Source organism: Stenotrophomonas sp. Ste86 (assembly GCF_024519465.1).
Lineage (GTDB): Bacteria > Pseudomonadota > Gammaproteobacteria > Xanthomonadales > Xanthomonadaceae > Stenotrophomonas.
This window is the reverse complement of sequence record NZ_JALJRW010000014.1, coordinates 1-105,854: the sequence shown is the minus strand read 5'-3', so window position 1 is coordinate 105,854 and position 105,854 is coordinate 1. Positions and strand designations below refer to the sequence as shown.

General features: G+C 66.1%; 87 protein-coding genes and 3 tRNA genes. 37 read left to right on the top strand and 53 right to left on the bottom strand.

Features of this window, described 5'->3' with window-relative positions; genetic code table 11:
• Positions 1 to 203 precede the first annotated feature (203 nt).
• Complete coding sequence (locus NR101_RS13625; protein WP_256776167.1) at positions 204 to 1,316, bottom strand: NAD(P)/FAD-dependent oxidoreductase; 1,113 nt, start codon at positions 1,314 to 1,316, stop codon at positions 204 to 206.
• Positions 1,317 to 1,396: 80 nt separating this feature from the next.
• On the opposite strand from NR101_RS13625, the gene NR101_RS13620 reads away from it, so the two are divergent.
• Complete coding sequence (locus NR101_RS13620; protein ID WP_256776168.1) at positions 1,397 to 1,792, top strand: hypothetical protein; 396 nt, start codon at positions 1,397 to 1,399, stop codon at positions 1,790 to 1,792.
• A 370-nt stretch (positions 1,793 to 2,162) separates the two neighbouring features.
• Here the strand turns inward: NR101_RS13620 and NR101_RS13615 are convergent.
• The 10 genes from NR101_RS13615 to NR101_RS13570 form a co-directional block, all read right to left on the bottom strand.
• Positions 2,163 to 2,238: transfer RNA gene (locus NR101_RS13615), tRNA-Gly, on the bottom strand.
• 46 nt (positions 2,239 to 2,284) lie between these two features.
• Positions 2,285 to 2,908: a CDP-diacylglycerol--glycerol-3-phosphate 3-phosphatidyltransferase gene (pgsA, locus tag NR101_RS13610; RefSeq protein WP_256776169.1), complete on the bottom strand. Its 624-nt coding sequence runs from the start codon at positions 2,906 to 2,908 to the stop codon at positions 2,285 to 2,287.
• A gap of 9 nt (positions 2,909 to 2,917) precedes the next feature.
• Positions 2,918 to 4,765: an excinuclease ABC subunit UvrC gene (gene uvrC / locus NR101_RS13605; RefSeq protein ID WP_256776170.1), complete on the bottom strand. Its 1,848-nt coding sequence runs from the start codon at positions 4,763 to 4,765 to the stop codon at positions 2,918 to 2,920.
• A complete protein-coding gene (locus tag NR101_RS13600) occupies positions 4,762 to 6,177 on the bottom strand; it encodes a hypothetical protein (protein WP_256776171.1) in 1,416 nt (471 codons plus the stop codon). The genes uvrC and NR101_RS13600 overlap by 4 nt, the downstream gene beginning before the upstream one ends.
• Before the next feature lie 85 nt (positions 6,178 to 6,262).
• Positions 6,263 to 7,036, bottom strand: a complete 774-nt coding sequence (kdsB, locus tag NR101_RS13595; RefSeq protein ID WP_256776172.1) for a 3-deoxy-manno-octulosonate cytidylyltransferase — start codon at positions 7,034 to 7,036, stop codon at positions 6,263 to 6,265.
• Positions 7,037 to 7,085: 49 nt separating this feature from the next.
• Entirely contained in the window at positions 7,086 to 8,108 is a 1,023-nt protein-coding gene (gene lpxK, locus NR101_RS13590) for a tetraacyldisaccharide 4'-kinase (protein WP_256776173.1), read from the bottom strand.
• Positions 8,108 to 9,856 (bottom strand): lipid A export permease/ATP-binding protein MsbA, encoded by a 1,749-nt coding sequence (gene msbA, locus NR101_RS13585; protein ID WP_256776174.1) that lies wholly within the window; start codon positions 9,854 to 9,856, stop codon positions 8,108 to 8,110. The genes lpxK and msbA overlap by 1 nt, the downstream gene beginning before the upstream one ends.
• Positions 9,853 to 10,275, bottom strand: coding sequence for a biopolymer transporter ExbD (locus NR101_RS13580; RefSeq protein WP_256776175.1), 423 nt, complete (start codon positions 10,273 to 10,275; stop codon positions 9,853 to 9,855). Before NR101_RS13580 ends, msbA begins: the two co-directional genes overlap by 4 nt.
• A gap of 3 nt (positions 10,276 to 10,278) precedes the next feature.
• Positions 10,279 to 10,950 (bottom strand): MotA/TolQ/ExbB proton channel family protein, encoded by a 672-nt coding sequence (locus tag NR101_RS13575; protein WP_256776176.1) that lies wholly within the window; start codon positions 10,948 to 10,950, stop codon positions 10,279 to 10,281.
• Between the two features lie 3 nt (positions 10,951 to 10,953).
• Positions 10,954 to 13,278, bottom strand: a complete 2,325-nt coding sequence (locus tag NR101_RS13570; protein WP_256776212.1) for a DNA internalization-related competence protein ComEC/Rec2 — start codon at positions 13,276 to 13,278, stop codon at positions 10,954 to 10,956.
• 351 nt (positions 13,279 to 13,629) lie between these two features.
• Between NR101_RS13570 and NR101_RS13565 the strand changes: the two genes are divergently transcribed.
• Positions 13,630 to 15,225: an MASE1 domain-containing protein gene (locus NR101_RS13565; protein WP_256776177.1), complete on the top strand. Its 1,596-nt coding sequence runs from the start codon at positions 13,630 to 13,632 to the stop codon at positions 15,223 to 15,225.
• On the opposite strand, the gene NR101_RS13560 is transcribed toward NR101_RS13565, so the two are convergent.
• From NR101_RS13560 to uvrB, 3 genes are all read right to left on the bottom strand, one after another.
• Positions 15,168 to 15,635, bottom strand: coding sequence for a hypothetical protein (locus NR101_RS13560; RefSeq protein WP_256776178.1), 468 nt, complete (start codon positions 15,633 to 15,635; stop codon positions 15,168 to 15,170). The genes NR101_RS13565 and NR101_RS13560 overlap by 58 nt on opposite strands.
• 380 nt (positions 15,636 to 16,015) lie before the next feature.
• Positions 16,016 to 16,090 (bottom strand) — tRNA-Val (locus tag NR101_RS13555).
• A 107-nt stretch (positions 16,091 to 16,197) separates the two neighbouring features.
• Positions 16,198 to 18,225, bottom strand: a complete 2,028-nt coding sequence (gene uvrB, locus NR101_RS13550; RefSeq protein ID WP_256776179.1) for an excinuclease ABC subunit UvrB — start codon at positions 18,223 to 18,225, stop codon at positions 16,198 to 16,200.
• 204 nt (positions 18,226 to 18,429) lie between these two features.
• Here uvrB and NR101_RS13545 point away from each other — a divergent pair, with 204 nt between their 5' ends.
• Positions 18,430 to 18,909: a GspH/FimT family pseudopilin gene (locus NR101_RS13545; protein WP_256776180.1), complete on the top strand. Its 480-nt coding sequence runs from the start codon at positions 18,430 to 18,432 to the stop codon at positions 18,907 to 18,909.
• 41 nt (positions 18,910 to 18,950) lie between these two features.
• Here the strand turns inward: NR101_RS13545 and NR101_RS13540 are convergent.
• The 14 genes from NR101_RS13540 to grxD form a co-directional block, all read right to left on the bottom strand.
• Positions 18,951 to 19,027 (bottom strand) — tRNA-Asn (locus tag NR101_RS13540).
• A 62-nt stretch (positions 19,028 to 19,089) separates the two neighbouring features.
• Positions 19,090 to 19,509 carry a type IV pilin protein gene (locus tag NR101_RS13535; protein ID WP_256776181.1) on the bottom strand — a complete coding sequence of 140 codons (420 nt, stop codon included), beginning with the start codon at positions 19,507 to 19,509 and terminating at the stop codon, positions 19,090 to 19,092.
• Positions 19,510 to 19,532: 23 nt separating this feature from the next.
• On the bottom strand, positions 19,533 to 24,164 hold the full coding sequence (locus tag NR101_RS13530) for a PilC/PilY family type IV pilus protein (protein WP_256776182.1): 4,632 nt from the start codon (positions 24,162 to 24,164) through the stop codon (positions 19,533 to 19,535).
• Complete coding sequence (locus NR101_RS13525) at positions 24,161 to 24,643, bottom strand: PilX N-terminal domain-containing pilus assembly protein (protein ID WP_256776183.1); 483 nt, start codon at positions 24,641 to 24,643, stop codon at positions 24,161 to 24,163. Before NR101_RS13525 ends, NR101_RS13530 begins: the two co-directional genes overlap by 4 nt.
• An 8-nt stretch (positions 24,644 to 24,651) precedes the next feature.
• Complete coding sequence (locus NR101_RS13520) at positions 24,652 to 25,803, bottom strand: PilW family protein (RefSeq protein ID WP_256776184.1); 1,152 nt, start codon at positions 25,801 to 25,803, stop codon at positions 24,652 to 24,654.
• A 35-nt stretch (positions 25,804 to 25,838) separates the two neighbouring features.
• Positions 25,839 to 26,303 (bottom strand): type IV pilus modification protein PilV, encoded by a 465-nt coding sequence (gene pilV / locus NR101_RS13515; protein WP_256776213.1) that lies wholly within the window; start codon positions 26,301 to 26,303, stop codon positions 25,839 to 25,841.
• Positions 26,303 to 26,821 (bottom strand): Tfp pilus assembly protein FimT/FimU, encoded by a 519-nt coding sequence (locus NR101_RS13510; protein ID WP_256776185.1) that lies wholly within the window; start codon positions 26,819 to 26,821, stop codon positions 26,303 to 26,305. Before NR101_RS13510 ends, pilV begins: the two co-directional genes overlap by 1 nt.
• Before the next feature lie 216 nt (positions 26,822 to 27,037).
• Positions 27,038 to 28,426, bottom strand: coding sequence for a nucleotide 5'-monophosphate nucleosidase PpnN (gene ppnN / locus NR101_RS13505; RefSeq protein WP_256776186.1), 1,389 nt, complete (start codon positions 28,424 to 28,426; stop codon positions 27,038 to 27,040).
• Between the two features lie 254 nt (positions 28,427 to 28,680).
• Positions 28,681 to 36,129, bottom strand: a complete 7,449-nt coding sequence (locus NR101_RS19020; RefSeq protein WP_306175532.1) for a calcium-binding protein — start codon at positions 36,127 to 36,129, stop codon at positions 28,681 to 28,683.
• A 120-nt stretch (positions 36,130 to 36,249) separates the two neighbouring features.
• Positions 36,250 to 37,671, bottom strand: coding sequence for an HlyD family type I secretion periplasmic adaptor subunit (locus NR101_RS13485; RefSeq protein WP_256776187.1), 1,422 nt, complete (start codon positions 37,669 to 37,671; stop codon positions 36,250 to 36,252).
• Entirely contained in the window at positions 37,668 to 39,830 is a 2,163-nt protein-coding gene (locus NR101_RS13480) for a type I secretion system permease/ATPase (RefSeq protein ID WP_256776188.1), read from the bottom strand. Before NR101_RS13480 ends, NR101_RS13485 begins: the two co-directional genes overlap by 4 nt.
• Positions 39,831 to 40,250: 420 nt before the next feature.
• Positions 40,251 to 43,445, bottom strand: coding sequence for a TonB-dependent receptor (locus NR101_RS13475; RefSeq protein ID WP_256776189.1), 3,195 nt, complete (start codon positions 43,443 to 43,445; stop codon positions 40,251 to 40,253).
• Between the two features lie 400 nt (positions 43,446 to 43,845).
• Positions 43,846 to 44,586: an SDR family NAD(P)-dependent oxidoreductase gene (locus tag NR101_RS13470; protein WP_256776190.1), complete on the bottom strand. Its 741-nt coding sequence runs from the start codon at positions 44,584 to 44,586 to the stop codon at positions 43,846 to 43,848.
• Positions 44,583 to 44,903, bottom strand: coding sequence for a Grx4 family monothiol glutaredoxin (gene grxD / locus NR101_RS13465; RefSeq protein ID WP_256776191.1), 321 nt, complete (start codon positions 44,901 to 44,903; stop codon positions 44,583 to 44,585). Before grxD ends, NR101_RS13470 begins: the two co-directional genes overlap by 4 nt.
• A 106-nt stretch (positions 44,904 to 45,009) precedes the next feature.
• Here grxD and NR101_RS13460 point away from each other — a divergent pair, with 106 nt between their 5' ends.
• On the top strand, positions 45,010 to 45,591 hold the full coding sequence (locus NR101_RS13460; protein WP_256776192.1) for a Fe-Mn family superoxide dismutase: 582 nt from the start codon (positions 45,010 to 45,012) through the stop codon (positions 45,589 to 45,591).
• A 237-nt stretch (positions 45,592 to 45,828) separates the two neighbouring features.
• Here NR101_RS13460 and NR101_RS13455 read toward each other — a convergent pair whose 3' ends face one another.
• Together NR101_RS13455 and purE are read right to left on the bottom strand one after the other, a co-directional pair.
• On the bottom strand, positions 45,829 to 46,977 hold the full coding sequence (locus tag NR101_RS13455) for a 5-(carboxyamino)imidazole ribonucleotide synthase (RefSeq protein ID WP_256776193.1): 1,149 nt from the start codon (positions 46,975 to 46,977) through the stop codon (positions 45,829 to 45,831).
• A complete protein-coding gene (purE, locus tag NR101_RS13450) occupies positions 46,974 to 47,477 on the bottom strand; it encodes a 5-(carboxyamino)imidazole ribonucleotide mutase (protein ID WP_256776194.1) in 504 nt (167 codons plus the stop codon). The genes NR101_RS13455 and purE overlap by 4 nt, the downstream gene beginning before the upstream one ends.
• A 59-nt stretch (positions 47,478 to 47,536) precedes the next feature.
• On the opposite strand from purE, the gene NR101_RS13445 reads away from it, so the two are divergent.
• The 4 genes from NR101_RS13445 to NR101_RS13430 all read left to right on the top strand — a co-directional run bounded on the left by NR101_RS13445 (position 47,537) and on the right by NR101_RS13430 (position 50,393).
• The gene (locus NR101_RS13445; RefSeq protein ID WP_256776195.1) at positions 47,537 to 47,806 is read left to right on the top strand and encodes a Trm112 family protein; all 270 of its coding nucleotides are present in this window, start codon (positions 47,537 to 47,539) and stop codon (positions 47,804 to 47,806) included.
• On the top strand, positions 47,803 to 48,660 hold the full coding sequence (nadC, locus tag NR101_RS13440; protein WP_256776196.1) for a carboxylating nicotinate-nucleotide diphosphorylase: 858 nt from the start codon (positions 47,803 to 47,805) through the stop codon (positions 48,658 to 48,660). Before NR101_RS13445 ends, nadC begins: the two co-directional genes overlap by 4 nt.
• 222 nt (positions 48,661 to 48,882) lie before the next feature.
• The gene (locus tag NR101_RS13435) at positions 48,883 to 49,953 is read left to right on the top strand and encodes a DUF2272 domain-containing protein (RefSeq protein ID WP_256776197.1); all 1,071 of its coding nucleotides are present in this window, start codon (positions 48,883 to 48,885) and stop codon (positions 49,951 to 49,953) included.
• An 83-nt stretch (positions 49,954 to 50,036) separates the two neighbouring features.
• The gene (locus NR101_RS13430; protein WP_256776198.1) at positions 50,037 to 50,393 is read left to right on the top strand and encodes a DUF3301 domain-containing protein; all 357 of its coding nucleotides are present in this window, start codon (positions 50,037 to 50,039) and stop codon (positions 50,391 to 50,393) included.
• Between the two features lie 62 nt (positions 50,394 to 50,455).
• Here NR101_RS13430 and NR101_RS13425 read toward each other — a convergent pair whose 3' ends face one another.
• From NR101_RS13425 to NR101_RS13400, 6 genes are all read right to left on the bottom strand, one after another.
• Positions 50,456 to 50,899: a ClpXP protease specificity-enhancing factor gene (locus tag NR101_RS13425; RefSeq protein ID WP_256776199.1), complete on the bottom strand. Its 444-nt coding sequence runs from the start codon at positions 50,897 to 50,899 to the stop codon at positions 50,456 to 50,458.
• 138 nt (positions 50,900 to 51,037) lie between these two features.
• Positions 51,038 to 51,673 (bottom strand): glutathione S-transferase N-terminal domain-containing protein, encoded by a 636-nt coding sequence (locus NR101_RS13420; protein ID WP_256776200.1) that lies wholly within the window; start codon positions 51,671 to 51,673, stop codon positions 51,038 to 51,040.
• A gap of 160 nt (positions 51,674 to 51,833) precedes the next feature.
• Entirely contained in the window at positions 51,834 to 52,535 is a 702-nt protein-coding gene (locus NR101_RS13415) for a cytochrome c1 (RefSeq protein ID WP_256776216.1), read from the bottom strand.
• Between the two features lie 37 nt (positions 52,536 to 52,572).
• The gene (locus NR101_RS13410) at positions 52,573 to 53,832 is read right to left on the bottom strand and encodes a cytochrome bc complex cytochrome b subunit (protein ID WP_256776201.1); all 1,260 of its coding nucleotides are present in this window, start codon (positions 53,830 to 53,832) and stop codon (positions 52,573 to 52,575) included.
• A 2-nt stretch (positions 53,833 to 53,834) separates the two neighbouring features.
• On the bottom strand, positions 53,835 to 54,455 hold the full coding sequence (gene petA / locus NR101_RS13405; protein WP_256776202.1) for a ubiquinol-cytochrome c reductase iron-sulfur subunit: 621 nt from the start codon (positions 54,453 to 54,455) through the stop codon (positions 53,835 to 53,837).
• A 182-nt stretch (positions 54,456 to 54,637) separates the two neighbouring features.
• A complete protein-coding gene (locus tag NR101_RS13400; RefSeq protein WP_256776203.1) occupies positions 54,638 to 55,603 on the bottom strand; it encodes a lytic transglycosylase domain-containing protein in 966 nt (321 codons plus the stop codon).
• Positions 55,604 to 55,765: 162 nt separating this feature from the next.
• Here NR101_RS13400 and miaB point away from each other — a divergent pair, with 162 nt between their 5' ends.
• The 7 genes from miaB (at position 55,766) to NR101_RS13365 (ending at position 63,225) form a co-directional block, all read left to right on the top strand.
• Positions 55,766 to 57,226: a tRNA (N6-isopentenyl adenosine(37)-C2)-methylthiotransferase MiaB gene (gene miaB, locus NR101_RS13395; RefSeq protein ID WP_256776204.1), complete on the top strand. Its 1,461-nt coding sequence runs from the start codon at positions 55,766 to 55,768 to the stop codon at positions 57,224 to 57,226.
• 582 nt (positions 57,227 to 57,808) lie between these two features.
• Complete coding sequence (locus NR101_RS13390) at positions 57,809 to 58,792, top strand: PhoH family protein (protein ID WP_256776205.1); 984 nt, start codon at positions 57,809 to 57,811, stop codon at positions 58,790 to 58,792.
• Positions 58,793 to 58,837: 45 nt separating this feature from the next.
• A complete protein-coding gene (ybeY, locus tag NR101_RS13385) occupies positions 58,838 to 59,323 on the top strand; it encodes an rRNA maturation RNase YbeY (RefSeq protein ID WP_256776206.1) in 486 nt (161 codons plus the stop codon).
• Between the two features lie 29 nt (positions 59,324 to 59,352).
• The gene (locus NR101_RS13380; RefSeq protein ID WP_256776207.1) at positions 59,353 to 59,937 is read left to right on the top strand and encodes a hypothetical protein; all 585 of its coding nucleotides are present in this window, start codon (positions 59,353 to 59,355) and stop codon (positions 59,935 to 59,937) included.
• Positions 59,938 to 60,028: 91 nt separating this feature from the next.
• Positions 60,029 to 60,910 (top strand): transporter associated domain-containing protein, encoded by an 882-nt coding sequence (locus NR101_RS13375; RefSeq protein WP_256776208.1) that lies wholly within the window; start codon positions 60,029 to 60,031, stop codon positions 60,908 to 60,910.
• A gap of 8 nt (positions 60,911 to 60,918) precedes the next feature.
• Complete coding sequence (locus tag NR101_RS13370) at positions 60,919 to 62,211, top strand: DUF4105 domain-containing protein (RefSeq protein WP_256776209.1); 1,293 nt, start codon at positions 60,919 to 60,921, stop codon at positions 62,209 to 62,211.
• A 15-nt stretch (positions 62,212 to 62,226) separates the two neighbouring features.
• Positions 62,227 to 63,225, top strand: coding sequence for a magnesium and cobalt transport protein CorA (locus tag NR101_RS13365; RefSeq protein WP_256776210.1), 999 nt, complete (start codon positions 62,227 to 62,229; stop codon positions 63,223 to 63,225).
• A 159-nt stretch (positions 63,226 to 63,384) separates the two neighbouring features.
• Here the strand turns inward: NR101_RS13365 and NR101_RS13360 are convergent, their stop codons facing one another.
• The 7 genes from NR101_RS13360 to NR101_RS13330 all read right to left on the bottom strand — a co-directional run bounded on the left by NR101_RS13360 (position 63,385) and on the right by NR101_RS13330 (position 72,430).
• On the bottom strand, positions 63,385 to 64,749 hold the full coding sequence (locus NR101_RS13360; protein ID WP_256776211.1) for an NAD-dependent succinate-semialdehyde dehydrogenase: 1,365 nt from the start codon (positions 64,747 to 64,749) through the stop codon (positions 63,385 to 63,387).
• Between the two features lie 1,204 nt (positions 64,750 to 65,953).
• Positions 65,954 to 66,799, bottom strand: a complete 846-nt coding sequence (locus tag NR101_RS13355; RefSeq protein ID WP_256777248.1) for an ABC transporter permease subunit — start codon at positions 66,797 to 66,799, stop codon at positions 65,954 to 65,956.
• Positions 66,796 to 67,707: an ABC transporter permease subunit gene (locus NR101_RS13350; protein WP_256777249.1), complete on the bottom strand. Its 912-nt coding sequence runs from the start codon at positions 67,705 to 67,707 to the stop codon at positions 66,796 to 66,798. The genes NR101_RS13355 and NR101_RS13350 overlap by 4 nt, the downstream gene beginning before the upstream one ends.
• Positions 67,704 to 68,837, bottom strand: coding sequence for a polyamine ABC transporter ATP-binding protein (potA, locus tag NR101_RS13345; RefSeq protein ID WP_038689323.1), 1,134 nt, complete (start codon positions 68,835 to 68,837; stop codon positions 67,704 to 67,706). Before potA ends, NR101_RS13350 begins: the two co-directional genes overlap by 4 nt.
• 161 nt (positions 68,838 to 68,998) lie before the next feature.
• On the bottom strand, positions 68,999 to 70,105 hold the full coding sequence (locus NR101_RS13340; protein WP_256777250.1) for a polyamine ABC transporter substrate-binding protein: 1,107 nt from the start codon (positions 70,103 to 70,105) through the stop codon (positions 68,999 to 69,001).
• A gap of 136 nt (positions 70,106 to 70,241) precedes the next feature.
• On the bottom strand, positions 70,242 to 71,675 hold the full coding sequence (locus NR101_RS13335; protein WP_256777251.1) for a glutamine synthetase family protein: 1,434 nt from the start codon (positions 71,673 to 71,675) through the stop codon (positions 70,242 to 70,244).
• The gene (locus tag NR101_RS13330; protein WP_256777252.1) at positions 71,672 to 72,430 is read right to left on the bottom strand and encodes a gamma-glutamyl-gamma-aminobutyrate hydrolase family protein; all 759 of its coding nucleotides are present in this window, start codon (positions 72,428 to 72,430) and stop codon (positions 71,672 to 71,674) included. Before NR101_RS13330 ends, NR101_RS13335 begins: the two co-directional genes overlap by 4 nt.
• Positions 72,431 to 72,572: 142 nt before the next feature.
• Between NR101_RS13330 and NR101_RS13325 the strand changes: the two genes are divergently transcribed.
• Positions 72,573 to 73,874, top strand: coding sequence for an FAD-binding oxidoreductase (locus tag NR101_RS13325; protein ID WP_256777253.1), 1,302 nt, complete (start codon positions 72,573 to 72,575; stop codon positions 73,872 to 73,874).
• A gap of 258 nt (positions 73,875 to 74,132) precedes the next feature.
• Positions 74,133 to 75,740, top strand: coding sequence for an MASE1 domain-containing protein (locus tag NR101_RS13320; protein WP_256777254.1), 1,608 nt, complete (start codon positions 74,133 to 74,135; stop codon positions 75,738 to 75,740).
• A gap of 132 nt (positions 75,741 to 75,872) precedes the next feature.
• On the opposite strand, the gene NR101_RS13315 is transcribed toward NR101_RS13320, so the two are convergent.
• A complete protein-coding gene (locus NR101_RS13315; RefSeq protein WP_256777744.1) occupies positions 75,873 to 76,310 on the bottom strand; it encodes a hypothetical protein in 438 nt (145 codons plus the stop codon).
• Positions 76,311 to 76,534: 224 nt separating this feature from the next.
• Between NR101_RS13315 and NR101_RS13310 the strand changes: the two genes are divergently transcribed.
• On the top strand, positions 76,535 to 77,875 hold the full coding sequence (locus NR101_RS13310) for a diguanylate cyclase (RefSeq protein WP_256777256.1): 1,341 nt from the start codon (positions 76,535 to 76,537) through the stop codon (positions 77,873 to 77,875).
• A 70-nt stretch (positions 77,876 to 77,945) separates the two neighbouring features.
• A complete protein-coding gene (locus NR101_RS13305) occupies positions 77,946 to 78,407 on the top strand; it encodes a bacteriohemerythrin (RefSeq protein ID WP_256777257.1) in 462 nt (153 codons plus the stop codon).
• On the opposite strand, the gene NR101_RS13300 is transcribed toward NR101_RS13305, so the two are convergent.
• Entirely contained in the window at positions 78,388 to 79,680 is a 1,293-nt protein-coding gene (locus NR101_RS13300; RefSeq protein WP_256777258.1) for an MFS transporter, read from the bottom strand. The two genes, NR101_RS13305 and NR101_RS13300, sit on opposite strands and share 20 nt — an antisense overlap.
• A 221-nt stretch (positions 79,681 to 79,901) precedes the next feature.
• Between NR101_RS13300 and NR101_RS13295 the strand changes: the two genes are divergently transcribed.
• A complete protein-coding gene (locus tag NR101_RS13295; protein WP_256777259.1) occupies positions 79,902 to 80,123 on the top strand; it encodes a hypothetical protein in 222 nt (73 codons plus the stop codon).
• A 6-nt stretch (positions 80,124 to 80,129) separates the two neighbouring features.
• On the opposite strand, the gene NR101_RS13290 is transcribed toward NR101_RS13295, so the two are convergent.
• Positions 80,130 to 81,632 carry an aldehyde dehydrogenase gene (locus NR101_RS13290; protein ID WP_256777260.1) on the bottom strand — a complete coding sequence of 501 codons (1,503 nt, stop codon included), beginning with the start codon at positions 81,630 to 81,632 and terminating at the stop codon, positions 80,130 to 80,132.
• Positions 81,633 to 81,742: 110 nt separating this feature from the next.
• Between NR101_RS13290 and NR101_RS13285 the strand changes: the two genes are divergently transcribed.
• The 6 genes from NR101_RS13285 to NR101_RS13260 all read left to right on the top strand — a co-directional run bounded on the left by NR101_RS13285 (position 81,743) and on the right by NR101_RS13260 (position 86,748).
• Positions 81,743 to 83,095, top strand: a complete 1,353-nt coding sequence (locus NR101_RS13285; RefSeq protein WP_256777261.1) for an aspartate aminotransferase family protein — start codon at positions 81,743 to 81,745, stop codon at positions 83,093 to 83,095.
• A 79-nt stretch (positions 83,096 to 83,174) separates the two neighbouring features.
• On the top strand, positions 83,175 to 84,050 hold the full coding sequence (locus NR101_RS13280) for a plasmid replication/partition related protein (RefSeq protein WP_256777262.1): 876 nt from the start codon (positions 83,175 to 83,177) through the stop codon (positions 84,048 to 84,050).
• A 208-nt stretch (positions 84,051 to 84,258) separates the two neighbouring features.
• Entirely contained in the window at positions 84,259 to 85,551 is a 1,293-nt protein-coding gene (locus NR101_RS13275; RefSeq protein WP_256777263.1) for a DUF445 family protein, read from the top strand.
• Positions 85,552 to 85,649: 98 nt separating this feature from the next.
• Positions 85,650 to 86,048 carry a DUF4124 domain-containing protein gene (locus NR101_RS13270; protein ID WP_256777264.1) on the top strand — a complete coding sequence of 133 codons (399 nt, stop codon included), beginning with the start codon at positions 85,650 to 85,652 and terminating at the stop codon, positions 86,046 to 86,048.
• Between the two features lie 66 nt (positions 86,049 to 86,114).
• Entirely contained in the window at positions 86,115 to 86,405 is a 291-nt protein-coding gene (locus NR101_RS13265; RefSeq protein ID WP_256777265.1) for a type II toxin-antitoxin system RelE/ParE family toxin, read from the top strand.
• Positions 86,406 to 86,442: 37 nt separating this feature from the next.
• Positions 86,443 to 86,748, top strand: a complete 306-nt coding sequence (locus NR101_RS13260) for an addiction module antidote protein (RefSeq protein WP_256777266.1) — start codon at positions 86,443 to 86,445, stop codon at positions 86,746 to 86,748.
• 6 nt (positions 86,749 to 86,754) lie between these two features.
• On the opposite strand, the gene NR101_RS13255 is transcribed toward NR101_RS13260, so the two are convergent.
• On the bottom strand, positions 86,755 to 87,969 hold the full coding sequence (locus NR101_RS13255; protein ID WP_256777267.1) for an aminotransferase class V-fold PLP-dependent enzyme: 1,215 nt from the start codon (positions 87,967 to 87,969) through the stop codon (positions 86,755 to 86,757).
• A gap of 285 nt (positions 87,970 to 88,254) precedes the next feature.
• Between NR101_RS13255 and NR101_RS13250 the strand changes: the two genes are divergently transcribed.
• The 4 genes from NR101_RS13250 to NR101_RS13235 all read left to right on the top strand — a co-directional run bounded on the left by NR101_RS13250 (position 88,255) and on the right by NR101_RS13235 (position 92,905).
• Entirely contained in the window at positions 88,255 to 90,486 is a 2,232-nt protein-coding gene (locus NR101_RS13250; protein ID WP_256777268.1) for a TonB-dependent siderophore receptor, read from the top strand.
• Positions 90,487 to 90,603: 117 nt separating this feature from the next.
• Positions 90,604 to 90,927: a DUF3649 domain-containing protein gene (locus NR101_RS13245; RefSeq protein WP_256777269.1), complete on the top strand. Its 324-nt coding sequence runs from the start codon at positions 90,604 to 90,606 to the stop codon at positions 90,925 to 90,927.
• A complete protein-coding gene (locus NR101_RS13240) occupies positions 90,924 to 92,573 on the top strand; it encodes a PepSY-associated TM helix domain-containing protein (RefSeq protein ID WP_256777270.1) in 1,650 nt (549 codons plus the stop codon). Before NR101_RS13245 ends, NR101_RS13240 begins: the two co-directional genes overlap by 4 nt.
• On the top strand, positions 92,570 to 92,905 hold the full coding sequence (locus tag NR101_RS13235) for a DUF3325 domain-containing protein (protein WP_256777271.1): 336 nt from the start codon (positions 92,570 to 92,572) through the stop codon (positions 92,903 to 92,905). Before NR101_RS13240 ends, NR101_RS13235 begins: the two co-directional genes overlap by 4 nt.
• A 267-nt stretch (positions 92,906 to 93,172) precedes the next feature.
• On the opposite strand, the gene NR101_RS13230 is transcribed toward NR101_RS13235, so the two are convergent.
• The 3 genes from NR101_RS13230 to NR101_RS13220 form a co-directional block, all read right to left on the bottom strand.
• On the bottom strand, positions 93,173 to 93,709 hold the full coding sequence (locus NR101_RS13230) for a GNAT family protein (RefSeq protein WP_256777272.1): 537 nt from the start codon (positions 93,707 to 93,709) through the stop codon (positions 93,173 to 93,175).
• A 14-nt stretch (positions 93,710 to 93,723) separates the two neighbouring features.
• Positions 93,724 to 95,868 (bottom strand): bifunctional 23S rRNA (guanine(2069)-N(7))-methyltransferase RlmK/23S rRNA (guanine(2445)-N(2))-methyltransferase RlmL, encoded by a 2,145-nt coding sequence (gene rlmKL, locus NR101_RS13225; protein ID WP_256777273.1) that lies wholly within the window; start codon positions 95,866 to 95,868, stop codon positions 93,724 to 93,726.
• A 171-nt stretch (positions 95,869 to 96,039) separates the two neighbouring features.
• Positions 96,040 to 96,567: a hypothetical protein gene (locus NR101_RS13220; protein ID WP_256777274.1), complete on the bottom strand. Its 528-nt coding sequence runs from the start codon at positions 96,565 to 96,567 to the stop codon at positions 96,040 to 96,042.
• A gap of 58 nt (positions 96,568 to 96,625) precedes the next feature.
• Between NR101_RS13220 and NR101_RS13215 the strand changes: the two genes are divergently transcribed.
• A complete protein-coding gene (locus NR101_RS13215; RefSeq protein ID WP_256777275.1) occupies positions 96,626 to 97,195 on the top strand; it encodes an N-acetylmuramoyl-L-alanine amidase in 570 nt (189 codons plus the stop codon).
• Positions 97,196 to 97,233: 38 nt separating this feature from the next.
• Here the strand turns inward: NR101_RS13215 and NR101_RS13210 are convergent, their stop codons facing one another.
• The 3 genes from NR101_RS13210 to NR101_RS13200 all read right to left on the bottom strand — a co-directional run bounded on the left by NR101_RS13210 (position 97,234) and on the right by NR101_RS13200 (position 99,756).
• Positions 97,234 to 98,139 (bottom strand): sulfurtransferase, encoded by a 906-nt coding sequence (locus tag NR101_RS13210; RefSeq protein ID WP_256777276.1) that lies wholly within the window; start codon positions 98,137 to 98,139, stop codon positions 97,234 to 97,236.
• Positions 98,136 to 98,948, bottom strand: coding sequence for a CoA pyrophosphatase (locus NR101_RS13205; RefSeq protein WP_256777277.1), 813 nt, complete (start codon positions 98,946 to 98,948; stop codon positions 98,136 to 98,138). The genes NR101_RS13210 and NR101_RS13205 overlap by 4 nt, the downstream gene beginning before the upstream one ends.
• A 106-nt stretch (positions 98,949 to 99,054) precedes the next feature.
• The gene (locus NR101_RS13200) at positions 99,055 to 99,756 is read right to left on the bottom strand and encodes an FKBP-type peptidyl-prolyl cis-trans isomerase N-terminal domain-containing protein (protein ID WP_256777278.1); all 702 of its coding nucleotides are present in this window, start codon (positions 99,754 to 99,756) and stop codon (positions 99,055 to 99,057) included.
• Between the two features lie 183 nt (positions 99,757 to 99,939).
• Here NR101_RS13200 and NR101_RS13195 point away from each other — a divergent pair, with 183 nt between their 5' ends.
• From NR101_RS13195 to pstS, 6 genes are all read left to right on the top strand, one after another.
• Positions 99,940 to 100,722, top strand: a complete 783-nt coding sequence (locus tag NR101_RS13195) for an enoyl-CoA hydratase-related protein (RefSeq protein WP_256777284.1) — start codon at positions 99,940 to 99,942, stop codon at positions 100,720 to 100,722.
• Between the two features lie 3 nt (positions 100,723 to 100,725).
• Positions 100,726 to 101,088: a hypothetical protein gene (locus NR101_RS13190; protein WP_256777279.1), complete on the top strand. Its 363-nt coding sequence runs from the start codon at positions 100,726 to 100,728 to the stop codon at positions 101,086 to 101,088.
• Positions 101,088 to 101,777: an endonuclease III gene (gene nth / locus NR101_RS13185; RefSeq protein WP_256777280.1), complete on the top strand. Its 690-nt coding sequence runs from the start codon at positions 101,088 to 101,090 to the stop codon at positions 101,775 to 101,777. Before NR101_RS13190 ends, nth begins: the two co-directional genes overlap by 1 nt.
• Positions 101,778 to 101,955: 178 nt before the next feature.
• Positions 101,956 to 103,167 carry an OprO/OprP family phosphate-selective porin gene (locus NR101_RS13180; RefSeq protein ID WP_256777281.1) on the top strand — a complete coding sequence of 404 codons (1,212 nt, stop codon included), beginning with the start codon at positions 101,956 to 101,958 and terminating at the stop codon, positions 103,165 to 103,167.
• Between the two features lie 193 nt (positions 103,168 to 103,360).
• A complete protein-coding gene (locus tag NR101_RS13175; protein WP_256777282.1) occupies positions 103,361 to 104,137 on the top strand; it encodes a hypothetical protein in 777 nt (258 codons plus the stop codon).
• A 123-nt stretch (positions 104,138 to 104,260) separates the two neighbouring features.
• Positions 104,261 to 105,280 carry a phosphate ABC transporter substrate-binding protein PstS gene (pstS, locus tag NR101_RS13170; protein ID WP_256777283.1) on the top strand — a complete coding sequence of 340 codons (1,020 nt, stop codon included), beginning with the start codon at positions 104,261 to 104,263 and terminating at the stop codon, positions 105,278 to 105,280.
• The last annotated feature ends 574 nt before the right edge of the window (positions 105,281 to 105,854 follow it).

Sequence of the window (105,854 nt, the reverse complement as noted above, 5' to 3'; positions counted from 1 at the left end):
ACTCGCGACCTCAACCTTGGCAAGGTTGCGCTCTACCAACTGAGCTATTCCCGCAGACTTTCGCTTGCCCCGACTGCACCGCACCGTTAGGCGCTGGAGGCTGTCGGCCCACCGACCTGCGTCGAAGGAGCGCTATTGTGTCGGGATTCCTTCACGCCGTCAACAGCCTCGTTCAGCAGAAGGGGGGTCGGATGCTTCATCCGCTACGCGCCCACCCGCATGCCACGCCGATGGAAGTAAACCTCCTCCGCCGTCCGTCGCATGGCGCCGGACTGCAGCAGCAGGTTGAGCGGCCAGTCCATCTGCAGGTGATCCATCGCCCAGCGCATCAGGCGCTTGCGACGGAACGTGGGGGCGGCCTGCTGGGCGACGGCTTCGGCCGCCGGCCCCTTGCCTCGCAGGTGCAACCCCGCTGCATCGCCGACGGCCCAGCCATGGCGCCACGAGGAATGAATGCCGCCGGCCGACAGCGGCGAAACAATTCCCGCCGCATCGCCAGTGAGGATCACCCCGGGCGCGGTGATCGGCCCATCCGGCAGCCCGCACGGCACCAAGCCGGCACGCGTGGCGCTGGGCCGGGCGGAGGTCGGCAGGCCAACCACGCTGCGCACGTGCTGCAGGAAACCGTCCAGATCCGGCTGCCGTGCGTTGGCCGGATCGTGGCGCAGTGCCAGGCCCACCTGCACGCCGGTGGGATTCTGCGCGACCCAGCCGATGTAGCCCGGCGCGAAGCGCTTGCTGGCAAAACAGTGCAGCGCGCCGGCCTCGGCGAGCTGCACGCCGGCAAATTCCTGTTCGACACCGTAGAGATTGTCCTGCACCCGCCCAAGGCCCGTGCGCTGGGCCACGCGCGAGGCCGCGCCGTCGGCGCCGATCAGGTAGCGCGTCCGCCCTGCCCCGTTTACCCGCCAGCCGTCACCGTCGCGCTGCGCCTGCGTGAACGCCTGCCCCAGACGCAGTTCCACGCCGTTGCCGCGCAATTCGGCAGACAACCAGCGCAACAGGTTGGCGGTGTCGGTGGTCATGAAGTAGTACCCGGGCGCGGCCAGCAGCACGCTGCGCAGGTTTGGCGCGTACAGACGCACGCGTTCCACACGCTGCAGCAGTTCTGCGGGTGCCCGGCCGAGCCAGGTCTGTTCGATCGCCTCCTTCACGATGATGCCGGTGGTATGCAGCCGCGCGCCGGGGTCGGTCTTGCGCTCCAGCACGCACACGCGCAGCCCGTATTGCGCGGCGGCCAGCGCACAGGCGGCGCCGGCGAAGCTGGCGCCAATCACGACAAGGTCCCAGTCGTAGGCCGAAGAAGAAATGTCCATGCGTATGACGTCCTGCGGAAGCGAGGGGCACAGGATCCGTGGGGCCGGCGGGGAGGCCATGAAGTGCTGGTGAAGTGGGTATGAAGCGTGCCGCCGACACGATGCGCGGCCATGTGAGAATCCGGGGCATGACGCCTCGCCTGTCCACAATCGCCCCTTACCTCCTTGCTGCGCTGTTCGCCGGCGTGGTCATCGGTTGTGTGGCGACGAACCTGGCGTCCAACGCGATGATGCTGCTGCTTGACCGGAGCAACGTCATTCCCCAGGAATCGTCGATCTTCACCTTCGAGCCCTATGTCATCAACCAGGGTTCCTCGAACTATTGGCTGTATGGCAAGGACCGCCACTACTACTACCACTTCACCTACCGTGACGCGGCGCCGTACGTGTATATCCGCGTGGGCAATCCCTGCCGCGGATTCGATCGCGAGGACGTGCGCACCTGGTGCAACGCGCGCGCAGCAGGAGGTCGATGAAGACCACCGTGCGGGCTGCCCTCATGGCCACCGGGCTGTTCCTGGGCGCGGCCGCATCGGCAGCGCCCGCGATGACCACGCGGTGCTGCTGGATCCGTTGCTGCTACAGAGTCGACTGGACGCACTTGAATCCAGCGGTGAACTGGACGCCATAGGGTGGCGCTGGGCGACAGGCGTGGGTTCGCAGCGGAGACGATACAACCGCGCTGCGTGCGCGTTGATCAGGACAGGTTTGGCGTGGACGACGACTGCAACCGCATGGACGCCAGCCAGAGACCGTAAGCGCGAACAGCAGAAACGAAAAAAGCGACCCGAAGGTCGCTTTTTTCGTTGCACCACACGGCGATCGATTGCCGGTGGAGACCGTATCTGGAGCGGGAAACGAGACTCGAACTCGCGACCTCAACCTTGGCAAGGTTGCGCTCTACCAACTGAGCTATTCCCGCTTGGGAGGCGAAATTCTACAACCAAATGCGCAGGTGTCAACAGTCCTCAGCCATTCTTTTTCGCACGCGCGTTTTCGCGCGCCGCGCGCTCGTCCTCACGCAGGCTCGGCCATGCAGCATGCAGGTACTGCAGGCCGGAGAACAGGGTGAGGATCGAGGCGATCGCCAGGGTCCAGTCGCCGATGTGGAACACCGGAATGCCCATCCAGATTTCGTTCATTGGCGTGTGCGGGGCCACCGAATACAGCAGGCACAGCAGCGCCACCATCTGCGCGGTGGTCTTGACCTTGCCGATCAGCGCCACGCGCACTTTGGCGCGCTGGCCGATCTCGGCCATCCATTCGCGCAGTGCCGAGACCGCGATTTCACGGCCGACGATCACCGCCGCCCACACCGCCATCCACGCAGTGGGATGCCCCTGCACGATCAGGAACAGCGCCACGGCCACCATCAGCTTGTCGGCGACCGGGTCCAGGAACGCGCCGAAAGCCGAGGCCAGGTCGTAGCGCCGTGCGATCCAGCCGTCCAGCCAGTCGGTGATCGCGGCCAGGCCGAAGATCGCCGCGGAGGCGAAATTGGTCCATTTGTAGGGGAGGTAGAACACCAGTACCAGCACCGGGATCATCAGGATCCGCAGCAGGGTGAGCCAGGTGGGGAGGGTCAACTTCATCGCATCTCTCTACTCGCCCGCCGCGTCGGGCGTGGGCAGTCCATGAAGGTTAGCGTAGATGCGCGCAGCGAGGGCGTCATTGATGCCCTCCACTTTCGCGATTTCGGCTTCGCCGGCGGCCTTGAGCCCGACCAGACCGCCAAAATGCTTGAGCAGGCTGGCGCGTCGGCGTGGGCCGATGCCGGCGATGTCTTCCAGCTTGCTGGTCATGCGCGCCTTCTGGCGGCGCCCCCGGTGGCCGGTGATGGCGAAGCGGTGGGCTTCGTCGCGGACCTGCTGGATGAACTGCAGGGCCGGTGAAGCCGCGCCCGGCCGCAGTTCGCGGCCATCGGGCAGCACCAGCGCCTCGTGCCCTGCCCTGCGCTCCACGCCCTTGGCCACGCCGACCAGCATCACCCCTTCCACGCCCAGGTCGGCCAGCGCCGCCTGTGCCTGGCCGAGCTGGCCCGCACCACCGTCGATCAGCAGCAGGTCCGGCAGCACGCCGTCTTCTTCCACCGCGCGGCGGAAGCGGCGTTCGATGGCCTGGCGCATCGCCGCGTAGTCGTCGCCCGGCTCGATGCCGCTGATGTTGAAACGGCGGTATTGGCTGCGCACCGGGCCGCTGGCGTCGAAGACCACGCACGAGGCCACCGTGGCTTCGCCCATGGTGTGGCTGATGTCGAAGCACTCCACGCGCTTGACCTGCTCGGCCAAGCCGAGCATCTGCCGCAGGTCTTCGCTGCGCGCGTGCTGGGCGCTGCGGCTGGTCAGTTCGCTGACCAGGGTGATCTGCGCGTTGCGGCTGGCCAGCTCGACATAGCCGGCGCGCTCGCCGCGCACGTTCCACTTCAACTGCACCTTGTATTCGGCCGAGGCCGACAGCGCCGACTCGATCAGGCTGGCATCGGGGATCTCGCGGTCGAGCAGGATTTCGCGCGGCGGCGAGTGCTCCACGTAGTACTGCGAGACGAACGCGGCCAGCACTTCCTCGGCGCTTTCTTCGCCATTGGTGCGCGGGTAGAACGGGCGCGTGCCGAGATTGCGGCCATCACGGAAGGCCAGCAGCATCACGCACGCATTGGCGCCCTGCGTGGCGCAGGCCAGCACGTCCAGGTCGGCGGCGCGGCCATCCACGTATTGACGCGTCTGCATGCTGCGCAACGCGGTGACCAGGTCGCGCAGGCGCGCGGCCTGTTCGAACTCCAGCGCTTCGCTGGCGGCCTGCATCTGCGTGCCCAGTTCGCGCGCCAACTGGTCGCTCTTGCCCTCCAGGAACATCGACGCGCGGCGCACCGATTCGGCGTAGTCCTCGGCGCTGACCAGGTCCACGCAGGGCGCGCTGCAGCGGCCGATCTGGTACTGCAGGCACGGCCGCGAGCGGTTGCGGAACACGCTGTCCTCGCAGCTGCGCAGCTTGAACAGCTTGTGCATCAGGTTGAGCGTGTCGCGCACGGCGGTCACGCCCGGATACGGGCCGTAGTAGCGCCCCGGTACCGCACGCGGGCCGCGATGCAGCGCGATACGCGGCCAGTCTTCGCGGGTGAGCAGCACCTGTGGATAGGTCTTGTCGTCGCGCAGGGATACGTTGTAGCGCGGCGACAGCGACTTGATCAGCTGGTTTTCCAGCAGCAGCGCTTCGGCCTCCGAACGGGTCACGGTCACGTCCATGCGCGCGACCTGCGACAGCATCGACATGATCCGGGTGGTTTTGGGCGTGCCGTTGAAGTAGCTGCCAACGCGATTGCGCAGCGCACGCGCCTTGCCGACGTACAGCAGGCTGTCGTCGGCGGCGTACATGCGGTAGACGCCGGGCGCGGTACTCAGGTGGGCCGCGAATGCCTTGCCATCGAAGGCCGGAGCGGAGGACGCAGTCATTCGGTGATCGGCACGTCGCTCAGTACGCCGCTGACCGGGTCGAAACGCAGCACGGCATGCGCGTCGGTCTCGGCGATCCAGACCGCGCCACCGCCCAGCGCCAGACCGGCCGGGCCATGCAGGCGACGCGGCAGTTCCAGCGTACTCAGTTCACCGCCGCCCAGGCGCAGCGTGCGCAGGCGGCCGTTGCCGGCATCGGCGATCCACAGCAGCGGCGCATCCGGGCTCAAGGCGATGGCCTGCGGATACTGCAGCTGCGCCAGCGTGCGCGGGCCATCCTGTTCGCCGAACGACCACATGCCCTGGCCAACCAGGGTCTGCACCAGATCGCCCCGCAGCTGCATCGCGCGGATCGACGAACCGAGCGCGTCGCAGACGTACAACACCTGCTGCACCGCCGCCAGCGAGGTCGGCTGGGCGAAGGCGGCGACATGGCCGCTGCCATCACGCTCGTCGATGGCACCGGAGCCGGCGCGCCACTTCAGACTGCGCTGGCCAAGGTGGTAGCTCCAGATGCGGTTGTCGCCCGCCATGGCGATGTGGATCTGGTTGTCGGCCACCGCCAGCCCCTGCGGGTGGTTCAGGGCGGTCTGGCGCGGCTGCTCGACCACGCCCTCGGTCGGCTCGCCGGGACGGCCGGTGCCGCACAAGGTATCGACCTGGCCGCTGAGCAGATGGATGCGGCGCAGGGCGTGGTTGCCGGTGTCGGCCACGTACAGCCACTCGCGCTCCAGGGCCAGGCCCTGCGGACGGTGGAACGCCGCTTCACCGGGGCCGCCGTCCATGAAATCGGCGGTACCCAGGCCGAACTGGCGCAGCACGCGACCGCCGTGGCTGCACTCGAGCACGCGATGATGGCCGCTGTCGGCGATGTACAGGCGCTCGGTGGTCACCACCAGCGCGGTCGGGAACAGCAGCGGCAGCCGCGGCTCCGGGTGGAGTTCACGGGCCAGCGACAGATCGTTGTCGGCCACGCGCGCACCGTCTTCGCACAGCGCATTGAGCGCACGCTCGAGTTCCCCGCCGACGCCGACCAGGCGGTCGCGTTCGCGGCCCTGCGCATCGAGCAGTACGAGCGTGGGCCACGCGGTCACGTTGAAGCGGCGCCAGCCATCCCAGTCCGAATCCAGCAGCGCCGGGGCGGTGACACCCTGGCGGCGCAGCAGCTTCAACGCCTGTCCCGGGTCGCGCTCGCAGTCGAACCGCGGCACCTGCACGATCAGCAGCTGTAGCTTGCCGGGGTTGCGCGACTGCCACTGGGCCAGATCGGCCAGACGCTGGGCGCACCACACCGACGCAGAATTGACGAAGGCCAGCACCACCGGCCGGCCGCGCAGCTCGGTCAGCGTGGTGGGTGGCGCATTGAGCCACGTGGCAAATTCGGGCAGGTCCTGGACAGGCTGTACGTTCATGCCCCGATTATGCCGGAGTCGGCGTCATGCAATCGTCGTGCCGCGCCAGAAATGCGGCGGCAGGCGCCCCGGCCCCGCCGTCCGCTTAGGGGTTCGCGGCCAGCCAGGCCTCGGCGCGGGCCAGGTCCTCGGGGGTATCGATGCCCGGCGGGAACGCGGCCGGGCTCAGCGCTACGCTGATCCGGTGACCGGCTTCCAGCGCGCGCAGCTGCTCGAGCGACTCCAGCTGTTCCAGCGTGCCCGGCGGCAGCGCGGCGAACTGGCGCAGGAAGCCGGCACGATAGCCGTAGATGCCGATGTGACGCAGCCAGTGCGCGCCAGACAGGCTGTCGCGCGAGCGCGCGAAGGCATCACGGTGCCACGGGATCGGCGCGCGGCTGAAGTACAGCGCATCCAGGTTCTGTTTGCGCACCACCTTGACCACGTTCGGGTCAAACAGCGTTTCGGCGTCCTCCACCGGCGTTGCCAGGGTCGACATCTCCGCCCCGCTGCAGACCAGTGCTTCGGCCACGGCGAGGATGCCCTCGGCCGGCGCGAACGGTTCATCGCCCTGCAGGTTGACCACCACCGTGTCGTCGCTCCAGCCGGCCTGGGCCGCGCATTCGGCGAGACGGTCGGTACCGGAGGCGTGGTCGGCCGAGGTCATCGCCACGCGCACGCTGGACAGGCCCTGCAGGGCATCGGCGATGCGCACGTCATCGGTGGCCACCCACACCTCGCGCGCGCCGGCCAGCAGCGCGCGCTGCGCAACACGCAGCACCAGCGGCTGGCCGCCGAGCAGGCGCAGTGGCTTGCCGGGCAGGCGCGAGGCGGCGAAACGGGCCGGAATGGCGACGACGAAATCGACGGATTGGCTCATGCGGAAACTCTCGGCAGTGACGCGGATTACGGGGAGGCAGGCGCGGCCGTCAACGCTTGCCGAGTTTGTCCAGACGGTCCAGCAGACTCACCCAGAACGCGGCCGGCAGATCAGCCGCCAGTGGCACGGCGAAGTGCCATTCGTTGGCGAAGACCTTGCACTTGACTGCGTCTTTCTCGGTCATCAGCACCGGCAGCTCGCTGCCAAAGCGCAGGTCCGATACCTGATAGGCGTGGTGGTCGGGGAAGGCGTGCGGCACCACGCCGATGCCATGCGCACGCAGCATGTCGAAGAAGCGCTGCGGGTGGGCGATGCCGGCCACGGCATGCACGCGCTGGCCGCGGAAATGCACCAGGTTGCGGGCGCGACCGCCGCTGAGCGGCTGGGCGCTGTCGATGTGCAGCTGCATCGGCCATTCGCCGAAGCCGCAGGCCGGCTGCGCGGCGATACCGTCGCTGGCCTGGCCCATGTTGACCACGCGGAAATCGCAGTCCTGGGCGCGGCTGGCCGGTTCGCGCAACGGCCCGGCCGGGATCAGGCGGCCATTGCCGTAGCGGCGCTGGGCGTCGACCACTTCGATTTCGATATCCCGCGCCAGCCGGTAATGCTGCAGGCCGTCGTCGCAGACGATGACGTCGCAGCCGGCCTCGATCAGCGCCCTGCCGGCCGCCACGCGGTCGGCATCCACGCGCACCGGCACGCCGGTTTTCCACGCGATCAGGACCGGCTCGTCGCCGCCCACGGCGGTCGCGGTGCCGGCATCGACCCAGCGCGCCACGCCGGGTTCTTCACGGCCATAGCCGCGACTGGCCACGCCGGGTTTCCAGCCGGCCTCGCGCAGGCGGTTGACCAGCGCGATGGTCAGCGGGGTCTTGCCGGTACCGCCGGCGGTGACGTTGCCGACCACGATCACCGGCACCGGCAATGCCTGCCGCTTCAGCCAGCGCCGCCGATACGCCAGGCGGCGCAGCGCGATCACGGCGCCATACACCGGTGCCAGCAGGCGTGCCGGGAACGGGATGGTGCTGCCGTCGTACCAGTACGACGGCGTGCGCGTGCCCTTGGCCGCCATCAAGGCTGCCTTTCGCGGAACTGCATCTTGTGCAGGTGCTCGTACAGGCCACCCAGTGCCAGCAGTTCTTCATGGGTGCCGCGCTCGACGATGCGGCCATGGTCCATCACCAGCACCTGGTCGGCATGCTCGATGGTGGACAGGCGGTGGGCGATGACCAGCGTGGTGCGTTCGGGCATGAGGCGCTGCAGCGCGTCCTGGACCAGTCGCTCGGACTCGTTGTCGAGTGCGGCGGTGGCTTCGTCCAGGATCAGGATCGGCGCGTCGCGCAGGATCGCGCGTGCGATCGCCAGGCGCTGGCGCTGGCCGCCGGACAGCAGCGCACCGTTCTCGCCGACCGGGGTCTGCAGCTGCTGCGGCATGCGTTCGATGAACTCCCACGCATTGGCCGCTTCGGCCGCCGCGCGAATCTGTTCCTCGCTGGCATCCATGCCGTAGGCAATGTTGGCGCCCACCGAGTCGTCAAACAGGATGACCTTCTGCCCCACCATGGCCACCTGCCGACGCAGGTCGGCCAGCGGGTAGTCGTCCAGGGCCACGCCGTCCAGGGTGATGCGACCGCCGCTGGGTTCGTAGAAGCGCGGCACCAGCCGGATCAGACTGGTCTTGCCGCTGCCGGAACGGCCGACGATGGCGGTGACCGTGCCGGGCCTGGCGACGAAACTGATGTCGTCCAGGGCCACGCCAGTGTCTTCTCGATACCGCAGCATCACGTGTTCGAAGCAGAGTTCGCCACGCGCGCGGCCGATCTTCTTCTGCCCTTGGTCGCGCTCGACCGGCATGTCCAGGATCGAGAAAAGGCGCTCGGCAGCGGAGACACCGCGCGCGATCGACGACTGCACGCTGGTGAGGCGGCGCAACGATGGAATGATCGCGGTCATCGAGATCATCAGGCCCATGAACTGGCCGGCGTTCAGACGACCGGCCAGCGCCTCGCGGGTGGACACCCACACGATGACCGCCAACGCCAGCGCAGCCAGGAACTGGACCACGCTGGAAGCCGCCGCGCGGGTGGTTTCCACCTTCATGTTGAGGCCAAGCATGCGGTTGGCCAGGCGCGAATAGCGCGAGATTTCATGCGCCTGGGTGCCATGCACCTTCACTTCCTGCTGCGCGGCCAGCGACTGCTCGGCGGTCTGCGCCATGCTGCCCATGCCGTCCTGGATGCCACGACTGATACGGCGGTAGCGCTTGCCCACGAAGGAGACGATCACGCCGATCAGCGGCACCACCACCAGCATCGCCACGGTCACCTTGACACTCATCTGCAGCATCACCACGAGCATGGCGATGATGGTCAGGGTATCGGCGACGAGGGTCTTGAGCGCGTCCGCGCTGGCCTGGGTGACCTGTTCGGTATCGAAATTCAGCCGGCTGACCATCACCGGGGTGGACTCGCTGTCGAAATGCGAGGACGGCAGATGCAGGTACTTTTCCAGCACCTGCTCGCGCAGGTCGCGCACGACGCTGCGCCCGGTCCGGGCCAGTGCGTAATCGCTGACAAAGGTCGCCGCACTGCGCGCCACGAACAGGCCGAGGATGGTCAACGGCAGGATCACCGCCATGCGCGGCTCGGGGTTGACGAAGCCCCGGTTGACCAGCGGCTCCATCAGCTTGCTGAAGTGGTACCCGGCCAGGGCTTCGACCACCATGCCGATGACCGCGGCCACCATGAAGGTCCAGTAGGCGTGGGTATAGCCGAGCAGGCGCTTGTAGATGGGCCAGACCGGGGCATGTTTCTTGTTCATGGACGCACCTCCGGCGCGGTAGCGATGGCGATGCGGCGGAAGCCGAGCTGACCCAGGGCATCCTGGGCGGTCACAACGGCCTGGTACGGGGTGCGTGCGTCGGCGCGCAGCAGCACGGTCTGGGTCCGATCGCTGCCGGCCACGGCGGCGATGGTCTGTTTGACCGATTCGACATCGGTGCGCAGCACTTCCTGGTCGTTGATGAAATAACGGCCTTCGGCGTTGACCAGCACGCTCAGCGAGCGCGGTGGCTCGGCCGTGTTCTGCTGGCTGGCGGTCGGCAGCTGCAGCTGCAGCGTGGAGCGCGCGTCGAAGGTAGTGGTGACCACGAAGAAGATGATCAGGACGAGGATCACGTCGATCAGGGGGACCAGATCGATATGCGGCTCGTCCTGGGCCCGGTCATTGCCGATACGCATCCGTCAGCCCTTGGCCGTGACGGGTGCCGCCGGGGCGGCAACAGGGGCACGGGCGCCGGTGTTCATCACCCCGGGGCGGCCATCGAGCGCGTCCAGCAATGCGCTCGCCTCCTGCTCCATCTCGATGACGTAACCCCCGATGCGGCCCTTGAAATAGCGATGGAACATGAGTGCCGGGATCGCCACGATCATGCCGGTGGCCGTGCACACCAGCGCCTTGCCGATGCCGCCGGCCAGCTGGTTCACATCGCCCACGCCGTGGTCGAGGATGCCCAGGAACATCTGGATCATGCCGACCACCGTGCCGAGCAGGCCCAGCAACGGGCCGGCCGAGGCGATCGTGCCCAGGGCGTTCAGGAAACGCTCCATGCGGTGCACCAGGTGCCGACCGGCATCCTCGATGCGCTCGCGGATCTGGTCGCGCGGACGGTTGCGCGCTTCCAGCGCGACGGCCAGCAGTGCACCCAGCGGCGAGTTCGCCCGCAGCGACTGGATGTGGCTCGGGTCGAGCTTGCCGCGTGCGGCCCAGTTGCGCACTTCCTGTCCCAGCCCGGGGGGCAGGACTTCGTTACGCCGCAAGGTCCAGAAACGCTCCAGGACGATCGCCAAAGCCAGTACGCCCAACAGCAGCAGCGGCACCATCGGCCAGCCACCGGCCTTGACCAGTTCCCACACGTTTCAACCCTCCGGCCCATCGGCCGCCTGTTTGACCGCCGATAGAATAGCAGCCGCCCGCCTCCGCTCCGCGGCATCCCACCAACGCGGCTGAAAAACCCGCTGTTCACGCACCTGCAGGCCTTCACGACCGAGCCATGCGCGCACCGCGCCGCTATCGGCGGTGTTCAGCACTTCGGCGCCAGCGCCGCGCCAGCGCGCCACCACCTCGGCGCGCGGGTGGCCGAAGCGGTTGCCGTGACCGGCCGACACGATCGCCAGCCTGGGCGACACCGCTGCCACCCAAGCCGCACTGGAAGAACCGGCACTGCCATGGTGCGGTACCACCACCAGCGCGGCACGCAGGGCACCTGGCTCGGTATCCAGAAGCTGCGCCTCGCTGGACGCGCCGATGTCGCCGGGCAAAAGGATCGCCCCATGGGCCGTGCCGATGCGCAGCACGCAGCTGCTTTCATTGCGCAGGTACCGGGCGCCGGGCGACGGGTGCAGGAAGCGGAACTCGACCCCGTCCCACCGCCAGCCCTGCCCTGCGGCGCACGGCACGCTGATCCCTGGCCGCGCGCCTTGCGGAGCCAGCAGCGGCGGCTGACCGAAGGCCCGCTGCACCGCCGCCGCGCCACCGGCATGGTCGCGATCACCGTGGCTGAGCATCAGCCGGTCCAACCGGCCTTCCCCGAGCGCGTGCAGGGTGGGCACGACCACCCGCTCACCTGCGTCGAAGCCGCCGACGCTGGCCGGCCCGGCGTCGTACAGCAGCCGGTGGTGGCGGGTGCGTATCCACACCGCCAGGCCCTGCCCCACATCCATCACCAGCAGCTCCACCTCCCCCTCTCCGGGCCGCTGCGCCGACGGCCACAGCAGTGGCAGGCACAGCAGCCCGGCGGGCAGCCGTCCACCGCAGCCGCGCGGCAGCAGTAGCCAACCCACGCCCAGCAACGCTGCCAGCAACGCCCAGCGGTCGGCCTGTGGCACCCACCACAGGGCCATGCCACTGCGCGCGACATGGCCGAACAGCCACCAGCTGGCGTCGAAGCACCAGGCTGAGAGCTGCCACGGCCAATGGCCCGCGCCGTCTAGCATGGCCTCCAGCGCGGTGCCGATCAGCGCCAGCGGCACCACCACCAGGCTCCACCACGGGATTGCCAGCAGATTCACCAGCGGACCCGCCCGCGACGCCTGGCCGAACAAGGCCACGGTCAGCGGCAACAGCGCCAGCGTGACCACGCCCTGCGCGCCCAGGAACGTGCGCAGCCAGTGGTGATCGCGTCGCGGCAGGCACCAGACCAGCCAGAGCACACCGGCAAAGCTGAGCCAGAAGCCCGGCGACAGCACCGCCAGCGGGTCCACCAGCAGCACCGCCAGGGCAGCCAACGCCAGCGCCTGGCCCACCGTTGCCCGTCGCCGTGCGCAGCGTGCGGCAGCAACCACGGCGATCATCAACACCGTGCGCACCGTGGGCAGCGCGAATCCGGCCACTGCCGCATACAGCGCCGCCCCCAGCACGGCGGCGAGGACTGCCGCCACCGGTCGCGGCAGTCGCCGGCCCAACGCTGGCCACAGGCGCCAGCCGAGCGTGGCCAGCCATGCGGCGAAGCCGGCCACCAGGCCGACGTGAAAGCCGGAGATTGCCACCAGATGGGTCAGCCCGAGCGCGCGCAGATCGTCCCAATCGCTCTGGGTGAGTCCACGTGTATCGCCGAGCGCCAGCGCCTGCACGAAGCGCGCGCCCTCACCGCGCACCTGTGAGGCGATCGCCACCGCCATCCGCTCGCGCCACGCCGGCAGCCCGGTGGGCGGGCCGAGTGGGCGGGCGCCGGCGGGTGCATGCACGTTGCCGCTGCCTGCCAGGCGCTGCAGCACGGCGTGCCGTTCGGCATCGAAGCCGCCGGGATTGAGCAGCCCACGTGGGGGGCGCAGACGCGCCTGCAGCGTCCAGCGCGCGCCCGCCTGGAGCTGCAGGCGTGGATCGGCACCGCTGCCGGGCCGATCGTGCCAGCTCAAGGCAAACGCACGGCCGCGTACCCGCACGGGCAACGCCGGATCATCGTCCACGCGGAACACGAAGCGGGTGCCGATCGCACCGTGCGTGGGCAGGTCGATCACCCGACCGCGCAGCAGGTACTCGGTCTTCCCCGCATCGGCAGGCAGCTGCGCGGCCAGGGCCAGGTGCGCGTGCAGCGTCGCCCAGCCCAGACCGAACACGACAGCGCCCAGGCCGCGCCACCGCCCCGGCCAGCACCACAGCACCAGCCCCGCTCCCGCCATCACTGCGGCGGCCCAGTGGGGCAGCAGTACCGGCGCGAACACGGTCGCGCAGGCGCCCAGCATCAGCGCCGTGGCACACAGCTTGCCGAACACCGGCAGCGGCTGCGTTGGCGGGCGTCGAGAGGAAACGCTGGCAAGCTGCATCGATCCGCACGTGGTCATGCCGCCATGCTTGGCTGCATGGCGCACTCAAACCATCAGTCAGCCGGCGAATGCGGCGTCGGTGGAGTCCGCGATCAGCAGCAGAAATTGTGATCTCCATCAAATCCGACTTTCACGCGCTTCAGACCGCAGAACGTATTGCCGACTGTTTTCACAGCCACGTCGTTGCATCGAAGCGGTTTCGTCGATAGTGTCCGTTCAGCCCCGGCATCCCGTGCCGGCGACGCGGCACCCACGTGAACGGAGGTCTCCGTGCAGTTGAGCTGGTTGAAAAAGGAGTTTCACCTCAATCTGCGCATCCATCCGGCAGGCGTGTTGCTGGCAGTGCTTTACGCGTTCGCCTATGGCGTGGCCCGCGCATCATCGGTAGACCAGATGTATCTCCCGGCCGGCATCCGCGTGGCGGCCCTTCTGCTTTGCCCGCCCCGCTGGTGGCCCTACCTCATCCTGGGCGAATACGCTTTCTTCGCCCAGGCGCGCTACCCGATGATCGGACAGTACGGCCTGGCGTGGGTCGTCATTGCGTCCATGGTGCTGATGCCCACCGTGGCTCTGATCGTGCACTGGCACCAGCGCAGGCTGGCCTCGCAGAGTGAGGCCTGGCTGCTGTCGATCGCGGCACTGTCGGCGATCGCGGTGTCCTCGCTCAACCAAGGACTGGCCTACCTGCTGATGCCCACGCTGCACGAGGCGGTCTCCTGGACCGGCATGCTGCGTTACATGGTCGGCGATTACCTGGGCATCCTCCTGTTTGCGCCACTGGCGCTGCTGTGGCGCCACCGCCACGTGTCGTTTGCCGCGACCTCCCGATGGCCTACTGCCGCCATAGCCGCGCTGTCGGTGATCGTCGCCCTTGGCCTGTCCGCAGCACACCTGCCTGGCGGCGAGGACATGGTGCTGGCCAAGAACAGCCTGCGCATCGCCATGATGCTGCCCGCCGTTGGCCTGACCTGTCTGTACGGCTGGCGCGGCGCTGCGGTGAGCTTTGCGGCGATCAACCTGACCCTGGCACTGACCATGGAAATGACCGGACGTCCGGGTTCGTTCGACGCCACCGCATTCGTCGCGCAGCAGATCCTGGCGGTGACCGGCACGGCGTTGCTGCTGTTGGGCTCCACCATCTCCCACCATTACCACCGCTTTGCCGCGAGGGAAAAACTGCGCGGCCAGGCCGAGACCTTTGCCAGAACCGGGCATCTGGCCAGTGAACAGGAACGACGCGTACGCGCCCAGCAGATGCGTGTGATCGGCGAGGATATCGACCAGTCCTTCCTCCGGGCTGCTGCGCTGCTCAAGCAACGTGGCGCGCATGCATCGGCCCTGGACATGCTCAGTGCAAGCCAACTGCAATCGCGCTTGTTCCGCGAGCAGATCAGCATGGTCTATCCGACTGAAATCGAGTACTCCGGGCTATTCGTGGCGTTGCGCTCAGGCGGCCTGGCCGGACTCTGGGACATGACCGACCGGATTGCACGCCCGCGCCTGCACGGCGACCCGTGCCGCCTGAGCCTGGGGCTGCAATTGGCCGCGTACCGGAGTTTGGCCGATGCGGTGAGCTTGCTGCTGGATCATGAGACCGGCTACCTGCAGGTAAGGGTCCGGTGTGGCCGCCGCGGCGGGGTCTCCGGGATTGTCATGACCGTGGCGTTGCTGGACCACAAACGCCGCTTGGGGGCCGCTGTCATCCAGCGCGCGCAGCACGTGCTGGCCGGGCGGACGCTGGCTTACGGCGGCAGCGCGGGCTGCCGCCGTAACCGTATCCGCCTGCTGCTGGTGGATGTGCCGCAGACTTATCGCGAACCGTCGGGACCTTCGATGGACCAGATCACGCCACCTGCCGTGTTGTAGGCAACCAGCAACATCTGCGGCTTGCGGTACACCACTTCACGCACGGCACCGGCCGGAATCGCCAGGTTGTTGCCGGGCAGCGACACGCGATCGGCGTCCACGCCTCCGGGCAGGGTCCAGAACGTGTCACCGATATTGCCGATGATCGCGCGCACGCTGCCGCCCTGATCGTTGACCTGCAGATACCAGACACCATCGCGCTTGAACTCGTATGCCCGCCAGGTCGAATCCTGGCTGATGTTGAGCGCCAAGGGGGCGGTTTCGCCCAGACCCCTCGCCGCGATCTGGCTGCCATGCGGATCGGTCGAGCAGCAGGGCGCCGCCAGCGCCGACGGGATCAGACCACTTCCGGGGACGGCCGCCACCCCTGCAACGACCATTATCAACGTCAGACCTTTGAGCATTGCCATTTCGTCTCCTTCCTACGGGTCAGGTTTCTATCCATTTCCGACGGCAAAACGTTCGATCCATCGGCGTGCAGACGCTATCACAACGTATATCGATGGGCCTCTGTCGGCACGGGCGCGGCGCCATGCCCTCATGTCGGCGCGCCTGCGCGGGCACGGCGCCTGACCCTTCCCGCTGCAGCTACCCGGTAGCGAACGCCTGTGGCGGTTCGATCCAAAAAGTCCAATCACGACACTATGCGCGCGTCGGTCACTCCCCGGTCGGAGCGGCGTATGGCCTCGCCTCTCATCATCGGCCCAGGCGCTCCGGTGCCGGAAAAACAAAAAGGCCAGCACGATGGCTGGCCTTCTTCGTTTCCACCCGCACCTCTGTGAGGTCGGAGTGGTGGGCGGTACAGGGTTCGAACCTGTGACCCCTACCATGTCAAGGTAGTGCTCTACCGCTGAGCTAACCGCCCGTTTCTTCCTTCTGCGTCGCCGCGAATGCGTCGGTGCAGGCCGCGTATATTACGGACGTCTCCCGGGAAGCGCAACACTTTTGTGAAGATATTTCACCATCGGTTGTTCAGCCGAGGCTGGCTTCCTTCAGCTGCCGGATCTGGTCACGGACATGGGCCGCCGCCTCGAACTCCAGGTCGCGCGCGTGCTGGTACATCTTCTGCTCCAGCGCCTGCAGGCGCTTGGCGATCTGCGCCGGTTCGAGGGTGCGGTAGTCCACCGACTCCTCGGCAACACGGCCGCCACGCCCCTTGCCGCCCTTGCCGCGTGCCTCCTTCTCGGCCGCCTCCGACCGCGCGCCTTCGAGCACGTCGGTGATCGGGCGCAGCACCGACTTGGGCGTGATCCCGTGCAGTTCGTTGTATTCCACCTGCTTGGCACGGCGTCGGTCGGTCTCGTCGATCGCCGCCTGCATCGAGCGCGTCATCTTGTCGGCGTACAGGATCGCCTTGCCGCGCAGGTTGCGGGCGGCGCGGCCAATGGTCTGGATCAGCGAGCCGGTCGACCGCAGGAAGCCTTCCTTGTCCGCATCCAGGATCGCCACCAATGACACCTCGGGCATGTCCAGGCCTTCGCGCAGCAGGTTGATGCCGACCAGCACATCGAACTTGCCCAGGCGCAGGTCGCGGATGATCTCCACGCGCTCGACCGTGTCGATGTCCGAGTGCAGGTAGCGCACGCGGATGCCGTGCTCGGTCAGGTATTCGGTGAGGTTCTCGGCCATGCGCTTGGTCAGCGTGGTGACCAGCACGCGGTCGCCCAGCTTGATGCGTTCGTTGACCTCGCTCATCAGATCGTCGACCTGCGTGCCGACCGGACGGATCTCCACCACCGGATCGATCAGACCGGTCGGACGCACCACCAGCTCGGTGATTTCATCACCGGCCTCGCGCAGCTCGTACGGACCCGGCGTTGCCGAGACATAGATGCTGCGCGGGCAGCGCGCCTCCCATTCCTCGAAACGCAGCGGGCGGTTGTCCAGCGCCGACGGCAGCCGGAAGCCGAACTCGACCAGGGTTTCCTTGCGCGACCGGTCGCCCTTGAACATCGCGCCGATCTGCGGAATGGTCACGTGCGATTCGTCGATCACCAGCAGCGCGTCCGGCGGCAGGTAATCGAACAGGGTCGGCGGCGGCTCGCCCGGCGCCTTGCCGGTGAGGTGGCGCGAGTAATTCTCGATGCCGTTGCAGAAACCGACCTCGGCCATCATCTCCAGGTCGAACTGGGTGCGCTGCGCCAGGCGCTGCGCTTCGACCAGCTTGTTCTGTTCGTACAACTGCTCCAGCCGCGGAGTGAGCTCGGCCTTGATCGTCTCCACCGCAGCCAGCACGCGCTCGCGGGTGGTGGCGTAATGGGTCTTGGGATACACGGTGTAACGCATCAGCTTGCGCAGGCTCTCGCCGGTGAGCGGGTCAAACATGCTGATCTGCTCGATCTCGCCGTCGAACAGCTCGATGCGCACTGCCTCGCTGTCCGACTCGGCCGGGAACACATCGATCACCTCGCCGCGCACCCGGAAGGTGCCGCGCTGCAACTCGTATTCGTTGCGGGTGAACTGCAGCTGGGTCAGGTGGTTGATCAGGTCGCGCTGGTCGATGCGCTCGCCGGTGGACAGGATCAGCCGCAGCGACAGGTAGTCTTCCGGCGCGCCCAGGCCGTAGATGGCCGACACCGTGGCCACCACGATCGCATCCGGGCGCGACAGCAGGGTCTTGGTGGCGGCCAGGCGCATCTGCTCGATGTGCTCGTTGATCGAACTGTCCTTCTCGATGAAGGTGTCCGACGAGGGCACGTACGCCTCGGGCTGGTAGTAGTCGTAGTAACTGACGAAGTATTCGACCGCGTTGTGCGGAAAGAACGATTTGAACTCGCCGTACAGCTGGGCGGCCAGGGTCTTGTTCGGCGCCATGATCAGCGTCGGCTTCTGCACCTGCTGGATCACGTTGGCGATGGTGTAGGTCTTGCCCGAGCCGGTCACGCCGAGCAGGGTCTGCTTGGCCACGCCGGCCTCGAAATTGGCCGTCAGCTTCTCGATCGCCGCCGGCTGGTCGCCTGCCGGTGAATACGGGGATACAAGTTCGAACCGATCGCTCATGGTGCCGCCAAATCCCGGGCCCTCCAGTATAACGGGGGGGATGGTGACGGCCGGCTGAGGGGATTTCGGGCAAGACATCAGGGGGCGTACGGACAGCGCGCACGGGGCCTCGGGTGGCACGCTGCTCCTCCGTGCCACTGCCTGGATGCATCAATGCCTCACTCCTGCATGCCGCAACGGCCGGCCGGCGCCGGACTGTTGCAGATGCTGCTGATCATCCTGATCGCGGCAGTACTGAGCGCGATGGCGCTACCTTCGCTCCAGGATATGCTGGGACGGATCCGCGCCGAAGCGCTGCGCGGCCAACTGGTATCGCTGCTATCCACCGCCCGAAGTACCGCCATCACCCGGCGGCAACCCATCGAAGCCTGCCCGAGTAGCGATGGCAGCTCCTGTGGCAGCGATTGGAGCCATGGCTGGCTGCTCTACCCCGCCCTACCGCCCTCAACCCTGGATGCCGCGCCTCTTCCACCCTTGCTGGTGGAAAGACGACCGCGGGCTGGTCTGCAGGCGGTTTCGAACCGGGCCCGCGTCCAGTTCCGCGCAGACGGTCGCACTGGTGGAAACAACCTGAGCATCCGCGTCTGCGTGAAAGATACCCTGCATAGCAAGGTAGTGGTCAGCGTGCCGGGAAGGATTCGCACCCAGCGACCACGCAGGCCTACCCTGTGTCAGGCCCCATAAAAAAGCAGAGGCCGCGATTTCTCGCGGCCTCTGCACGATTCTGGCGCCCGAAGTTGGATTCGAACCAACGACCCCCTGATTAACAGTCAAGTGCTCTAACCGGCTGAGCTATTCGGGCGGGGTGCGAATTCTATCGAGTTTCCAGCTGGCAATGCAAGCGCTTCCGCAACTTTGCTGCGACTACCAGCACCCTGCCACCGTACTGTCTGTCGGGGTCTTACGCCCAGCCTGGTCCAGCGTCAGCGTGCCGCATTTGTCCGTTGCCTGCGGGCCACCGTCCACGGGCGCGGCCTGCAGCGAGAACGCCGACGCACTGGTGGTGCCGGTGAGACTCAACGTGTACTGCGCAGCACCCTGCCGCGGCGACTGGGTGAACGGCAAAGTGGCACCGACGTAGGTGTTCTGCACCGTGTGATTGCGCTCCAGGATCTGCGCCAGCTCCACCAGATCCGCCTTGGCCTGGGCACGACGCGACTTGCGCACGTGATCCTGATAGGACGGAATCGCGACAGCGGCAAGAATGGCCACCACTGCTACCGTGATCATCAGTTCGATCAAGGTGAAACCGAAGGAGCGCTGGCGGAAAGACGGGGTCTGCATGGAATACCTCGATGGGAAAGGGGTCACCGGACCTGGCGCCAGGACTGACGACCGCAAGGCCGTGGCATGAACAGGCCATCGGCGCCAGGCGCGCGAAGCACGAAGGTGCATTGCTCAGCCTGGATCAGCTTATCGACGGTGCAGCTCGAATCAGTGGCCGGGTCGCATGCTTTCAGCTTGGGCACGAAGATACTGGTGTCCTTGACCGGCGGCCCCTGGCTGAGGTCACCGCCCTTGGTAAGTGCCACGGCGCCGCAGTTGCCGGTGCACAAGGGATCACCGCCGATTACCGGACTCAACCCCGTCATGGCGCCACCGCCGTTGAGCAGGCTCAAACCATACATCCAGTTGACGCCGCCGCCGGTGCCGCAAATCGCGGTACCTGGAATGTAGGTGGTGAAGAACACCGTGCCGTTCTGGATGTTCGGATTGCCGACGAAGCGCTCCCCTTCCACAGTGTTGCCAACTACCAGGTCCACATACCAGCCGCGTTTGCTGGCATATCCCACCGTGTTGCGGCTCACGTTGCGGATCTCGTAACCACTGCTTGAGGTTGCCGTACTCACAGTCTGGGCGACCAGATTGTCGCGACCACCCGCAGTCGTGGTCAGGTTGTCCCACACGCTGTACAAGCTCTGCACCGGCGAGCTGCTACTGACCTGGTTGTCATCGGCCGCGAAATACTGACCGGTACCGAAGAACAAGCTCACACCGCCGCCTGGGCCGGCAGCCACTTCAATGCCGCTCATGATCGGCTGCACGGCGTTGTCGCGCACTGCAGTGAACAGCGGCGCGCCGTCAAGCGCGACGTGCCAGTTGTCCGGATTGCTGTCGGACAAATCGAACTTCCATAGGTTGCCCTGCATGTCACCGCCGTACACCGTATCGGTGATGCCATCGCTGTTCTTCACAGCCACCGGCGCGATATTGATCAGGCCGTTGCGGTTGGCATAGGCGGCACCGCTAGGCGAGAGACGCTTGAGCACCTTGCCGGTGTGGATATCGACCACGAACAGCGCCGCCTTGCCGCTGGTGGAATTCACCCCGTTGCCGAACAGCGCCACAAACCGGGGCGCAGCGTTGGCCGCCGCCCCCGTCACAGGGACGATGGTCGGCTTGCCCAGCACGAAGCCTAGGTCGGACTCGGTCTTGCCCGACACCTCCCACAACACCTTCCTGGCGTCGAAACGGGTGGGATCACCGACGTCCAGCGCAAACACCGAACCGTTGCCGATCGCATCGGCATTAGGCGCCTTGCTGGCGCCACCGGCACCGGTGGTGCCCACCAAAACGGTATGCCAGTTGTCGGCGTAGTACACATCGGAAGACGTCAGCGGACCGTCCACGTAGTAGCGGTGGCCGTACTTGGGATTGGCCAGCTCAGCGATGTGCTGCAGCGCTGCTGACGGAATGAACGCCAATTCCTCGTTGCCGGACGATGTCGAGCTGGACCCGTTGAAGCCATGGAGCATGCCGTCGTTCGCGCCTACGTAGACCATGGTCGGCGGTCCATTGGTGGCCCGCTTGTTGGTCAGGAACGTTTCGTAGGCTTTGCCCAAAGTCACCTTCCAGGTCGTAGAGAAGGTCGCCCAGGTGGCATAGCCGTAGTTGTCCCGGTTGGAAACTATCTCCGTGGTCGAGTTGACGATGTCGCCCAGCGGCGTCGATCGTGCGCGCAGACCACTGACCGCCGTGCCCCGCAGGTAGGTGACCAGATTAGCCAGCGACTTGCCCGTGAACCACGCAGGCGTTGAGTCACTGAACCCCAGCGATCGCAGCTTGGCCGCATCATTGGCCCCGACCAGGTTGGCGGCTTGGAACTCGGCTGCACCAACTGCAGTCACGGTTCCGTTAGCCGCGGTCGAGGTCGGAGTGGTCGCCATGTAGATGCGACGGGTGGAGCTGGCAATGCGGCTGGATGCACGCCACAACTCGGCCCCATCGGTGCCGTCGTCCTTCACCTGGGTCGCGATGACATCGCCGGTCCAGTCATAGGAGCCCTGTGGGACGGAGAAGTGCGAGGAAACCGTGAAAGAGCCGGTACTGATACGTGCACCGGAGCCGCTGCCACCCACCGGTGCCTCGCCCTCGGCGGCGCTGTTGAAGATCGCTTCCAGCGCCTCCTTCAGCTTGGTCGGATTGCGGGCGAGGAAATAATTGTCAGGTACGCCGGTCTTCTTGCTGTCCCACTTCTTACCACTGGTCACACCGTACTTGGCGGCATACCACAAAGGGCTTTCCAGCTGGCCGGCGGCGCCGGTGGAGGCCTTGTACTTGATTACAACCGGCGCCTGCCAGCTTGTCGGCGCCGTGTTGGTGGAACTCAGCACCGAACCATCCTGGTTGCCCGGTCGCAAGGCCAAGCGTTGCACGGTGGTGGCCGCGTTGGCGCCGGAGATTGTGTAGCCGGTCAACATTGCGTTGCCCGCGTAGGCCGACAGGTTCTCGATACGGATCATCACCTCGTCGTCAGCCACGGTGCCGCTGATGGCACCGCCGGTAGTGCACACCCGGGTGGTGCCATTGGACGCTGCAACGCTCTTGGTTGCGTCTGCGCGCCAGCAGATGTTGTTGAAGCCGCCGGTTTCGGTGCAGCTTGCGCCCACGCAGTAGCTGAGCATGGCCACGACGTCGTTGTCATGGTCGTTACCCCACAGCGAATCCTCCCAGACGAGCGAGAAACTGCCAGCCGTGCCATCGGCCTTGTACGGCCGACCATAGACATTGCGCTGGCTCGTCGTGGAAGTCTTGATGCCAATGCCCACAGAACCAAGGAAACAACTACGCCAGCCGGTAGACGCAGCGGTCGCCGAACCGGAGTTGTTGGCCTGGCACAACGGTGCAATGCCGATCTTCGCACCGCCAACGCCGATCTCGAACTTGGGCAGGTTTTCGGCCATTGCAACGGTGTAGGTCGTGGCCGCGATCTTATGCGCTGCCGGCTTATTCTGAACGCCAGGCCGCAGATCGGTTTCAGCGGCGGCCTTGGCCAGGCCGGCCATGATGAAGCTACCCTCCATCGACGGAATATCTGGACAGATACCCCGCACCAAACTCAGGTTATTGACCGTCCGGCCCTGGCAGATATCTTCGTGTGTGTTGAGGCTGGTGCCTTGCGGCGTGGCACCGATGCGCCCTGCCATGAAACTCTTTCCGACCATGCCCTCGGCAGTCCCGATGGCGTCGGTCGCCGTGGTGGGCGAGCCGATGTGGGCCACATTGCCAATGTTGTCGCTGTCGAAGGACGGCAGGCCGGAGGACATCACCAGGATGTTGCAACTGGCGCAGTAAGAGTTGCCACCGTCCACCGGCAACCGGTACGGATCCTTCCATGTCACGTTGGTGGGCAATCCGGAAAGATCTCCGGTGTCGCCGTATTTCTTGGACTCGGCCCCCACGTAGCGGAGCGCTTCGGCGTACATCTCTGCTAGCGGATTACCCCACGCGCTGCACTTCTGCCCTCCAGTACCCGGATCGGTCAGGTTGCCGTTTCCGCCCTGCCCCTGGCGATTGAGAATGCCGTAGGTATTGCAGTCGTTCCAGTTGTTGTTCCAGTTCCACTGGTCGATTTTGAAGGCAGAAATCGTGTTGATAACCCCTTCGGCATTGGCCGTGGCCCCTGCTTTCAGATAACAGAACTGACCAGTGGACAGGTCGATCTCATCGCCAGTACCGCAGAAGGTGGTGCCATTGCCTGCGATCTTGCCGATGTTGCGACGAAGCACACCACCGTCGCGCGGGTTGGCATACGTACCAGTAATCAGGCCGAAGCGCAGTCGGCCACTCTCGCCGTAGTTCTGCAACACGCCCACCGGCTTGTAGCGATCGGTGGTGCCGTCGTTGTATTTGCGGCAATAGCCTTCGCGAAGCGCGGTGCCGGGTGCACAGACTTCCAAGCGCACGGTATAGGTGGTCGCGCTTCCCGGCACATCGCCGCCGGACCGGTTGACGCCACATTGGTTGAGCGAAGTGGATGCCCATTCGGACCACGCACCGCTCGCCACCAGCATCTGCGGAACACCGTTGGCAGCCGTGGTCGCATTACAGAAGGACTGCGTTCCCGACAGCGGAGTGAAGTTGCCGATGTCGTTGCCGCTGTAGACCTTCACCCAAGCGTGCAGGTCATTGGGGATCTGCGCCCGCTCGATCACGGTCTTGGTCAAGCTGTCAGTCGAACGCTGGCCACCGTAAAGCACGCTACGCATTACATCCAGGCGACTCATCGTCACCCAGTTCAGGAAGTTGCCCGACCACTGGCTGCTGCAGGAATGCTCATTTGTCCCGGTGGCCTTCGAGGCCGCCTTGAAGACACCATTGGCGCCCGAGCCGCTACTGGTGTAGCAGAGCTTCGGATCGAAGTAACCGCCGTACTCGAAGGTATCCAGGTAGGTGGTATCGAGGATTCCGTCCTCGTCCAGATCGCTGTAGTCGCTGTATGCCTTGTTGAACAACTGCTCGTCGCGCGACATCACCATCATCATCAGCGGGGGCTGGCTCTGCTTGGTGTACAGCGGCTCCTGGGCGATGTCGTAATCGCCAAGCGCGGCACGCAGCGGCACCACCCAGGCGACAATGGCCGCCAGGACCACGATAGCGGCACTGGCGCGTAGCCAGATGGATGGAGCCATGCGGAGGAAACGACGCTGGGTGCTCATGGGATGAAAACCGTGTCGATGACGGCGCTGGCCGAGGCGTTGGTTGGATCGTCACTGGACAGAGCCGTGACCTGGTAGATGTTTCCGGTTTCTTCGTTCTGACGTACGCCGACGCGCAGGCTGGACGCGGCGAAGCACTTGTCAACGCGGCGTGTGTAACTGGCCTTTGCATCCGTCATGGAATCAGCCCAGGTCAACGGATCGTAGGTGGGGCTGCAGACTTCCTGGTTGGCGACAAAGACACCGCCGTCGGCCAACTTGGTTTCGATCGCGCCCTCGACCCCGCGCGCATCGGACTCGGCATTCTGGAATGCCAGGTTGGTACGCAGGTAATTGGCTGCCATGCGTTCCTGCATCCCGGTCACCTGCATGCCGGCAATACCGATCAGTGCAAGCAGGATGAGCATGATCAACGCGACATATAGCACCGCGCCGCGCTGCGCGTTTGGGTAGGAATGCCTGGGCATCGGAATGGCCATGAAATACCTCAGTTGCCGAACAGGCGGTTACGGATCGCCACAGTGCTTTGATAAACGGCGCGCAAGCGGCCATCGCTGGGCGCGGTGAAGGTAACGCCCATGGTCGTCAATGCTGCGTCGCCAGTGGCCTGCTTGGCCGAGGACGGGTCCGGACTGGAGACAACCATGCCTAGCTGCACGGCGCCCACGCGACGCCATGCGGCGACTGGATCGCTCATCGATTCCTGGACGTCCTTGGCGGTCCCCTGTCGATCGATGTAGCCGGTCGGGGACACCGAAGTGAGCTGTCGATCCTGCCCATACAGCAACTGCAGGTTTTCCACGCCTTCCACGAGGGCTTCTGGGGTGCCGACGATCAGGTTTCCGTTGGGGCCTGCGCTGAATCGCACTCGATAGAGCGACGACTGGGCAGTGTCAGCGTCATAGCCCACATAGAGCACGATGCTCTCGGCGCGGTATAGCATTGCCTGGCCGGTGGTGTACAGGCTGGTGAATACCCCGGCATTATTGGGCGCGTCGCCGAAAGTCACGCTCGCCGCCCCCGTGTCCACTGCGCGCGCCTGGAACACGGTGGCCGACAGGCAGTCGGCCACACCGAACAAGCCTGCGTTGGTAACTCCGCTCTGCAGCACGGCCAGACGAGACGCATCAAAGTTGAATACCGGGCGCTGCGCGTCACCGGCGATGGAGGTGACCGGCACACCATCAGGCATGAGAAAGCGCAGTGCTACGATGTCGCTGCCGTCAACCCGGTTGGTCAGCGCCGCGGCCACGTCGCTCGGCAATGCCGGGCTGTACGCGGTACCGCCCGTGGTGGGCGTCGTCGAGAGCGCGACCGCTTTCCCAGGCTCCGTATCGTTCGCCTCATAGCCCTGGATGGAATGGGTAAAATCGAGCGACGGATTGGCGCTGATGTTCAGCGTCGAGTAGAGCGAACCAGGATTTTGCAGGGTATGCGCCTGGTCGTTGATGCAGCCGAAATGGCCGGCCATGCGCAGATCGCGCTGTAGGCTATCCATCGCAAAGCGGCTGTTTTCCTGCACGCGGGCCAAGCCCTCGGACAGGCGATAGGCCTCACGGGAAGCGGAAAAAACCTGAACCACGCCGAGCATGACGATCAGACCGATCACCATGGCAATCATCAGTTCGACCAGAGACATACCGGTCATTCCGCCATGTGTACGCAGGGAGCGGCTCACAGGCGGGTACTCGCGGTGAAGGTGGTGTCGGTGGCATCCGGCCGCCAGCGCTCGTCACCCCAACTGATGTTCACAGTGACCACATCGCCATTGCGGGCGACCGAAGCACTGGCATTCTCGCCGAGCGCCTTGCCCAAGCGGCACCGCCAGTCTTTCATCACCTTGTCCTTGGTGATGGCGGCGCCTGTGGGAGACTGGCAGTCAGCTGATGCCGTGGTGGCCTGATAGTTGCCCACGTAGAGCGACGCGGCGACCCGGTTGATGCGGATCTGGTCGAGCAACTCGTAGCTGAGGTTGGTTGCCTGGGTCCGGTAGTTGGAACTCTGCACGAAACGCACGCTCATGGTCTGCAGCAGGGCAAAACCAAGCAGGCCAAAGCCCAGGATGACGATGGCGATCAGCACTTCGATCAGGCTGAACCCCCCTTGTTGTGACGCCAGAGAAAAAGTACGACGCCGCATCATGCGCAGGCCTCCTTGTGCAGACGGACCTGTCCGGTGGGCGAAATGGTGAAGCGGCGCTGCAGAAGTTGCGACCCGCATTCATCTGGACGCAGCGTGATGTCCTCTGCGGCACCGGCGCGGCTTCGGCCACGCGCATCGAAGGATATCGATAACGCCTGGTCCGCCACCCCCAGCATGCTCTTGCGGCCTGCAGAGAAACGCAGGGGGGTATCGCCCTTGTCGAAGCTGCCGCTGCCGTTGACGTCCGCCCAGACCAGCCAACCGTCCGTCCACGCTGCGCCATCACAGGAAGTACCGTCTACGGACGCACATACGCCGCCACCGTGCGTGTTCTTCACGGCTTCTGAACGGGCCAGCGCCAAGGCTGCGATGAGCTCATTGGAAGTGGTCGCCATGCGGTTGGACCGCAAGGTCGACTGGAAACTCGGGTAGGCGATCGCCGACATAATGGCAACCACCGCGATGGTGATCATCAACTCGACCAGCGTGAAGCCCTTGGAACGGCGTACAGACATGGAACGCTCCCCAGCGTGATGACACAGAAGATGAACGACCTGATGCCTGACGGCAAGTAGCTTCAGGACGAACGGTCGCCCCGAGGCGACGGGCGTCAATCAGTTGACGGGCACCCGGCGTCTCCAGGGCAGCGGAGCTCCCCGCCCCGCCCTCGCCCCGCCCTCGCCCGGCCCTCGCCCGGCCCGGTCAGCCGGGCCGGTGCAGCCCGCCTGCGATCAGGCCAGGACCTTGTAGCAGGGCTGGTATTCGCCGGAGATCTTCATCCGGCGCTGCTCCACGAAGCCGCGCAGCAACTCGTCCAGCGCCTGCATCATATCGGCGTCGCCATGGATCTCGAACGGCCCGAACTGCTCGATGCGGCGCATCCCGTCTTCCTTGACATTGCCGGCCACGATGCCGGAGAACGCCCGACGCAGGTCGGCAGCCAGGGCATGCGGCGGACGGCCGTGGTGCAGGTCGAGCGCGGCCATGGCTTCATGGGTGGGCATGAACGGCTGCTGGTACTCCCACGGAATCTCGATGGACCAGTTGAAGAAGAAGGAGTCCTTCTGCTCCAGGCGATGCTCGCGCACGCGCTTGATGCCGGCGGACATGCGCCGTGCCACCGCGACCGGGTCGCCGATGATGATCTCGTACCGCGCCGCCGCGGCCTCGCCCAGGGTGAGGCGGATGAAGCGGTCGATCTGCTCGAAGTACGGCGCCGCCACGGTCGGGCCGGTGAGGATCAGCGGGAACGGCAGGTCCTTGTTTTCCTCGCGCAGCAGGATGCCGAGCAGGTACAGGATCTCTTCCGCGGTGCCCACGCCACCGGCGAACACGATGATGCCGTGTCCGATCCGCACGAACGCTTCGAGACGCTTCTCGATGTCCGGCATGATCACCAGATGATTGACGATCGGGTTCGGCGACTCGGCGGCGATGATGCCCGGCTCGGTCAGGCCGATGTAGCGGGTGACGTGCTTGCGCTGCTTGGCATGGGCGATGGTGGCGCCCTTCATCGGGCCCTTCATCGCGCCTGGGCCGCAGCCGGTGCAGATATCCAGCCCGCGCAGGCCCAGCTCGTAACCGACCTGCTTGGTGTAGAGGTACTCATCGCGACCGATCGAATGGCCGCCCCAGCAGACCACCAGGTTCGGGTCGCCCGGGTTGAGGATGCGCGCGTTGCGCAGCAGCCCGAATACCGCGTTGGTGATGCCCTCGGACGATTCCAGTTCGGCCGCATACTGCGGGCCCATCTCGATGGCCATGTAGGCCAGGTCGCGGACCACGGCGAACAGCAGCTCGGCCACGCCGCGGATGATCTCGCCGTCCACGAAGGCCATCGCCGGGGCGTTGACGAGGTCGATGCGGACGCCGCGATCCTGCTGCGCCACCTGGATGTCGAAATCCGGGTACAGATCGCGCGCCGCGCGCGGATCGTCCGAGGCACTGCCACTGGTCAGCACGGCCAGCGCGCAGCGGCGCAGCAGCTCGTGCATGCCGCCGCCGGAAGCGTCGCGCAGGCGCGCAACCTCGGCCCGGGACAGCACATCCAGCCCACCGCGCGGGTAGATCCGCGCGTCCTGCACCGGCAGCGTCCGCGCCGGGGTTTCGGTGATCTTCATTTCCATTCTTTTCGCTTCCTCAAGGTAGACGACTGTACTGCTGCCCCCTTAAAAAGCAAAACGGCCGGGAAACCCGACCGTTGGATGCGTTTTTACGCCGGCAGGCCGTTTCAGGCCGCAGCGGTGCGCTTTTGATTGCGCAACCTTTGAAATATACATGTTTCACATATGTAGAGCAAGGCCTTGACCTCGCCGCCCGGTCGACAATCGTTCCGACCGGGCCGACACGAGGCCGGCCCGGTCGGGACGCACCACTACAACGCCGCGATCTGGATGTGGAGCTGTGCCGAGTGAATCGACGGATGCAGATACGACACCGGCGGTGCTGCCCCGGAGGCATGGGCCAGACTCTGCACCAACAACGCGGCTTCGCTACCGGGCACCGGGGTGCCGGATGCGAAGCTTTCGATGTCGTCGGCGCTCCACTGATTGCCGTCACGGTCCGTGATCCAGTCCACGCGGTTGCTGCTGTCGGTGTACCAGTCCTTGACGGTGACACTACCAGCGCCGTCCGACGTGGCTGCTACCAGATCGTCGCCCGAACGGCTGATCTGAAGGTCGGCGAGCAATACGTCATGGAACATGAGCGTGTCATCTCCCCAAGTATCCGCGTTGAGGATGAGATCGTGACCTTCTCCTGCGCGCCATTCGTAAGTGTCATAGCCATCGCCACCGATCAGCGTGTCATTGCCAAGACTTCCATTCAGGCGGTCATCGCCATCGCCGCCGTCAAGCAGGTCGTCGCCGGCAGCACCGAACATGTCGTCGTAGCCGCCAAGGCCGTAAAGCTCGTTGTCCAGAGTGCTGCCGACCAGGGCGTTGTCGGCTTCGTTCCCGGTTCCGACCCGCGCGTTCCCATTGAGAACGAGGACCTCGATGCCGTCGCCCAATGCGTAATCAATGCTCGCGACCACGGTGTCATCGGTCCTGTCAGGATGAACGCCCACCTCCGGCACAAGCGCCGGATCGATCGGACCGGACCAATCCGTCACCGCTGCCGCTGCCGCTGCCCGGGCAGCACTCCGGGATAGAGCGCCACCGTCACCGTCAGTATCCACCACCGTATCGCCGATGCTGTCGACGTAGTAGAGATCGGCGCCGCCTCCGCCCTCCATGTAGTCATCGCCCGTGCCGCCGATCAGCGTGTCGTTACCCCAGCCGCCGATCAGTGTGTCGTTCCCGGCACCGCCGTCAAGCCAGTCATTGAGCGACGACCAGACATCCTGCGCCGTACCGCGGAGGATGTTCGCCCCGGAGTTGCCCACCAGCACATTCAGAGAATCCCCGCCGGTCACGCTGAGATCTGCCGTTCCCTGCAGGAACACACGTTCGATATTCTGATGCGTGGTGTAATCGATGCTCACCAACGCCGTGTCGATACTGTCCTCGTAGAACCCTTCATACCTGTCAGCCGGTTCGATCGCCTCGTCACCGACATCATCGATTACATAGGTATCGTCGCCGGCCCCGCCGATCATTCGATCGGCGCCGAGACCGCCATCCAGCATGTCGTCGCCATCACCCCCGCTAAGAGTGTCGTCACCGGCCTTGCCATACAGAGTGTCATTGCCGACTCCGCCTTGAAGCAGGTCACTACCATCACTGCCCGTCAGCACCTTGTCCACCAGCACGGCATGCGCCTGCAGCCAAGCTGGATCCCATTGAGTCCCATCGCTGAAGACCACTGACTCCACGCCCGACGCACTGTTGAAATGGTCGTGCACTCGGACGAGATCACCACTGTCCAACCGCAGCAGAAGGTCATTCCCGATCCGCTCGATGTTGACCTCGCTCGCCTTCACGTCTGGGTTGAAACGGATCTGGTCGAGCCCGCCTGCGTCCTGAATGTGCTGCACACCATAGCCTTCCCCAAATACATAGATATCGTCTGCCACGCCTCCATTCAGCCGCCGACCAAATATGTGGAACTGATCAAACGTATACAACGGACCTGAATCAAACCATGTACTGGCATTGCGGGCGCCATCGACCTGGACCGCTCCATCCTGGATTCCAAGCACATAGCCACCGTGCTCGCCAGGAACCCCCGACAGCACGCGTCCGTCGATATGGACGTAGAGGATCGGCAACTCATCGCCAAGGCGATCGAGCAACTGGGACGCCGTCCAAGTTGTGCCGTCGGCAAATCGCAGTGCATCCACGGATCCACCCGCATACCAATCGGTCTGTGCCCTGAAATGATCGATTACAACGATACGATCACTTGTGCCGACAACATCGATTACCAGTGCATCTCCGGAACGCGCGAGCCGAACATCCTGCGCAGCCACGTCGGCGCCAAACTCGATGACGTCGTAGTCGCCCGCTTCGCTTTCCCAATTGTTGATGAAGTCAACACCGGACCCACGACTGAATCGGTAAACGTCGTTGCCGGCATCGCCGTGCAGGTAGTCACTTCCAGTGCCGCCCTCCAGAACATCACTGCCCGCGCCACCACTCAGTTCGTCGTTGCCCTCGCCCCCAAGGAGCGTGTCATCATGATCCAGCGCAAGCAGGTAGTCGTTGCCGCCCAGCCCTTGGTACAAGTCTCCGTCGGCGTGAAGCCCGTATTGGTAGTCGTGATACTGCGTTCCCTGCATGGACATTGCAGCCAGCGTTGAGGCTGACCAGAACGTCCCATCGGCAAAGCGAACGCCTTCAAGGGACCCGGGCCATCCAAAGAAATCAGCGATAGTCACAGCGTCATCGGTACCCACTACCTCCAGGATCAGGTTGTTCTGATACTCATCCCCGCCGTTGTTCTTCTCACGCCGAACACGAATCTGGCCTGCTTCAATCGTGGCATCGAACTGTAAAATGTCGATGTCTCCCGAGTTCCCGCCGTAGTCTGTAACCCTGTCGCGCCCATCGCCCCGCCCGAAGCGGTACGTGTCGGATCCGTCTCCTCCGTAGAGGTAATCCCCATCCTTCCCTCCGATCAGGATGTCGTCGCCCGCCTCGCCGTATAGCGTGTCAATTCCATCACCGCCCAGCAGTGTGTCGCGCTCTCCCCCACCAACCAGCTTGTCATTGCCGGTTCCGCCATCCATGTAATCCGTGCCACCACTCGGGTCGTACGGGAAACGATACTCCCCATCCCCATACAGTTGATCGTCACCGTCACCGCCATACAGGCGATCATCGCCACTACCTGCACTCAGCAGATCGTCGCCGATGCCTCCATAGAGCCGGTCATGTCCGTTGCCGGAGTAAAGACGGTCGTTACCGCCGTAGCCGTTGAGTACGACGCCCTCGGTGTCGTAGTTCTCGATTCTGTTGTCGCCGGCCCACAGGTCGGACTCCTGCAGCGGGGTACCGTCACTGAAGGTAAGGAGCACAGCGGCGAGAGCGGGGTCGTAGTACCCCAGCACCGTCAACGTCTCGCCCGTCTCGACAAGTCGCAATTGGAGATCGACACCATTGCGCCCGAACTCCACGTCCACACCCGAGCCGATGCCCTGGAGGTGCACACGCCGTTTCGCCTGCGCATCGCCGGCGGCAATGATGTCATTGCCCTTGCCCTGCCCCCAGCGGAACGTGTCGCTGCCAGTGCCGCCGTCGAGCGTGTCATCTCCTGCACCACCGTCCAGATCATCGTCGCCGGCGCCACCGTACAATTGGTCATTGCCTGCGCCTCCCAGCAGACGGTCGTTGCCCTCGGCACCGCTCACCACATCATTGCCAGCGCCGCCATCGATCTGATCGTTTCCTGCGCCGCCATCCAGCACGTCATTGCCCGCACCGCCCAGCATCACATCGTCGCCGTCGGTGGCGCCTTCGGAAGGCTTGCCCGGCAGGCCCATCACCGGGCCGCCGCCGAAGTCACTGGCGCGAAGCACCGTCCCATCGGCGAATTCGACGATGTGGGTGCCATTGGTGGAGGAAAGGAATCCTTCAAGCACCAGGGTGTCTATGCCGTACGGACCAGAGAAGGAGATGCTGATGGACTGGCTGTCGAATTGAATACTGGCGGCTGCGCGTGTGTACCCGGACCCGGCCAGGAAGCGGATCGTGTCACTTCCGGCACCGGATTGATCCAGCTGGACAATGCGATCGTTTCCGAACCCGATACCAAATTCATAGACGTCGTTGCCTGCGCCGCCATCCAGTTCGTCGCTGCCCAGGCTGCCCACCAGACGGTCGTTGCCGGCCAGGCCGAGCAGACGATCGTCACCGGACCCGCCGAGGAGCGTGTCATTCCCCTGCGTACCCGTCAGCGTCTCACCGTCGTTGCCGCCAGTGATCGGCTCGCCCATCCCAACGCCGCCGCCACCGTTGCCTTCGGCCATTTCCGCGACCTGGTCGCCCGTCAACAGCAGTGAGCCAAACTGGAAGCGGTCAGTTCCCTGCGCGCGGAAGAAGTTCTGTATCAGCAGGCTGTCGGTGGAACCATCGATCTGTATCCGCAGATCGAAGCCGCCAGTGCGAATGAACCGGAACGAGCTCGGCGCGAGTTCCGCGGCAAACGCGTAGACATGCGCCGCGCCTTCCGCCGCCTTGGACTGCACGACGTCCTGGCCGAAGCCGGCAGCGAACTCGAAGCGATTCTCGCCCAGCCCGCCATCCATCACGTCATTGCCCGTACCGCCGACGAAGATGTCATCGCCGGCCCCGCCAAACAGGGTGTCGTCGCCATCACCGCCATCGAGACGGTCATTGCCAGCGCCACCGCTAAGGCCGTCATTGCCGGCGCCGCCGTTGAGCACGTCGTTGCCCGCGACTTCGCTGTTCGGCACATCACCGAACAACTGGTCATCGCCGTCGTCGCCATTCAGAAGATCGTCGCCACCACCGCCGACGAGAATGTCGTTGCCACGCCCGCCTTCCAGCAGATCGTTGCCCTGCCCGGCCCCCTCTTCAAAGCCGTCACCGGCCAGATAGTCATTGCCATCGCTGCCGAACAGCTTGTCCGCGCCAGCACCGCCGAACAGGGTGTCGTCGCCTTCACCACCATCCAGGAAGTCGGCTCCCTCGCCGCCCTGCAGCTCATCCTTGCCATCTCCGCCGCGAACGCTGTCGTTGCCTTCCTCGCCCTTGAGGATGTCGTTGCCCGCACCACCCTCCAGCACGTCGTTGCCCGCACCGGCCCACAAGTGGTCATCGCCGGCTCCACCGTCCATCGTATCGTTTCCTTCATCCCCGACCAGCTGATCGTTCCCCTTGCCGCCGATAAGGACATCGTTGCCGTCTCCACCCCAGAGGGTATCGTCGTCATCGCCGCCATCGAGCAGGTCGTTGCCACCGTTGCCCGACAGCGAATCCTTGCCGGCGCCGCCGAACAGGCGATCGTCGCCTTGATAAACGGTCGACACGTACGCTTCGGCCCCATCGCCGACCAGGATGTCGTCGCCGTCGCCACCACGCAGCTCGTCGCTGCCGCCGAACCCAAACAGGATGTCATTGCCTTCGCCGCCATCCAGCGTGTCATTCCCGTGGTCGAACCCACCGCCGACGGAGGAATCGCCCTCCAGGCGATCATTGCCGGCGCCGCCGATCAGCGTATCGCTCCCGCCGTCCCCGTACAGCTGGTCGTCGCCTGCACCGCCGTCGAGGTAGTCGTTGCCGGCGATCGTGTTGAGCTCAAAGCTGAATGCCGTGGCGAAATCCAATCGGTCCCCCTGCAGGATGTCGTCGCCATCGCCGCCGACGAGGGTGTCCGCCCCACCAAGGCCGAACAACTTGTCGTTGCCATTTCCACCATAGATGACGTCATTCCCATCTCGTTTGGCGGCGCTGGAAAGCAGCCTCGACAGGATCTTGAAGGCTTCCGTGCCGACGGTAAACTCGTCTCCCAGAATCAGATCATCGCCATCGTCGCCGTAGAGAGTGTCATCATCGGCACCGCCCACCAACAGGTCATTGCCGGTGCCGCCATTCAGCAGGTCGTCGCCCTCGCCGCCGTAGAGGATGTCGTGACCGTCGCCGCCCAGCAGTTCGTCGGCCTGCCCCGGATAGATTTCCGGATCCAGGTATTGCTCCCAGTGATTCGACCCGCCCGCTACGTCGTTCTTGAAGACCGCGTACACATTGAAATCGAGCAGCAACGACGAAGGATCCTCGAAACGGGAGTTGGCTGCGCCCTGGATAGCCCAATTGGCCCCATGGGTAAGGAAGAAGGGACTCGACTCCCAAAACTCGTGATATTTCTCGCCGTCCTTATCCCAGCCTGCCAGGATGGGCGCGGAAAGCAGAACATCATTTCCGCTTCCTCCGCGCAAGCGGTTGACCCCCGGCCCTCCCAATACCAGATCATCGCCTGTACCGCCGTCGATCCAGTCGTCGCCATAACCGCCATCGATGCCGTCATTGCCCCCCATTCCATTGAAGAAGTCGTTGCCACTAACTGGATTGTCCTTGGGCTTTCCATCGAAGCCAGCGACGTCGTCGCCATTGGTGAAGTTGACCGGATTCTCCGGCGTGCCCGGCTGCCCAAGATCAGGCAACGTTATGCCAAGGTCACCGTTCTTCCACTGATTCACGATGATGCGTGCCCCAGTCGCGGCATGCCGGATGATCAGAGCCCCAGCGGCGTAGCTGATCCTGAGGGTACCGTCGGCGTTATCCCAGGCAGCCGGACCGAGCGCGCGATGAAGCGATGCCGTGTCAATTGCGTAGCCGTCGATCTGAATGACGCCGACGCCATCGCTGTCGATGATGACGTCCTCGCCGCCCTTGATCATCTCTTCGCTCTTGAAGGCGTAGGTATCCATACCCTCGCCACCCTCCAGGGTGTCCCTGCCCAGACCGCCTTCGAGGTGGTCTTCTCCCGCACCGCCCCTCAACCGGTCATCGCCGCCCTCGCCTCGCAGGATGTCATTACCGCTGCCACCGCTGATGTAGTCCCCGAGCTGGCCACCATACAAGGTGTCATCACTGCCTCCCCCGGTCATCGAGTTCTGCTTGTCCTGGGCGCCTATCAGGTAGTCATCTTCGTCACTGCCCAAATGCAGTGTATAGCCCAGATTTGGAGCATCGGCTCCGCCGTTTTTGAGGATTGCTGCGCGTAGCGCTGTCTGTACATCCTGCGGAGACTCACCAAAAAGAGTCTCGAACAATTGATCGACCATCTCATCACCGCCCAGCCCGATCACTGCAACGGCGGCGGCAAGCGCGCCGATCACGAGCAGCGGTGATCCGGCTAGCGCAGCAGCTCCCATGAGTGCCGTTGCGGCTTGGCCGATAAGCACACCTACTGCAAGCTTGACCGTGATTTCAGCCAATTCACGACCATCATTCTCCGTTGCCGCCTTGAATACGTCGGCCACGGTAATAACCTTGCCAACATTGCCGAATATCTTGCTTAGGCCTGCAGCCCCTTTTACGCCGAGTTCGTCACCAATATCGACAATCTCAGCACCATAGCTAATAACGGTTTTGCCCAGATCAATATCGTCGCCAAGCGCGATTGCGTCTGCCATACGCTCCAATCGAGCACGGTCATCTGCGGCCCATTGTGCAGCCAGCGCTGCCTCGGCCATCTTGCCTTGGGCTCGGAACCGCTCGGCAAACGTTTCCGCCAAGTCCGCATTCTGTTCAGCGATATCGGCGTAGATTCTTGCCGTCGCAAGCTGGTCCAAGGTGCCTGCATCCCGCATCTCCTCGATGCGTTCGACCTGGCGCATCAAATTGCCGGAAAGCGCACCCGCCAACTCCGCCATCTGTAGGCCCATATCGGGCGTGCTGCCGTACCACATCTCTGCCATGTCGCTTCACTCCATGAGGCTGCATTGAGGGATTTGCCGCGCGCGATAGCGCCACAGCGTCGCTTGGATACTGCAAGAACCTACTCATTTACGAAGCAGCGGCCGCGCCAGCGCGGCCCATCAACGCTCGCGCAGTGACTCATCCACGTGCTGCTGCAGCGGGCTCAGCAGGTAATCGAGCACCCGCCGCTTGCCAGTCTTGATCTCGGCGCTCAACGTCATGCCTGCCGACAGGTTCACTTTCACCCCGTCGATCTGCAGCGTGCTGCGTTCCAGATGGATGCGGGCCGGGAATACCAACCCGAGCTGTTCGTCCTGCGCCGCGTCATGCGAAATGCTGGTTACCTTGCCGGTCAGGTAGCCGTAGCGCGTATAGGGAAAGCTCTCGACCTTCACCGTGACCGCCTGCCCCGGCCGAACGAAGCCGATGTCCTTGTTCAGTACGTTGGCTTCAATCTCCAGCGCTTCCTCGCTGGGAACCACGGCGAGCAGCACCTGCGCAGGCGTAACCACGCCCCCTACACTATGCACGGCCAACTGCTGCACGGTGCCAGCAACCGGGGCGCGCAGGGTCATCAACCGATCGCGCTGCCCGGCCTTGGCCAGATCGGGCGCTGCCTGGCCAATCTGCTCCTCGGCGGTGCGCAGACCATCGAGCGTCTGTTGGCGGAAGTCGGCGACCAGCACGCGAAGTTCCTCGCGCGCAGCGACCAACGACGAGCGTATCTCTGCCGCGCGATTGCGCTGCACCGCAAGATCGCGGTCGGCGGCAATACGCTCCTGCTCACGCAGCAGATAGTCATGTCGCCCGACATAGTTACCCTCTACCAACCGCCCATAGTCTTCCGCACGCAGGCGGGTAATCCGCGCCGACTCGGCCATCGGTGCAATCGCCGCCTCGGTCGTGTGCAGCTCTGCCTGGCGCTGTTCGATCACCGCCAGCAGGTTCTGCCGGCGCGCCTGCAACGCGTCATATTGGCTACGCGCCAGGGCCAACTCTGCGTCGACCCGTGCGGGTGGCAGCCCTTCCGTCGCGCCAAAGGTCGGCGCATGCCCATCCTGCACTGCCAGAGAAAGCGCGCGCAGACGCAACGCGGCCAGCTGCGCATTGAACAGCGTCTCCCCCGCTTTGTCGTGATCGGCAGCGGTGCCGGTCGTATCCAGCTCGACCAGCGGCTCACCCGCCGCGACGACCTGCCCATCGCGAACCAGGATGCGGCGCACCACGGCAGTCTCACTCGGCTGCACCACCTTGGTCCGCGAGTCGACCACCGTGCGGCCCGATGCCACCGCGACAATATCGACGTACCCCAGGAAGGACCACAGCAGCGCGATGCAGAAGAAGGCAATCAGCACCGCCATCGTCCACCGCGCGGTCGGTGAGACGGGGCGTTCGACCAGCTCCAGGTGCGCGGGCAGAAACTCGCGGGCCTGTTGCTCCCGCGCCGGCTGCTCAAGCCGATGCCGCTCCTTCCAGGCATGGCGGATGACGACCGCATAGCGACGTGCAAACGCGCCCACTGCCTCGATGACGTGCTTCATGGCGTGCCCTGCTGCAGGCGGTTGAGGCGTGCGTAATGGCCATCCACGCGGTCGACCAGCTCGGCATGGGTGCCGCTCTCGACGATGCGTCCCTGGTCCATGACCACGATGCGGTTCGCATTGCGAACGGTCGACAGCCGATGGGCGATGATGAGTACGGTACGGCCGGCGCAGATGCTGCGCATGTTCGCCATGACTGCGTGCTCGGACTCGTAGTCCAGCGCACTGGTGGCCTCATCAAAAATGAGGATGCGTGGGTCGCCGACCAGCGCGCGCGCGATGGCCACGCGCTGCCGTTGGCCGCCGGATAGACCGGCACCCTGCTCGCCAACGCGGGTGTCGTAGCCCTCAGGCAGAGCCGAAATGAATTCATGGGCCCCGGCCAACGTAGCGGCTTGGATCACCCGCTCAAGGGGCATGCCAGGATCGCCCAGCGCGATATTGTCGCGGACCGAACGGTTGAACAGGAAGTTCTCCTGCAGCACCACACCTAATTGCCGGCGCAGCCATGCCGGGTCGGCAAGCGCGAGGTCCTGTCCATCGATCAGCACCCGGCCACGCTCCGGCACATACAAGCGCTGGACCAGCTTGGTCAGCGTGCTCTTGCCAGACCCCGAGCGCCCGACGATGCCGATGACCTCGCCTGCCTGGATATCCAGGTCGATGCCGGCCAGTACCTCCGGAGCGTCCGGACGGTAGCGGAATACGGTTTTCTCGAACCGCACCGCGCCCCGGATAGGGGGGAGTGCCATCCGGCTGCCCGGCAGCTCGGTTCGGGTATTGAGAATGTCGCCAAGACGGTCGACGGAGATGCCCACCTGCTGGAAGTCCTGCCACAATTGCGCCAGGCGGATGATCGGTGCGGCCACCTGCCCCGACAGCATGTTGAATGCGATCAACTGGCCCAGGCTGAGCTTGCCATCGATGACCAGCCGCGCTCCGAAAAACAGAATGGCAATCGCCACCAGCTTCTGGACCAGTTGCACGCCCTGCTGACCCAGCGTGGCGATGCGGGTCACCGAGAAGCCGGCATCGACATAGCCCGCGAGCTGGTTGTCCCACGTACGGGTGACGCGAGGATCCACCGCCATCGCCTTGACGGTACCGATGCCGGTGACCGTCTCCACCAGGAACGCCTGGTTGTCGGCGCTACGCGCGAATTTGTCGTTGAGCCGGCGCCGCAATACCGGGGTAATGCCCGCAGAAATCAACGCATACAGCGGCAGTGAGATGACCACGATCAGGGTCAACCAGCCGCTGTAATGGAACATCACGGCAAGGAAAACCACGGTAAACAACAGGTCAAGCAGCGACGTGAGCGCCTGTCCGGTAAGGAACGTGCGAATGTTCTCCAGCTCGCGGACACGAGCAATGGTGTCGCCTACCCGACGCGATTCAAAATAGGCCAGCGGAAGCGCCAGTACATGGCGGAACAGGCGGGCGCCGAGCTCCACGTCAATCTTGCTGGTGGTATGCGACAACACGTAGGTGCGTAGGCCGCTGAGCACCACCTCGAATACCGCCATGCATACCAAGCCGATGGCGATGACATCGAGTGTGGTCCACCCCCGATGCACCAGCACCTTGTCCATTACCACCTGGTAGAACAGCGGTGTAACCAGCGCGAACAGCTGGATAAAGAAGGAGACGATCAGCACCTCGACCAGCAGCCGACGGTACTTGATGACGGCAGGAATGAACCAGCTGAAGTCGAATCGCGCCAAGTCGCCCAGCACCGACGCCCTCGATGCCACCAGCAGCACGCGCCCTGAGTAGCGTGAGGCCAGCGCTTCCTGTGTGATCGTCTTCGGTCGGCGCTCAAGCAAGTCGTGGATCATGGCTTTTCCATCGCCTACGCGAGCGATGATGAAGGCATCACCATCCTCGCCGATCGCCATGGCCGGTAACGCAAGTTGACCCAGACGTTCCAGAGGTACCGTGGCCGTCTTCGCCTTCAAACCCAGTCCGCGCGCGGCCAACACCAGCGCCGCATCGTCGACCTCTCCGGCCACCTGCCCGGTCTGGTGCAGCAATTGCGCGGCATCCGCTGCGATGCCATGAAATTGTGCGAGCAACACCAATCCACGCAGCCGTAGATCGTCGCCCGCCGCTCGACTTGCGTCATCCAACCGGGATGACACCACATTCCCTTGAAGCATCTTCGTCCTTAAGCGCGCCCCATCTTGTGGGCGCGCATCCCCTTGGCGCGGATTGTGAAATCTCTCAGAAAGACTGTCAACAGATTGCCGATCAAAGCCAGAGCCATCAGTACGGGTAACGCACCAGATCAGCGATTTTCACGGCTGGAGCAGCTGAATTTCCGCACCTTCGACACGAAGGATGGGCGCTATCGACCTATCGGTATCGACCCATTGCTGCACGCCGTGTCGCATTGTCACCGTGTCGCCCCCGATGTCGCGGTCGTCGTCGCATCGGGTCATTGAATCGCAGGAAATGCCAAAACTATAGGTTGTCCCGTAACCAGCGTATCGATACATGCACAGGCCCACCACGCCATTAAACGGAAACGGCCGGGTTGCCCCGGCCGTTCCGTATGCAGCAGATGCTATGTCAGTTCATCAGAACTGGTAACGGAAGCCCAGCTGCAGCGACCACTGCGACACACCGACGTCGAAGCCATCGGCGTCGGCGTTGGCGACGGTCGGGGTGTCGGCGCCGCGGTAGTTGTACACGTACTTGCCCTGGTACATGCCCTGCAGGGTGGCAACGCGGCTGTCGGCGAAGAAGCCGTAGTCGTAGATGTTGCCCCAGTCCTTGTTGATCATGTTGCCGATGTTCTGGATATCCAGCCAGATCTCCGACTTGTGACCTTTCATGAAGCCCGGCAGCTGCTGGCTGATGCGCACGTCGAAGGTGTTGATCCAGCCACTGCGGAAGCCGTTCGCACCCGGCGTGCTGCCCGCGTACTTGGCCAGGTCCGGGTTGGCGGCAAGCCAATCGAAGAAGCTCTTCTCCATCGCGGCATCGGCGGTGAACGCACCGGCGTTGGTCAGCGTACCGAACAGCACGTCGCCCGGGCCCTTCGGCACGTAGAACAGGTCGTTGGCGGTACGGCCGTCGCCGTTGGCGTCATTGGCGAACACGTAGCTGTACGGACGGCCGCTGCGACCTTCGTACACCAGGCCGATCTTGGTCTCGTAGTCACCGAAGAACTTGTGCTTCCAGTTCAGCGCGCCCGACAGGCGGTCGCGGATCTGGTAACGCGAGGTGTTCTCGACCGGGGTGTTGGCGTCGAAGGCGTACTGATAGCCCCAGCCCGAGCTGGCGGTGGAGCTGGTCAGCGAGCCGACTTCGGTGGCATCGGTGTAGGTGTAACCCAGGTTCCAGGACCAGTCGCTGGCATCGGACCACGGCTTGGACAACGACACGGTGAACTGCGAGGTACGACCCTCGTCGGTGTTGTTGATCAGGTAGACGTTGTTGTAACGGCCGTCCTTGCCGACACGCGAGTCAGCGGTCTGCCACGCGCCGACCTTGCGGGCGCTGTAGAACATGTCACGACCGTCCGGTCCCTGGTACTGCACCGGGCCCAGATTCAGGCTCTGGTAGAACAGGCCGTCCTTGACCTTGGTAACCAGCAGCTCGGCCGAAGCCACGATGCCGTACCACGGGGTTTCATGGTCCAGGGCCAGGTTGGCCTTGTAGATCGACGGCAGCTTGAAGTCGTTGCCGACGAAGTTGACGTTCTGGATGGCCGAACCCGGAGCGGTCGGCACCGGCTGGCTGTCCTTGTTCGGATTGAACTTCAGCGAATCGGCATACTGGTTGTTGCGGAGGCTGTAGACGTTGGTGTTGAAACCGGTCGCCGAGTAGCTGTTGCTGATCCACACCTGCGGCGAATCACCCTGGAACAGGCCCACGCCACCACGCAGCTGGGTCGGGCGATCGGTGTCGAAGGTGTAGTTGAAGCCGAAGCGCGGCTGGATCAGGAACTTGCTTTCGAAGACCTTGCTGTTGTTGTAGCCGAAGAAGTTCGACGCGGCCGCGTTGTAGGCCGGCTCCGGACTGGTGTCCGGACGGTCGGCGCGCAGGCCCAGGGTCAGGGTCAGGTTGTTGTTGACGTACCAGGTGTCCTGCACGAACAGCGCCAGGTTGCTGTAGGTGTAGTCAGCGGCGATCGAACCCGGGGTGCGTTCCGGTGCGTAGTCGTAAGTGTTCCAGCGGCCGGCGGCGAAGTTGTCCAGGCCGTAGAACGTGTACGTGCCCCACGAGTTGGCGCCGTAATAGTTGTAGATGTCGTTGGTGTCGTACGACGCACCGAACTTGACGTCATGGTTGCCCAGCGTCAGCGTGCCGGCGGCGTAATAGTTCCACGCCTTGGTCGTCAGGACGTTGTCCTGCGAATTGACTTCGGTACCCAGGTACAGCGAGTCACCCGACGGCGCGGTCGGGGTGCCGCCGAAGTAGATGCGCACGCTCGGGGCATCGGTGGACACCGCACGGATGGCCGAGTACTCGCGGTACGAGGCCTTCAGTTCGGTCGAGAAGTTGTCGGTCCAGTCACTGAACAGCTGGGCGACGTAGCTCTCGTTGGTCTTGTTGTGCTGGTACCAGTACGAGTTCAGCGAGGCCGAGCTCGTGGTCATGCCGTTGATGCGCAGCTTGCTCTGGTCGATCTTGCTGTAACGGATGTTGGCACGGTGGTTGTCGCTGATGTTCCAGTCCAGCTTCAGCGCGTACTCTTCCATCGAGGTGTCGCCGTTGCTTTCCAGGCCACCGGCTTCGATGCCGTAACCCTGCGCGATCTGCTGCGCGCGGGTCACGTCGGCCAAGGTGAACTGGCCGTTGGCCTTGCCGAGCGGGGTGGTGCTGAGGTCGGCGCCCGGGGCGGCCTGCTCGAACTTTTCGTAGTTGGCGAAGAAGAACAGCTTGTCCTTGAGGATCGGACCACCCACGGTCATGCCGTAGGTCTTTTCCTTGGTGAAGCCGTTGAACTTCTGGCCTTCCGGGTTGTCGCCGAACCAGTCGCCGTCACGGTAGGTGCCGTAGACCGAGCCGTGGAATTCGTTGGTACCGGACTTGGTCACCGCGTTGACGGTGGCACCGGCGGCGGCAGCGATGCTGACGTCGTAGTTGGACAGGTTGATGTCCAGCGCTTCGATGGCTTCCATCGCGACGGGCTGGCGACGGGTCGGCATGTTGTTGCCTTCCAGGCCGAAGGTGTCGCTGGCCGAGACGCCGTCGATGCTGATCGAGTTGAAGCGCGGGTTCTGGCCGCCGGCGGAGATCGAACCCGAGGCGCGGTCGATGAAGGTCACGCGCGGATCCAGACGCATCAGGTCCTGGATGTTGCCGCCGATGGACGGGGCAACTTCGATCTGCTGCTGGCTGAGGTTGGTGCCCGAACCCATCTTGGTCGCGCTGAACACTTCCGAGCCCGCAGCCACGGCGACGACCTGGACGGCATCCAGGTTGGTCGCGGCGAGGTCGCCGGTCAGTGCCGCGTTGACGGTACCGGTCTGGTTGACGCCCAGGTACAGGCCGTCTTCGGTCTTGGTGCCTTCACCGGACTTGGTGATGGTGATGGTGTACGGACCACCCACGCGCAGGCCGCGCGCGTTGTAACGACCCGCTGCATCGGTGGTCGCACGGCTGACCGTGCCCGACTCGGTATGCGTGATGGTGACTTCGGCACCGGCAACAGGCGCACCTGAGGCGGACGTGACCTGACCGCCGACACCGGCAGAGGTGCTCTGGGCGAAGGCGGGAGCGGCAGCAAGTGCGGCCACGAGACCAAGGGTGAGCTTGGACATCCGGAGACAGCGTGAGTGGGTCATTGGGGAGTAGCCTCGATGCGAGATTGGCGATGGCGGAGAAAAAAACGCGCCCAAGCAGCCTTGCTGGCGGCTGACTGGACTTTTATCTGGGTTCCCTAGCCGAGGGCTGGTTTCAGCCGCAACGGTTAACACTAGATTAACACGGTAGCGCCGGATTGTGACGGTTTGGCGACAAAACACACGCCATCACAACGGTATCGTGACGCGATCTTCACAACTGACCCTGGTTCGCTGAATGGCTGCTGCGGCCGCCCGTGCAAGGGTAACCAGGGAACGCTGCGGGTGGGTTACCGGTGGGTTGGCTGGGGAGCCGGCCAGCGGCCGGCACTACCGGAGCGGCCCTTGGTAGACCGCGAGGCGGACAGGCCCTGCCCCTTCAGGCGTCCAGGATCTGGCCGCGGTGGGCGGCGCCGGCGGCAGATAACAGAAGTACCGCCGTGGCGGCACAGTCGACCGGGTCGCGGGCGCCGCGGTCTTCGTCCAGGGAGAACGCCCGCGCCCGCAGGGCGGTGCGCATCGGGCCGGGCTGGAGGCCACTGACCCGCACCGGGCTGCGCCCGAGTTCGTCATGCAGGCTGGCGATCAACCCGCGCAGCCCGTGCTGGGCGGCACCGTAGCCGCCCCAATAGGCCTTCCCTACCCGCGCCGGATCGTCCACGGTGAACACCAGCGCGGCATCATCGCGCTGGCGCAGCAGCGGCAGGCAGGCCTGGGCCAGCCAAGCTGGCGCAGTCAGGTTGACGTGCACCGCGCGCGCAAAGGCGCCCGGATCGGCCAGCTCGAACGGGGTCAGCCCGGCGAAATCGGCGGCGCAGTACAGCAGGCCATCCAGCCGCCCAAGCTCGGACTGCAGGCGTTCGGCCAGAACCGCGTAGTCGTCGGGTGTGGCTCCTTCCAGATCGAGCGGGTACAGCAGTGGCTCCGGGCCAACGGCCTGGACGGCGGCGTAGACCCGGTCCAGCCGGCGCGGCTTGCGCCCGAGCAGGACCACGGTGGCGCCGGCCTCGGCACAGGCGATGGCGACGGCACTGCCGAAGCCGCCACCGGCCCCGGCGATGAGAATGACGCGATCGGCAAGCGATGCGGTCCCGGCCACGACGGTCGGGACGGCACTCATGCCTGCGAGGCCTCTTCGACGATGCGTTTGAGCTCGCCGGATTCGAACAACTCCAGCACGATGTCGCAGCCGCCGATCAGCTCGCCATGGATGAACAGCTGCGGGAAGCTGGGCAGGTTGGAGAAACGCGGCAGGTTGGCGCGGATCTCGGGTTCCTCGAGCACATTGACCGTGCGCAGCGCGACCGCGCCGGCGGCCATCAGCGCCTGGATGGCGCGACTGGAGAAACCGCACATGGGGTACTGCGGGGTGCCCTTCATGAACAACACGAGGGGGTAACGCTCCACTTCGGACTGGATCTGCTGCATCACCGCCACAACGCCTCTCCTGCAGGTGGGACAACCCGACCTGGCCGGTCGGATAGACTTCCCTCATCGCCATTGTAAGCCTTCCGGCGTCCCTCTCCTCAATCCATCGCGAGCCATGCCCCTCGAACTGCCCCGCCTGCCCTACGATCGCACCGCCCTGCAGCCCCACCTGTCGGCCGAGACGCTGGACCTGCACCACGGCCGTCACCACCGCGCCTATATCGAGGCGGTCAACGCGCGCATCGACGGTACCGAGCTGGCCGAGCTGCCACTGGAAGACATCGTGCGGCAGAGCCAGGGCAGCCTGTTCGACGCTGCAGCCCAGGCCTGGAACCACGGCTTCTACTTCCACTGCCTGCATCCGCGCGGTGGCGGCGACCCCAAGGACCGGCTGGGCGAACTGGTCACCCGCCACTTCGGCGACATCCGCCGGCTGCGCGAGGAATTCGACCGCGCCGCGCTGGGCCTGTTCGGCTCGGGCTGGGTGTGGCTGGTGCAACACCCGTCGGGCGCGCTGGCGATCCAGACCACCCGCAACGCCGGCACCCCGCTGACCGGGCAAAGCACCCCGCTGCTGGCCTGCGATGTGTGGGAACACGCGTACTACACCGACTACCAGAATGAGCGCGCACGCTATCTGGAGGCGTTCTGGAAACTGGTCAACTGGGACTTCGTGGCCGCGCAGTTGCGGGATTGAGGGCGCGCGCCGTCATAGCAGCGACAACCGGGTAGTGCCGGCCGCTGGCCGGCTCGCACTTGGCCACCCGCCCGGTAGTGCCCGCCACTGGCCGGCTCGCACGCTTGGCCACCGCCGGTAGTGCCGGCCGCTGGCCGGCTCGCACGCTGCCGGGTTGGTCGGGTGGGTGAGGAGCCGGCCAACGGCCGGCACTCCCCGTTTGTCGCCGTCGGCTGGGGCGCGGGCCGCGCGCCCGTTTCAGCGGCGTAGCGCAGCCGCCACCGGGGCGACCTGGGCGGTACGGTCAAGCTGCCCGCCCACCGCGTCCAGCGCGTCGGCCAAGGCCTGCGCATCATCGTCGCGCAGCGTGGCATGACCGACCTTGCGGCCGTCGCGCGGCTGCTTGCCGTAATCATGCCAATGCCCGCTCGGCTGGCCGAGGACAGCGGCCGCTTCGGGCATCGCACCAAGCCAGTTGAGCATGCAGGCGTGGCCGAGCATGCGCGTATCGCCCAGCGGCAAACCGAGCACGGCGCGCAGGTGGTTCTCGAACTGCGAGGTCTCGCTGCCTTCGATGGTCCAGTGGCCGGAGTTGTGCACGCGCGGCGCCATCTCGTTGACCAGCAGCTCGTCCCCGCGGCAGAACAGCTCCAGCGCGAACACCCCCACGTAATCCAGGCGCTCGGCCAGCGCGCGGGCATGGCCGATGGCGGCCTCGTGCTGGGCAGGACTCAACGTCGCCGGCGCCAGGCTGGCCGACAGCACGCCGTCGACATGCCAGTTGCCGGTCACCGGCCACGCGCGGAATTCACCGTCGCGGCCGCGCACGGCCACCACGCTGACTTCGCGATCGAAGGCGACGAAGCCTTCCAGGATCAGCCCGGTCCGCTCGACGTAATCGCCCAGTGTGGCCCAGGCCGTGTCGATGTCGGCGTCGCTGCGGATGCGGAACTGGCCCTTGCCGTCGTAACCCAGGCGGCGGGTCTTGACGATGCAGGGCATGCCGAACTCGGCCACCCTGGCGGCGAGCTCGTCGCGGCTGCGGATATCGGCGAACGGCGGCAGCGGGATGCCCAACTGCTGGAACAGGGTCTTTTCGCTGAGCCGGTCCTGGGCCACCGCCAGCGCATCGGGATTGGGATACACCGGCACGCGTTCGGCCAGGAAACGGGCACTGCGGGCGGGCACGTTCTCGAAATCGAAGGTCACCACATCCACCCGCGCGGCGAAGGCGGCCAGCGCGGCCTCATCCTCGAATGCGGCCACCTGCAGCGGCGCCACCTGGGCACCGCAGGCGTCAGCGGCCGGGTCGAACAGCTCGAAGCGCAGACCCAGCGGCGCGCCAGCCAGCACCATCATGCGGGCAAGCTGCCCGCCGCCCAGGATGCCAACGGTCTTCGTGCTCATTGACGCGGATCGTCGTGGGCCATGACGTCTTCGGTCTGGCGGGCGCGGAAGGCCTCCAGCGCCTCGCCGATGGCCGGCTGGTCGGAGGCCAGCATGGCCGCGGCGAACAGCGCCGCGTTGGACGCGCCGGCATTGCCGATGGCAAAGGTGGCGACCGGAATGCCGGCCGGCATCTGCACGATGGACAGCAGCGAATCCATGCCGTTGAGGGCCTTGGACTGCACCGGAACGCCCAGCACCGGCACGGCGGTCTTGGCCGCGATCATGCCCGGCAGGTGGGCCGCGCCCCCGGCACCGGCGATGATCGCGCGCAGGCCACGGCCGCCCGCCTGTTCGGCATAGGTGAACAGCACGTCCGGCGTACGGTGCGCCGAGACCACTTTCACTTCGTAGGGAACGCCGAGCGCATCGAGCTTCTGGGCGGCGTGCTGCATGGTTTCCCAGTCGGAGCGGGAACCCATGACGATGCCGACGAGCGGCGCGGATTGGTTGGGGGTCATTGGCCGTCACCTGCCTTAAAGACGTATTCTAGCCATCTTCCACGCAAGACGAAGAATCCATGGATCGCAAGCTGCTCGACCTGCTGTGCTCGCCCGACACCCGCCAGCCCCTGTCCCTGCTCGATGCCAAGGGCCTGGACGCACTCAACCGCGCGATCGGCGCCGGTGCCGTGGTCAAGGCCGACGGCAGCGCGCAGGCCCTGGCCCTGCGCGAGGCGCTGCTGACCCGCGACCGCAAGCAGGTGTTCCGCGTCGACGACGGCATTCCGGTGCTGCTGGCCGAAGAGGCCATCGCGACCGCGCAGATCGCCGATTTTCCGGAAAAATGAGTCCGGCCGTCCTTGAGGCACCCGATGCGGCGGTCGTCGCCGCCGATGTGGCGCGCGCACTGGCCGAAGACATCGGCAGCGGGGATGTCACCGCCGCCCTGCTGCCCGACCGTCCCGACAGCGCCTACCTGCTATGCAAGCAGGACGCGGTCATCGCCGGTCGGCCGTGGTTCGACGCCACCCATCGCGCACTGGATCCCGAAGTCACCATCAACTGGCGGGTGGCCGAGGGCGACGCTGTCACCGCCGGCACCGTGCTGGCGATCCTGCACGGGCGCAACCGCAGCCTGGTCAGCGCCGAGCGCACCTCGCTGAATTTCCTGCAGACCCTGTCCGGCACCGCCACCACCACCGCACGCCATGTGGCGGCCGTGGCCGGCACCGGCGCGCGCATCCTGGACACCCGCAAGACCCTGCCGGGGCTGCGCCTGGCACAGAAGTACGCGGTGCGCTGCGGCGGTGGCGACAACCACCGGATGGGGTTGTTCGACACGGTGATGCTGAAGGAAAACCACATCCGCGCGGCCGGTTCCCTGACCGCTGCGGTGCAGGCGGCGCGCGCGCAATGGCCGCAGTTGCCGCTGGTGGTGGAGGTCGAGGACCTCGATCAGTTGCGCCAGGCACTGGCGGTGGGCTGCGAACGCATCCTGATCGATGACTTCGATGCGGGGATGCGCCGTGAAGCGGTGCGGATCGCGGCGGGTCGGATTCCGCTGGAAGTCTCCGGCAGCGTCGGCCTGGAGGGATTGCGTGCGATCGCCGAGGACGGCGTGGACTGCATCTCCATTGGCGGGCTGACCAAGCACGTGCAGGCGATCGATCTGTCGTTGAAATTGGGCCCGCCGCCGGCTTGAGCGGCCTGCACCGGTTGTGCCGGCCGTTGGTCTGCTTCGCGCATGGGTCGAGAGCCGGCCAACGGCCGGCACTACCGGTGCGCGACGCGGCGGTCACGCAGGCATGCCGCCAGGGTTCGGCGCTCGACGACGCAGCGGACGCGCGCATCTGTCTGGCTGTTTTCACGGCCCCGGCAGACCGGGTCTGCGAGGCTTGCCCTGCCCCCACCCCGGAGAGCGCGCATGCGCCCCTTGCTCCTGCTTGCATGCCTGTCGCCGCTGGTGACGTTGCTGCCGGCCACCGCGTCCGCCGCCGAGGTCTGCGATATCCCGCCGCGATTCGGATTGAGCCCGTTGGCGGTGAGCATCGTCAACACCGCCTGCAACGAGCATCGCCTGTGGTATCGGCCGTTCATCGATCGCGATGGCCGTGCGGCGAGCCTGAGCGTGACCGAAGCCGAGGACGTCCACCTGGCCGACAATGGTCTGGTTGCCTGGCAGCGGGTGGTCGGCTACTGGCGGCAGAGCGGCACGTTGTCGCCGATGGGCAGCCAGCCGGGCGCGTCGAGCTGCATGGCCCCGCCGGGGACGCGCTACACCGACAGCGACTGCCGGGCGTTTCTGGTCGACAACCCGTGGTCGGCCGCCTTCATTTCCTGGGTCATGACCCGCGCCAGCGTGCCCGGCTTCACCCGCTCGCCGCGCCACATCGACTACATCCGTGCGGCCTACCAGAACAGCGGACCGTATCGGATGGCCGATCCGACGCAGGAAAAACCGGCGCCCGGTGACCTGCTGTGCTACCTCCGCGATCGGCGCGAAACCTTGAGCTACAGCGGCCTGGTGCAGTCGCTGGGCAGCGGCGCGGTGACGCATTGGAAATCGCATTGCGAGGTGGTGATCGCTGCCAACATGGGCGGTGATCGCACCCTGTACCTGATCGGCGGCAATGTGATGAACACGGTGGCGATGCGCAAGCTTGACCTGGACCGCAGCGGCCGGATCGACCTGCCGCCGGCCAAGGCGAGCACCAGCGACGGGGTGGACCCGGGCTGCACGCCCGGCCGCGAGGAAGAATGCAGCTTCAACCGCCAGGACTGGGCTGCCCTGCTGAAGCTGGTGGCCACCGCGCCGGCGATGGCGCCGATGCCGCCACCGGACCCGGCAGGCACGTCGGCACCGCCATGGGTTCCGCAGGGAACACCAACGCCGCCGCCGGCGTCGCCCCACCCCGGCGCGCGCGCGCTGCCACCGGCGCCGACGCCGCCAGCACCGGCAACGACGCCCCCGGTGCAGTCGCCGCAGACCTCCTAGCGCGTACCACGCGCAAGGCTTGATCCGCGCCGCGTTCGTCGCCATCTTGGAGGTTCGACCTCCCTGACCGCACCGAGTCACCGATGCCCAGTTTGATCCTGTTGATGATTGCCGGTGCGTTCGCCTACGCGTTCTGGAACGCCTCGCGTGCGGCCGCCGAGCGTGCCGGCGAGCTGGGCCGCAATGCCTGCCGTGCCGCCGATGTGCAATGGCTGGACCAGAGCGTGCACGGCACCGGCCTGCGCGTATGCCGCAAGCCCAACGGCTGGCTGGGCTGGGAGCGCACCTTCAAGTTCGAGTACTCGCACGATGGCGTGGACCGCCACACGGGACGCATGGTGCTGCGTGGCGATGAGCTGGTGGCGTTCGTGGGACCGTCGGCGGCGCGGATCAGCGAGATCCGGCGCGGCGTGGATACCGGCGGCGCCGAGGACGTCTGAGCAGCCGACACTCCGTAGGCGCCCCCAACAAAAATGGCCGCCTTGCGGCGGCCACGGGTGATTTATTTGACTACGCGCAGATGCGGGCGGCCGCTCGGCTTGGGCGGCGCGTCGTCCGGCGGGGTCGGGCTGTCGTCGGGCGGCAGCTCGTCCTCCGGGCCGGGATCGTGGCCGGGGATGTCATCGGGCAGGGCCATGCCCTGCCCCGTCTCGCGGGCATACACCGCCAGCACGGCCGAAATCGGCACCTGCACCGGATAACTGGTCCCGGAGAAGCGGGCCGAGAAGCTCACGCTGTCATTGTCAATATGCAGGCGTACGACGGCACGTTCGGCGATGTTCAACACCACCCTGCCGTCCTTGACCGCGCTCTGCGGCACCTGCACGCCGGGCATGCCGGCGTCCACCAGGATGTGCGGCGTCAGGTCGTTGTCGTTGATCCATTCCACCAGTGCCCGCAACAGGTACGGACGGTGGCTGGTCATGCGGAAAGTGTCTTCTGTCATGGGGGTAGAGCCGAGCCGTGCTCGGCTGCAGGGATCCGATTGCGCAGTGGCAAGTGTACGCGCCCGCACCGGCGCCGGTCAGCACCCGCGCGCCGAACGTAAAGCGCCGATGCAGTCAGCTGCACCGGCGGGCCGGGCTCAGCTGGGCAGATCGCGCAGCTTCTTTTCCTGGTCGGTCAGGCTGCGGATGAAGCCCGGGTGGCGGAAGATCCGGTTGCCGTAATCCTCGATCGACTTGCCATCCTTGGGCAGCGGCACGTCCAGCGACTGCAGCCGCCACACGATCGGTGCCATCGCGCAATCGGCCAGGCTCATTTCTGGATTGAGGAAGAACTTGCTGGCCTTGAACAGCGGCACCGCGCTGGTCAGCAGTTCCTTCAGGCGCTTGCGCCCGGCCTCTGCCTGGGTCTTGTTGCCGAGCTGGATGGCCTGCACCTGCGGTACCCAGTCGTGTTCGATGCGCAGCATCGCCAGACGGATGCGCGCGCGCGACAGCGGATCGACCGGCATCAGCGGCGGGTGCGGGTAACGTTCGTCCAGGTATTCGCTGACCACCGAGGCCGCGTACAGCACAAGCTCGCGCTCCACCAGGGTGGGCACGGAATGGTACGGGTTGAGGTCGATCAGATCCTCGGGCGGATTCTGCGGGTCGACCGGGACGAAGTCGTAGCTCACGCCCTTGGCCGCCAATACCAGGCGCACGCGATGGCACAGGACATCGTCGTTCGAGGAAAACAGCGTCAGGGTGTTCCGCATGCGTACGCTCGCCGCCATCAAAGGCTCTCCAACGTCCGGTAACCGCCGGTCGTATCGGCGCCGCCAGCCCATTGCCAGCGGTCGTCACAGTACCCGAGTGTGCAACTGCCCATCACAAAAGCCAATAGGCCGATCGACCCCTGATCGGATCGATCGATGCTCGGCGGCGGGATGGCGCTCAGTGCACGTCCTTCCAGTATTCCTTCTTGAGCAGGTACGCCAGGAAGGTGAGCAGCGCAAGGAACAGGATCACCCACACGCCGAGCTTCTGGCGCTTGAGCGCGGCCGGTTCGCCGGCGTACTCCAGGAAGTTGGTGATATCGCGCACCGTCTGGTCGTACTCGGCAGCGCTCACGTTGCCCGGCTGTTCGATCTTCAGCCCGACCACCGGCGCGTCTGCCCCCGGGCTTTCCGGCTTGCCGTGTATCGCGTGCTGCAGGCCCTGCATCTCCCATAGCGGGTTGGGCATGGAGGCATTGGGGAACAGGCGGTTGTTCCAGCCCAGCGGCCGGGACGGATCGAGGTAGAACGACTTGAGGTAGGTATAGACCCAGTCGCTGCCTCGCACCCGGGCGATCAGGCTGAGGTCCGGCGGCATCTTGCCGAACCATTTCTCGGCCTGGGCCTTGGGCATGCTTACCGGGATCTGCTCGCCGATCGGGGTGCCGGTGAAGTTGAGGTTGGTCATGACCTCTTCTTCGCTCAGGCCCAGGTCGGCCGCCATCCGCGAGTAGCGCAGGTACTTCAGCGCATGGCAGCCGGAGCAGTAGTTCATGTACAGCTGCGCGCCGCGCTGCAGCGAGGCGCGGTCGCCGAGGTCGTTGCCGGCCTGCAGGGTGGTGCCGCCTTCGGCGGCGCCGGCCAGGCTGCTGGCCAGCATCAAGGCGGCCGCGCAGGCCAGCCGGACAATCCAGTGGTCAGTCATGCGTGGTCACCCGATCCGGTACCGGTTTGGTCCTGTCCAGCCTGGTCCATAGCGGCATGGTGATGAAGAAGGCGAAGTACAGGAAGGTCAATACGCGGCCCACGTAGGTTTCATGTGCGTCGGTGCCGGGGCCGGAGCCGATCACACCGAGCCAGACGAAGCACACCGCGAACACGCCGAGCAGGCCGCGCGAGAGCCAGCCGCGGTAGCGGTAGGACTTGACCCGCGCGCGGTCCAGCCACGGCACCAGGAACAGGATCGCGATGGCCGAGAACATCACCAGCACGCCACCGAGCTTATTGGGCACCACCCGCAACATCGCGTAGTACGGGGTGTAGTACCAGACCGGCTTGATGTGTTCGGGCGTCACCAGGCGATTGGCCTCGGTGAAGTTGTCGTGTTCCAGGAACAGGCCGCCGAAGGCCGGGGCGAAGAAGATGATGAAGGCGGCGATGATCAGCAGGAACCCGGCGCCCACCCCGTCCTTGAGCGTGTAGTACGGATGGAACGGGATGCCGTCGGTGGGCGCGGTGGCCGACCAGCGATTGCCCTTGGGACCCTTCTTGATTTCCACGCCGTCGGGGTTGTTCGAGCCGACTTCGTGCAGCGCGCCCAGATGCAGTACCACCAGCAGCAACAGCACCAGCGGCAGGGCGATCACGTGCAGGGCGAAGAAGCGGTTGAGGGTGGCGTCGCTGGGCAGGTAATCCCCCATGATCCATTCGGTCAGCCCGGTACCGATCACCGGAATCGCGCCGAACAGCGAGATGATCACCTTCGCGCCCCAGAACGACATCTGGCCCCACGGCAGCACATAGCCCATGAAGGCTTCGGCCATCAGCACCAGGTAGATCAGCATGCCCAGGATCCACACCAGCTCGCGCGGTTTCTGGTAGCTGCCATACAACAGCCCGCGGAACATGTGCAGGTAGACCACGATGAAGAACAGCGAGGCCCCGGTGGAGTGCATGTAGCGGATCAGCCAGCCCCACTCCACGTCACGCATGATGTACTCGACGGAGGCGAACGCTTCGGCCGCATCGGTCTTGTAGTGCATCGTGAGGAAAATGCCGGTCACGATCTGGTTGACCAGGATCAGCAGCGCCAACGAACCGAAGTAGTACCAGATGTTGAAGTTCTTCGGCGCGTAGTACTCGGTCACGTGCTTGCGGTAGACCGGCATCAGGCCGGGGGCGCGCGTGTTGACCCAGTCGGCGACGCCGGTGGCGGTGCGGGAAAGGATGTTGGCCATGGTCAAGCCGCCCCCTGCGGGTCAACGCCGATGATGATGGTGTTGTCGTCCTGGTAATGGTGCGGCGGCACCAGCAGGTTGATCGGCGCCGGGACATCCTTGAACACGCGACCGGACATGTCGAAGCGCGACTTGTGGCAGGGGCAGAAGTACCCTCCCTTCCACTGGGGGTCGTACGGCTCGGGGCGGATCTCGGCGACCATCTCCGGCGAACAGCCCAGGTGGGTGCACAGTCCGACCAGGACCGAGACCTCGGACTTGATCGCGCGGAATTCGGGATTCTGCTTGAGCACGTAGGCCGGCTGCTGGTCCTTGACCCCGGATTCGGGATCCTTGAGCCGATCATCCAGGCCGTGCAGCGCGTCCAGGATCGCCTTGGAGCGCTTGACGATCCAGATCGGCTGTCCACGCCATTCCATGACCAGTCGCTGGCCTTCCTGGAGTGCGCTGATATCGGCAATCACCGGAGCACCGGCCAGCTTGGCGCGGGCGCTGGGATTCCAGGACTTGATGAACGGCACTGCTGCAAATCCGACGCCGACCGCTCCGACCACCGCAGTGGTTGCTGAAAGGAATCGTCGACGTCCAGTATCGACTGGATCGTTTACCCCATCGTTGGCCATCCGGCACTCCGATATTGATTTAGGTAGCTTGAGGCTGCCAGCAGACCGGTGGGGGCCAGTCCACATTGAATCAGCCGCGAGTGTAGCTGAACCGAAGTCGGCCACACAACGCGGTACTACGGAACGACATTACGACACGACATTACGGCATGGAGGCCAGCCAGCGCCATGGGCGCGTCGGCTCACTGGGTGGTGGCCTGCGCACCACGGTAGCGTTCGGCCAGCTGCGCCACCCGCTTCACGTAGTACTGGGTCTCACTGTAAGGCGGTACGCCGCCATGGCGATCCACGGCACCCTCGCCTGCGTTGTAACCGGCAGCGGCCAGGGTGAGGTTGCCGTTGAAGCGCTTGAGCAGCCAGGACAGGTACTGCACGCCGCCGCGGATGTTCTGCGCGGCGTCGTAGGAGTCGGTGACGCCGAAGCGGCGCGCGGTGGGCGGCATCAGCTGCATCAAGCCCTGGGCGCCGGCGCGGCTGAGCGCGGTCGGGTTGTAGGCCGATTCGGCGTGGATGATCGCGCGGACCACGGCTTCCTCGACCCCGAACTCGCGCGCGGCGGCGGTGATCTCGCTCTGGAACGCGGTGGTGTTGAGCCTTACCGAGCCGAAGTTCACGCCGGGGTTGGCCCCGCAGGCGTAACAGCGCTCGATGAAGGTGTAGTGGATGGTGCGCACCGGGCCGAGGCTGGCCAACTGCGCCGGGCGGGCGCTGGTGTAGTGGCGCACCCCTTCCTTCATGTAGGAGTAGACCTGCCCGCTCACCACGCGGCCGGCTTTGTTGGCCCGCGCGGCCGGGGCCGACGGCGCGCTGAGCACCGTGGCCGATGGCGCCGGGCCACTGGCGGTCAGGGCGGTGCCGGTGTTGGCGCGATCGGCCTGGACCGGACTGGCGGGCGCGCTGGCGGTCGCTGTCGGGACCAGTGCAGGCGCTGGCGCGGCGACCGGTGCCGGCGGCGGGGTGTAGCGGCGCGGCGCGCTGCGGTCGGGCCGGTAGCTGCTGACCACGCTGCAGGACGCCCCGGATACCCGCTTGCTGACATAACTGGGCACGCCGTCGGCACCGAGGCACTTGTACAGCGTGCCCGCACTGGCCGGCATAGCGGTCAGCGCAGCCAAGGCCAACGCAGCGATCCCCAAGATCCCCTTCATTGCCGGGAGTGTCCCAACTTCGGCGGTGGTTGCCAAGGGGTTGACGCCGGTCGCCAGCGCGGATCGGCCCTGAACCCGTCCGGGGAGTGCTTCCGGCATACAATGCACGGCTCATCGCAGCCAACCGGCTGCCTGCCCGCCCACCCGACTGGAATAAGCGCCATGACCGGGACGCCAGCTTCGACCGCGCCGACTTCGGCCGGCTCCGCCTTGCCTGCCGCCACACCTGATTCGCCCGCCCCCCGCCCCGACCTGATCGCCCTGCCCGGCTCCCGGCCACAGGTGACCGGACCGGTGCGCGGCAAGCTGTACATCAAGACCCACGGTTGCCAGATGAACGAGTACGACTCGTCCAAGATGGCCGACGTGCTGGCCGCCGCCGAAGGCCTGGAGTTGACCGACGACCCGGCCGAGGCCGACGTGCTGCTGATGAACACCTGTTCGATCCGCGAGAAGGCGCAGGAGAAGGTGTTCAGCCAGCTGGGCTACTGGAAGGCGCTGAAGAACAACGGCCGCGGCGTGATCATCGGCGTGGGCGGCTGCGTGGCCTCGCAGGAAGGCGAGGCGATCATCAAGCGCGCCCCGCACGTGGACCTGGTGTTCGGCCCGCAGACCCTGCATCGGCTGCCGGAGCTGATCCGCCAGCGGCGCGAATCGGGCAAGTCGCAGGTGGACATCAGCTTCCCCGAGATCGAGAAGTTCGACCGTTTGCCTGAGCCGCGCGCCGAGGGCGGTTCGGCGTTCGTGTCGATCATGGAAGGCTGCTCGAAGTACTGCTCCTTCTGCGTGGTGCCCTACACCCGCGGCACCGAGGTCAGCCGTCCCTTCGAGGACGTGGTGGTGGAAGTTGCACAGCTGGCCGCGCAGGGTGTGCGCGAAATCAACCTGCTGGGCCAGAACGTCAATGCCTACCGCGGTCCGTATGGGGACGGTGAGTTCGCCGACCTGGGCCTGCTGATCCGCACCATCGCCGAGATCGACGGTGTTGGCCGGATCCGGTTCACCACCTCGCACCCGCTGGAATTCAGCGACTCGCTGGTGGATGCCTACCGCGATGTGCCGCAGCTGGCCAATTTCCTGCACCTGCCGGTGCAGGCCGGCAGCGACAAGGTGTTGTCGGCGATGAAACGCGGTTACACGGCCCTGGAGTTCAAGGCCAAGATCCGCAAGCTGCGCGCCGTGCGGCCGGACATCTCGATCAGCTCGGACTTCATCGTCGGCTTCCCCGGCGAGACCGAGGCCGACTTCGAAAAGACCATGAAGCTTATCGAAGACATCGGCTTCGACCACAGCTTCTCCTTTATCTACTCGCGTCGCCCGGGTACCCCCGCGGCCGATCTGGAAGACACGATCAGCGATGCCGAAAAGCACGCGCGCCTGTCGCGCCTGCAGGCGCGCATCAACGAACAGGCTGCGGCGATCTCGGCCAAGATGGTCGGCACCGTGCAGACCGTGCTGGTGGAAGGGCCCTCGCGACGCGATCCGAACGAGTTGACCGGCAAGAGCGAGAACATGCGCTCGGTGAATTTCCCCGGGCACCCGCGCCTGATCGGGCAGTTCGTCGATGTGGTGATCACCGAGGCGTACAGCAATTCGCTGCGCGCGCGGATGGTGACGAGCTGAGGGCGCGCCGGCCAGCGGCGGCGGCACCTCGGGCCGCCGTTCCCACCAGCGCGCGCGACTGCGCCTGCACCGCTGGCAGTGGGCGGCGGTGCGGGTCTGTTCAAGCTGCAGCAGCGAGGTTCCGGCGCGGACCAGCCGACCCGTCGCAGCCAACGGCACCCATCGGCCGGACACAGACACGACCAGTGACATCGGACGCCGTTCTGCAGAAGGAGATGCGCCGTCGCCTTGCGCACACCTCCGTGAAGAAGAGGTCAGTCAACGCCGCGCTGGTCATGAAATGATCACCTGGCGCAAACCCTTGCCGCCATGGGCGCCACGGTGCTTATCCACATGTTTCTCCAACATCCACCCACAACCGCTGTGGATGAACGCGCGCGGCGTGACGCTTTTTTTACCACGACCGCGGATCGCCTGCCGCACTAAGGCCCACGCCGGCTATCCACAGGTTGCTGCACCGTCCTTGCACAGACGCTGTGGAGAACCGCGCCTTCGCTGGCGGCCAACGTGGCTGCGCGCTACCCTGTGTTTCCCATCCCAACGCTGCGGCCGGGTCGCTACGACCGATGGCTGCCTGACGCAATGACGGCACTTGCACAACGCGACTTCACCCTGGTCCCGGAAGACAACGAACGCCTGGCCAATCTGGCTGGCCCGTTCGACGAGCACCTGCGCCAGATCGAACTCAAGCTCGGCGTGGAGATCGCCAACCGCGGCCCCGTGTTCCGCGTGACCGGCCCCAAGCGGGTGATCGAAGAAGCCAAGACGCTGATCGAGGCCCTCTACGCCGAAGCGGCCGAGGTCACCTTCGACAGCCACGCCATCCACCTGCGGCTGAACCAGGCCAACGTCGAACACGTCGTCGACGGGGCCTATGAGGCGCAGGACGTGACCATCAAGGTCAAGCGCGGCACCGTGCGCGGGCGCGGCGCCAACCAGGCGCGCTACCTGCACCAGATCACCACCCACGACATCAATTTCGGGATCGGCCCGGCCGGTACCGGCAAGACCTTCCTGGCGGTGGCCAGCGCGGTGGACGCGTTGAACGAGTCGCGCGTGCAGCGGCTGATCCTGGTGCGCCCGGCGGTGGAAGCCGGCGAGAAGCTGGGCTTCCTGCCCGGCGACCTGAGCCAGAAAGTGGACCCGTACCTGCGCCCGTTGTATGACGCGCTGTACGAAATGCTGGGCGTGGAAAAAGTGCTCAAGCTGCTGGAAAAAAACATCATCGAGATCGCGCCGCTGGCCTACATGCGCGGGCGCACGCTCAACGATGCGTACGTGATCCTGGACGAAGCGCAGAACACCACCGTCGAGCAGATGAAGATGTTCCTGACCCGTCTCGGCTTCGGCTCGACCGCCGTGGTCACCGGCGACCTGACCCAGACCGACCTGCCCAAGCACGTCAAATCCGGCCTGCGCGATGCGATCGAGGTGCTGCGCGATGTCGAGGGCGTCAGCTTCACCTTCTTCGAAGCCCGCGACGTGGTCCGCCACCCGCTGGTGGCACGCATCGTCAGCGCGTACGACCGCCGCGACCTGCAGCAGGTAAAACCCGGCGCGGAGTAGACGTACACTGTCCACTTCCGATTGATCTGAACTACCGGTATCGCCATGACCAAGGGCCCCGTCCGCCTCGATGTAGCCGTCAGCTACGCCCTGCCCCGTGCCGGGCTGCCCTCGGCGGTGAGCTTCCGCAAGTGGGTTGCCGCCGCGCTCAAGGGCCGCATCCGCGAGGCCGACCTGGCCATCCGCATGGTCGATGCCAAGGAAGGCCAGTCGCTGAACCGGCATTACCGGGGCAAGGACTACGCCACCAACGTGCTGAGCTTCCCGGCCGAGGTGCCCGAGGGCCTGCCCAAGGGCGTGAAATTCCCGCTGCTCGGTGACCTGGTGATCTGCGCCCCGGTGGTCGCGCGCGAGGCCGAAGAGCAGGACAAGCGACTCAATGCCCACTATGCGCACCTGACCGTGCATGGCGTGCTGCACCTGCTGGGCTGGGATCACGAGGACGACAAGGAAGCCGAGGCCATGGAGCAGCTGGAACGCGACATCCTGGCCGAACTGGGCATCGACGACCCCTACGCCAACGAGAACTGAGCCGCCCGCCGGTGACCCACGGATTTTCGATGATCGCCTTCAAGACCGCCTGCCTGGGCCTGCTGGCCCTGCTGCCCGCCACCAGCGTCGCCGCCCCGCTGGACCTGGCCGCCCTGATCGAATGCCGGCAGGGGCTGGCCGACTACAACGCGGTGGCGCCGGTCGTGGCCGACCCGCTCAAGGCGGTAGCCAACGGCCTGCAGCCGCTGCCGCAGTCCAATCAATTCATGAGCGAATTCCGCCTGGCCATGCCCGTGACCGTATTCGGCCAGCAGACCGAGTACATCGCCGTGGCCGGGGCCAGCATCATGGCCATCCTCGACCTGGCCGACCCGCGCCCGATGGCCAAACGGCTGGCGCTGGAGGATGGCGTGGACAACCCGGACAAGTTCATGGCCGGGCGCGAGCTGGTCAGCCGCGACGTCACCGACCCGACGACCGGCGAGCCGATGATCGAATCGGTGATCCTGAGCCTGTCCACCGTCAAGACCCACCCCGGCAAGACCCTGGCCGGCTGCACCTACAGCCTGGACCTGCCGCCGGAGGAGGAGCCGGCCCCGGACGCCACGCCGGGCGCCGCCTCCCCGGACTCCCCGCCCCCGGCCGGCCCGTGAAGGCCGCGCCCGCCGGCGGACGCTGACAGCGGCGCTCATCCTGCTAGACTGAATCCAACGCCCGGCTCGCCGGGTGCCTTTTTTTCCAGAGATGTCTGAAGACGACAGTAGTGGCTCCAATGTGGAGCAAAACGAAAAGAAGCGCAGCTGGCTCGAACGCCTGACCTCTGCCTTCTCCGGCGAACCCCACACCCGCGACGAGCTGGTGGCGGTCCTGCACACCGCGCAGGAAGATGGGCTGATCGCCGCCGACACCCTACGCATGATGGAAGGCGCGATTTCGGTCGCCGAGCTGACCGTGGGCGACGTGATGATCTCGCGTTCGCAGATGGTCTCGCTGCCGGTGGAAGCGCCCTTCCTGGAACTGATGAAGCAGGTGGTCGAATCGGGCCATTCGCGCTTCCCGGTGCACGGCGACAACAAGGACGACATCCTTGGCGTGCTGCTGGCCAAGGACCTGCTGCGCGGCGTGGTCGCCGACCACGGTCCGGCCAACGTGCGCGAACTGCTGCGCCCGGCGGTGCTGATCCCCGAAGCCAAGAAGCTCAACGTGCTGCTCAAGGAGTTCCGGCTCTCGCGCAACCACATGGCCATCGTGGTCGATGAGTACGGCGGCGTCGCCGGGCTGGTCACCATCGAAGACGTGCTGGAGCAGATCGTCGGCGAGATCGACGACGAGCACGACGAGGCCGAGGACCACACCGCGCAGATCGCCATCCAGGCCGACGGCCAGTACGTGGTCGATGCACTGACCGCGATCGAGGATTTCAACGAGCGTTTCGGCGCCGACTTCCCCGACGACGACTACGACACCATCGGTGGCCTGGTCACCGAGGCGATCGGCCACCTGCCCGAAACCGGCGACGAGCTCAGCCTGGACCGCTTCGTGTTCCGGGTGGCGCGTGCCGATGCCCGCCGCGTGCAGGCGTTCCATGTGACCGTGCTGTCGGCGGACACCGACACCGAGGATTGATCAACGCCATGCGGCCCCTGCTGAAGCGGTGGCCGTCGTGCCGCCTGTTGTTCCTGTCGTGGTTGCTCCTCCTGGCCAGTGTCCCGTTCGCGGCGCTGGCGCAGGAGGCTGCCGCCACGTCCTCCGATACGCCGGTCGCAAGCGATGAAGCACCCGCGCCCGGTGTCGCTGCGGACATGTCCCCTGCGCCACGCATTGGCGTGGTGACCATGCAGCCCGGCGAGATCTTCTTCGAGCGCTTCGGCCACGATGCGCTGGTCGTCCTGGACCCGCGCAATGGCCAGGCCATCTCCTACAACTTCGGCTATTTCGATCCGGGCGAGCCGGACTTCATCGGCCGCTTCGTGCGCGGCGACATGATGTACTACCTGGTGGCGCTGCCGCTGGACGAAGACATGTCGTACTACCGCGAGAGCGGCCGCGGCGCCAGCATCCAGTGGCTGGACCTGGACCCGCAGCAGGCCCGCACGCTGGCCGCAGGCCTGGCCGAACGCGCCAAGCCCGAGAACGCGCGCTACCGCTACGACTACTACACCGCCAACTGCGCCACGATGGTGCGCGACACCATCGACCAGGCGCTGGGCGGCGGCCTGCATTCGCAGCTGTCCGGTCGCTCGCGTGGCAACACCTACCGCAGCGAATCGGTGCGGCTGGCCTCGCCCTCGCCATGGATGTGGCTGGGCTTCGACATCGGCCTGGGGCCGTTCGCCGACCAGCCACTGTCGCGCTGGCAGGAAGCCTTCGTGCCGATGCGATTGGCCGACGCGCTGCGCCAGGCCCGCAACAGCGAAGGCCGTCCGCTGGTGCAGGCCGAGCAGGAACTGCTGCCGCACAGCATCGCGCCCGAACCCAAGGAATCTCCGCGCCACTGGTGGCCGTGGCTGCTGTGTGGCCTGCTGGCCGCCGCGGGCGTAATCGCCCTGCGCACGCGTCGGCGCGTGCTGGGCGGTATCGCGCTGCCGCTGTGGCTGTTCTGCGGCATCGCCGGAGCACTGCTGACTTACCTGTGGGGCTTCAGCGCGCACCAGGCGGCGTGGGCCAACCGCAACCTGCTGGTGCTGTCACCGCTGTGCCTGCTGCTGCTGCCCGGCGCGGTCACCCTGCTGCGCGGGCGCGTGCCGCGTGCGTGGTTCCGCATCGTGCTGTGGGCGGTGGCGCTGCTGGCCGCACTGGGCCTGGTACTGCATTGGCTGAGCCTGCAGGCGCAGGTCAACCTGCAATGGATCGTGCTGCTGCTGCCGGTGCACTTAGCGCTGGCGTGGGCGCTGGGTCGTCGTGACCTGCCCGTCACGGGCCGCTGACGCACGATGCCGCCCATGGAAAGTACCGCACCCGTCAATCCGCCCTGCGTCATCAACTGTGTCCATTACGATGATCAGGGCAAGCGCCACGACATCAGCCTGGACGCGATCAGCGATGTGATCGAAAGCGGCAACGGCTTCGTCTGGGTCGGTCTCTACGAGCCGGCTGACAGCGTGCTGCTGAAGCTGCAGGAAGAATTCTGCCTGCACTCGCTGGCCATCGAAGACGCACGCAACGCGCATCAGCGCCCCAAGGTGGAGTCGTACGGCAACTCGCTGTTCGTGGTGGTCACCACCGCGCAGATGGTGGACGAGCGCATCCAGTACGGTGAAACCCACGCCTTCCTCGGGCCGCGCTTCCTGGTCACCGTGCGCCACGGCGCGTCGCTGTCCTACGCCGCGCCGCGCGCGCGGGTGGAGCGCGAGCCCGAGCTGCTGCGCACCATGGGCCCGTCGTACTGCCTGTATGCGGTGCTGGATTTCGTGGTCGACAACTACCTGCCGATCACCCAGCGCTACCGCGACACGCTGGAGCTGCTGGAGAAGGACATCTTCTCCGACAGCTACAAGCGCCAGACCGTCGTGCGCCTGTACGAGTTGAAGCGCGAGCTCAACAAGATGCGCATGGCCGTGGCGCCGCTGCAGGACATGCTGGCGCAGATCAAACGCTACCAGGGCGAGCTGGTGCCCGATGAGGTGAAGCTGTACCTGCGCGACGTGCACGACCACGCGGTGCGGATCAGCGATGTGATCGATACCCTGCGCGAGATGCTGGGCACCGCGCTGAGCGTGAATCTGTCGCTGGTGACGCTGGCGCAGGGCGAGACGGTCAAGCGCCTCGGTGCCTGGGCCGCGCTGCTGGCCGCGCCGACCTTGATCACCAGCTGGTACGGCATGAACTTCACCCACATGCCCGAGCTGGACAAGCCGTGGGCGTACCCGGCGATGATCATCGGCGTCGGCGCGATCTGCGTGGGGCTGTACCGCCTGTTCAAGCGCGTCCGCTGGCTCTGAGGTCGGCCGGTGGTGCGACGCCAAGCGGCGATACGCAGGTAGTGCCGGCCGCTGGCCGGCTCCAGAAAAACCCGGATTCACGCCGGGTGTTTGGAGATTTCGAGCAGCCGACCAACGGCCGGCACTACCGGTTCCAGCGGCCCTGCCGGGCCGCTCCGATCAGGCCACGTAAACGGTCTTGATGTTCATGAACTCATGGATGCCATGGTCGGCCAGCTCGCGGCCGAAGCCGGAGCGCTTGGTGCCGCCGAACGGCAGGCGCGGGTCGCTCTTGACGATGGCGTTGACGAACGCCGCGCCGCATTCCAGGCGCTTGGCGATCGCTTCGCCGCGCTGCGCGTCGCCGCTCCAGACACTGCCGCCCAGGCCGAAGCTGGTGTCGTTGGCCACACGCAGCGCGTCTGCGTCATCGCGCACGCGCACGATGGCCGCCGCCGGGCCGAACAGTTCTTCGTCGTAGGCAGGCATGCCGGGGCCAACATTGTCCAGAATGGTGGCCGGGTATCCGGCATGGCTGCCGGCTACCGGCTCGCCGCCGAGCAGGACCTTGGCGCCCTTGGCCACGCTGGTCTGTACCTGCTTGTGCAGCTCATCGCGCAGGTCGGCACGGGCCATCGGCGCCAGCGTGGTCTTCTCGTCCTGCGGATCGCCGTACACGCGCGCGGCCGCGGCAGCGACGAACTTCTCCACGAACGCGTCGGCGATCGCGTCGACCACGATGAACCGCTTGGCGGCAATGCAGGTCTGGCCGCTGTTGTCGAAGCGCGACTTCACCGCGGCGGCCACCGTCTTGTCGAGGTCGGCATCGTCAAGCACGACGAAGGCATCGCTGCCGCCCAGTTCCATGACGCACTTCTTGAGCTGGTCGCCAGCGGTGGCGGCGATCGAGCGTCCGGCACGTTCACTGCCCGTCAGCGTGACCGCCTTGACCCGCTTGTCGCGCAGGACGTCGGCGGCCTGGTCGTTGTCGATATGCAGCACGTCGAACACGCCCTCGGGCAGGCCGCCATCGCGGCAGACGGCGAGGATCAGGTCGGCGCACTGCGGGACGTTGCTGGCATGCTTGAGCAGCGCGACGTTGCCGGCCATGAACGCCGGCGCGAGGAAGCGGAACACCTGCCAGATGGGGAAGTTCCACGGCATGACCGCGAAGACGCAACCGATGGGCTCGTAGCGCACGTAGCTGCGCTGGGCTTCGGTGTCGATCAGCTGCGGCTTGAGGTAGTCGGCGGCGTGGTCGGCGTAGAACTCGCAAGCCTGGGCGCACTTTTCGATTTCAGCGAGCGCTTCGGCCTTGAGCTTGCCCATTTCGCTGGTCATCGCCTGCTGGATATCGTTCTTGCGCTGGCACAGTTGCGCGGCGATGCCACGCAGGATGGCGCCCCGTCCCTGCAGGGACTGCCCCGACCACAGCGGGAAGGCCTTGGCGGCGGCGGCCAGGCGCTGTTCGATCTGCGCGGCATCGAGCAGTTCGTGGCGGTAGGTGACCTGGCCGGTGGCGGGGTTGATGATTTCAACGGTCATCGCGGTGCTCCGAAAGACAGGCGGTGATTGTGCGCTGCGGGCTGTGAGCCGGATGTTGCCGGATGGGTCGGGAAGGCTGTTCTGGTTGCGACATGGGGTCGCAGATGTGGGTGGGCTGCAGAAAGCACCGTTTCATGGGCGGGTGGTTGGCACGGTGCGGGTGAGATGCCGAAAGCAGCGTTTCACTGGCGTGTGGTTGGCGCGGTGCGGGTGGGATGCCGGGACACGCCGTGAATCCGTCCGTGGAGGCTCGCGGGCGCCATCCATGGCGCCCGACGGTCCCGGCATCCCACCCGCACCGTGCCCAGACAGTTGGCCGGGGCCGGATTGAGAGCAAGAGCCGGCCGCTCGTTTTTTTGGAGGGGGAGAGAAGAGCAGCCGGGCATGGCCCGGCTCTACCGGTTGGTCGTGGTTCGGACGCTGCGTGCAGCCGGGCATGGGCCGGCTCTACCGGGTGGTCATGGTTTGAAGGCTGCGTGCAGCCGGGCATGGCCCGGCTCTGCCGGTTGGTCGTGGTTCGGACGCTGCGTGCAGCCGGGCATGGCCCGGCTCTACCGGTTGGTCGTGGTTCGGACGCTGCGTGCAGCCGGGCATGGCCCGGCTCTACCGGTTGGTCGTGGTTCGGACGCTGCGTGCAGCCGGGCATGGCCCGGCTCTACCGGTTGGTCGTGGTTCGGACGCTGCGTGCAGCCGGGCATGGCCCGGCTCTGCCGGTTGGTCGTGGTTCGGAGGCTGCGTGCAGCCGGGCATGGCCCGGCTCTGCTGGTTGGTCGTGGTTCGGAGGCTGCGTGCAGCCGGGCATGGCCCGGCTCTACCGCGGGATCAGCGTACCGATGAACGGGTAGAGCCGGGCCATGCCCGGCTGCTCTTGAACCCTTCCCTCGCGGCAAAGTGCGCTCGCGCTCGCGCTCGCCTGCTCCACCCAACAAAGGGGCAAACAATCCGTCAGGCGTTGGCGTGGGCGGGTGGATTGGCGGGACCCTCAAGCCGCATGGATGCGGCTTGGGAGCCTACACGGGTGAAGGCGCATTGCTCGCGAGGCACTGCCTCGCATGCGACTGAACGCGCGGCCGCCAGCGGCTGGGCCGGGCCGCGGAGCGGGACTTGCGGCGTGTCCCGCCAACCCACCCACGCCAACGCCAACTCAGATTTCAGTCCCGCTGTTGCCGTTGCTGTCGCTCTAAAAAGAACAGCCGCACCCACCCTACCCCTTGTCCTGCAGCGCCATCTGCATGTCGCGCTGACGCCGCTTCTCACCGCGTGCGGTAACGAACCAGCCCACCACCGCCGCGATCGACACCGCCAGCACCATCAGCGTGGCCAGCGCGTTGATCTCCGGCTTGATCCCCATCCGCACCGATGCGAACACCTTCATCGGCAGCGTCGTCGAATTCGGGCCCGCCACGAAACTGGCGATCACCACATCGTCCAGCGACAACGTAAAGGCCAACAACCAGCCGGCCACCAACGCCGGGGCGATGATCGGCAACGTGATCTGGAAGAACACCTTCAACCGGCCCGCCCCCAGGTCCATCGCCGCCTCTTCCAGCGAACGGTCCAGCTCCTGCAACCGCGAGGACACCACCACCATCACGAACGACAGCGTGAACGTTACATGCGCGATCCAGATGCTGGTCACCCCGCGTGCCGGGAAGCCCGGAATGCCGCCCATCGCCACCAGCAGTGTCATCAGCGAAAAGCCCAGGATCACCTCGGGCATCACCAACGGCGCGGTGATCAGCGCGCCGAACATGGTCTTGCCCGGGAACCGCTTGAACCGCGTCATCACCATCGCCGCCATCGTGCCCAGCACCGTCGACGCGCACGCCGTCCAGAACGCCACCTCCAGGCTGATCCACAACGCATCCAGGATCTGCCGGTTGTTGAACAGTTCCCCGTACCAGCGCGTGGAGAAGCCCGACCAGACCGTGGCCAGCTTGGAGGCATTGAACGAGTACACCATCAGCAACAGGATCGGCAGGTACAGGAACGCAAACCCCAGCCCCAACACCGACCACCCCAACCACCGGCTGCCGCGCACCATGCTCATAGCAGCTTCCCTTCCAGCTCACGCTGCTGGACCCGGTTGAACAGCAGGATCGGCACCAGCAGCAACAGCAGCATCACGATCGCCACCGCCGAGGCCGTGGGCCAGTCGCGGTTGTTGAAGAACTCACCCCACAGCACGCGCCCGATCATCAGCGTGTCCGGGCCACCCAGCATCTCCGGAATCACGAACTCGCCCACCGCCGGGATCATCACCAGCATGCAGCCGGCGATGATGCCGGTGCGCGACAACGGCAGCGTGATCCGCAGGAAGGCCTGCCACGGCTTGGCCCCGAGATCGTAGGCGGCTTCGAGCAAACGGTTGTCCAGCTTGACCAGGTTGGCGTACAGCGGCAGCACCATGAACGGCAGGTAGCAGTAAACGATGCCGATATAGGCCGCGGTCGGCGTGTACAGGATCTGCAGCGGCGCATCGATCAACCCCAGCTTCAGGAGCAGCTGGTTGAGCAGCCCGTTGCGGTCCAGGATGCCGATCCACGCATACACCCGGATCAGGAACGAGGTCCACGACGGCAGCACCACCAACATCATCGCCACGTTGCGCGCGGCCGGCGACATCCGCGAAATCACGTACGCCATCGGGTAGCCGATCAGCAGCGTCAGCAGCGTGGCGATCACCGCGATCTTGATCGAACTCAGGTAGGCCAGCACGTACTGGTTGTCCTTCACCAGCGCTGCGTAATTGCCCAGGTTGAGCTTGAGCGAGAACGCGCCATCCACATATTCCAGCAGCCAGGTATACGGCGGCGAGCCGACCTGCGTGCGCGAGAACGAGATCATCAGGATGATCACGAACGGCACCGCGAAGAACAGCAGCAGCCACAGGTACGGCGCGGCGATCACGCTACCGCGGGTACCGGGGAGCCAACGCTTCCAGCCGGCGGCGTTCATGCGGTGAGCACCACGCCGTCGTTGTCACGCCAGCACACCCACACGCTGTCGCCCCAGGTCAGCCCGTCGCTGGCCCAGCGCTGCGAATTGGCGAAATTGGACAGCACCTTGGCCCCGCTCGGCAGGCGCACGTGATAGACCGAATGGCTGCCGAAGTAGGCGATTTCCTCGATCACGCCCTGTGCCTTGTTGGTGTCCCCGGCCGGCTCGTCCTTGCCGATCATCACCTTCTCCGGGCGCAGCGCGAACGCCACCGGCTGGCCTTCGTAGCCGGTGATGCCGTGGGCCACGTAGATCGGCGCCGGAAACAGCGGCGTGCGCACGGTGACGTACTCGGGCAGGTCCTCGTCGATCACCCCGTCGAACAGGTTCACCGAGCCGATGAACTCGGCCACGAAGCGGTTGGCCGGCTGCTCGTAGATTTCGTCCGGCTTGCCCACCTGCTGGATCCAGCCGGCATCCATCACCGCGATACGGGTGGCCATGGTCATGGCCTCTTCCTGGTCGTGGGTGACCATCACGCAGGTCACCCCGGAGGTCTCGATGATGTTGACCAGCTCCAGCTGCATCTGCGAACGCAGCTTCTTGTCCAGCGCGCCCATCGGCTCGTCCAGCAGCAGCAGCTTGGGCCCCTTGGCCAGCGACCGCGCCAGCGCCACGCGCTGCTGCTGGCCACCGGACAACTGGTGCGGCTTGCGCTTGGCCAACTTCCCCAGCTGCACCAGCTCCAGCATCTCGCCCACGCGTGTGCGGATCGCATCGCGGGCCAGGCCGTCCTGCTTGAGCCCGAAGGCGATGTTCTGCTCCACCGTCATATGCGGGAACAGCGCGTAGGACTGGAACATCATGTTGATCGGCCGCTGGTACGGCGGCAGATCGTTGATGCGCTGGCCGTCCAGCTCGATGCTGCCCTTGGTAGGCGTCTCGAAGCCGCCCAGGCAGCGCAGCAGGGTCGATTTGCCGCTGCCCGAGCCGCCGAGCAGGGCGAAGATCTCGCCCTTGCGCACGTCCAGGCTGACATCGTCGAGGGCGACGAAGCCGTCGAATTCCTTGCGCAGCGCGCGGATGGACAGATAGCCCGGTTCGAGGACCGGCACGACCTCGCCTTCCGGCTTGGCATCAAATGGCATGGGGAGCGGCTCCGGGAGCGGCGGCGGGACGGGGGGAGCATCCCATTTTACCGGTGGTGGCAGCGTCATGCGCTACCGGATCGGGCGGCCTGCCCCCCACACCTGCGGGATGAATCCCCTGAAACGACGACGCCGGCACGGGGCCGGCGTCGCAGGGGCGGTCAGCGACCGGTCTTCACCTCGGTCCACAACCGGGTGTAGAGCTTGTCCACCTCCGGGGTGTTGATCGAGTAGGTGAACATCTTGGCGGCCACGTCGGCCGGCGGGTAGATGGTCGGGTCGGTGCGGATCGCCTCGTCCACCAGGGCGGTGGCCTTGGTCACCGGGTTGGCGTAATGGATGAAGTTGGTGTTGGCCGCGGCCACCTTCGGTTCCAGCAGGTAGTTGATGAAGGCATACGCGGCCTCCGGGTGCTTGGCATCCTTGGGGATGGCCAGCATGTCGAACCACTGCGGCGCGCCTTCGCGCGGGATCGAGTAGGCCACGGTGACGCCGTTGTTGGCCTCGGCCGCGCGGTCACGGGCCTGGATGATGTCGCCCGACCAGCCCACCACCAGACAGGTGCCGCCGTTGGCCAGCGAGCCCACGTACTGGGAGGAGTGGAAGTTCTGCACGTAGGGGCGGATGCCCTTGAGCAGCGCGGCGGCCTTTTCCAGCGTGGCCGGGTCCTGGCTGTGCGGATCTTCGCCCAGGTAGTGCAGCGCGATCGGGATCATGTCCGAGGGCGTGTCCAGGATGGTGATCCCGCAGTCCTTCATCTTGGCGATGTTTTCAGGCTTGAAGATCAGGTCCCAGCTGTTGGCGATGTCGGTGCTGCCGCCGAAACGCTGCTTGAGCAGTTCCACGTTGTAGCCGATGCCGGTGGTGCCGATCATGTACGGCACGCCGTACTGGTTGCCCGGGTCCTGCTGGGCGATGCGCTTCATCACATCCGGGTCGAGGTTGGCCAGGTTCGGGATCTTGCTCTTGTCCAGCGGCAGGAACACCCCGGCCTTGATCTGGCGGCCGAAGAAATTCAGCGTCGGCACCACCACGTCGTAGCCGCTGTTGCCGGCCAGGAGCTTGGTTTCCACCATCTCATCGCTGTCGAACACGTCGTAGGTCACCTTGGTGCCGGTGGCCTTCTCGAAGTTGGGGATGGTGTCTTCGGCGATGTAATCGCTGTAGTTGTAGACGTTCAGCACCTTGCTGTCGTCGTCGGACTTGCCGCCGCCACAGGCGCTGAGTACGGATACGGCAATGCCGAGGGTGAGGATTCGCAGCTTCATCGGACTCTCCACAGGTCAGGTGCGAGATGGGGGAACCGGCCAGACCGGTACGACGGGTGCCAGCCTAACGGGCATGCCCGTATTTTCCCAGCACATGGCCCTCACGGCCATGCCGGATCTGGCGACGCGGCGCCGTTCAGACGTTGAGCAGCAGGAATTCACGCTCCCACGAGCTGATCACGCGGAAGAAGGTCTCGTATTCCTTGCGCTTGACCGACACATAGGCCCGGCAGAAGCGCTCGCCCAGCATCTCGCGCAGTTCCGGGCAGCCTTCCAGCCCGTCCAGTGCCTCGCCCAGCGAGCGTGGCAGGTCGTAGCCCAGTTCCTTGGCGCTGCCGCTGATCGGCGCGGTGGGGGAGCCCTGCTCGCGGATGCCGAGCAGGCCAGCGGCCAGGGTGGCGGCGATCGCCAGGTAGGGGTTGGCATCCGAGCCGGCAAACCGGCTTTCCACCCGCATGTTCTCCGGGGTATCCAGCGGCACGCGCAGCCCGCAGGTGCGGTTGTCGAAGCCCCAGTGCACATTGCTCGGGGAGACCTCGCCGAACATCAGCCGGCGGTAGGAATTCACGTTCGGCGCGAAGAACGCCATCGCCATCGGCACGTATTTCTGCAGACCGGCCAGGTAGTGCCCGAACAACGGGCTGAAATCCTCACCGCCATGCTCGCCGGTGAACACGTTGCTGCCGTCGCTGATCCGCAGCAGGCTCTGGTGGATGTGCATCGCACTGCCCGGCTCGTTCTCCATCGGCTTGGCCAGGAAGGTGGCGTAAATGCCGTGGCGCATCGCCGACTCACGCATGGTGCGCTTGAACAGAAACACCTGGTCGGCCAGATCCATCGCATTGGCGTGGGTGAAGTTGACCTCCAGCTGCGCCGCGCCGGATTCGTGGATCAGCGTATCCACGTCCAGCTTCATCGCATCGCAGTAGTCGTACATCAGATCGAGGATCGGATCGAACTCGTTGACCGCATCGATGGAGTAAGACTGGCGCGCCGTCTCCGGGCGACCGGAGCGGCCAGCCGGCGGCAGCAGCGGGAAGTCCGGGTCGGTGTTCTTCTGGACCAGGAAGAACTCCAGCTCCGGTGCCACCACCGGGCGCAGGCCGAGTTCGGCATAGGCATTGAGGACGCGCCGCAGCACGTTGCGCGGGGCCAGCTCATGCGGCTCGCCGGTCTTGGTGAAACAGTCGTGGATGACCTGGGCGGTGGGATCGGTGGCCCACGGCACCATGCGCACGGTGTCGGCATCCGGGCGCAGGATCATGTCCGAATCCGACGGTGAGGTCAGCTCGTAGTAGTCGTCCGGGAACTCGCCGGTAACCGTGGTGGCGAAGATGCCCTCCGGCAGGCGCGTGCCGTAATCGTGCGAGAACTTGTCGGCTGGAATGATCTTGCCGCGCGCGTTGCCGGTGATGTCCGGTACCAGGCACTCCACCTCGGTGATGCGCCGGTCCTTGAGCCAGCGCAGCAGCGTGCTCTCCTCGGGCACCGCCGCTGCGGCGGCCTTGCGCGAAGAAGAGGCCGCTTTGCGCGGGGCTGTGGCTTTACGCGAACGCGTTCGGGTGGTCATGACCGGTCTGCTTTGCAGGAGTAGCGGCGACAAGCATCGCCGAAGGCTTGGAAAATACGGTGATGGAACGGGTTTTCAGTGACACGCCATTCCGGATGCCACTGTACTCCGAGCACGAAGGCGTGCGCGGGGTTGCGCGCGGCCTCGATGAGGCCGTCATCGGCGCGTGCCTCTACCCACAGCCCCGGCGCGAGGCGATCAATGCCCTGCCCGTGCACCGAATTGACCGCGATCGCCTCGGCGCCGGACCAGTCGGCCAGCCACCCGCCCTGGGCCAGCCGCACCGGGTGCGCCGGACCGTACTGTTGTTCGACTGCCGCGTCCGGATCCTCGCGATGGTCCATCAGGCCAGGCACCTCGTGCACGCGCTGATGCAGGGTGCCGCCGAGCGCCACGTTGAGTTCCTGGAAGCCGCGGCAGATGGCCAGCACCGGCAGGTCGCGGGCAAGTGCAGCCTGCAGCAGCGACAGCGCCGTGGCATCGCGCGCAGGATCGTGCAGATTGCCGGGCCAGCTGGGCGCGCCGCCGTAGTGCTGCGGCTCTATGTTGCTCACCGCGCCGGTCAACAGCAGGCCATCGAGACGGTCCAGCCAGTCGTCGGCCGGCAGCGCAGGCTGCAGACTGGGCAGCAGTACCGGGGTGACCGCGGCAGCCGCGCGCAGCGCGCGGATGTACTTTTCGCCGGCGACCGCGAACCGGTGATGACCCAGCATCGTGCTGTCGGTGGGCAGGCCGACCCAGGGGGGCGAAACCATGCGTCATGCTCGGATGACCTGCCTGCACGTTACCGCTGGGCTACGACCGGGCGCAACCGGCGTCGGTCCGTCACATGCCTGCGCGCCGGCCTGCGACAGACTGGCCGCTGTTCCGGGGCCGGGTTGCTGGCATGCTGTCGCCATGAGTTCCGATTTTTCGCGCCATTCCGGCCAGGACCACGTTGCCAGCTGGTACGCCGACAGCGTGCCGGCCCAGCCCTTGCGTGCGCCGCTGGCGGGCAATCTGGACACCGACGTGTGCGTGCTCGGCGCCGGCTACACCGGCCTGTCGGCGGCGTTGTCGCTGGCCGAGCGCGGCTTCCGCGTGGTGGTGCTGGAGGCGCAGCGGATCGGCTGGGGGGCGTCCGGGCGCAACGGCGGCCAGGCCATCGTCGGCTATGGCTGCGAGGTGGACACGCTCGAACGCCTGGTGGGTGCGGACGATGCCCGCCACCTGTTCGATTTCTCGCGTGAAGGCATGGCGCTGCTGCGGCATCGCCTGCAGCGCTACCAGATCGACTGCGACTGGCGCGATGGCCATGCCAGCGTCCCGATCCGCCCGCGGCAGGAGCGCATGCTGCGCGCGGGCATGATCGAACTGGCCGAGCGCTACGGCTATCCCCTGCAGTGGTGGGACCGCCAGCAACTGCGCGAGCAGCTGGACAGCCCGCGCTACAGCGGGGCGATGTTCGATGCTGCCAGCGGGCACCTGCATCCGCTGGCCTATGCGCAGGGCCTGGCACGCGCGGCCGAAACCCTGGGGGTGACGATCCTGGAACAGTCGCCGGTGCTGCAGCTGGTCCGCGGCGCACGCCCCCAACTGCGTACCGCACGGGGGACGGTGAGCGCCGATCACGTAGTGATCGCCGGCAACGCGCTGCTGCAGGGCATCGCACCGGAACTGGAAGCGCGGATCATGCCGGTGGGCACCTACATCGGGGCCACGCCGACGCTGGGCGCCGAACGCGCACGCGCATTGATCCGCAACGACATGGCCGTGGCCGATGTCAGCTGGGCCCTGGATTACTTCCGACTCAGCGCCGACCACCGACTGTTGTTCGGCGGGCGCGCCAGCTATTCGGCGTTGCCGCCGCCGGGCCTGCGCGGGGTGATGACCCGGCGCATGCACCAGGTGTTTCCGCAATTGGCCGATGTGGCCATGGAGCAGGTCTGGGGTGGTTACGTGGACATCACCCGCAACCGCGCACCGGACTGGGGTCGGCTCACCCCCAACGTTTATTTCGCCCAGGGGTTCTCCGGGCACGGCGTGGCCGCCACCGGCCTGGCTGGCGCGGTGTTGGCCGAGGCCATTGCCGGACAGGCCCAGCGGCTGGATGTGTTCGCGCGGATTCCGCACGCGCGTTTTCCGGGCGGGCGACTGCTGCGTACCCCGCTGCTGGTGGCGGCGATGTCGTGGTACAAGCTGCGCGATGTGCTGTGGTGAGCGCTAGATCCTTCGGAGCCCCATCTGTTATGTAGTAGACCGTCCTTCGGACAGCCGTTCGCAGCAAGCGTCCAAGTTGCCAACTAAAGGCTTGCATTTGATCACGCCAGGCTCGGCGACCTGACGAAACGCATCTTTTCGCTCTATTCCTATAATCTTTCTGCGCAATTGCATAATCCGCCGCGTGTCGATACCGTCCAAACCGAACGCCATAGTGTTTCGCATGGATGTTGATCTGGCACGGGCAGGAGGAAATACGTGCGACGAGATTGGTGGAAAGATGGGCTTCAACTGAGTTTGCGTATTCGCCCGGTCGGGCTTGTCCTCGCTGTTGTGTATGCTTTTGCATGCTGGGGTACACGCAAACTTTCTCTCGACCAGTTTTACCTGCCTGCAGGTGTGCGTGTCGCCGCGCTGCTGCTCTGCCCGCCACGACTGTGGCCTTACCTGTTCCTGGGCGAGTACGCATATTTCGCCCAGATGCGCTACCCGATGGTAGAAAAGTATGGCTTGGCGTGGGTCATCCTCGCGTCGGGCTCTTTGATGCCTACGGTGGCATCGATCGTGCGGCTGCACCGTAGAATGATGACCACTACGTCCCAGGCTTGGCTGCTCTCGGTTGGGGCGGCGTCGGCCATAGCCGTCACCTCGTTGAACCTGATCCTGATGCACTTGCTTTGGCCGACCCCGGACGTACCAATACTCACCGGCGCGGCGCGTTATATCGTGGGTGACTTCATCGGAATTCTGACGGTTGCCCCACTTGCCCTGCTTTGGGCGAAGAGGCACACCGAACCGGCATGGACACGCCGGTTCCTGGCGCCAAGCGTCGCTGGATTGGCGCTGATGATCCTGATTGGCGTATCTACGACGCTGATTCCTGCAGAATCTGCCACGGCCAAGACCAGCCTTCAGTTATTGATGGCGCTACCGGCGATTGCACTTACTTGTCTGCTGGGGTGGCGTGGGGCCGCGGTGGCCGTGCCATCGCTCAATCTGATCATTGGCCTTACGACGCCAAAGCCGTATCCATTGGCATTTGATCCCACAACGTTTACGACCCAGATGGTCATGGCCATTGCGGGTGTCGCGCTACTTCTATTCGGATCGCGTATCACCCACTACTATCACCGCTACCGAATGCGGGACGATGGCGAAAGAAATGCCATAAAGCTGGCCCGGAATTCGCATATCGCCAGCGAGAAGGGTCTTCGCGAGCGTGCGCTTCACCTCAGGAAGCTCGGAGACGGCATGGACGTCTATCTCAAAGAAGTGGTGAGCTGGCTGAAATTACAGGGCCACCACGAGATAGCAAACGTGCTGTTGAACACTGCAACTGTGCATTCCCGGTTGTTCCGCGCGCAGGCAAGCATGGTGTATCCCACCGCGTTGGATCAACTCGGCCTGTACGTGGCACTGCAGACTGGCGGCGTGCGTGAATGCTGGGAACTGAGCAACCGGGTGAACCGGCCTCGACTCGAAGGCGACCCATGCACGCTGAGCAAGGGGCTGCAACTGGCTGCCTATCGAGCTCTCAATGAAGCAGTATCCCTGCTTCTGGAAAATGAGCCTGGGCAGCTGATGGTCCGCGCGCGATGCAGGGGTTTCGGTTCGCAGCGAGGAATTCTCGTCGTGGTGGCACTGCTTGACTCGACACGCCCACTGTCCGCAACAACCGCCGCAATGGTCGATGAGCACTTGGCCGGATTGCCTCTCGCTTACGGAGGCCTCGTACAGTGTCGGCGCAATCGGGTCCGGATGGTGCTGACGGAAACCGCGGAGCGCTCATCCAATGGATCTGCGCCCCACCACAGCCCCGACCGCGGGAAGGCTGCTGACTTGGACAACAGCCAGGCGCTTGGTTGATCACACGGCCTATCCGGCTACTGCCTGCACTGCACGTGATGAATTGCCCGCCTATTGTCCACTCACACACGTGGAACCGGGCGCTGCCGCCCAGGAGCGGCAGCACCTCGACCCTGACTGTTCGTCCACGCGCTAACGCTGCTGGTCGGCGACCTCGACAGACCACACCGCCTCGGCGCCGTGTCCGTAGAGAACCAGCGAGAAGCCCGCATCTCGATAAACCTCGGCCCGCGCTGCGTTCGTGGCGGGGTGTACACGTTGCGACGGCAACGACACCCTCGCACGGCTTTCGCCAGCGGGCAGGACCCAGAACGCATCATCGGCATTGCCGATAATCACCTGCACACGTCCGGCAAGATCATTCACCTGGAAGTACGAGATGCCGTCGCGCTGGAATCCATACAGGCGCCACTGCGGATCCAGACTCAGGTTGGCCGCAATTGGCTGGGCCTGGCCCAGTCCGCTTCTTGCCAGATGGACCCCGTGGCCATCGGACTGGGCCATCGCCAGCATGGGAACAGCAGCCAGAATCACACTGGCCACGCCACTACCAATACGTGAAAAATGCACGTCCACCTCCTGATCATGGCCATTGAAGGACTCTCTTCGGATAGTACCTGCTGGCCCTCCCTACATCGAACGGAGAAGCCGCAATCGGCCCGTTTCACCCAAATCGCCGACCAGCTGACAACAATCAGGGCCTATGCGACGCTCAGCTGCTCACGCCGGGCCTAAAGTTGCAGATGGAGCGGCCGCTATCCCTGCCGACCCACTCGAAATCGAGCGTACGCCAGATGCCGGCTTTGTTGCAGGGCGCTTTCGACAGCGACCCCGGTGATGCCTTGCCCCAGCGGATCCTGCTGGTGGAAAACTCGCGCACGTTCACCAGCATGCTGCGCGAGGCGATCGAGCAGCGCCTGGAGCTGCCGGTGTCCGTGGCCACCAGCCTGGCCGAAGCCGGCCGCCTGCTCGACCAGGAACAGGGCTGGTTCCTGGTCCTGACCGGGCTGGTGCTGGCCGATGGCGACCGCGACAACGTGGTGGAGTTCTTCCTGTCGCGCGGGTTGCCCACGGTGGTGGTCAGCGGCGTCTACGACGAAGACCTGCGCAAGCGCGTGCTGCAACAGCAGATCATCGACTACGTGCTGAAGAACACCCCCGGCAGCATCGACTACCTGGTATGGCTGGTGCAGCGCCTGGAACGCAACCGGCGCATCGCCGCGCTGGTGGTGGACGATTCGATGTCGGCGCGGATGTACGCCGCCTCGCTGCTGCGCATGTACGGCCACGAGGTCTACGAAGCGGCCGATGGTGCCGAGGGGCTGAGGGCAATCGAGGCGCATCCGGCGATCCGGCTGGCGGTGGTCGACCAGGAAATGCCCGGCATGGAAGGCGTGGAGTTCACCCGTCGGCTGCGCACGCTGCGTTCGCGCGACAAGGTGGCGGTGATCGGCATTTCCGGCAATACCGATCCGTCGCTGATCCCGCGCTTCCTCAAGAACGGCGCCAACGACTTCCTGCGCAAGCCCTTCTCGCGCGAGGAGTTCTTCTGCCGCGTCTCGCAGAACGTGGACCAGCTGGAGTTGATCGGCACGCTGCAGGACCTGGCCACGCGCGACTTCCTGACCGGGCTGCCCAACCGGCGCAGCTTCCTGGAGCAGAGCCAACGACAGTTGCCGCAGCTTCACCACAACGATGCGTTGGTGGCGGTGGCGATGATCGATATCGATCATTTCAAGCACATCAACGATACCCACGGCCACGAAGCCGGCGACGATGCACTGCGCGCAGTGGCTGGCGCCGTCGCCGCGCATGCACGCGAGGAGGACCTGATCGCGCGCTTCGGCGGCGAGGAGTTCTGCCTGCTCGTGCCGGGCCTTGAGGAAGACGAAGCCCGCGGCTATTTCGAGCTGCTGCGCCAGCGCATCGCCGCGCTGGAAGTGAAGGTGGGCGAGACCACCCTGCGCATGACCGTGAGCATCGGCCTGTGCTGCCTGCGCCCGCAACACGACTCGCTGCACCGGCTGATCTCTGAAGCCGACCGGCAGCTTTACCTGGCCAAGGCCGGTGGCCGCAACCAGGTCAGCTGCACCAGCGTGGCCAGCGCCGCCCGGGAAGCGGCGCTGACGCCTTGATCGAGATCAACGCGGTGCCGCAGCCCCGCACCTAGAGTCGTTCCCAGTTGAACATCACGGGGAACGCACCATGGCACTTCTGGTCTGGCAGGACGACCTGAACATCGGCATCGACGTCATCGACCACCAGCACATGCGGATCGTGGAGATGCTCAACCACCTGCACGTGGCGCAGAGCAGTCTGCAGCGGTTGGCGGTGGCCGAGGTGATCGACGAACTGGTGGACTACACCATGTCGCACTTCGCCTTCGAAGAAGAGCTGATGGAAGAAGCCGGCTACCCGTTCTGCGCCGCGCACAAGCGCGTGCACGAAATCTTCGGCAAGCGCGTGTCCGAGTACCGGCTGCGCTTCCAGTCCGGCGAGGACGTCACCGACGAACTGCGCACCATGCTGTCGCGCTGGCTGTTCAACCACATCCGTGGCGATGACAAGGCCTATGCGCCGCAGGTCAAGCAGCACCTGAACCAGTTCGCCCGCGAGCACCAGCAGGGCAGCTGGCTGGGGCGTACGCTCAAGCGCTTCTTCCGCTGAGCGCGGCGCGTCGGCCCATCGCCAGCAGGGCCAGGATGGTGACCAGGGCGGTCAGGCAGAGGTAGTAGCCCACCGCGAGCAGGCCGAAGCGTTCGGCCAGCCAGGTGGCCACATACGGTGCCGGCGCCGCACCAAGAATGCCGGCCAGGTTGAACGACAGCGACGCGCCGGTGTAGCGGACCTGCACCGGATAGATCTCGGCCAGGAAAGTGCCGCACGGGCCGTAGGTCAGCCCCATCAGGAACATGCCCAGCGACAGGAAGCCCAGCACCAGCCACGGGCTGCCGGCCAGGAACAACGGCGCGAACAGCACGCCGAAGGCCAGGATAAGACCACTGGCCACGATCATGGTGCGGCGGGTGCCCCAACGGTCACCGTACAACGCCGACAGCGGGATGCCGGCGGCGAAGAACAGCATGCTGGTCATCTGCAGCAGCAGGAAATCCGAGCGCGTGTAGTGCAGCACCGTGGTGCCATAGCCCAGGGTGAACACGGTCATCAGGTAGAACAACACGAAGGTGGCAAACGCGCCCAGCGTGCCCAGGACCAGCGCCAAGGGGTGCTCGCGGATGACCGTCCACATCGGCAGCTTGACCCGCTCGTTGCGGTCCAGCGCCGCCTGGAACTGCGGGGTCTCGTGGATGTTCAGCCGTACCCACAGGCCCACGGCCACCAGCAGCGAGCTGGCCAGGAACGGGATGCGCCAACCCCACTGCAGGAAGTCGGCATCGCTCATCAGGCGGCCAAGCAGCAGGAAGATGCCGGCCGAAAGCAGGAAGCCCAACGGCGCGCCGAGCTGCGGGAACATGCCGTACCAGGCGCGCTTGCCGGGCGGCGCGTTCTCGGTGGCCAACAGCACCGCCCCACCCCACTCACCGCCCAGCCCCAGCCCCTGGCCGAACCGGCACAAGGCAAGCAACGCCGGCGCCAGGATGCCGATGCTGGCATGCGTGGGCAGCAGGCCGATGGCCACGGTGGACACGCCCATCGTCAGCAGCGCCGCCACCAGCGTGGCCTTGCGCCCGATCCGGTCGCCGTAATGGCCGAACACCGCCGAGCCCACCGGACGCGCCACGAAGGCGACCGCGAAGGTCGCCAGCGACTGCAGCAGGGCGGCGCCATCGCTGCTCTGGGGGAAGAACAGGTGCGGGAATACCAGCACCGCCGCCGTGGCGTAGATGTAGAAATCAAAGAACTCGATGGTGGTGCCGATCAGGCTGGCCAGCAGGATGCGGCGCGGGGAGTTGACGGCAGGTGCGGCAGGAGTCGACATCGGGCACACGAAAAAGGGCAGCTGCCGGATTCTGCCACGCCCCCGCCCCGGCGCGGGCGATGGTTGCAGACGTGACCGTCAGCCTGCGACCGCGCACGCAGCCCGTGCGACGCAGTGGAACTCCAGGCGCAGGCAGCGCTCAGAGCCGGTCGATGCCGTCAGGATGGACAGGGAATGTCGTCGTCGAGGAAGTCTTCGCCGGGCCTGCGCGGGTGCCACGCGTGCGCGATCGGGGTGGTGAGCGCTTCCGCATGACGCGCGGCCTCACCCCCGAACAGATCGTGCAGGGCATCGCCCAGTCACTGCGGATGTGGCCGCCGGGCTACGTCGTCGATCCGTGCCGGTCGAGTACCGCACAGGTCGACTATTTCCAGAACGCGCTCAACGAACGCGACCGCGACCTGCTGCGCGAGGCGCTGATCCACCAGCGCCAGGATTGCTGACCCGGCTCACTCCCCCAGGTGGATCCAGGTTGCCTTGATCTCGGTGTACTTGTCGAAGGCATGCAGCGATTTGTCGCGGCCGATGCCGGACTGCTTGTAGCCGCCGAACGGCGCGGTCATGTCGCCGCCATCCCACTGGTTGACCCACACGCTGCCCGCGCGCAGCTGGCGGGCCACGCGGTGGGCGCGGCCCAGATCGCCGGTCCACAGCCCCGCAGCCAGCCCGTAGCTGGAATCGTTGGCCAGGCGCAACGCATCGGCCTCATGGTCGAAACCAAGCACGGACAACACCGGCCCGAAGATCTCCTCGCGCGCGATGGTGTGGCTGGCGTCCACCTCATCGAACACGGTGGGCTGCACGTAGCTGCCGCCGGCCACCACCTCCACCCGCTTGCCACCGAGCAACAGGCGTGCGCCTTCGGCCTGGCCACGGTTGATGTAGTCCAGCACATGCTCGGCGTGTGCGTTGTCCACCAGCGCGCCCATCGGCGCGTCGGGATCGAAGGGATGCCCCGGCTGCATGCGTCGCGCGTGGGCCAGCACCCGGGTGACGAATTCGTCCTGGATGGAGCGCTGTACCAGCAGCCGCGAGGCCGCCGTGCACACCTCGCCCTGGTTGTAGAAGATGCCGGTGGCCGCGGCCTGCGCCGCCTTGTCCAGATCCGGTGCGTCGGCGAACACCAGGTTGGGACTCTTGCCGCCGCATTCCAGCCAGGTGCGTTTGAGGTTGGAGCGTCCGGCGCACTGCAGCAGGCGCTTGCCCACGGCGGTGGAACCGGTGAAGGCCAGTGCGTCCACGTCCATGTGCAGGGCCAGCGGTTCGCCGGTGGGCTGGCCATGGCCGGGCAGCACGTTGAACACGCCCTCGGGCACGCCGGCCTCGGCAACCAGCGCAGCAAACCGGATCGCGCTCAACGGCGAGCGCTCGGACGGCTTGAGGATCAGCGAGTTGCCCGCCGCCAGTGCCGGGGCAATCTTCCAGCAAGCCATCAGCAGCGGGAAATTCCACGGCACGATCGCCGCCACGACGCCGATCGGCTCGCGACTGACCAGGCCCAACGTATCCAGCGCGGTCGGGGCGATCTCGCCGTACACCTTGTCGATGGCCTCGGCGGTCCAGCGCAGGCAGCGCACCGCGCCGGGCAGATCGCCCTGGCGTGCGTCGCGCACCGGCTTGCCCATGTCCAGGCTCTCCAGCAATGCCAGTTCGTCGGCGTGCTGTTCGACCAGGTCGGCCAGGCGCAGCAGCACCTGCTTGCGGTGCACCGGTGCCGCACGCGACCAGTGCCCGGCATCGAAGCTGCGCCGGGCGACGGCGACCGCACGCTCCACGTCCGCCGCCGCGCAGTCGGCGACCTGGGCCAGCACCCGACCGTCGATCGGGCTGATGCAGGCGAACCGCGCGCCGTCGGCGGCGTCCACGTAGCGGCCATCGATGAAGGCCTGGCCGTGCACGACCAGTGCATCGGCCTGGCGCTGCCAGTCGTCGCGGGTGGGGTGGGCACGCATGCGGGGCTCCAAGGGGGTGTTCGGGCTCCTTTTTATACCCGCCGTCCTCGCTGCGCATCGTGATGCATCTGCGATAAAGTCGTGATCAACCGGTTCCTGCGGAGATGCCGATGCGCCGTGCCGACACCCCGTTGTCGTCCTTGTCCCAGCAGCGCCCCGAGTCGCTGGAGGCGTTCTGGATGCCGTTCAGCGCCAACCGCCAGTTCAAGTCGGCGCCGCGCCTGCTGGTGCGCGCCGAGGGCATGTACTACCACGATGTCGACGACCGCCCGGTGCTGGACGCGGCAGCCGGGCTGTGGTGCTGCAACGCCGGCCATGCACGCCCGCGGATCGTGCAGGCGATCCAGCAGCAGGCGGCCATACTGGACTTCGCCCCGCCGTTCCAGATGGGTACGCCGCTGCCGTTCGTGCTGGCACAGCGACTGGCTGCCCTCGCCCCGGCCCCGCTCAACCATGTGTTCTTCAGCAATTCCGGTTCCGAAGCGGTGGATACCGCGATGAAGATCGTGCTGGCCTACCACCGGCTGCGCGGCGAGGGTCAACGGACCCGCTTCATCGGCCGCGAGAAGGCTTACCACGGGGTCGGTTTCGGCGGTATGTCGATCGGCGGGCTGCCGAACAACCGAAAAACGTTCGGGCCACTGCTGGCCGGCAGCGATTTCCTGCGCCACACCCTGGACCTGTCACGCAACGCGTTCAGTCCCGGCCTGCCCCGGCATGGCGCCGAGCTGGCCGAAGACCTGGAGCGGCTGATCGCGCTGCACGATGCTTCGACGATTGCCGCGGTGTTCGTCGAACCGATCGCCGGCTCGGCCGGGGTGATCCTGCCGGCGCCGGGCTACCTGCAGCGGCTGCGCGAAATCTGCGACCAGCACGGCATCCTGCTGGTGTTCGATGAGGTCATCACCGGTTTCGGCCGGGTCGGCAACGCTTTCGCCGCACAGCGCTTCGGGGTCACCCCGGACCTGATGACGCTGGCCAAGGGGCTCACCAACGGCGCGGTGCCGATGGGCGCCACGCTGGTCTCGGACACGGTGCATGCGGCCTTCATGCAGGGCCCGCCGGCGGCGATCGAGTTGTTCCATGGCTATACCTATTCGGCCCATCCGCTGGCCTGCGCCGCCGCGCTGGCCACGCTGGACACGTATGCCGAAGACCACCTGTTCGAGCGCGCCATCGAGCTGGGCGAGTACTGGCAGTCGGCGCTGCACAGCCTGCGCGGGCTGCCGCACGTGATCGACATCCGCAACTTCGGGTTGATCGGCGCGGTGGAACTGATGCCACGCAAGGATGCCCCGGGCGCGCGCGGCTACGAGGTGTTCGAACGCTGCTTCCGCGATGGCGGCCTGCTGGTGCGCTGCACCGGCGATGTGATCGCGCTGTCGCCGCCGCTGATCATCGACAAGGCGCAGATCGACCGTATCGTGGAAATCCTGGGCGACATGATCAGCGCCACCGGCTGAGCCTGAATCGGGCGGCGACGACGGCGACCGCCGCGATCCTTACAATGGTCGGTCACGTTTCGCTCGCGTACCGGATTGCATGGACATTGTCGTCAAAGAAGAACTCAAGGCCTACATCGATCCCCTGACCCCGGACGAGCACGACGCGCTGGAGCGCAGCATCCTGGCCGAAGGCTGCCGCGATGCACTGGTGCTGTGGGGTGATGTGCTGGTGGACGGGCACAACCGGTTCGGCATCTGCCAGAAGCACGGATTGCCGTTCCAGACCGTGCAGAACACCCGCTTCCAGTCGATGGATGATGTGCACCTGTGGATGATCGAGCAGCACCTGGGCCGTCGCAGCGTGTCCGACTTCCAGCGCGGCGTGCTGGCGCTGCGCAAGCGCGACATCCTGGCCGAGCGCCGCCGCATCGAGCAGGCCCAGCTGCAGAAGGAAAGCGACGGCGAGATCGCCGACGCCGGCCCCGAGAGCGATGAGGACAGCCCGCCGTGGGCCGCTGCGCCGAAGGTCAGCCGTGCCGACATGGCGCGCGAGGCGCGGCTGAGCAGCAGCCAAGTGACGATGATCGAGCGCATCCACAAGCAGGCCGCCCCGGAGCTGGTGGAAGCGGTCAAGACCGGCGTCATCTCGATCAGCGCGGCAGCGGCCGTGGCTGACCTGCCCGAAGCGGAGCAGCGCGCGGCGGCGGTCGGCGGCAAGGACGAGCTGAAGCAGGCCGCCAAGCGCGTGCGCGAGGCCAAGCGCAAACCGCGCAAGCCGGTGCAGGAGGTGCTGCACAGCGCCGATGACGGCATGGAGATCGACCCCAGCCGCGAGGCGGAAATCGCTGACGCGCTCAGTGCGCTGGGCGAGGGCCCGGCCGAGCTGCGCCAGCGCGTGATCGCGCTGACGCTGGAGAACGATGCACTGCGCCAGCAGCTGGCCGCGCTGCGCAAGCAGTTGGCCGAGGCCTGAGGTAGTGCCGGCCGTTGGCCGGCAAGTTCATGAACCTTCGGTGGGGGGTGCGTGGTTGCCGGCCAGCGGCCGGCACTACCTCTCTTCGGTGGGTGGGCGTGGTTGCCGGCAAGCGGCCGGCACTACCGCTCTTCGGTGGGGTGTGCGTGGTTGCCGGCCAGCGGCCGGCACTACCGGGCGATCATGCGGGGGTGGTTAGACTGTTGGCATGACGACCATTTCGCCGCCCGACCCGCGCCGCGCCCAGCTGCGCCGCCTCAAACTGATCGCGCTGGCCATGCTGGTGGCGATGCTGGCCGGTTTCGTGGTCAGCCACTGGCAGGGCGAACGCGGCATCTGGGCCTGGGTCTCGGCGTTCTGCGAGGCGGCCGCAGTGGGCGCGCTGGCCGACTGGTTCGCGGTGGTGGCCTTGTTCCGCCGCCCGCTCGGCCTGCCGATCCCGCACACGGCGATCATTCCGCACAGCAAGGAGCGCATCGCCGACAGCCTGGCGGTGTTCGTGCGCGACCAGTTCCTGGAACCGAAAGCGCTGCTGGCGCGGCTGCAGGTGTTCGACCCGGCCAGCCGGCTCGGCAGTTGGCTGGCCGATCCGGCACGCTCGAAACTGCTCGCCGACATGGCGCGCGGCTGGGCATTGCAGGCGCTGGACTTCCTCGACGAGGCCGCCGTCCGGCGCAGCATCCAGGGCTTTGTGATCCAGCAGTTGCGGCAATGGAACGCCGCGGCCACCGCCGGCGAACTGCTCGGCCTGCTCACCGCCGACAACCGCCACCAGCGCGTGCTGGACGAGGGCCTCACCCGCGTCAGCGAATGGCTGGACAACCCGTCGGTCAAGCAACGCGCCTCCGAACTGATCGTGCGCTACCTGCAGCGCGAATGGCCCAAGCTCGCCAGCACGGTCAACTGGGTCAAACCGATCGATGAGATCGGCGACAGCCTCGCCGAACGCATGGCCCATGCGGTGCTGGAGGAGCTGCAGCAGATTCTGGCCCAGCCCGAGCACCCGCTGCGCCGGGACTATGAGGCCTGGCTGGCCGACTACATCCAGCGCCTGCGAAGCGACCCGGCGCTGGCCGACAAGATCGACCAGATCAAGCAGCAGGTGATCGACCACCCGGCCGTGCAGGACTACGTGCAGGGGCTGTGGGAACGCATCCACGCCAGCCTGCGCGCGGACCTGTCCAGCGAAGACTCGGCGCTGGCCGGTCACCTGCGCCGCAGCCTGGCCTCGGTCGGCCAGGCGTTGCAGGACGATCCCTCGCTGCGCGACGCCCTCAACCAGCACCTGATGGACGGCGCCGAACGCCTCACCAGCCGGTTGCGCGAGGGCGTCACCCAGCACATCGCGCAGACCGTCAAGGGCTGGGACGAGCGCCACCTGGTCGAACAGCTGGAACTGAGCGTCGGCCGGGACCTGCAGTTCATCCGCTTCAACGGCACCCTGGTCGGTGGCCTGATCGGCCTGCTGCTGCACGCGGTGACGGTGTGGATGCACTGGTAGCAGCGGCACCCCGGTTGACGATTTGACCGGGTGTTTTTGTGAAGTAGTTCGCGTATTCTGCCGCGCATTCCGGGCTGGAGTGGCCCACAGGGGGAATGATGCGACGGATCATCGTGACGCTGGCGCTGTGCGCGCTGGCCAGCAGCGCCCATGCCGGGCGCGTGTACAAATGCGCGGCCGGCGGCCAGACCATCTACCAGACCGTGCCCTGCCCGCCCGAGCAGGACACCGGCGTGACCCGGCCGATCACCAAGGACCCCAACCTGAGCTGGGAAGAGCGCACCCGCGCCCAGCGCGAGTTGTATGACGCGCGCCGCCGCATGCAGGCCGATGCCGGCCGCGGCCCGCCGGCGGTGCGTGGCACGGTGATCGACGGCTCGGTCGATCCGGAGCAGTGCCAGGACCTGCGCCTGCGCCGCGAGATGGGCGAGGCCTTCGGCCGGCCCGCCCCGCCCCGCATCGAGGACGAGATCAAGAGGGCGTGCGCGAAGCGATGAGGGAGCGCACGACACCGTCAGCCTTGACGGTTGCACTTTGTATCCATATGGATACACTTTACCCCTATGGTATTGGTGCAGGCAACCGAGGCGTTAGACAGGTGGCTGCGCCGATTGCGCGACACCCGCGCCCGCGCGGTCATCGCAGAACGGATCCAGCGGCTGGCCAACGGCCTTGCCGGTGACGTCAAGACCGTCGGCGGGGGTGTCAGCGAACTTCGTGTTCACCATGGCCCGGACTACCGCGTGTATTTCACGCGGCGTGGCAGGCAGTTGATCATCCTGTTGTGCGCCGGCGACAAGGACAGCCAAGGATCGGACATACAGAAGGCGCAACGGATTGCCGACCAGCTCTAGCGCGGAATGCCACGCTGCTCTCTCCAGGACCTACCCCATGCGCAAGCCCACACTCCTCGCTTTCGACCCTGCCGATCATCTGGTCGACGACGCCGCCATTGCGGTGTACCTGACCGAAGCGCTGGCGGCCGATGATGCCGTGCATTTCCAGGACGCGCTACAGGCGGTGACCCGCGCGCGCGGCATGTCGCAGGTTGCCGAGGCTGCTGGCCTGGGCCGCGAAAGCCTCTACAAGGCGCTGAAGCCAGGCGCACACCCGCGTTTTGACACGGTCCAGCGCGTGCTCGGCGCGTTGGGGGTGCGGCTGACCATCGAACCGCTGGAACCACCTAGCGTTATCTGATGCTGCTCAGTCCAGTGCCGCCCGCACCGCCCCGACCAACGCGTCCATCTGCGCCGGGGTGCTGAAAATACCCGGGGTCACGCGCAGGCACGCGCCCGACGCCAGACCCTCGCGCGGAAGCACGAACACGCTGGACTGGCGGACCATGCGTTCGGCGATGGCGGTGTTGTCGGCCATCGTGGTCTGGCCGTGCAGCCGGAACGAGGCAATGGCGCTGGACAGGCGCGGATCGGCCGACGCCAGCAATTGCACCCGGTCGTCATCGCGCAGCGCATCCAGCCAGCGGTTGCGCAGGTGCAGCAGCCGCGCACGCTTGTTGGCCACACCTATCCGCTGGTGTAGCTCGAGCGCGACCGGCAAGGCCATGTAGGCGGCGAAGTTGACCGTGCCGGTATGGATGCGGGTGCCGATATCGTCGTGGTCGGCCTCGCCCATGTAGGGATCGAGATCGCGCACCCGTCCGCGACGCACGTAGATCGCGCCGACACCGACCGGGGCGCCGATCCACTTGTGCAGGTTGATACCGACGAAATCCACGCCCAGCGCGCGCAGCGGCGTGTCGACCTGGCCGATCCCATGGGCGGCATCGAGTACCACCTCCGCCCCGGCCGCACGCGCCAGCGCGGCGATCTCGGCCACCGGCAGCAGCATGCCGTTGCGGTGGTTGACCTGGGTGAGCAGCAACAGGCGCGTACGCGGGTGGCGGGCCAGCGCCTGCCGGTAGGCATCCACGATGCCGTCGTGGTCGAATGGCTCGGGCAGCACGATGCGCTGCACGTCCACGCCACGCCGTGCGTGCAGCCACTGCATCGCGCTGATCATGCTGTCGTAGTCGGTGTCGGCATACAGCACGCCATCGCCCGGGCCGAGCCGGTTGTAGCCACCGATCAAGGCCTGCATCGCCTCGGTCGCACCCCGGGTCAGCGCGATTTCGTCAGTGTCCACGCCCAGCGCCTGCGCCAGCTGCACCCGCGCCTGTTCAAACAGCGGTGGGAACGCCAGTCGACCGAACCAGGCGTTGCCGGCGTTCACTGTCGCGGTGGCCTGCTGGTAGGCCTGCAGCACCGGCCGCGCCATCGCGCCCCAGTAGCCGTTGTCGAGCATCACCACCTCGTCGGTGAGGTCGTACAGCGCGCGCACCTGCGCCCACCAGGCCTCGTCGCCGGCCAGTTGCGCAGGCGTGCGCCCGTCGATTGCAGGCAGCACCACCGGATCGCTCATCGATTTTCCTGCTGTGTGTGGGGACGCCAGTATGGCCACGCCGACGTGTCGAACCCATGCAGGATGCTTGCCGAACGAAATGATAATGACTATCATTCAAGCACTGGGTGTACGCCCAGCTTATCGGCCCCGAGGCCGCATGCCGTGCCTCGCCGCCTGCGCCCCACGTACATCCCCTGCTTCGATTCCGTTTCTGCCGGTGTTGCCGCCGGCAACGTGGCGTCGCGCCCAGCGCGGCCCGCAATGGATTGCATGACGCCACTTCACCCCTTTGGAATGCCTGCCATGTCTGTTGCACTTGCCTCGCCGCTGTCCCGACCGTCGCTGCTCGCCCTTGCCCTGCTCGCCGCGCTTGCCGGGCATGCGCCCAAGGCGCTGGCGGATGCCGCGCCGGCCGACGCCACCACGCTGGACACGGTCAAGGTCACTGCCGACGGCGATATCCCCACCTCGTACACGGTCAAGCAGGCGCGCACCGCGACCAAGCTGGACCTGTCGCTGCGCCACACGCCGCAGTCGGTCACGGTGGTCACCCGCCAGCGCCTGGATGACATGGGCCTGTACGCGCTGTCGGACGTGATGGGCCAGGTCACCGGCGTGCATGTCTCGGTCACCGACAGCGAGCGCATCAGCTACATCTCGCGTGGCTATGCCATCAACAACTTCCAGATCGACGGCATGCTCAACACGTTCGGCGGCTCGCTCAAGACCAACACCGACAGCGTGATCTACGACCGCATCGAGGTGGTGCGCGGCGCCACCGGCCTGACCACCGGCGCCGGCGACCCGTCGGGCACGATCAACATGGTGCGCAAGCGCCCGACCAAAGACGTGGCGATGAGCGCCGGGCTCACCGTGGGCCGCTGGGGCAACCAGCGCCTGGAAGCGGACATCGGTGGCCCCATCGCGCTGGATGGGCGCGTACGTGCGCGTTTTGTCGCTGCCAAGCAGCAGAGCGATTCGTTCCGTGATGTCTACGCGCTGGACAAGGACGTGTTCTACGGCATCGTCCAGGCAGACCTCGGCGACAGCACCCTGCTGGAAGTGGGCTATGACTACCAGTCGCCCAGGACCACCGGCGTCACCTGGGGCGTGGTGCCGTACTGGGGCGCCGATGGCACACCGGCCAACCTGCCGCGCTCGACCAACCTGTCGGCCACATGGAGCAGCTGGCCGATCGTGGAGAAAACCACCTTCGCGCGGCTGGAACAGCAGCTGGGCAACGGCTGGTCGCTCAAGGCGGCCGCCACCCAGGCCAAACGCGATACCGACGGCGATGTCTGGTACGGCGCCTCGGGCTATCCGCGCGCGGACGGCACCGGCGTGTCCGGCTTCATCTCCCACTTCGCCGAGCGCAGCCGGATGAACGTGTTCGACCTCAACGCCAGCGGCCCGTTCCAGTTGTTCGGCCGCGAGCATGAGCTGGTGGTCGGCATCGGCCAGTCGGTGCGCAAGGGCGAAGTGCCCGCCGCCGACTACGACTACAGCGGTGCCTACGGCCAGGTCCCGGACTGGCGCCACTGGACCGGCGATGTCGCCCCGCTGCCGGTGACCCGTTACGACTGGCTGTCCTCGGAAAACGAGCTCAAGCAGAAAGCCGCCTACCTGGCCGCGCGCCTGCAGCTGGCCGACCCGCTGCTGGCGGTGGTCGGTGCGCGTTACGGCAGCTGGGAAACCCGTACCTGGGCCTACACCCATGACGCGGCCGGCACGCTCACCGGCACCGCGCGCGGCGGCTACAAGCCGGACGATTCGCTCACCCCCTACCTGGGCGTGATCTACGACGTCAGCGGCGATGTCAGCGCGTATGTCAGCTACACCGACATCTTCCAGCCGCAGAACTACCGCGACCGCAACAACACCTACCTCGAGCCGGTGGTCGGCGACATGTGGGAAGCCGGCCTGAAGGGCGCGTTCTTCGGCGGTCGCCTCAACGCCTCGGCCGCGATCTTCAAGGGCGAGAAGGACAACGTGGCCGAGGTGGACGATACGGTACCGCCGGGCGCGTTGCCCGATGGCACCGATGCCTACCGCTCCACCGGCAAGGGCAACAAGGTCAAGGGCTGGGAGCTGGAAACCCAGGGCAGCATCACCGAGACCTGGAACATCTCCGGTGGCTTTGCCCATACCACCGTGCGCAACCAGGCCGGCGTGGCGCAGAACACCACCAACCCGGTCGATACCTTCCGCCTCAACACCAGCTGGCGTCCGGGCGGCGCAGACAACCGGCTGTCGCTGGGCGGCGGGGTGACCTGGCAGAGCAGGATCTACCGCAACAGCACCAAGCCCCGCGCCGATTACCTGACCAGTGGCCGCACCGAATCGGCGCTGATCACCCAGGACGCGTTCTACCTGGTCAACGTGTTCGCCGGCTATCGCTTCAACCCGAATTTCTCTGCGCAGCTCAACATCAACAACCTGCTCGACAAGAAGTACTACAGCAACGTCGGTTTCTACAACGGCGTGTACTGGGGCGAGCCGCGCAACGTGATTGTGACCCTGCGCTGGACGCTGTAACCGCTCTCCAAGGGAACGTTGCCCTGTGCAGCGACACGGCCACGGACGGCCTCCATTCCATGCATCACCGGCCGCGGCCGGTGATGTCCGTTGATCGACCCTACATTGCAGGTTCCCGTGGACAGCACGCCTGACGCCAGCTGGTTCAGCCGTTTCGGAAGTTACTTCGCCCGCCCCTGGTTGGGGGTGCTGTCGCGATCGTTGGCCGCCATCTTCGGGGGCTATGCGCTGGCGGCAACCTGTTCGATGTTCTTCGCCGTGGCCCTGCCCATCGCGCGCGGGCAGGCGGTCCTGACCGGCATGATGGTGGCCATCGTGCTGTGCGCCTGCGCGGCACTGTGGGCCTTTGCCACCCGCACCGCGCTGCGCGCCTGGGTGGGCATCGCCCTGCCCACCGCCGCGTTCTGGATCGGCACCGCCCTGCTGAGGACCAGCGCATGAAGAACGGATTCCGCCAATCGATGGCCTGGCTGCACACCTGGACCGGCCTGCTGGTCGGCTGGCTGCTGCTGTTGATCTTCATGGCCGGCACCGCCAGCTACTACCGCGAGGAAATCAGCCGCTGGATGCGCCCGGAACTGCCGCGCAGCACGGTGACGGCCGAGGTCGCCGCCGCGCGCGCGATCACCTTCCTGCAGCACAAGGCGCCACAGGCCGAGAGCTGGAACGTCACCCTGCCCGACCCGCGCAACCCGGCGATGCGGATGTTCTGGCGCAATCCCGAATCGATGGTCAAGCCACCGGCGGAGGGCGAGAAACGTCGCCGCCGGGGCGGCGGCCGCTTCGGCGATGCCACCGTCGACCCGGGCACCGGCGAGGAAGTGGCCGCGCGCGAAACCCGGGGCGGCGATTTCTTCTACCGCCTGCACTTCGACCTGCATTACATCCCGGTGCTGTGGGCGCGCTATCTCGTCGGGTTCTGCGCAATGTTCATGCTGGTGGCGATCATCACCGGGGTGATCACGCACAAGAAAATCTTCAAGGACTTCTTCACCTTCCGCAAGGACAAGGGCCTGCGGTCGTGGCTGGATTTCCACAACGTCAGCGCGGTGATGGCCCTGCCCTACCACGCGATGATCACCTACACCGGCATCGTCACGCTGATGTTCATGTACCTGCCGTGGGGCGTGAACGTGGCTTACCCCAAGGATGAGGATGCGTTCTTCAGCGAGGCCTTCGCGCGCCTGGCCGACATCGACACCCCGACCGAAGGCACCGCCACCGCGCTGCCGATCCAGCAGTTGTTGGACGCCGCGCGCGCCGAATGGAAGGGCGCGCAGGTCAGCGGGTTCACCCTGTACCACCCCGGTGGCGCCAACGCGGTGATCGATGTGTACCAGCGCGACGGCAAGCGCCTGTCGGTGGATACCCCGTCGCTGCGCTATGACGCGGTGAGCGGCGAACTGATCGAGGCCAGCCCGCTGTCCGGTGGCGCCACCCAGACCCGCGGGGTGATGTACGGCCTGCACCTGGCGCGCTTCGCCGATTGGGGGCTGCGCGCGCTGTTCTTCGTGTCCGGGCTGATCGGCTGCCTGATGGTGGCCAGCGGCGTGGTGCTGTGGGCGGTGAAGGAACGTCCCAAGCATGCCAAGTCCGGGAAGATCGGCTTTGGCCTGCGCTTGGTCGATGCGCTCAACATCGGCGCGGTGGCCGGCCTGCCGATCGCGTTTGCCGCCTATTTCTGGGGCAACCGGCTGCTGCCGGTACAGATGGCCGAGCGTTCCGACGCCGAAGCGAACGTGTTTTTCTACGCGTGGGGCGCGGCGCTGCTGGCCGCCTTCATCTGGCCCAAGCGGTTGATGTGGGCGTGGCAGCTGTACTTGGGCGCGGCGCTGTTCGCGCTGATTCCGGTGCTCAATGCGCTCACCACGCAGGCGCATCTGGGCGTGACCCTGCGCAACGGTGATTGGGTGCTGGCCGGGTTCGACCTGATGATGCTGGCCTTCGGTGCGATGCTGGCGTACTGCGGCCTGCGCATGCAGCGCTGGCAGCCGGCGTTGAGCGCGGCCGAGAAGAAGAAGCGCCAGGCCGCGGCGGCGGCGGCGGCCAAGGCCCGGGAAAGCGCGGGCGCGGAGGTCAACGCATGATGCTGCTGGCCATCACCGTGAGTTTCTCCGCGTTCACCGCGCTGTCGCTGGCGATGGACAAGCACCAGCTCGACCTGCACGGCAAGGCGGCGGCCACGCCGGCACGCATGCGCCTGTGGCGATGGCTGGGCTGGGCATTGCTGACGCTGGCGTTCGCGCTGTGCGTGTGGGACCACGGCTGGGCCGCCGGCCCGGTGGTGTGGCTGGGCGCGATGACGGTCAGCGGCATGCTGATCGCCTTTGGGCTGTACCCGTTCCGGCCGCGCTGGATCGCGCCGCTGGCGTGGGTGTTGCCGGTGGTGGGGCTGGCGGTGGCGGTGGTCGCGCGCTGACGCATAGTGACGGGCTGTGCCCGGTGATCGGTGTTGCGGGGACAGCAGCCGACCAACGGTCGGCTCTACGGGGTCACCCGCCGCCGGGCAGGCGTGACGGATCAGGGATCTTCACGCCGTGCCGGGCTGTGCCCGGTGATCGGTGTTGCGCGGACAGCAGCCGACCAACGGTCGGCTCTACGGGGTCACCCAGCCGCCGGGCAGGCGTGACGGATCAGGGATCTTCACGCCGTGCCGGGCTGTGGCCGGCGCAACGGGGTTACCCGGTCAGGGCACCAGGGAGAACACGTGCGCCGGTGCGGGGCGGTCATCGATGACCAGCCGGTTGCGGGCCACGCCTTCGCGCAGCGCACCGGATTTCACCGCCACCCGTTCGCTGGCCAGGTTGCCCACCGCCACGACGATTTCCACCCGCTGCAGCTGCAGCGGCCCGAACGCCTGGGCCGCCAGTGCCTGCACGACGCGCGTGGCGATGCCCTCGCCCTGCCGTGACTGCCGTACCCAGTAGCCCAGGTTGCAGAAGCGATGATCGTGCCGGATCGCGTTCAATCCGGCGCCGCCCACGAATGCGGCCGTCCGCTGGTCGAAGACGCCGTACTCGTACGCCGTCGCCGCCAGCATGCCCTCGCGGCAGGCCTGGAACCATTGCCGCGCCTGGTCGGCGCTGTAATCGACCGAGCACCACGGCATCCAACGCTGCATGCCGGCGGCCGACTCGCGCACCGCCGCAGCGAAACCGACGGCATCGACCTCCTCGAAAGGACGCAGGACGAGTCCGTCGGCGTGGAGGGCGCTGTCGTCCATGGCAGCCCCGTCCATCATGCGCCGTAGCGGCGCAGTTCCCAGGCGCGATGGATGCGCGGGTTGCGTTCGAAATCCTCGCCGATGGTGTCGGCGGAGATCTCCTTGCACTCGGCGAATTCCTTGATCGCTTCTTCGTCCAGCTTGAAGCGGCGGAAGTTGTTGGAGAAGTACAGCACGCCCTCCGGACTCAACCGCGCCACGGCCGCACGCAGCAGGCGCACGTGCTCGCGCTGCACGTCGAAATCTTCGGCACGCGCGGAATTGGAGAAGGTCGGCGGATCGCAGAAAATCACGTCGAAGCGATGGCGCTCGGCTTCCAGCCAGGCCAGTGCATCGGCCTGGATCAGCTGGTGCGCGCTGCCGCCCTTGCCATTGAGTGCCAGGTTGTCGGCACACCACTGCAGGTAGGTGCCGGACAGGTCCACGCTGGTGGTCGAGGCGGCACCGGCCACCGCGGCCTGCACGCTGGCCACGCCGGTGTAGCAGAACAGGTTGAGGAAGCGCTTGCCGATCGCCTCCTGGGCCATGTGCCAGCGCAGCGGGCGATGGTCCAGGAACAGGCCGGTGTCGAGGTAGTCGAACAGGTTCACGCGCAGCAGCGCATCGTTCTCACGGACCAGCACGAACTCGCCGCGCTGTTCGAAACGACCGTACTTGCTGCCGCCCTTGCCGCGTTCGCGCGACTTCAGCGCGACCTGCTCGGCCGGCACCTGGAACACCTCGCGCGCGGCCGACAGCAGCTCGTTGCGACGGCGGCGCACGTCCACGTCGGGGATGGTCGCCGGGGCGGCGTATTCCTGCACGTGCAGGAAGGTGCGGCCCGCGCCGGCATCTTCTTGATACACGTCGATGGCGGCCGCGTACTCGGGCAGGTCGGCGTCGTAGACGCGGTAGCAGGTGATGGCCTCGCGGGCGCGCCAGTTCTTGAACTTCTTGATGTTCTTGCGCAGGCGGTTGGCCACCATCTGCGCGCCTTCGCTGAGCTCACGCGGCTGGCCGGCGTTCTCGCGCTGCGGCACGGCGATCGGGTCGCAGACGATCAGCGCGCACTCGATGGCGCCATTGAACAGCTGGTATTTCTTGCTGGCGCGCAGGCCGGTGGCGAAGGCCAGGTCGGCACTGCCGCACAGCAGGCTGGCACGCCACTGCGGCACCGCGCGCTTGAGCGCATTGCCCAGCCGGCGGTACAGCACCGCATCGGCGGCCAGGCGCTCGTCGTAGGGCGGGTTGCAGACCACGCAGCCGGTTTCCTGCGGCGGCACCTGCACGTCGGTGATGTCACGCACGCCGAACCAGATCGCATGGGCAACGCCGGCGGTTTCCGCGTTTTCCTTGGCGGCGCGGATCGCATGCGGGTCGATGTCACTGCCGTGGATGACCTGCTTGAGCGCGGTGCGGCCGGCGGTTTCGCGCTCGCGCGCCTCGGCCATCAGGGTGTTCCAGGCATCGCGGTCGAAGCCCAGCCAGCGGCTCGGCGGAATGCTGCCGTGGCGCTGCAGGCCCGGGGCGACGTCGGCGGCCATCAGCGCGCCTTCGATCAGCAGCGTGCCGCTGCCGCACATCGGGTCGAGCAGGCCGCCGCCTTCGCGGTGGATCTTCGGCCAGTTGGCGCGCAGCAGCACGGCCGCGGCCAGGTTTTCCTTCAGCGGCGCTTCGTTCTGCGCCATGCGCCAGCCACGGCGGTGCATCGGGCCGCCGCCCAGGTCGATGGAGATGGTGGCCCGGCCTTTGCGCAGCGACAGGTTGATGCGCACGTCGGGGAACTCGGTGTTCACCGATGGACGCTCCAGGCCCTGCGACCGCAGGCTGTCGACCACGCCGTCCTTGACCCGCTGCGCGGCGAAGCGCGCATGGGTGATCTCGGTACCGGACACGTGCGCGTCCACCGACAGGGTCAGCTCGGGGCTGATGTGCTTTTCCCACGCCATCGCCGCCACGCCCTGGTACAGCGAACCTTCGTCGGGGCAGTCGAACTCGGTCAGCGGCCACAGCACGCGGCTGGCCAGGCGCGACCACAGCACGACCTGCAGCGCCTGCGGCAGCTCGCCCTCGGCATTCACACCGGAAATGGTGGCGGTGGCCTTCTCCAGGCCAAGCGCCAGCAGTTCGTCGGCGAGCAGGTACTCCAGGCCCTTGGCGCAGGAAACAAAGAATTTCACGGAATCGGTATCGCAGGTCAGCGGAAAGGGGGTGCCCACGGGCACGGCAAGCAGTCCGGCGCGAGGGCCGGGATGGGCATTGTACGTGAGGCGGCCGGGAACGCCTTGCCAGGGGAGTGCCGGCCGCTGGCCGGCTCGCCACGATCTCCCAGCACCCCGGCCCTTACGCCCTCAAAGCGACAGCAGCAGTTCCTCGAACGCCTTCGCCGAGGCCGCGACGTGGTTGTTCAACCGGTGCCCGTCATCCACCAGCAGCAGCCGCGCCGAGCGCGCCTGTGCCCAGGCGATGACCTGTGCCGGCGGAATCAGCTCGTCGTGCCAGGCGTGGACCACGCTGGTGGGCACGCGGGCTGCGTCCAGCGGCGGCATCGGGCCCATCGTGGTGGGCGGCACCATCAGGAACAGGCCGGCGGTGGGCACCTGCAACGAGGCGATCGCCGCGATGTAGGCGCCCAGGCTGGAACCGGCCAGCACCACCGGGCCGCGCTCGGCGGCCGTGGCGGCCCGCCCGAGCAGGCGCTGCAGGCGGGCGCGCACGTCACCGACGCTGCTGACCTCGCGCATGGCATCCAGGTCGGTGTAGTCCGGGCGTTCGTGGGTCCAGCCCAGGCGCTGGGCGACCTCGGCCAGCGCGGTCACCTTGGTGGCGTCCGGGCCGCTTTCAAAGCCGTGGGAAAGGATGCAGTGGCCGCGGCTCATGCGCGCACCGGGTGGGATTCGATGTAGGCAGTCATGCCCTGAATGCTAGCATCGGCGCATGCCCCAGCGCGTCCCACCCCTGATCGATCTGCAGCCCCTGCCCTACCAGGATCGCCTGGCCGCGCGTGCGCCGGAACAGGTTGATCTGGTGGTGATCCACTGCACCGAACTGCCGGATCTGGCAATGGCGCGCGACTACGGCGAGCGCGTGCTGTACGCCAGTGGCAGCGGCAACAGCGGCCACTTCTACATCGACCGCGACGGCCGCATCGTGCAGTACGTGGCGCTGGACCGCGTAGCGCACCACGTCAGCGGCTACAACCCGCGCTCGATCGGTATCGAACTGGTCAACCGCGGCCGCTACCCGCACTGGCTGGACTCGCGCCACCAGGCCATGGACGAGCCCTACACCGACGCGCAGATCGCCGCACTGATCGACCTGCTGCATTACCTGTGCGACGCGCTGCCCGGCCTGCGGCACATCGCCGGCCACGAGTGGCTGGATACGCGCGAAGAAGTGGCCAGCGACGACCCGGAACGGCGCGTGCCGCGCAAGCGCGACCCCGGTCCGCTGTTCCCCTGGCCGCGGGTGCTGGCGGCCGCGCCGCTGCGCGAACTGCGCGGCTGAGCGCGGCGGGCCACGCTCCCCTCGGACGGTCCGGAGTGTCAGGCGCCGGTCGCGACCGGACGGGTGGAATCGCTGACCCAGCCGCTCCACGAATCGGCATACAGGCGCGCGCCGGCCAGGCCCGCCACTTCCATCGCCAACAGCAAGTGGCAGGCGGTGACGCCCGAACCACACATCAGCACCACCTGCTCGGGCGGGTGCGTGCCGATCAACGGCTGCAACGCCGCGCGCAGATCCGCGGCGGAGCGCAGGCGTCCGTCATGCACGTTGAGCGCGAACGGACGATTGACCGCGCCCGGCACATGCCCGGCGACCGGGTCCAGCGGTTCCACTTCGCCGCGGAAGCGTTCGCCCGCGCGCGCGTCGAGCAACCAGCCCGGCGCGTGCTTCAGACGCGCGGCGACTTCGCCGACCGAGGCGATCTGGTCGCGATCGAACCGGCCCGGATAGGCCGGCACGGGCGCGACGACGGGAATGTCGGTGGTCACCGCCAGGCCGGCGGTCTGCCACGCGGCCAGGCCGCCGTCGAGCACCGCCACCCGGCGGTGCCCGATCAGGCGCAGCAGCCACCACAGCCGTGCGGCGGCCATGCTGCCGTCAGCGGCGTCGTAGACCACCACCTGGGTATCGGCGGCGATGCCCCAACGGCCCAGCGTGGCGGCGAACACGGCCTCGTCCGGCAGCGGGTGGCGGCCGTGACCGACCTTGCCCATGTCGGCCAGGTCGCGGTTGAGGTCGGCATGCAGCGCACCGGGGATATGTCCCTGCGTGTAGGCCTGCGCGCCGGACTGCGGATCGGCCAGCGCGAACCGCGCGTCGACCACGCGAATCGCGGTGCTGGCGGTGGCGCGTGCGTCGATCACGCGGGTGTGCTCCTGCCCCAGCACGGCGTTGAGGCTGGCCACATCGACCACGGTAGTCCAGGCGGGGATGTCGGCATTCATGGGGTCTGCTCCAGGCGGCGACGCAGGTTGTAGAGGATGGCGGCGGTGGCACCCCAGATGCGCTGCCCTGGCCAGCCATATTCCAGGACGTGGCGGATGCGCCCGCGGTGTTCGATCTCGATCTGGTGCAGGTTGGCCGGCTCCATCAGATAGGCCAGCGGCACTTCGAATACGTCGGCGACCTCCTCCGGTTGCGGCACCGCCACGAAGGCAGGATCGATCACCGCCACCACCGGCATCACCCGGTAACCGGTGATGGTCACGAAAGGATCCAGGTAACCCAGCACCTGTACCTGTTCGGGCGGCAGCGCGATTTCTTCCTGGCTCTCGCGCAGCGCCGCAGCCACTGCATCGCGATCGTCCGGCTCGGTGCGCCCACCGGGAAAACCGACCTGCCCGCCGTGATGGCGCAGGGTTTCGGTGCGGCGGGTGAGGATCACCTGCGCACCGCCGGCCCGCGGCACGATGCCGGCCAGTACCGCCGCCTCGACCGGCGGGCCGGGCGGCAACAGGTCGATCAGTTCGCTGCGGTTCCAGCCATCGCCGGTGGGCGGCTGGTCGAGTGGATGCAGCGCGCGCAGCAGGCGCTCGTGTTCCACCGGCGAGCCACGCAGTGCCTGCCGCAACTGCTCGCGCAGCGGCAGCGTGTGCTGCATGACGTGGTTCTGTTCGTATCGGCTCATGGTTGACCAGCGGGTGATTTCATCCACGCTGCGCAGGCAGCCCTGGCAGTAACCGGCGCGATCCAGTGCGCACAGACCGATGCAGGGCGTGGGTATGGCATGGGTGGAATGTTCGCAGATAGTCACCGGACAACAGTAACGCCATTGGACGCGGATGCGGCGGTACCCGTTTATGCCGGAAACAAAAACGCGCCGGTAGAAACTACCGGCGCGCTGGGGTGTAACGCTGTTCTTACTTGACGCTGATCAGCTTGATTTCGAACTGCACGGCCACGTTCGGCGGGAACGGGGTACGCGGGTCGGCACCGTAGGCCTGTTCCGGCGGCAGGGTGACTTCCCACTTCGAGCCGGCCGGCATCTGCAGCAGCACTTCGCGCATGGCCTTCATTTCGACTTCGCTGACCTTGATCGACGGAATCTGCTGCGCCGGGCGGGCATCGGCCGGACGGGTGCCGTACGGATACGGACCGGCGACTTCCAGCTGCACGGTGCTGGCCTGGGTCGGCTTGGCGCCCTTGCCGGCTTCGATCACGCGGTACTGCACGCCGCTCGGCAGCGCCTGAACGCCGGCCTTGGCCTTGTTGGTGGCCAGGAACTGGGTGCTCTTGGTCTTGTTCTCGGCGGCAGCCTTCTCGTACTCGGCCTTGGCGGCCTGGGCACGGCCCTGCTCGCGCTTCTGGAAGGCTTCGACGGCGGGCTTCAACTGCTCGGCCGTGATCGACGGCTGCTTCTTGGCGTAGGCATCCTGCAGGCCCTTCACCACCGAGTTGATGTCCAGCTGCTCGCCGCGTGCGGTGAGTTCAGCCAGGTTGTTACCGTAGTCGTAACCGAAGTAATAGCTCAGCTTGCCCTTTTCGGACGAGGTGTCCTGGGCGAAGGCATTGCCCGTCAGGGCCAGGGCCGCGACGGCGACCGCGATAGAACGCAACTTCATCAAACTTTTCTCCAGGGGTGGTAACTCAGGACGCGTTGGGCCGCCCTGAGGCGACGGGTTAGGATAGCCGCCGCAACGTTGATTCGCCACTAACGACGCAGGCTCTGACCTGACTTCGTTTCAAGAGTTCAACATCACTTTTTTTTAACGTTTTTCAGGAGCCCCGCCGTGGCCGACACCCCCATCGCCCCCGATCCTGTCCACGTTGCCGATGCCGGCGCCGTCCGCACCGTGACGGTAAACCGGCCGGACAAGCTCAATGCCCTCGATCGGGCCACGCTGCAAGGCCTGGACGCCGCATTCGCCGCTGCCGCCGCCGACCCCGAAGTGCGCGTGGTGGTGCTGACCGGCGCCGGCCCGAAGGCCTTCGTGGCCGGTGCCGACATCGCCGAAATGAACGGACTGAGCCCGGTTCAGGGACGTGACTTCTCCTTGCTGGGCCAACAATTGATGCGCCGCATCGAGCGCATGCCCAAGCCGGTGATCGCCCGGATCAACGGTTTTGCGCTGGGCGGGGGCCTGGAACTGGCCATGGCCTGCCACCTGCGCATCGCCGTCGAAACCGCCAAGGTGGGCCAGCCGGAGATCAATCTGGGGCTGATTCCCGGCTTCGGCGGCAGCCAGCGCCTGCTGCGCCTGTGCGGCCGCGCCGCCGCGCTGGAACTGTGCCTGCTGGGCAGCCCGATCAACGCCGCGCGCGCCCTGCAGTTGGGCATCGTCAATGAAGTGGTCGGCGTGGAGGCACTGGACGCGCGCGTGGACGCAGTGGCGTCGCAATTGGCCACGGCCGCGCCGCTGGCGCTGCGCGGCATTCTTGACGCGATCCACGTCGGCGGCGAATGCGCGCTGGGCGAAGGGCTCGAATACGAGAGCGTGCAGTTTGGTTTGATGTTCGCCACCGAAGACATGCGCGAAGGCACCTCGGCGTTCCTTGCCCGGCGCCCGCCGGTGTTCCAGAACCGCTGAACCATGCCGCACGCCGATCCCACCCTGCCCGCGCGCCTGCTGCAACTGGTGCTCGATGGCGACCTCGACGCCGCGCTCGACGCCGGGCTGATGGACTACGTTCCGCAGCACGGTGACGCCGACCTGCTGCCCGGACACCCCGAGTTGCCTGCGCGCCTGCTGCAGACCCAGCAACAACTGCAACGCGCCTGGGCCGCGCGCGCGCGCTACCGCCATCGCAGCCAGCGGCTGGCGCGTCGCGCCGCCGAACGTGACGCGCGGCGCGCGCCCCCCGCGCCCACCCCCGCATTGAAACCCGCCCTGCCGCCCGCCGCCGCCGCGATTCTGGCGCGCGCCAAAGCCAAGGCCTCCGGAAAAACCGCCTGATGAGTTCCGTGAAAAAACCCGCGCCGGCCAAGCCTGCGCCGCGCAGCGCGCGCATGCCCCGCACCGACGTGACTGAAATGTTCACGCGTCTGCGCGAGCTCAATCCGCACCCGAAGACCGAGCTCGAGTACAGCTCGCCGTTCGAACTGCTGGTCGCAGTGACGCTGTCTGCGCAGGCCACCGACGTGGGCGTCAACAAGGCCACCCGCAAACTGTTCCCGGTGGCCAACACGCCGCAGGCGATTCTCGACCTGGGCGAGGACGGCCTGAAGAAGTACATCGCCACCATCGGCCTGTACAACGCCAAGGCCAAGAACGTGATCGCCGCCTGCGCGCTGCTGGTACAGCAGCATGGCGGCGAGGTACCACGCGACCGCGCCGCGCTCGAAGCGCTGCCCGGCGTCGGCCGCAAGACCGCCAACGTCGTGCTCAATACTGCCTTCGGCGAACCGGTGATGGCGGTGGACACCCACATCTTCCGCGTGTCCAACCGCACCGGGCTGGCCCCGGGCAAGGATGTGCGCGCGGTCGAGGACCTGCTGGTCAAGGTGATACCGACCGAGTTCCTGCGCGATGCACACCATTGGCTGATCCTTCACGGCCGCTACGTGTGCAAGGCGCGCAAACCGGACTGCCCGCAATGCGTGATCCGCGACCTGTGCCGGTTCAAGCAGAAGACCGCCGCCTGAGCCGCGGTCGCGACTGCCATATTCACGCAACCCCGCCGTCATCTGCGTCGGTCATCAATGGCAGGCCCAGACGTGGCCGGGCCCCGGCCGGTCGTCGGTTTGTCCGAAACTGTCATATTTACGCAATCTTCACTAATTAGCCTGCGCAGCATCTTCCCACCTGCCTGCAAGGCTCTCCATGAAACTGCATCGCCAACTCCTGACTGCGGCCGTTGCGGCTGCGCTGTTCGTCCCGGCCGCACACGCCGAAGTGGCCATCGATGTGATCGGCGGCTCGGAGATCACCTTCGAAGGCCTGGTCCAGGCCGACGGCAACTGGTTCGACAACGACCTGACCGACCTCAACGGCGGCGACGCCGGCAACGGCAAGAACAGCGAATTCGAGCTGCGCCGCGCCGAGCTGGTGCTCAAGGGCAAGGGCCCGGGCAACATCGAGTGGGTGGTGGGCTATGACGCCAAGGCCGACAAGTTCCTGGACACCAACCTGAAATACAAGCTGGCCGGCAACGCCAACCACTTCGTTCAGTTCGGCCAGTTCAAGCAGCCCAACAGCCTGGAAGAACTGTCCAGCACCAAGAACAACGACTTCATCTCCAAGGCTGCGGTCACCAACACCTACGCGGTGGCCCGCCGCCTCGGTGGCGCCTACAGCATCGGCGACAACAACTGGTCGGTCACCGCCAGCGCCTTCGGCCGCGAGCTGACCCGCAATCTGGCCCACGGCAGCGGCTACGGCGCGCGTGGCACCTGGGCACCGATCAACGAGAAGGGCCAGGTCCTGCATTTCGGCCTGAGCTACGTCGAGTACGACACCGACGCTGACACCCTGCGCGTGCGCGCCCGTCCCAACGCCGACCTGGCCACCGCGCGCCTGGTCGACAGCGGCAACCTGGTCGACACCGACCGCGTGAGCACGATGGGCGCCGAAGCGATGTACATCGGCGGCCCGTTCAAGGCCCAGGCCGAGTATTACAACAGCAAGGCCAAGCGCTACTCGCACGACAACTACACCAGCGATGGCTATTACGTCAGCGGCTTGTGGAACATCACCGGCGAAAGCTGGGGCTACAAGGGCGGCGTGCCGACCACCGGCCTGCCGGACGAGCCGGCCTCGGGCATGTGGCAGCTGGGCGCGCGCTACGACCACATGGACCTCAATGACGGCAACCTGGCCGCCAACCCGGTTGCCGGTCGCCCGCCGATCGTCGATGGCGTGCTCGGCGGCAAGATGGATATCTGGACCGTGGGCGTGAACTACTACTGGCGCTCCAACACCAAGTTCGCGCTGAACTACGTGATGGTGGACAGCAAGAAGTACAGCTCCGCCACCCGCACGTTCGTCAACGACGACCCGAACATCCTGGAAGCGCGCCTGCAGTTCTTCTGGTAAGCGATTGCGGCAACCGTATGACAAGGAGGGCGCAGCTTGGGCTGCGCCCTTTTTTCGTGCCCGGCACCGGTAGAGCCCCCTCATGGGTGGCTGCGCTCCGCTCAGGCACCGCGCGCAGCCACCCATGGGGTGGCTCTACCCCCCTCAGGGTGCGCGGGTATGCTGGGCGCCCTTTTCCCATGGATGGAACCCGATGCGTATCGCCCTGTCGCTGCTGCTGGCCGCCGTCGGCGGCACCGCCCTGCCCGCCCATGCGCAGGACTGCCACGACGCCCAGGCGGCCGCGGAAGAGGCGTACGTGGTGCGGGCGGACAACGTGCTGCCCGATCGCCCCGGCTACACCCGCGACACCGCCGGCAGCGTCTGCCGTCGCTGGCCGGCACGCCCCGAACTGACCCTGCTGGCCACGCCGGTCTGGCGCGATGGCGGCGACCACGACGCCCGCGAGGGCGACGTGGACATCCTGATGATCGACAGCGACACCCTCGCACCACGCGCGTGGAAGGTGTTGCCCGGTGCGCTGGACAGCGATGCGATCTTCTTCGACGGCATGCAGCTGGATACCGCGCGCTATCAGCTTGCGCCGGGCACGCTCGCCTTCGGCCTGCGCGTGCAGCGGCGCAATGGCTCCGGCCCCAACCCCTTCAGCGAGGAACAGTTGCAGCTGCTGGCAATGCAGGCAGGCACGCTGCGCGCGCTCGGCCCACCAATGGTGCTGCGCCGTTTCCAGGCCGAGTGGGACACCCGCTGCGCCGGTGAATCGACCGAGGTGTCACGCACGGTTGCCGTTGGCCCGAAGGGCAAGCACGGGCTGGCCGACCTGGTCCTGCGCGAACGCCGGGTCACCACGCGCAGCTGGATGGACGGCGAGGAATGCCGCGACCAGGCCACGCCGTTAGAGGGCGAGCGCCATGTGCTGCGCTATGACGGCCGCCAGTACGGGGTTCCGGAGCCGCTGCGCCCCTTGTGACGGGCGTCCCATGAGGCATGTCACGAGGCGGTCATATGACAGTCGCTGGGCTGTCATCGAATGGTTATGGAATGAGCGCCGGGCGGGACACCCCGCACCGTCATCCATCCCAGGAGCCACCCCGTGATCCACGCCTTCAAGTCGCGCGCCGCCGTTGCCGTCCTCGCCGCGTCGTCCGTGTTCGCCGCCAACGCCGCCGATGTGACCGGCGCGGGCGCCTCGTTCATCTACCCGGTCATGTCCAAGTGGTCGGCCGACTACAGTGTCGCCACCGGCAAGAAGGTCAACTACCAGTCGATCGGTTCCGGCGGTGGCATCGCGCAGATCAAGGCGGCCACGGTTGACTTCGGTTCCTCCGACGCCCCGCTGAAGCCGGAAGAACTGGCCGCCGCAGGCCTGGCACAGTTCCCCTCGGTGATCGGCGGCGTGGTGCCGGTGATCAACGTGGCCGGTATCGCCCCGGGCGCACTGAAGCTGGACGGCCCGACGCTGGCCAACATCTTCCTGGGCAAGATCAAGACCTGGAACGACCCGGCCATCGCCGCGCTCAACCCGGGCGTCAAGCTGTCCGACGGCAAGATCACCGTCGTGCACCGCTCGGACGGTTCGGGCACCACCTTCAACTTCGTCAACTACCTCTCCAAGGTCAACCCGGAGTGGAAGAGCAAGGTCGGTGAAGGCACCTCGGTGCAGTGGCCGGTCGGCATCGGTGGCAAGGGCAACGAAGGCGTGGCCGCCTACGTGAAGCAGATCAAGGGCGGCATCGGCTACGTCGAACTGTCCTACGCGCTGCAGAACAAGATGTCCTACGCGGCGATGAAGAACGCCTCGGGCAAGGTCGTGCTGCCGAGCGACACCTCGTTTGCCGCGGCGGCCGCCAGCGCCGACTGGGCCAGTTCGAAGGACTTCTACCTGGTCATGACCAACGCCCCGGGCGCCGAAGCGTGGCCGATCACCGCCACCAACTTCATCCTGGTGCGCAAGCAGCCCAAGAACGTGGCCAACGCCAAGGCCACGCAGGAGTTCTTCCGCTGGATCTACAAGAACGGCGATGCCCAGGCCAAGCAGCTGGACTACGTGCCGCTGCCGGACGCCCTGGTCAAGCAGATCGAGACCTACTGGTCGCAGAACCTGAAGTACTGAGTTTCCCCGCTCAGGTACCGAGTATTGGTCGGTACGCGTCGGAGGCAACAACGGAGCAATGGCGGCGGCAGGACCTCTCTCCCCTGCCGCCGCCGGGCGCGGATCGCAAGATCCGCGCCTTTTCTTTTTGTGTTTGTTTTTTTTGAAGCGGGAAGCGCAGAGCAAGGCAAAGCAGAGCAGAGCAGAGCAGAGCGAAAAGCGCTGTGCTGTGTTGGCTCCGGAGGCTGGGCGGGTGGGGGTGGGTAGCCGGGGCACGCTGCAAGTACGTCCTTGTAAGCTCCACCATCGCATCCATGCGATGGAGGGCCCCGGCTACCCACCCCCACCCGCCCCCGACAGTTTCCCGGCCCTCACCGAGGAGCAAACGCGCTCTCCCATGCGAGTCATGTCTGTAGGAATGCGACCGCTACAGCGTCAGTGATCGGGTTGGTGGTGGTTTTGGTGGTGGTTTTGGTGGTGGTTTTGGTGGTGGGTTTGGTTCTGGTTGGGTTATGCCCATGGCCACCGGCCCACTGTCTGGGGCGGGGGTGTGTGGGTTCGCGGGACCGTCGTACGCCATGGATGGCGTACGCGA

Excerpts from the sequence above, each read along its gene's own strand:
- NR101_RS13625 (WP_256776167.1), bottom strand. The coding sequence starts at position 1,316 with ATGGACATTTCTTCTTCGGCCTACGACTGGGACCTTGTCGTGATTGGC.
- NR101_RS13620 (WP_256776168.1), top strand. The coding sequence starts at position 1,397 with ATGAAGCGTGCCGCCGACACGATGCGCGGCCATGTGAGAATCCGGGGC.
- pgsA (WP_256776169.1), bottom strand. The coding sequence starts at position 2,908 with ATGAAGTTGACCCTCCCCACCTGGCTCACCCTGCTGCGGATCCTGATG.
- uvrC (WP_256776170.1), bottom strand. The coding sequence starts at position 4,765 with ATGACTGCGTCCTCCGCTCCGGCCTTCGATGGCAAGGCATTCGCGGCC.
- NR101_RS13600 (WP_256776171.1), bottom strand. The coding sequence starts at position 6,177 with ATGAACGTACAGCCTGTCCAGGACCTGCCCGAATTTGCCACGTGGCTC.
- kdsB (WP_256776172.1), bottom strand. The coding sequence starts at position 7,036 with ATGAGCCAATCCGTCGATTTCGTCGTCGCCATTCCGGCCCGTTTCGCC.
- lpxK (WP_256776173.1), bottom strand. The coding sequence starts at position 8,108 with ATGGCGGCCAAGGGCACGCGCACGCCGTCGTACTGGTACGACGGCAGC.
- msbA (WP_256776174.1), bottom strand. The coding sequence starts at position 9,856 with ATGAACAAGAAACATGCCCCGGTCTGGCCCATCTACAAGCGCCTGCTC.
- NR101_RS13580 (WP_256776175.1), bottom strand. The coding sequence starts at position 10,275 with ATGCGTATCGGCAATGACCGGGCCCAGGACGAGCCGCATATCGATCTG.
- NR101_RS13570 (WP_256776212.1), bottom strand. The coding sequence starts at position 13,278 with ATGCTGGGCGCCTGCGCGACCGTGTTCGCGCCGGTACTGCTGCCCCAC.
- NR101_RS13560 (WP_256776178.1), bottom strand. The coding sequence starts at position 15,635 with ATGGCAATGCTCAAAGGTCTGACGTTGATAATGGTCGTTGCAGGGGTG.
- uvrB (WP_256776179.1), bottom strand. The coding sequence starts at position 18,225 with ATGAGCGATCGGTTCGAACTTGTATCCCCGTATTCACCGGCAGGCGAC.
- NR101_RS13545 (WP_256776180.1), top strand. The coding sequence starts at position 18,430 with ATGCTGCTGATCATCCTGATCGCGGCAGTACTGAGCGCGATGGCGCTA.
- NR101_RS13535 (WP_256776181.1), bottom strand. The coding sequence starts at position 19,509 with ATGCAGACCCCGTCTTTCCGCCAGCGCTCCTTCGGTTTCACCTTGATC.
- NR101_RS13530 (WP_256776182.1), bottom strand. The coding sequence starts at position 24,164 with ATGAGCACCCAGCGTCGTTTCCTCCGCATGGCTCCATCCATCTGGCTA.
- NR101_RS13525 (WP_256776183.1), bottom strand. The coding sequence starts at position 24,643 with ATGGCCATTCCGATGCCCAGGCATTCCTACCCAAACGCGCAGCGCGGC.
- NR101_RS13520 (WP_256776184.1), bottom strand. The coding sequence starts at position 25,803 with ATGTCTCTGGTCGAACTGATGATTGCCATGGTGATCGGTCTGATCGTC.
- pilV (WP_256776213.1), bottom strand. The coding sequence starts at position 26,303 with ATGCGGCGTCGTACTTTTTCTCTGGCGTCACAACAAGGGGGGTTCAGC.
- NR101_RS13510 (WP_256776185.1), bottom strand. The coding sequence starts at position 26,821 with ATGTCTGTACGCCGTTCCAAGGGCTTCACGCTGGTCGAGTTGATGATC.
- ppnN (WP_256776186.1), bottom strand. The coding sequence starts at position 28,426 with ATGAAGATCACCGAAACCCCGGCGCGGACGCTGCCGGTGCAGGACGCG.
- NR101_RS19020 (WP_306175532.1), bottom strand. The coding sequence starts at position 36,129 with ATGGCAGAGATGTGGTACGGCAGCACGCCCGATATGGGCCTACAGATG.
- NR101_RS13485 (WP_256776187.1), bottom strand. The coding sequence starts at position 37,671 with ATGAAGCACGTCATCGAGGCAGTGGGCGCGTTTGCACGTCGCTATGCG.
- NR101_RS13480 (WP_256776188.1), bottom strand. The coding sequence starts at position 39,830 with ATGCTTCAAGGGAATGTGGTGTCATCCCGGTTGGATGACGCAAGTCGA.
- NR101_RS13475 (WP_256776189.1), bottom strand. The coding sequence starts at position 43,445 with ATGTCCAAGCTCACCCTTGGTCTCGTGGCCGCACTTGCTGCCGCTCCC.
- NR101_RS13470 (WP_256776190.1), bottom strand. The coding sequence starts at position 44,586 with ATGAGTGCCGTCCCGACCGTCGTGGCCGGGACCGCATCGCTTGCCGAT.
- NR101_RS13460 (WP_256776192.1), top strand. The coding sequence starts at position 45,010 with ATGCCCCTCGAACTGCCCCGCCTGCCCTACGATCGCACCGCCCTGCAG.
- NR101_RS13455 (WP_256776193.1), bottom strand. The coding sequence starts at position 46,977 with ATGAGCACGAAGACCGTTGGCATCCTGGGCGGCGGGCAGCTTGCCCGC.
- purE (WP_256776194.1), bottom strand. The coding sequence starts at position 47,477 with ATGACCCCCAACCAATCCGCGCCGCTCGTCGGCATCGTCATGGGTTCC.
- NR101_RS13445 (WP_256776195.1), top strand. The coding sequence starts at position 47,537 with ATGGATCGCAAGCTGCTCGACCTGCTGTGCTCGCCCGACACCCGCCAG.
- nadC (WP_256776196.1), top strand. The coding sequence starts at position 47,803 with ATGAGTCCGGCCGTCCTTGAGGCACCCGATGCGGCGGTCGTCGCCGCC.
- NR101_RS13435 (WP_256776197.1), top strand. The coding sequence starts at position 48,883 with ATGCGCCCCTTGCTCCTGCTTGCATGCCTGTCGCCGCTGGTGACGTTG.
- NR101_RS13430 (WP_256776198.1), top strand. The coding sequence starts at position 50,037 with ATGCCCAGTTTGATCCTGTTGATGATTGCCGGTGCGTTCGCCTACGCG.
- NR101_RS13425 (WP_256776199.1), bottom strand. The coding sequence starts at position 50,899 with ATGACAGAAGACACTTTCCGCATGACCAGCCACCGTCCGTACCTGTTG.
- NR101_RS13420 (WP_256776200.1), bottom strand. The coding sequence starts at position 51,673 with ATGGCGGCGAGCGTACGCATGCGGAACACCCTGACGCTGTTTTCCTCG.
- NR101_RS13415 (WP_256776216.1), bottom strand. The coding sequence starts at position 52,535 with ATGCTGGCCAGCAGCCTGGCCGGCGCCGCCGAAGGCGGCACCACCCTG.
- NR101_RS13410 (WP_256776201.1), bottom strand. The coding sequence starts at position 53,832 with ATGGCCAACATCCTTTCCCGCACCGCCACCGGCGTCGCCGACTGGGTC.
- petA (WP_256776202.1), bottom strand. The coding sequence starts at position 54,455 with ATGGCCAACGATGGGGTAAACGATCCAGTCGATACTGGACGTCGACGA.
- NR101_RS13400 (WP_256776203.1), bottom strand. The coding sequence starts at position 55,603 with ATGAAGGGGATCTTGGGGATCGCTGCGTTGGCCTTGGCTGCGCTGACC.
- miaB (WP_256776204.1), top strand. The coding sequence starts at position 55,766 with ATGACCGGGACGCCAGCTTCGACCGCGCCGACTTCGGCCGGCTCCGCC.
- NR101_RS13390 (WP_256776205.1), top strand. The coding sequence starts at position 57,809 with ATGACGGCACTTGCACAACGCGACTTCACCCTGGTCCCGGAAGACAAC.
- ybeY (WP_256776206.1), top strand. The coding sequence starts at position 58,838 with ATGACCAAGGGCCCCGTCCGCCTCGATGTAGCCGTCAGCTACGCCCTG.
- NR101_RS13380 (WP_256776207.1), top strand. The coding sequence starts at position 59,353 with ATGATCGCCTTCAAGACCGCCTGCCTGGGCCTGCTGGCCCTGCTGCCC.
- NR101_RS13375 (WP_256776208.1), top strand. The coding sequence starts at position 60,029 with ATGTCTGAAGACGACAGTAGTGGCTCCAATGTGGAGCAAAACGAAAAG.
- NR101_RS13370 (WP_256776209.1), top strand. The coding sequence starts at position 60,919 with ATGCGGCCCCTGCTGAAGCGGTGGCCGTCGTGCCGCCTGTTGTTCCTG.
- NR101_RS13365 (WP_256776210.1), top strand. The coding sequence starts at position 62,227 with ATGGAAAGTACCGCACCCGTCAATCCGCCCTGCGTCATCAACTGTGTC.
- NR101_RS13360 (WP_256776211.1), bottom strand. The coding sequence starts at position 64,749 with ATGACCGTTGAAATCATCAACCCCGCCACCGGCCAGGTCACCTACCGC.
- NR101_RS13355 (WP_256777248.1), bottom strand. The coding sequence starts at position 66,799 with ATGAGCATGGTGCGCGGCAGCCGGTGGTTGGGGTGGTCGGTGTTGGGG.
- NR101_RS13350 (WP_256777249.1), bottom strand. The coding sequence starts at position 67,707 with ATGAACGCCGCCGGCTGGAAGCGTTGGCTCCCCGGTACCCGCGGTAGC.
- potA (WP_038689323.1), bottom strand. The coding sequence starts at position 68,837 with ATGCCATTTGATGCCAAGCCGGAAGGCGAGGTCGTGCCGGTCCTCGAA.
- NR101_RS13340 (WP_256777250.1), bottom strand. The coding sequence starts at position 70,105 with ATGAAGCTGCGAATCCTCACCCTCGGCATTGCCGTATCCGTACTCAGC.
- NR101_RS13335 (WP_256777251.1), bottom strand. The coding sequence starts at position 71,675 with ATGACCACCCGAACGCGTTCGCGTAAAGCCACAGCCCCGCGCAAAGCG.
- NR101_RS13330 (WP_256777252.1), bottom strand. The coding sequence starts at position 72,430 with ATGGTTTCGCCCCCCTGGGTCGGCCTGCCCACCGACAGCACGATGCTG.
- NR101_RS13325 (WP_256777253.1), top strand. The coding sequence starts at position 72,573 with ATGAGTTCCGATTTTTCGCGCCATTCCGGCCAGGACCACGTTGCCAGC.
- NR101_RS13310 (WP_256777256.1), top strand. The coding sequence starts at position 76,535 with ATGCCGGCTTTGTTGCAGGGCGCTTTCGACAGCGACCCCGGTGATGCC.
- NR101_RS13305 (WP_256777257.1), top strand. The coding sequence starts at position 77,946 with ATGGCACTTCTGGTCTGGCAGGACGACCTGAACATCGGCATCGACGTC.
- NR101_RS13300 (WP_256777258.1), bottom strand. The coding sequence starts at position 79,680 with ATGTCGACTCCTGCCGCACCTGCCGTCAACTCCCCGCGCCGCATCCTG.
- NR101_RS13290 (WP_256777260.1), bottom strand. The coding sequence starts at position 81,632 with ATGCGTGCCCACCCCACCCGCGACGACTGGCAGCGCCAGGCCGATGCA.
- NR101_RS13285 (WP_256777261.1), top strand. The coding sequence starts at position 81,743 with ATGCGCCGTGCCGACACCCCGTTGTCGTCCTTGTCCCAGCAGCGCCCC.
- NR101_RS13280 (WP_256777262.1), top strand. The coding sequence starts at position 83,175 with ATGGACATTGTCGTCAAAGAAGAACTCAAGGCCTACATCGATCCCCTG.
- NR101_RS13275 (WP_256777263.1), top strand. The coding sequence starts at position 84,259 with ATGACGACCATTTCGCCGCCCGACCCGCGCCGCGCCCAGCTGCGCCGC.
- NR101_RS13270 (WP_256777264.1), top strand. The coding sequence starts at position 85,650 with ATGCGACGGATCATCGTGACGCTGGCGCTGTGCGCGCTGGCCAGCAGC.
- NR101_RS13265 (WP_256777265.1), top strand. The coding sequence starts at position 86,115 with ATGGTATTGGTGCAGGCAACCGAGGCGTTAGACAGGTGGCTGCGCCGA.
- NR101_RS13260 (WP_256777266.1), top strand. The coding sequence starts at position 86,443 with ATGCGCAAGCCCACACTCCTCGCTTTCGACCCTGCCGATCATCTGGTC.
- NR101_RS13255 (WP_256777267.1), bottom strand. The coding sequence starts at position 87,969 with ATGAGCGATCCGGTGGTGCTGCCTGCAATCGACGGGCGCACGCCTGCG.
- NR101_RS13250 (WP_256777268.1), top strand. The coding sequence starts at position 88,255 with ATGTCTGTTGCACTTGCCTCGCCGCTGTCCCGACCGTCGCTGCTCGCC.
- NR101_RS13240 (WP_256777270.1), top strand. The coding sequence starts at position 90,924 with ATGAAGAACGGATTCCGCCAATCGATGGCCTGGCTGCACACCTGGACC.
- NR101_RS13235 (WP_256777271.1), top strand. The coding sequence starts at position 92,570 with ATGATGCTGCTGGCCATCACCGTGAGTTTCTCCGCGTTCACCGCGCTG.
- NR101_RS13230 (WP_256777272.1), bottom strand. The coding sequence starts at position 93,709 with ATGGACGACAGCGCCCTCCACGCCGACGGACTCGTCCTGCGTCCTTTC.
- NR101_RS13220 (WP_256777274.1), bottom strand. The coding sequence starts at position 96,567 with ATGAGCCGCGGCCACTGCATCCTTTCCCACGGCTTTGAAAGCGGCCCG.
- NR101_RS13215 (WP_256777275.1), top strand. The coding sequence starts at position 96,626 with ATGCCCCAGCGCGTCCCACCCCTGATCGATCTGCAGCCCCTGCCCTAC.
- NR101_RS13210 (WP_256777276.1), bottom strand. The coding sequence starts at position 98,139 with ATGAATGCCGACATCCCCGCCTGGACTACCGTGGTCGATGTGGCCAGC.
- NR101_RS13200 (WP_256777278.1), bottom strand. The coding sequence starts at position 99,756 with ATGAAGTTGCGTTCTATCGCGGTCGCCGTCGCGGCCCTGGCCCTGACG.
- NR101_RS13190 (WP_256777279.1), top strand. The coding sequence starts at position 100,726 with ATGCCGCACGCCGATCCCACCCTGCCCGCGCGCCTGCTGCAACTGGTG.
- nth (WP_256777280.1), top strand. The coding sequence starts at position 101,088 with ATGAGTTCCGTGAAAAAACCCGCGCCGGCCAAGCCTGCGCCGCGCAGC.
- NR101_RS13180 (WP_256777281.1), top strand. The coding sequence starts at position 101,956 with ATGAAACTGCATCGCCAACTCCTGACTGCGGCCGTTGCGGCTGCGCTG.
- NR101_RS13175 (WP_256777282.1), top strand. The coding sequence starts at position 103,361 with ATGCGTATCGCCCTGTCGCTGCTGCTGGCCGCCGTCGGCGGCACCGCC.